Here is a 115343-nt window from a genome sequence, read left to right on the forward strand (position 1 = left end):
ATCACCGGCGTACCGGCCTCCGCGATGGTGCCCCAGACTTCGTCCAGCAGCGGGTCGGCCGGGTGATAGTCGCCGACCTGGACATGGGCCTTGAATACCCGGGCTCCGCCGGCGATGGCGTCCGCCACGTAACCGGCGGCACCCGTTTCGGGGAAGAACGTCGCGGTGGACAGACAGTCGGGGGTCTCGGCGGCGAATTGGGCTGCCCATTGGTTGAGCCAGGCTGCCATGCCGGGCTTGTGGGCGTACACCAGCGAGGTGAACGCCCGCACCCCGAATCCGCGCAGGGTGGCCAGGCGCTGCTGCTCCTCGGTGCGGTAGGTGATCGGCCATGGCCGGCCGGTAAGCGGTCCGACATCGTCGAAGTACTTCCAGACCTTGTCCATGACGCTTTTGGGCATGAAGTGGGTGTGCACATCGATCAGGCCGGGCAGGCCCAGCGACCGCCAGATTTCGTGTACTGAGTCGTCCATCACCTATGAGAATGGCAGGCAGACCACAGGCTGCTTTACTCCCCCGTCGCTTCGCTCACCCCCACGAGGCGGCAGGATGGCAGTGTGTGGAATCCCGAGGTGTATCTGGCGTTCGCCGACCATCGCGGTCGGCCGTTCTATGACCTGTTGGCCCGAGTCGGTGCCGAGGCGCCGCGACGCGTGGTCGACCTGGGCTGTGGGCCCGGAAACCTGACCGCGACGTTGTCGCAGCGCTGGCCTGGCGCCGTGCTCGAAGCGGTGGACGGCTCGCCGGAGATGGTCGAGGCGGCCCGGGCCCGCGGCATCGATGCCAGGGTGGTCGACGCGGGGGACTGGACTCCCGAGCCCGACACCGATGTCCTGGTGAGTAATGCGGTGCTGCAATGGGTTCCGAATCACGTCGAGTTGCTGCAGCGGTGGGTGACCGAATTGCCCAAAGGGGCGTGGGTGGCGTTCCAGGTGCCCGGCAACTTCGACGCCCCGTCGCATCAGGCGGTGCGCGAGGTGGCTCGCCGACCGGAGTTCAGTGAAGCGCTGGCCGATATTCGTTTTCGCGAGGGCAAGGTGGTCGAGACTCCCGCCGAGTACGCCGCGCTGCTGACCGGGGCCGGCTGCACCGTCGATGCCTGGGAGACCACGTATATCCACCAGTTGACCGGGGAGACGCCGGTGCTGGATTGGATCACCGGGACCGCGCTGACCGACGTTCGCGGCAAACTGTCCGACGAGGACTGGCAGAGGTATCGGGAGCAGATCATTCCGCTGCTGGCCCAGGCGTATCCACCACGACCCGACGGAACGACGTTCTTCCCGTTCCGTCGGGTTTTCGTGGTGGCTCAGGTGTGACTCTGGCGTGCTCCGTGGCCCTGACCGGGGGTGCGCGCACGCATCACGCGGAGCGGTGGTTGTGCTGGTGGTGATGGTGCTCCCGCGAACCAGGCTTCGGGGCGTTGCTGTGGTTCGGGTTGTTGTGCTGGCTGGGCGCTGAGATCGAGGTGCCGGAGTTGGGGCCGGCGGCGGGCGCGGCGTGGGCCGAGGTGGCCAGTCCGATGGCGATGGCCGCGGGGGCGACGGTCATGGCGACGAAGATGGCGGCGTGGGCGGTCCAGCGGGCGACGGTGTTCATCTCGAATTCTCCTGGTGCAGTTGGCTTTTGAGTTCTGAGCCGGGGTGTTCCGGCGATGACTCAACAGTGCCGCACTGGAAGCGGAATGTATGTCCACCAGGTGGGTCTCGAGAGGGTTGAACTGTGTTGTCCCCCGATCGGGGGACAAGGTCACGCGATTTCGGCGTGCGCAGAGGTGTCCAGCACCCGTGGGCACGCCGAAACCGCAGGTCAGCGCAAGCGGTGGAGGGTAGCGAGGACCTGGCCGACCAAGGCGTCGATGTCGGCGCCGGTGGTGTCGAGCTGCAGGTCAGGTGACTCCGGCGGCTCGTAGGGCGCGTCAACCCCGGTCAGGCCCCGCAACTCGCCGGCCTTGGCCCGGGCGTACAGACCTTTGGGGTCGCGACGTTCGCATTCGGTGCGCGGCGTCGCGACGTACACCTCGATGAACGGCAGCTTGGCCGCGGCGCTCAACTCCCGGGCAGTCTGCCGGTCGGAGTTGAGTGGCGAGACGAGTGAGGCCAATGCCACCACCCCGGCGTCGGCCAGCAGACGGGTCAGATGACCGACGCGCCGGATGTTCTCGGCCCGATCGCCGGCCGAGAAGCCGAGGTCGTCGGACAGCCCGTGTCGGATGTTGTCGCCGTCCAGCAGGTATGCCACTTGACCGGATTCCACCAGCGCCCGCTCGACCGCGACGGCCAACGTCGACTTGCCGGATGCGGGCAGGCCGGTGAACCAGATGGTGGCCCCGCGCTGACCGGTCCGGGCCCACCGGTACGCACGGTCCAATGACGAAGGATGCCAGCGGATATCGCTGCGCGAGTGAGTGCCGGGTTTGATTTCGCGGGCCTCGGTGATGGTGCCCGCCCCGACGGTGTCGTTCGATACCTCGTCGATCAGGATGAACGCGCCACTGTCCCGGTTGTCGCGATAGGGGTCGGCCACCACGGTCGAGCTGGTGCGCAGGGTTATCGCACCGATGTCGTTGAGCGCCAACTCAACCGGGCCGTCGATGTCGTCGAGGTTTTCGGGGTCCAAGCGCGTGTGCAGCGCCTGGACAGTGGCTCGGACGGTGCGGGTGCCCTGCTTGAGGGCCAGGCGATCGCCCGCACGAAGCGGGGTCGAGGCGAACCAGCACACTGTGGCGTCGAGTTCGCGGGCCAGCGTCGGCAATAGCGCGCCCTCGGTTGCGCTGACCAGAACATCTCCGCGGCCCACGTCGATGTCGTCGGCGAGCTCGACCGAAACCGACAGCGGTGCAACGGCTGTAGTGCGGTCCGCATCAAGGGTGTCCAGGACGGTGACGGTCGATCGCGTGCCGGCCGGCAGGCTCACCACGGTGTCACCCACCTGCAACGTGCCGGCAGACAACCGACCGGTGTAGCGCCGGCGTTGCTGCGAGGTCGGCCGTGACACCCACTGGATCGGTAACCGCAGCTTGGTGGGATCGGCGTGCGGTGCGCTGAGCTCGATGCCCTCCAGGTATTCCAGCAGTGTCGGGCCGTCGTACCACGGGGTGTTCGAGGATCGGTGCACCACGTTGTCGCCCAGTTTGGCGGCAAGCGGGATCACCGTCAGATCCACGCCTCCCAGCCGGGCGGCAACCTGACCGAGTTCGGCGTGCACCTCGTCAAAGCGACCATGGTCGAAGTCCACCAGGTCGATCTTGTTGACTGTGGCCACAAAGTGCTTGATACCCAACAGTTTTGCGATCCGGGCATGCCGACGGGTCTGGCGCAGCACTCCGGCCCGGGCGTCCACCAGCAGGATCGCGACGTGTGCGTTGGATGCGCCGGTGAACATGTTGCGGGTGTACCGCTCATGTCCCGGGGTATCGGCCAGGATGTAGCTGCGCTTCTCCGTCGAGAAGAACCGGTACGCCACGTCGATGGTGATGCCCTGTTCGCGTTCGGCGCGCAACCCGTCGGACAGGGCCGCCAGGTCGGCGACACCATCTTCATCGGTGACCGCGTCCAGGTGGTCCAGCGGCAGGCTGTCGGTATCGTGCAAAAGCCGCCCGATCAGCGTGCTCTTACCGTCGTCGACCGAACCGGCGGTGGCGATCCGCAGTAACTGCCTCGTCACTGTATTTCTCCCGTTGCTCCGCTGCGCTCCGCTTGCCCTGCTCGCCCTGACATCAATTCCCGTCGCTTCGCTCGCCCCGACATCAATTCCCGTCGCTTCGCTCGCCCCGGCATCAGAAGTACCCCTCACGTTTCCGGTCCTCCATGGCCGCCGCCGACGTCCGGTCGTCGGCCCGGGTCTCACCGCGTTCGGAGACGGTCGCCGCCGAGATCTCGGTGATGACCCGGTCGATGTCAATCGCTTTCGACCGCACCGCGCCCGTGATGGTCAGGTCGCCGACAGTGCGGTAACGCACCCATTCGACGGCTGCGGACTCGGTATCGACCGGTTGGGTGTGCTCGGAGACCGCCAGCAGGATGCCGTCTCGCTCGAACACCTCGCGTTCGTGCGCGAAGTAGATCGGCGGCAGCTCAAGGCCTTCCAGCTGGACATAACGCCAGATGTCGATCTCGGTCCAGTTGCTCAGCGGAAACACGCGGACCTGTTCGCCCTTGCGGATCCGGCCGTTGTAGAGCGTCCACGGTTCCGGTCGCTGGGCCCGCGGATCCCACTGCCCGAACTCGTCGCGGAAACTCAGGATGCGCTCCTTGGCCCGGGCGCGCTCCTCGTCCCGGCGGGCGCCGCCGAACGCCGCGTCGAACCCGCCGGCTTCCAACGCATCGAGCAGGGTGCGGGTCTGCTGTCGGTTGCGGGAGGCGCCCGGTCCAGGGTCGGCCACCCGGCCACTGTCGATCGTCTCCTGCACCGAGGCGACGATCAGCTTGTGGCCCTGCCCGGTGGTACGGCGGTCGCGAAACTCGATCACTTCGGGAAAGTTGTGCCCGGTGTCGACGTGCAGCACCGGGAACGGCAGAGGCGAAGGACGAAAAGCCTTCTCCGCCAGCCGGAGTAGCACGATCGAGTCCTTGCCGGCGGAGAACAGCAGTACCGGGCGCTCCAATTCGGCAACCACTTCGCGGATGATGTGCACCGCCTCGGCTTCCAGCAGGCGCAACTCGTCGACGTGAACGTCATGCACCGTCATACCGGTAATCCCTCCTGCTCGGCGTCGGCGCGGTAGCGCTCGACCCATTCATCCGAACGCTGGTCGGCCTGCCGCTCCAGCACCGGTGCCGGCGCCAAGCGGCGGTCCTGGCCGAGTGCTTCCAGCACGTCGCCGACCACCTCCGTGAGGTTGCGCCACAGCACCGGATACGGCACGTCGACCACGTCGACGTTCTCCTCGGCGAACCACTGCCGCCAGCCCTCCTCCTGCGTCTGCAGCATCCGCACCACGTGGGCGATGGCGCCGGCGTGGTACTCGGCCCGGGCATCGCGCACCGGATCGGGACGGCCGCGCCACACCCGGGTCTGCACCGCGCGCCAGAACGACACGGCCTGAGAGACCACGTCGGGCCGGTACACATGCACCAGAACCGGGTCGGTGCCGGTGACGTCACGGATGGCGGCCAACAGCCCGTCGCCGGAACGGTCCGGCAGATCCTTGGCCCGGCGCAGCAACTGTGCGGTCTGGTTCCACATGAGCTTGCCGCCCCATATCCCGTTGGGCGTACGGCCGGCGGTCTGGATGTAGTCGCGCCAGATGGTCGCGGGCGCCAGTTCCGGCCTGCCGTCGATCAGCGGATCGAGCAGCCGCAGGATCGATTCGTCCTCGGTGTCGGCGAACCACTCACGCGGCTGCGGCGACATGCTGGTGTGCGGCAGGTACTGGAAGAACTCCTGGGGCTCGCCGGCCACCCCGGTGGCGCGCAGCGACTCGACCAGCAAGGTGCTGCCGCTGCGTTGGGATGCCAGGACCAGATAAGCCGTTTTGGCTGTCATGGCCGAGAGCCTAGCTGGTGCTCAAATGCCTTGCAGAAGGGCATTTTTCGCACCGTGAGTATTAAGGTTGCGTGCTCGATTCGGCGGTGATTCCACGGTCGGACGCGACCGCCGATCGGCTGGTTGCGGGCCGGCCGTGGATGCTCAGATATGTTGCGGTGAACCGGTCGGCGATCGCGGTGCCCGCGAAGTCCGACGGGATGACGTCACAGGTCTGCTGGCGCCAGGTGTCCAGTTTCAACGCCAACTCTGTAGCCACATCCAGGTGTTCGTTCTGCAGCAGCAGGTTGTTGCGTTCGGTCGGGTCGGCGGACAGGTCATATAGTTCGCGGGCCGGGCGGCCGGCGCGGGTGAGCGGTTCGACGGCCTGACCCGGTGGACTGTCCGCGATGTCCCACGGCAGGTCCAGCAGCGGCCGATCCGCGTAATTTTCGATATAGCTGAACTTCTTGGTGCGCACCGCCCGGATCGGGTCGAACGAGTCGTGATAGGTCTTGGCGGTGTAGAGCTCGCCGCGCACCTCACTGGCCTCGCCGCGCAAGGCCCCAGCGTGGGAGAGGCCTTCCACCGCAACGGGAATCGGTACACCAAGTAGATCCAACAGAGTGGGCAGCAGATCCACCCCGCTGAACAGGTCGTCATAGACCCGTGGGGCAATGTCTGAGTCCAAAGGTGGACGCACGATCATCGCGATCCCGGTGCCGGCGTCGTACAAGGTCGACTTGGCGCGCGGCAGCGCAGGACCGTGGTCGGTGAGGAACACCACCCAGGTGGTGCGGTCCAGCCCGGTGGCCGCCAGGGTATCCAGCAATTGCCCTACCGCCGCGTCGGCCACCGCGATGGAGCCGTAGAACTCGGCCAGGTCCTCGCGCACGGCGTCGGTGTCGGGCAGGTAGTCCGGCACCGACACGACGTCGCCCGATGCCGGTTCGTAGCGGTTCCGGGGGTACGGCCGGTGGGTTTCGAAGAAGCCGGCGGTGAGCAGGAACGGCTGCTGGGGCGGATCAGCGAGCCATCGGGTGGCCTGCTCGACGACGTATTCGCAGTACGAGTTGGACACGTCGAACTCGTCGAAACCCAGCCGGGACGGAAATGACGTCTCGTGCTGCATGCCGAACAAGGCTGTGCGCCAGCCCGATTCGGACAGCAGCTGAGGCAGGGTCTGCACGCCGGCGCGATATTCCCAGCCGTGGTGCGCCAGCCCGATCAGGCCGTTGCTCTGCGGGTAGCGACCGGTGAACAGCGAGCCGCGCGACGGCGAGCACAGTGGAGCTGTGGCATGCGCGCGGGTGAACAAGATGCCTTCGGCGGCCAACTGATCCAACCGCGGGCTGGCGACATCGGGGTGACCGTACACCCCGAGATACCGGCCCAGGTCGTGCCAGTGCACGAACAACACATTGTCACCCATCGGTGTGGCTACCTCCTGGGGTCGTGACGACGAAACGATCCATCCCATCGTGAATCACCGCACGGTGCACCGGTTTTCCGCATACCGATTGCTACCGTCACTGCCAAGCGAATACTGGCTGTTCCAGCTGGTCCACGGGATCGCCACGGCCCTCCAACCCCAGCCAGCGCAGTTGCAGCAGGATGGCGCCGGTCGGGGCGAAGATCCGGTCGTTGCCCAGTGGTATCTGCACCACCGGGCGCGGGCTTTCGGGAATCGACACGAACCGTGGTGAGTCCGGACGCTGCAGATTGTGCAGCCCGACCCGATACACCGCGACCACCTCGTCAGGAGAGGGACGTGGGTCCAGCCGGCCGCCGCCCCACACCACGACCGGGGTGATGACGTAACCGGAACGGGTCGAGTAGTCATCCAGCAGGCCCAGCACCGACGAGTCGGGCAAGGCGATGCCGACCTCCTCGTCCAATTCGCGCAGCGCCGCCTGTACCACCGTCTCGCCCGGATCCAGGCGACCACCCGGCAGGGCCCACTGCGCGGAATGCGAACTCAACCGGGATGCCCTGCGGCACAACAGGAACGACGCACCGCCGGCGACGCCGACCATGCGACCGTCCAGGCCTTCGTCGGGCATCTCGCGCCCGGCAATCCAGTCGTCGACCGGGGCCGGGTCCACCCGATCCTCACCGATCTGCGAGTCCACCAGAACCACGGCAACCGCGGCGCGCCGTTTGGAGGGATCATCGACCACTCGACGCCGGTGGCCGGCCAGATGCATCCGGATGCTTTCCCGCAGCTCCTCGTCGTAACGAACGGGCGCGCCGGCAGCACCGGTCATGCTTGCGGCCGCTGGATATCGCACGCGATGTAGACGTACTTCTGGGGGACGTCGAACGTCATTTTCCGGGTGGGCAGCTGCGCCAGCACCTCGTCCGGCAGGGAGACCTTGTAACGCAACGACATTGATCCGGAGAACTGCTTGCTGATGACGCTGATGTCGGGACAGTCCAGCAGCATCCCGTCCTCGTCGATGGTGCCGGTCACCATGGAGCCCGCCGGGGCGGACCACAGGCGGTCGATGGTCTTGTTGCCCTTTTTCGGGCCGGACGAGAGCACGCCGAGCACCCGTTGATCGGTGAACGCCAGAGCACCGACGTGACTGCGGAGGGTGCTCTTGGCCACCTTGCCCGGTATGTGCCCGGCGAACCGGAACGTCACCGGGACGAACTCGGCAAGGTGGATGAGCTGTTCGTCGGCCAGTTCTGCACGGACGGAACTCGGCAGTGTTCCGATGCCGAGCATCTTGCGCAGCAGTACGGGCATGCCTTCAGAGTAAAGGCCGCGAGGGTGAATCCACTGGATGAGAGCCGTAGTGGATTCTCCCTCGATGGGTTACTCGGGTAGGACGTGCGCGCCGGTCTTGTCCGTCGACAGGCACAGTGAACAGATGTACCCGCCCTCGACGGCGGCGTCGGCCAGCATGTCCGGCCGCTCGTACTCGTGGTGGCAGTGCCCGCACAGCAGGTGTGCATCGGACGGGTTGCCGTACTCGTCGTACATCGGCAGGTCGATACCGTCGTCGGTGCGACGCAGGTAGTACTTGCCCTTGGTCGCGATGGCCAGCGCCGGCGGCAGCACCAGGCCCAGCACGATCGCGACCAGCGGCGAGTATGGCCGCAGTCCCTCACCCAGCCCGCCGAAGAACGCCACCACGGAGAGCCCGGCGGCAATGAGCATCGAGCCGAAGCCCACCGGGTTGAAGTTGTAGAGCATGCCGCGGCGGAACTCGGGCTGCATCGGTGAGAGCTTCAGCAGGAACTTGTTGAAGACGATGTCGCTGGCGACCACCACGACCCAGGCCATACCGCAGTTGGCGTAGAAGCCCAGGATGGTGTTGAGGAAGTCAAACATGTTGGCTTCCATCAGGATCAGGGCGATCACCAGGTTGACCCCCAGGAACACCACCCGGCCCGGGTAGTGCTTGGTTACCCGGGTGTAGGAGTTGGTCCAGGCCAGCGACCCCGAGTACGCGTTGGTGACGTTGATCTTGACCTGGCTGATCACCACCAGAGCCACCGCCAGGGTCATCGCCAGCCAGCGCGGCAGGAAGTTGTCGTAGATCTCCAGGAACTGGTGCACCGGCTGGTTGGCGATGCCCACGCTGCCCGCGACGTTCGCGATCAGGTAGACGGCCAGGAACAGGCCGACGATCTGCTTGATGGCACCGAAGAACACCCAGCCCGGGCCGGCCAGGATCAGCCAGGTCCACCACGACCGCTTGTTCTCCGGCGTCTTCGGCGGCATGAACCGCAGGTAGTCGTTCTGTTCGGCGATCTGGGCGATCAGTGACAGGCACACGCCCGCCGCCATCAGCGTCGAGCCCAGGTCGAAGCCGTGGACGCCCTTTTCACCCTGGTAGGCGAAGAACTGGTGCACCGACTCCGGATGGCTGATCAGCAGGTAGCCGAAGGGGGCGACCATCAGGAGCAGCCACAGCGGCGTCGTCCACACCTGCAGCGTGGCGAGCACCTTCATGCCGTAGATGACCAGCGGGAAGATGATCAGCGTCGAGGCCGCGTATCCCAGCCACAGCGGTATACCCAGGCCCAGTTTGAGGCCCTGGGCCATGATCGAGCCCTCGAGTGCGAAGAAGATGAAGGTGAAGGTCGCGAAGATGACGTTGGTGACCACCGAGCCGTAGTAGCCGAAGCCGCTGCCGCGGGTCACCAGGTCCAGATCGATGTTGTACCGGGCCGAGTAGTAGGCCACTGGGAATCCGGTCAGGAAGATGACCACGGCGAAGATCGCGATCCCGGCCAGCGCATTGGTGGTGCCGTACGAGATACCGATGTTCGCGCCGATCGCGAAGTCGGCCAGGTAGGCGATGCCGCCGAGCGCCGAGATACCGACCACCCGCGTCGACCACTTGCGGTAGCTACGTGGGGCGAACCGCAGCGTGTAGTCCTCCAGGGTTTCCCTGGTGGCGGTCAGCTGATCCTGATCGGCGTCACTGTCGACTACCGGCGGCTGCTCCTGGCCGAGCTCCTGGGTCATAGTTAGCGAAGCTATGGGCGGAATGTTTCATGGTCGTGACGGCCGTGTTCCTTCTGAGGACACTTTGACGTGCGGGTGGAGAGGTTCGGGTGGCGATGCGCAACAGGTGGCTGGTGCTGACGCTGACGTTGATCGGCTACGGGTTGCTGTGGATCGGTTGGGCGTCGCAGTGGAGTTGGCTGCACGGCGTCGACACCTCACTGTTGGCCACTGCGCGCCGTTACGGCGTCCCCCGTCACCACTGGGTGCACGGCTGGCGAGTGTTCAGCACGGTGTTCGGCCCGTGGACCTTTCAGATTGCCGCCGCCGTGGTGGCGCTCGGCGCCCTGGTGCGACGCCGACGCCGCGAGGCCTTGTTCTTGTTGGTGGGTGTGGTGCTGACCGGGACGGTCACCGACATCCTCAAAGGCATCGCCCAGCGGCCGCGTCCGGTCACCGCACTGGCGCACGAACCATCGTGGTCGTTTCCGTCCGGTCATGCGCTGGGCACCCTGGCCGGCGTGCTGGGGTTGGCCGCCGCCGCGCTGGCGCTGGCACCTGCCCGGCGCCGGTGGGTGTGGATCGCCGCCGGCATCGGAGCGGTGGTGGTGCTGCTGATCGGGGTCAGCAGGGTGGTGCTGAACGTGCACTACCCCAGTGACGTGCTGGCCGGCTGGCTGATGGGCACGGCGTGGTTCCTGGCGACGTTGCCGATCCTGACGGGTCGCCGCACCAGCGACAACACGATTGTGGCTAAACCTTGATCGCTGCCGGCTTGACCTGACACCGGGTGCTGTCGACCATGGACGGATGCGTCGACTGGCGGTTTTGCTGAATGCTGCGTGGCTGACGGTGGCCGCCGTGGCACAGGCGCCCGTCGGACACGCCGTCGTCAACCCGTGGTTTGCCAGTTCGGTCGGCAACGCGACCCAGGTGATTTCCGTTGTGGGCGTTGGTGGTTCGCACGCCAAGATGGACGTTTACCAGCGTAGTGCCGCGGGCTGGGAGCCCGTCGCCGCCGGTATCTCGGCCAGCATCGGCGCCAACGGCATGGTGCCCAAGAGCCACGACGGCAACAATGCCACGCCCATGGGCGTTTTCACGTTGCCCTTTGCGTTCGGTACCGCGCCGAACCCGGGCACCGCACTGCAGTACGTCCAGGTCACCCCCGATCACTGGTGGGACGGGGACGTCAACAGCCCGACCTACAACACCATGCAGGTGTGCAAGCGCGCCGCGTGCAAGTTCGACACCGATCCGGCCAGCGGGACCGAGAACCTGGACGTCACGCCGTACAAGCACGCGGTGGTGATGGGCGTCAACCCGCAGCGGGTGCCTGGTGACGGCGGTGCGTTCTTCCTGCACGTCGGCGATGGCGGCCCCACCGCCGGCTGCGTTGCCATCGACGACGATACCCTGGTGAAGGTGATGAAGTGGCTGCAGCCGGGGGCGTTGATCGCTGTGTCGAAGTGATCAGATGTTCAGGGCTGCACCGGGTTTCAGCTTGAAGTTCAAGTTTTCCAGCGACATCGTGGCGTCGTAGGTCCGGTCGTAGCCGGTGGCGCTGATCCGCCAGCCGTCCGGGGTGCGGCGGTAGCGGTCGCGATAGAACGCGGCGCCGATGAGCATGAAGTTGAAATCGGCTCCGATGACTCGATCTTGGAGGTACCAGGTGGCCGTGGCCTCATCGCCGTCGACGTCGATCTCGGGATGGTCGACGCGGTGTTCGGTGATGATCTGGGGGCCCAGCGAGGTCCGCATGTACTGCACCAGGGCATCCCGGTCGGAGAACTTGAGTTGATCGCCGCCCATCGACGTGCCGTAGTCGCCGACCACGTCTTCGGTGAGGGTGGCTGCGAAGTCGTCCCAGTTCTTGGTATCCAGTGCGCGCAGGTACCGGTATTTCACTTGCTTGATCTCGTCGATGTCACCCATGGCGGACATTGCAGCACACCCGGCGACAGTGGCATGGCGAATTGGCCACGAATGCGTCACGGAAGTCCAAAAGTTAGCTGGGAGAACGAGGTTCAATACCGTTTGGCGGCTATGGTGTTACCGATATGAGCGACCCGCTGGGGTTGTCGATCGGGACGACCAACCTGGTCGCGGCCCGAGTTGGCAGCCCACCCATAGTGCGGCGAGCGGTGTTGAATCTGTTCGGCGACCGCGCGCCATGTCTCGGCGTGCCGACCGACGACTGCGGTGTCACGGTGACCGGTTTTGTGGACCGGATCGGTGATCCGGTGCCATTGGTCGCCTCCGACGGCACCTCGTATCACGCGGATCAACTGGTGGTGGAAGCCCTCGATGCCCTGATCGAGTCGATCGGTGGAGAGGCGCCCTCCGGGCAACTGGCCATCGCCGTCCCGGCGCACTGGAACTCTGCCCGGTTGCGGGCCATGCGGGCGGCGATGCGCGGCAATCCGAGTTTGGCGCCCAACGGGGTGCCGGCCCGGTTGGTGTCCGATGCGGTGGCCGCGCTGACCGCGCTGCATGCCGATCCGGGCCTGCCCGGCAAGGGCGTTGTGGCACTGCTGGACTTCGGCGGTGCGGGCACCAACATCACGCTGGCCGATGCGGCGTCGGCGTTCGAACCGGTCGCCACCAGCCGGCTGACGGAGTGCTCCGGAGACCAGATCGACGAGGCACTCGCCGAACGCGTGCTCGACGGAGCCGCCCACACCGGTGACGCGGCGGCAACGGAAGAACAACCTGCCGGCACCGCGGCGATGAGTTCGGTGGATGCCTTGCGGGCCGCCTGCCGCACCGCCAAGGAGCAGTTGTCCACCGCGGAAACGGCCGATGTACCCGTGGACCTACCCGGGCACTATTCGACGGTGCGGATCACCCGCGCCGAGCTCGAGCCTTTGCTGACCGAGCCGCTCGACGCGGTCTTCAGCGAACTTGACGATCTTTTGCAGCGCAACAACTTTGCCTGGTCCGATGTCAGCGCGGTCGCCGCGGTGGGCGGTGCCGCGCAGATTCCGGGGCTTGCCGCCGGTGTCGTCGAGCGGACCGGCTCGCGCGCCGCCGGCATTCCGGTGGTGGCGACTGCGGCGTCGGCCGCCGATGCGGCGGTGGGCGCGACGTTGTTCGCCGTCTACGGTGCCGGCGCCGACGCCCAGACCGGGATGGCGCCGGCCGCGGTGTTGGACGGTATCGCCGGGCTGCCCTCGCTCGATGCCGGGCCGGCGACCGAAGCCACTACGGCACCGGCCGCGGGAGCACCCAGTTCTGGATTCCGGGCCTTGGCTTGGTCTCAGGACGACGACGCCACCGACGATGTGCTGCCGTACAACGGCGAGGATTCGTACGACGCCACCGCGACCCGCGCTATCTCGAAGTACGTGCCGCCGGCCGCACCCGTGGTGGCTGAGCCGTCGAAGGCCTGGCAACGATTCCCGTTGGTCGTGTTCGGGCTCGCCGTCGCCGCGTTGCTGGCGGTCGGCGGCGTGACCGTCGTGCTGACCGGTGACAACAAGAACGCGCCCGCGCCCGCACCCACCACGACCTCGGCGCCGCCTCCGGTCACCAGCGTCGCTCCGCCGCCGCCCAGCACTGTGACGGTCACCAGTGAGGTGCCGCCACCCCCGCCGCCTCCGCCACCCCCGCCGCCGCCGCCGACGCACGAACCCACGGTGACGGTCACCCACGCGCCTCCGCCCATCCAGCACACCGTCACGACCCACGCACCGACGACCACTGCGCCGCCCACGACCACCGCGCCTCCGCCGCCACCCACGACGACCGAGGCGCCGCCTCCGCCGCCACCCCCGACCGAGACGTCGGCTACGCCGACCATGACGACGGCGTACATCAGGCTGCCCTTCGTGCCGGTGCCCGTTCCGATTCAGGTGCCCAAGGGCCCGGACCAGCCGGCGCAGCCGGCCGCGCCGGCCAACCCGTACAGCCCCGGGTATCAGCAGTACCCCGGATACCAGCAGTCGCCGGGCTACTCGCCATACGCCCCGAATCAGCAGTACAGCCCCTATCAGCCGTACCTGCCGCAGCAATAGCGCAGAGATCTGGCCCGATTGTCCGGCGGATGCCCCGCGGATGCGCCAACATGGGTGGATCGATGGTGTCCGCCGCGACCGGGGTAACGGTCGGCGGGTCATAGGCGACTAAGGCAGGATGACGGGCATGAAGATTGCGTTGGGTATCGGTAGTGCGGTGGCGTTAGGTGCCGCCGCGCTGGTCGGCAGTGGTGTGGCATGGGCCGGCATCCCGCCGAATGTCGTCGGGCAGAAGTACAGCGACGCGACGACGAGCCTGAGCAACGCGGGCTACAAGACCGTTGTGTCCACCACCGTCGGCGACCTCCTGCAGCGGCCTAATTGCCTTGTGGTGAACCAGGTGCTGCGCACCGTCCAGCCGCCGCAGGACTCCAGCGGCTCGTCGACCAACGAAGTTCTGCTCTCGCTGAACTGTGAAGCCGGCGTCGCCGGGCCCGGGATAGCGGGCAACTCTGTAGGCAGCCCGGTGGGGTCGCAGGTGTCGGCGTCGATGTCGGCGGCGGCGGCGTCCTCGGCGGCGGCGGCGTCCGAGGCTGCTGGGGAGAACGCGGCGGGCGCGGGCCGCTGACTCCCACAACTTTCCGAACCAGACAGGTGGCCGGTGACGCCGGTCACCTGTTTTCGTTTGGTAGCTGCGTGTTCGCTCGCTTTTCAGCGGTTGACCAGCGGTTTGTCAGTACACAATGCGCTCGGGTGACCATGTCGCGAGTTGCGGCGGCTCCCGTACAACGGCTTTGATGGTCCACTGTGCCGGAAATGGATCGTCGCAACTTGATGCTGATGTCGGGGCTGGGCATGTTGGGTGCCGCGCTGCCGACGCCCGAAGCCCTCGCCGACGCGCGTGCCGACCGTGGTGGGTTGAACCCGCCTGCGGCGCCGCCGACTACTGCTTCGGGACCCAACTACATCTTCCGGGACGAGTTCGACGGTCCGGCCGGTTCGCGGCCTGACGCGTCCAAGTGGAACATCGCGACGCACCGCGAGCGGATCAAGAACCCGGTGTTCTGGGACCGTCCGGAGAACATGGGCGAGTACCGCGACGACCGTCAGCACGTATTCCTGGACGGCAACTCGAACCTGGTCATCCGCGCCACCCGCGACCCGGGCGGCAAGTACACCAGCGGCAAGGTCTTCGGGACCTTCTGGGGCGGCATCAACACCACCTGGGAAGCGCGGATCAAGTTCAACTGCCTGACCCTGGGGTGCTGGCCCGCGTGGTGGCTGTCCAACGACCACCCCGTCGTCGGCGGTGAGATCGACCTCGCCGAGTGGTACGGCAACCACGACTGGCCGTCTGGCACCACCGTGCACGCCCGGTCGGATGGCACGTCGTTCGCCACCAACCCGTACCCGATCAACAGCGACTGGCACAACTGGCGCGTCACCTGGAACGACGCCGGTATCTACTTCTGGCAGGACTACGTCGAGGGCGCGCAGCCCTACTTCCAGGTCGAAGCCAACTCGCTGGACGGGTGGCCGTTCAACCTGCCCGACTACCGGGTGTTCCCGGTGCTGAACCTGGCGGTCGCCGGTTCCGGCGGTGGTGACCCCAAGGGCGGCGTCTACCCGGCAGAGATGCTGGTCGACTGGGTGCGAGTCTGGTAGTCCTGCGAATCTCGCAGGACTCTGAGGAATCTCTCTGAGCACTCTGGCGTTTGCCGTGTGCGTGGCCGAACCCTCATAAGGTGCCGGTCGTGGGTCGAATCGTGGTTGCTCGCAGTAGACGGCTGTGGTCAGCGGTGTTGACCGTCGCCGGCGCAGGGGTGTTCGTCACGGCCGGTGGCAGCGTGGTCAAGCCGCCGGTGTCTTCGGTGGTGAGCTGCTGTACGCCGATGGCCGGCGTCGAAGTGTTGGCCCTGCCCGCGATGCCGGCGTCTCGGTACCGGATTGTGCCCGCGGCGGCGGTTCCTCAGTTCCTGCCGATCGGGGTCGCTCCCGAGCGGGGATTGCAGGTCCGCACGATCCTGGCCGAGCGCGCCGTCAGTGCTGCGTTCCCGGAGATCCACGAGATGGGCGGCGTCCGCCCGGATGTGTTGCGCTGGCACCCCGAGGGACTGGCGCTGGACGTGATGGTCCCGAACCCGGGCAGTGCGGCGGGGATCGCGCTCGGCAATCGGGTGGTGGCGTACGCGTTGAAGAACGCGGCCCGGTTCGGGCTGCAGGATGCGATCTGGAGAGGTGTGTACTACACGCCAACCGGCTCACAGAGCGGCAATTGCGGGCATTTCGACCATGTGCATCTGACGACGACCGGCGGCGGGTATCCGACCGGCGGTGAGGTTTATCTGCGCTGAGTGGTTTGGGACAGCAGCGCCACCACCGCGTCGGTCAACGCCGCGCGGGCGATGTCGAGATCGGAAGTGAAGCCGATCTGCCGCTCGTTGCTGAGGCCCCTGATGGCGGCGGGCAGCAGACACCGCACCCGGTGCAGTTGGTCCGGGTCGACGTCGAGCCCGTCCATCAGATAGTCGAAACCTTGAATCCAGTCGAGTTCACGCGCCGCGAAAGCCGCGGCGGTGCGTGGATATTCGGCCGCGATGTCTGCGCGGCGCGCCGGTAGTGAGGTGCGCAGTGCGGTGAGCGCTCGCCCCTCGGTGGTGTCCAGGTAGCGCCAGACGGAGTCGATGGCCGTTTGCACCCGGTCCCGCAGCGTGCCACTGCGTGGAGCTTGGGGGCTGGATGACCAACTGCGTGAATGAATTTCGGTGATCACGGCAACCCAGAGCCCGTCGAGGTCACCGAACTGATGTTGCACCGTGCCCCACGTGACGCCCGCGTCCTTGGCGATGCGATTCGCCGACACCGGCGCGCCACCACTGTCGGCCAGGCAGTCGATGGCGACCTCGAGCAGGCGGGCCCGGGTTTCGAGGCCGCGCTTGTTCAGTTTGGTGCCCGCGCCCGATTGGGTGACGATGGCCTGCCACTGTTCTCGCGCGCGGGCGGCCTGCGGGGATTCGTCGGCGCTCAGGCGAACCGTCCGGGATTCGCCGCGACCGCCCTGCGTAGTGTCGGCCGGTTGTCCCGGTAGGCCTGCACCACAGGCGCGAGTTCGTGCGGGCCGGCGCCGTGCATGATCACCGAGTGCACGCCCAAGTCATATTGGCGGGCAATGGTTTTCGCGCAGTCCTGAGGTGATCCCTTGGCGACCGAGTCCAGCCATTCGCTGGGGATCAGTTCGGCGATGCGTTGCAGCGTCTGGTACGAGGCGCTCGCGTCGATAGGCCCGGCGGTGGCCGCATCGGTGAACAGTTCGGATTGCCGGATGCGGTCCCACGTCGCACGATCCCAGCCGTTGGCCGAGACCAGGACATCCGGGTACGCCTGCAGATAGGTCGCCAGCCGGCCGACCCCGCGACGGATCTGATCCTCCGGTGACAATGCGTCGGGGACCGTCGCCAGGCACGCCCAGATTCGGACGCCGTCGGGATCGCGGCCTGCTCTCTCCGCGCCCCGGCGCACGGCCGCGACTGACTTCTCTGTGGCCTCGTCGGAGAAAAAGGTATGCAGCACAACGAAATCGCAGATTTCACCGGCGAGTTCCATGGTCTTGGGTCCGACCGCCACCAGGCCGATCGGGGGTCCGTCCTCCAGGCCGCTGACGTGGCGCAACAGGGGCCATTTCCCGGCCGGGCCGTCGTGGTCGAGGATCATCTCGCCGGCCCAGAGCCGGCGCAGGATGCCGAAGAAGTCACGCAGCCGGGCCTCGGTCACCACCGGCAGACCGATCGCCTGCCAGTACGCCGCCATCCCGCGTCCGAACGCCATCGCGAAACGGCCTTCGGTAAGTGCGTGCATGGTGGACCCGATCGTCGCGGTGACAGTGGGGTGGCGGGTGTGGTAATTGGTCGACGGCGCGATGCCCAGGCTGGAGCTGGCGCCCGCCACGGCGCCGCTGAGCACCGCCGCGTCCTTCACGGTGAAGCGTTCCCCGATGTGGCAGGAACCCAGACCCAGCTCGTCGGCAGCGCGGGCTTCCGGGAGAACGACCCGGACATCCGCGGGGTGCCGGGTCACGGCGTAGTAGCCGAGCTCATTGAGCTGGTCGGGTGCCTGCGGAGCGGTGCTCATCGGTTGCCTTCCGTGCCGTGATGATTAGCACTGTTAAGCATCACCGTGCAATTGTCAATGAGGGTTCTCAATAACTTGACGATCAGGCTGATTCATCTGGGAGTGACTGAGGTGCCTCGAACAACAACAGCAACAGCGTGGCGCCGACGAATACTGCGGGCAGCCACGCAGCCCGGGTGCCGATCACCTGGGTGGTGGTTGCGCCGAGCACTGCGCCCGCGGCGAAAGCCAGGATCATCAGGGCGTAGACGCGAAATCCCCGGCGGCCCTCCGCGTCGCGTTTGACGATGCCGGCGTAGCCCTGCTCGACGAACCGCATCAGGTTGCCCGTCGTCGCGATCGCGACGAAAGTCAGATCGCCGATGCTGCGGAACAGAGCCATCTGCATTGCGGCCACGAACGACACGGCGACGGCCACGGCGGTGGGGGACACCGATGCCGGTACGAACCCGACCACCGTCAGCACCAGGGCTTGCACTGCCATCACCCAGCGCAGTGGATGTTTCTTCATCAGGTACAGCCGCCCGGACCTGATGTGCGTGGCCAGCGCTACCCCGACCATGAACGCTAGGATCGGCCACAACTTCGCAATCGCCGCGGGCCAATGTCCGGCCGCCAGCCCGGCGGCGAAGAAGACGACGTTGGCTGTCTGGGTGGTCGAGAACGCTCCACCGCGGCAGATGTAGGTGTACGGGTCGAGGAATCCGTTGGACAGCGTCAGGAGCAGTGCAATGCGCAGTGAGGTCGACGTGGACGTCATAGAACCTCGCTCGGTCAGCTATGCGGGTCGGTAACACCAAGCAACCTAACGGCCGAAAGCACAGTCTGCTCGGGGCGTTCGAGTGCGCCGGTCGATGACTCCAGCCGCGCGGGTCGAGTAGTGGCCTACAGCTCTCGGATCACCCGCGCCGGCGATCCGACCGCCACGACTCGAGATGGCAGGTCTCGGGTGACCACCGAGCCGGCTCCGACGACGGTATCCGCCCCGATGGTGACGCCGGGGCACACGATCACACCACCGCCGAGCCACACGTTGTCGCCGATCACGATCGGTTCGGCTGCTTCCCACTTGTCTCTGCGAGGGCCGGGGTCCAATGGATGGGTGGCCGTGAGCAGCTGCACGTTGGGCCCGATCTGCACGTCATCACCGATGCTGATCCTCGCCACATCGAGAAGGATGAGACCCCAGTTCGCGAAAGTGCGTGCGCCGATGGCGGTTTGGTATCCGTAGTCGCACTGCAGTGGTGGCCGGATTTCGCTGCCCTCCCCGAACGCGCCGAGCAGTTCCCTGAGCAGAAGGTTTCTTCGGTCGAGTTCGGTAGGGTCCAGCGCGTTGATCAGGTGGGTCAGCCGTTGTGCCCGTTTCGAGTCGCGGCTCAGGTCTGGGTCGTCGGCGAGGTAAAGGTCACCTGCGAGCATGCGCTCGCGCATCGAACGGTCGAGTTCTCCCATGGAGCCAGGCTAGGCGCGCTGCCGCCGTGTAATTGGGCTGCGCAGAATCAGGACCGGCCGACCGTCTACGCGCTGGGCGAACGGCTGTCGGTCGATGTCATGGTTTCGTAACCGAAACCTCAAGTGTCGCTGGTCAATCCAACGCGAGCTTGGTCGGCGCCCCGTCGATACTCGACAGGTTCTTCTCCTGCCAGTAATCGGCGACGCCCTCGGCGCCCTTCTTCTCCGCCCAGGTGTCGAGCAGGACACGCTCCGACTCGACCGACATCAGGGGCACGCCGAAGCCACACGAGGTCTGGACGAGGTCCACCGTCAGGTCATAGATCTGGCGGGCGCTGATGTGCGGCGGGAACTTGCCGTAGAGCTCTGCCCAGTCAGCGTCTTTGGGCTGGACTTCTCGGGCTGTGCCATAGAGCCGCAGGATGAGTGGCTCGCGGTTGAACGAGCAGAACATCAGCGTCATGCGGGGGTTGTCGAGCAGGTGCGCCGAGGTCTCGTTGCCGCTGCCGGTCAGGTTCAGCCAGGCCACCCGATTCGGCCCGAGGACCCGGAGACTGTCCAAGCCCTTCGGCGAGAGGTTCACCCTGCCGTCGCGCGCCGCTGTTGCCACGAAGTACATGCTTTGCGCGGCAATGAAGGTGCGGAACCTGTCAGTGATCTCCGGGAACTGCTTGCCCATAAGCGCAAGCTTGCACGACCGGGTGACGTTGGTCGAGCGAGTTTCGGACGTATCTCCGCGCTGACCAGTCGAAATTTGCGGCCCCGTAGTTGTCGGCGCGCTAGATTCGGTGCCAAATCCGGACCGAAGAAGGTGCCCATGCCGAAGTCCCACGGACTGTTGCTCAACCCGAACGACTACGACCCTCAACAACTCGATCCGGAGACGCGACGTCAGTTGCGCGCACTGATCGCATGGTTTGAGGACCGTGGCAAGGCGCGATTGCTGCAGGACGACCTGGAGGCCACCTGGGTCACCGACTTTCTCGATTTCATCAAGCGGGAGCGCGTTTTCGCCACGTTCCTGACCCCGTCGGAGTTCGCCGACGGTGATCCGAACAAGCGCTGGGACACCTCGCGCAACGCCGCATTGAGCGAGATCCTCGGGTTTTACGGGCTGGCGTACTGGTACGCCGAGCAGGTCACCATCCTTGGCCTCGGTCCGATCTGGCAGAGCGACAACATCAAGGCCAAGGAGCGGGCCGCCGCACAGCTCGACGCGGGTGGCGTGATGGCGTTCGCATTGTCCGAGCGCGAGCATGGTGCCGACATCTACAACACCGACATGCTGCTGACGCCCGCTGACAATGACGACGAAGGGGTTGCATTCCGCGCGTCGGGGGAGAAGTACTACATCGGCAACGGCAACGTGGCGGGCATGGTGTCGGTGTTCTCGCGCCGCACCGACGTCGACGGACCTGACGGCTACGTCTGGTTCGTCGCGGACAGTGGCCATCAGAATTACGAGCTGATCGACAATGTCGTGCACGGCCAGATGTTCGTGAGCACATTCCGGCTGCACGACTACCCGGTGCACGAGGAGGACATCCTGTGCGCCGGTCCGGAGGCGTTCTCGGCGGCGCTGAATACGGTCAATGTCGGCAAGTTCAACTTGTGCAGCGGCTCGATCGGCATGTGCGAGCACGCTTTCTACGAGGCGATCACGCACGCGAACAACCGGATCCTCTACGGCAATCCGGTCACCGACTTCCCGCATGTGCGCGCCTCATTCGTCGACGTCTATGCCCGGCTGATCGCGATGAAGCTGTTCAGCGATCGCGCGATCGACTACTTCCGCAGTGCCAGCCTCCAGGACCGTCGCTACCTGCTGTTCAACCCCGTGACAAAGTCGAAGGTCACCTCCGAGGGCGAGCGGGTCGTCACCCTGTTGTGGGATGTGTTGGCCGCCAAAGGATTTGAGAAGAATACCTACTTCAGCGAGGTGAACCGCCTGATCGGAGCCCTGCCCCGGTTGGAGGGCACGGTGCATGTGAACGTCGCGCAGATCCTGAAGTTCATGCCGAATTACATGTTCAACCCGGGAAGTTACCCGCAGATCGGTACCCGCGATGACGCGGCCGATGACGTGTTCTTCTGGGCGCAGGGGCCGGCGCGGGGTGCGTCCAAGGTGCAGTTCGCGGATTGGGCGCCGGTGTACGAGCGGAACCTCGAGGTGCCGAATGTGGCCCGGTTCTACGAACAGGTGCTGGCGTTCAGGCACCTGCTGGCCACCGCGGCACCCGACGCCGACCAGCAAAGCGACCTCGACTTCGTCCTGGTTGTCGGGCACTTGTTCACGCTGGTCGTCTACGGGCAGCTGATCCTCGAGCAGGCGGAACTGACCGGCCTCGACCGTGATCTGGTCGACCAGATCTTCGACTTTCAGATCCGTGACTTCTCGTCGTATGCGGTTGCGCTGCACGGTAAGCCGAGCTCGACGGTGGCCCAACAGGAGTGGGCGTTGTCCGCGATACGCAAGCCGGTTGGCGACGCGGCTCGGTTCGATCGGGTCTGGGCACAGGTGGCGTCCTACGACGGTGCTTACGAGATGCGGCCGTAGGGGTTGGTCTGCCGAGACGGCGCCAGCAGGCCCTGCTAAAGGGTGAATTCGAGAACGGTAAGAGCCTTCACATCACTTCTGGCTGAGGATATTTCCATTCGCCAGGCGGACTGATCGGCCCCAGCACACCGGGGCCGATCAGTCCGTTCACGCCATTACTGCGACAGTCCCGTGGATCACGGTTCAGTGCTTCTTGGCCGCGGTGGAATGTTGCCGGGTTGTCGAAGTGGAGCTCGCGGCATTCGTTGACGGGCTGCCATCAGTGGACGTTGAACTCTTGGTCTCCGCGGAATGTTGTGTGCCAGTGGTAACTGACGCCGTGGACGCAGCCGGTTGCGTTGTTCCGCGCGCGGCTGTGGAGGTATCGGCTGGCCGGGGGGCCGGCGTTGCCGCGGACTGTTTCGTAGACCTGGTCGACGAGGTATCTGCTGCCGCGGTCACCGGCCGGGTTGGAATTGCCGCTACCGGCGCTGCTGCTGTCTTCGCGGCAGTCGGCTTTGTTCCGGCCGCGGTCACCGACGTTGCGACGGCCGTGGCCGCTGCAGTCGTCGCCGGCGCCGCGGTCGTGGTCATCTTCGCGACTGGCGCGACTGCAGAGGCGGCCGTGGTGACCGGCGGCTTGGTGGCAGGTGCGGGAGTTGCCCCAGCATTTGCGATGTTGGCCGGGCTGAGCAACTGCAGTAGGCCCGCCAGTCCACCGATCAGCATGTTCGCTGCTGATTTGTTGACTTGACCGATCTGCCCCACCGCCGTCCGAACAGTGCCGAAGGAGAGCGGGGAGTAGCTCTTCGAGTGCGCTACCGACACCGCCAAGTCGTCACGTGCGTTGAGGAAGCCTGCGGTGATGCTCGTGGCCGGGTCGACGAATGTTTGGTTGACGAGCGTTCCGAGCCCTTGAATGCCGGCGCCCACTGCCCGCAATGCCCCGACCAGTTGGCCTGTTGTGACGTTGTGGAGTACTGCGGCAGTGGTGTTGCCGATCAGCATGCCCAGGCGCAAGACGGCCAAGACTGTCGGTGCCATGATGTCTTGGGCGGCAAGGGGCAAGTTGCTGACAATGGCTGACAGGCCGCGGCTGGGGTCGGCAAAAAAGGTTTTGGCGAGCGACAGATAGTCAGGCGTGAGCGCAGGGTTCAGTGCGCGGCTCAGGACCGAGGGCACATTGGTTTGGCTGCCGAATATCTGGTTGTAGGTGCTGGTGCCGATCGCGGCCTTTATTTGATCGTTCTCCAGATTCGCCGTCACCCAACCGGTTGGAACGTTGTTCTGGTCGTGAACGTAGTTGTATTCGAAGAGGCGTTCTTTGAGGTTGGCCGCGTACTGCGCGGGGGTGACTGTGGGGGTATCTGCGGGCAGGTTCTGGCGGACATCGGCGACAGGCACGATTTGCGTTGTCACCTGAGTGTCAGACACGGACCCCGTGAGGTCCTGGAACCGGAGGGAGATCGATCCGTCCGTGGTGCCGGAGGTGTTGAGCCAGTTCGCGACACCTGGATTTTGTGCGCTGACCACGTAGTAGGTGTAGCCGTCACTTGACTTGAATACGTCACTGTTGTTGAGGCTGCCGGTAGCGGTCGCGTACGGGAGGTCTTGTTGCCAGACATTCGAGAGTTGAGCACCGGTGTATCCGGCCGCTACATCGGGCACCTTGATGATGAGCGCTTGATCTGGCTGGAGGTTATAACGCCCGAGGCTCGATAATTGGCCTGGCAATATCGGCCCTCCGACGGCGGAGGTCGTCGGACCGATTGGTTTGAACGTATTGTCTGGGATCGAGGCGAACATCTTTTGGATTCCGTAATTGGTGACACTGGAATTCAAGCCAGACAGGTTCGTGGCGATGTCGTTCAGGATCGATGAGATCTGGCCCTTCGACAGCACGGGAAGGGTGAACGTTGACGGCGTGCCCTGTTGCTGGATGGTGATGTTGTCGTGCGGTAAGCCCCAGTTGTTGACGGTATCGCGCAGGAGCAACGTTTGGGCACCCGTGCTATTTACCCAGTTGCCCGCCTGTTGGGTGGGGCTCATGGTGATCGTGTATGAGCCGTCGGCATTGGGTGTGAATTGTGATAAATCGTAACTGAACCCGGTTGAAAGAAAATTCCCATTCAAGCCGGTCCCTGACATCGGTACGAAGGTCACATCTTTGGTTCCGGGTGCAGGGTGGATGGTGATCGTGTAGGCCCGGGAGTCGATGGACGCAACAAGATATTTATTATCCGCATTGGGATCGTTGAGAAATTGTAGTGGCTCGGTCGAGGGGGCATTCCAGGGCATCGCCTGGTACGCCATGTTTGGATCGTAAGAATTGGTCAAGGCCAATTGACTAAATGCGGTGGAGAGCCCACTCGACGCCAGGGCCCGTGTATAGGCGGGTAATGACGCGAGATCGGAATTGGTGATAAATGGGTAACCACTATTGCTGGCAGCGATTTGCTGTTCCGTGGCGATAATTTGATCGGTAGTCAACTGGTAGCTATTTGAAGCAAGTAAAACAGCGCGTGATACGACTGCTTCATCGGGCGTAGATTGTGCGACTGTCAACGCCATCGTCATGGCGCCGGTCATTGCAGCCGTCGCGATGCTGCCCGCTTTTCGAAGTCGCCGTGCTTGTGCTCGATTCAAGCGGCGCTCAGCGGATGGGCAGCCCTGACTAGTTGCGCTGAACTGTTGCCCGATGAATCCGACATGAGACACGCGGTCCTCCTTTGATGAATGCTGACGTTTCTTGCTCTGCTCGGATGGGAACGCGTTGCATGGAACGGCCGGTGAGCGTTCCCAGCTTGTTGCCAATTTTCATGCACGTCAATAGGCATGCTGCACACTTTCATCGGCTAAAATGATGCATCGTGCACTCATCGGACTATTTCCTGCCCACCAGTAGTTGGGACCCTCCCTCTGAGCGTGTGCGGGAGCTGATGCGCCGGGCCGCCAAGATCGTGGTCCACACTGGTCAAACCTTTTACGACGAGGTGAGCAGGCTGTCGCTGACCTCAAGCCTGATGGCGAGTGTGTCCGGCAATTCGCTGGCCGACGATCCGATCGCCGCGGAAGCGATCACTCGTAGCAATCGCTCGAACCAGCTGCACTGGGCGGCGGCGAATATCAGTCATCCCGGTGAGCCAGTTCCGGCGAACACCGATGCAGAGACGCTGGCGATTGCGCGATATCTCGTTCGACGCGGCATCAGCGAAGCGGCAGTCGTGGAAACCTACCGGTTGGCGCAGAGCCTCTCATTACGTTTCTGGTTGAAGGCCGTGTACCAGTTGACATCTGACCCCGAGGACATGCGGGAGCTGTTCGACGTGTCTGAAAGATCGATCACATTGTTCTTGGGTGAGACGGCTTCAGCGGTGCACCGCCAAATGCGGATTGAGCGTGACAATCTCACCAGCGGAGCTCACCCGGAACGTCGGGCAACGGTCATGCTCATCCTCGATGGCGCACCACTGGATCGCGACCACGCCGAGCAAAGACTCGGGTACCAGCTGGATCAGGGACACACCGCGGCCATCATCTGGGGCAGTGAATCGACCGCCAACCTCGCCGATCTGGACCAAGCGGCCGAACTGTTGATACACACCGTCCGCGGCGGTCGCGCACTGTCGGTGCTGGCCAGTGCCGACACCCGTTGGCTCTGGCTACCAGGCGCCAACAATCCAGACTTCTCCGCAGTCATCACTGCGCTCGGTCAACTGACCGGTGTGCGGATAGCTATCGGTTCGACAGCAGCGGGAATCGAAGGGTTCCGGCGTAGCCATCTGGATGCGATCGAAACCCAGCGGGTGATGACGAAGCCTGGATCAACCCAGCAGATCGCGAGCTTCGCCGACGTCCAGATCGTCGCACTGCTCACCGCCGACCCCGAACAGGCGAACCGATTCATCAGACACACGCTCGGCGATTTTGAATACGCCGACCCAGAACTTCAGCTGACCGTACTCGCGTACATCCACGAGCAGTGCAACGCCTCGCAAGCGGCTGCGCGCCTGTTCACCCATCGAAATACCTTGATGCGCAGACTTGTTCAAGCCCAAGCGTTGCTGCCGCGACCGCTGGAAGGGGCCACGGTGCACGTGGCGCTGGCATTGGAGGCGCTGCAGTGGCGAGAGGCCAGGGTGCCGGCGGTCCAGCACCGGTGAGCGGGTGATCGGTACCCCTTGGTGACGCTGGCGGCCTGGTCCGAACATATTCAAACGGCATTGCCGCTGGTAAACATGGAGCCGATGACGGGAATCGAACCCGCGTATTCAGCTTGGGAAGCTATTTCGCGTTATGAACACCTGTTCGGAAGGTCCTGTTCAGCGCTTCGCTGATTCGAGCAATGAAGCCATCTAGCAGCAGGTTTGCGCGCGTACGGTGTGGCTGCGATTCTGTGCCGGTACGGCTGCGGTTCGGCTATGTTCGGGGTACGGCGGGGGTACCGCGCTGCGCAAATCGCGGCGACCCTAACCCCTATCCGGCCGGTGACGCAGGTGTACTTGACGGACAATTTTTGCAAGCCACCCGTGATAGATTAGTTAATCTAATTAATTGATAGATGATCCGGTGACCCGCGCGATGCGCGGCCCGGCAACTGTCGCTAATTCACTTCAGAACTTACGTGTCTCCGGCGTGGCAGGGTTTTGCCATGCTCGAACAGCCAGCGTTCGATCATGTCGCGGCGCGGTAGTTGGTAGTCAGCGATCCAACGGTCCAGAAGTTGCACATAACGCTCGTAAGAGGTGGCCGGCCATGCCGAGGTGGGCAAAGTACTCCACCCGCACGCATCGCGCAGTGCCAGCGCGACGTTCTCGTCGAGGATGCAGCAGCGGTGGTCTGGGTGTCCGGCCCCCGCGAAGTACAGATATTTCGTGAAGAAAGCGGGGCCGAGGTGGGGGAGGGCGGTCTTGTTGCTGGGATAGAGCAAGTCATAGGCCCGAAGCGGGTCGCTACGGCTGATCTGAGCGGCTTGCTGGAGCAGCACCCCGGCAGCCGGGGAATCGTGTGCTACGGAACCGATCCGAGCTTTGTTGTTCCGTCGCTTGGTTCCGCTGCCCCAAGCGAGTGCGTTCCATAGCAACGTAAGTGCTGCGGCGGGGTCATCAACGGCGGGGTCGGCAAGGGCAAAGATGTCCGCGCGGGAGATAGTGTCGCCGAGGATAGTGTCCTGGAGGCCGTATTTGGTGAGCGTCGCTGTCCACCAGCGATGGCCGACTACAACGGCATGCTCGTCTATCCATTGGACTGGACTCGCTGCATGGATTTCAGCCACGGCGTTGTCGGGTAGACGAACATCCGCGAGATTGGTGGCGGCCATGGCCAGTATTGTGACGCTATCCCCGACATGGCGGTGCAGATCTGTTGCGTTCGTATGGCTTTGAATTTGGGGCGCCGAGCGCCGTAGAAAACGAAGCATACCTGGCGACGATGGTTGGCGCGCTGTGTCAACTACGCAGGTTCGGAATCCGTGAACAACTCCATCAACGCCGGCTCGGTCGCCTCTACATAGTTCGCGTCCAACTGCGGTCCCAGGAGCACGATCGCGGTGAGGCGCCGCGTGATTGACGAAAATGTACGTGCCTCGACCATAGTGAGGTCACGCCCCAGCACCCGCTTGTCGCGATAGCTGAGCCACTTGCGGAGGACCTGGAATCCACCAATCTTGTAGTCCCAGACCGCCGTTGGCACCCCGCGCCAGCAGACGTCCTCGTTCAGGTAGATATCCAGCACCTGTTCGCCAAGTGCATCGCGGTCCTCATCTCTGAGACCGCTCTTCTCCTCGGCCCTTCGATCACGTGCGTTGTACCTGCCAGCGCCGGGCATGACCCCAGTCGACTGAACGATTCCCCAACCAGCGGTGACGGCTAGGTCGCCGTTGTCAGGGTTGATGGATTTCGCGTCAACGCGCTCGATAACAGCGACGCGAGACATAGAGGGCTCAAGAGGCGGTGCGTCGACACCGATGAGCGGCTGGTCAGGATTGAGCAAGGCGGCAACACGACCTCCTAGCGAAGCAGATTCGCGTAGCAATGACTCCGATTTCGGCAGGGGTAAGCGTGGCCAGTTCGAACGCACGGCTTCGCCGTTTTGTTCTACGTAGAGGGGAGAAGTTCCGATAGCAACCGAGTGCATCCACAAGAGAGTGGCGCTCTCCTTATTTGAGGCTGCATCTTCGATGCCGAGACGTCGAAGGTAGGCGGCAGCCCGACTGGAAAGGTTCGGCCTCCACGTGGCGGACGCGTCTACTTCAGCCACGAGATCGAACAGTACGGGGTCCTCCGCAGCGGGCGAATTCGCCTTGGCTGCAAGCCATAACGGAATCGCGTACGCGTCCGTGAACAGTACCTTCTGATCAATCAGGCAGTCAGAAAAATGCAGCGCGGCGCCATCGAGCGATCGCGGCGCGCGACGGCGGACGAGTATGAAGCCGGATTCTTCAGCCGAAGAAGTGACTAACAGAGTCCGCGATTCGTTCCAGAGCTTCGCGTGGGTCTCGACGTAGGCGTACCGCACATCGAGCGGCCTGAACTGAAAGCGCTGTATCCGCCGATCATCAAACGGGCGCTCTCTTAGCAGACGTTCCCGTTCCCGCACTGGATCGAAGCGTGCATAGGACCTGCTCAGGCGAGGGTCTACATCCGAGATCGGAACATCGGGGTCCAAATACGTCCTGATGCGCGCGTCCAGAGCGTCGCGGTCGCTGTCGATCAACGCGAATTTGCGGTTTTCGTTAAGCCCAAGCATCGGGGCCACGGCACACAGTTCGTTAACAGCCGGCCACCTTGCATAGCCCGGTCTTGGGCTCCAACGCAACAGCCGAAACCAATTGTCCTGTTCTGGTACAAGCGATTCGTACTCTGGGCCAGTGTCCGGGTTCGCAGGAACTGAGGCCAACTGCTCGCGCTTGTCTTTGCCCCAGAAGTCGCGGTACTGAACGTCCACCGACGAATCGACGTGGTCCGCAGTGCGGACCAGCATGCTGATGGCCACTCCACGCCTGATGCCAGCCGGATTGAGAGGTGTGGAGAAGATTGAGGGGTCGGGGTCGCCGTCAGGTGTCTTTTTTCCCGTCTCGCGGCTGTCCCCGTTGAGGTGATCGACTGTGACGGTGTCGAACTCGGTCAGTAGTCGCCTTCGCATCACAACCGCTGAGGGGTCGCCTAGCCATGACGAGTTGCTGACGAAGCAGATGATCCCTGTGCCAGTCTGTTCGGCGATGCGGCGTTCTGCGATTCGGAAGAACCGGATGTAAAGATCATCGAGCTTGTTCTTTGTGATGTCCCAGTCCGAAGCAAGCCCGGCCTTGTACGGCTCGACGAGGCCTCCTTCCTCCGCCGGAGACACCCCGGCGAAGCCGTTGTAGGGGGGATTTCCGAGCACAACGAGGATGGGTCGCTCTCGCTTTACGGCCTCCGCCGCGTCCCGCTCGGCAACGAACTCTGGGAACGGGAGCGGCGGGTGCTGGTCCCCGTCAACCCAACCGGTTAAGGCATTCGTGAGATACACGCTTGCCCGCTCACCCGTCTTCGAATTCAGCGGTGCGCCGAGCCTTTGAAGCGCGATGCCAATCCGGAGGTGCGCAACAACGAACGGCGCAGGCAGCAACTCAAAGCCGTGCAGGCGGCCGAGTGCGGCCTGCTTGGCCTCAGCCGCAACGAGTCCATCGTCGCCTTGCTGCTTTAGCGTGGTAACGATTCTGTCGAGAACGGCGGTGAGGTAAGACCCGGTGCCTGTACAGGGGTCGAGTACGTGCACTTGCGGGTCGGCAAAACCAAGCGGCAGGCCCAACTGTGTCCGCAGCGCTTCGTCCACTCGTTCGACCATGTAGCGCACAACCTCGGGAGGCGTATACCAGACGCCAAGCTCGCGGCGCAGGTCAGGATCGTAGGCTTCGAGAAATGGTTCGTAAAAGTACTGGACTGCCTCTGCGGCTTCGAAACGCGTAAAGAACAGTGCGCGATCAACACGTGCGAGGACGTCGTCTGTCCAGTCAAGGACTTCGTCCAACCCGACTGGGAGGTTCGCGGGCGTAGCGAGTTGTTGAAAGAGCACACGGACCATCGGAACCGGCAGAGTCCATTGGGCCTGCCGCCAGTTGAAGCGATTGTCCGAACCCGCAGGTTGGTGCTCAGACCAGTAGACCCACGCCGCGAAGACACCGTAGAACAGTGTTTGCACCAGAGCAGAGCGAAAGAAGTGCTCACCGTCTTCGCCTTCGAAGCGTAGGCCGAGAGCTTCCTCTAAAGCCGACCGCAATGCTTTGAGGGTATCCATTTCACCCACGTCCTCGACGCGCTTGAGTGCGGTGCGCGCATACGCTGCGAGAAACCACGCGAGGTCTGCTGGATTGCCAAGTGGTGCATCGCGCGACAGCGCTCGTTTCAGATAGTCGGCGAACGGGCCACCCATCGCCTGGTCGGCGGCCCTCGGGTCGAGGGCCCAAAACGCTGCTTCGTTGGGGGCGAGCCTGAACCGCTCACCTTCATGGGTTTGGCCGTCCGAATCGAGTTGCAGGATAAGGAAATCTCGATACGTACAGACCAGCACCTTGCCGTATTTGGCTAGGTAACGCTTGACCTGAGCTGTGTTTGCGACCTGAGTTACGTCCTCCGCCAACCCCTTGACTTCCATCACGCCTCGTTCGGGTGAGCGCGCGAGAAGGACCGACTCGCCAGCCTCCGCGACTGCTTGTCGAGCGATGAAGAGACCGCCGTCGGGCACTCCTGCCCCACGGTTCCTCGTAGTCAGTACACACGTCACTGCCGGGCCGATCGTGTCGCCGACGTCATTGAGCAACGCCTCGAGTTGGCCGTAATAGGAGGTTTCAGGAACTGCCTCGCCGGTCAGATGAATTTTGCGCATGCCTTCGAGGTACGTGCGTAGGGCAGTCACAGGAGCATCGTATTTCCACCCAGGTGTTGAATAGCGGAGTCGAACGAGACACGCCGGATCAAGCCATGGGGCGTTGCGAGTCTCGGTGCGAAAAGTCGTGCAGGGAGCCTGGGTGGGCGCTGCGTACGCTTGGAGGCATGACCGGGGGCGGGATTCTGGGGGTTTCACCAGGCGAGTTGTGGCGCGTGTCGAGTTCGATTGGCTCTCTGGCCGACGAACTTGCCGTCCAGCTGCAGTCCATCGACAACGAGGTGTCGGGGTTCGTCAGGTCAGGCTGGACGGGGTTGTCCAGTGGTGCGTTCGCCGAATCATTTTGGAAATGGCATGAGGGCGCCAAAGACGTCCACACTGGGCTAGCCGAGATGGCCACCCTGCTCGGCTCAGCCGCCGGCCAATATGAAGACCAAGACCAAAGCTCCGTGGCATCTCTCAGTGCCCAGATGAACATCGACAGGTAGCGGGCCTGTTATGTCTGACGAGTTCGGCGTCGACACCGACCAGTTGATGGGCATCGTGGACAAGATGGCCCAACTCGAAACCAAGATCGAGGCGATGATCACCGCGGCAGGTGCCGAGGTTGCCGGGCTTCATGCCACGTGGGAAGGTGCAGCAGCAACGACCCAGGCAGACGCTCACCGCCGCTGGACTGACGGCGCCCAGGAAATGCGCCAGGCGCTGGTGAAGCTGCGGGAGGCCGCGCTCAAGGCACACGGTAATTACACCGGTGCGGCCAAGAGCAATCAGGCGATGTGGTCGCGGTGACTGTGCCGACGTTGCGATAGCTGGTTGTCTATTGGCACCGATCATTGTTGACCCACAGGCGCTAGATGGCGCCGGGCAGTCCGTGGACGCGCAAGCAGAAACGCTGGGTAAAGCCATCGACGCGTTGCATTCTGCCCTCGCTGGCTGCAGTGGCATGTCCGGCGATGACCCGGCAGGCGTTGTTCATGGTCAGGCATACGACAAGTCGGCCAAGGCGATGCTCGAATCGATGGTTGATCTTCGAAATGGGTTGGCGCGCATTGGCGATGGGATTCGCGCCAGCGCTACCAGCTATTCGCGTGCCGAGGTCGCATCAAACACCCACGGGACTGGCGGCGCTCCGCTGCCTGCCGCCGCACCGACTGCGCCGGCGACTGCGCAGCTTCCACCCTCGGCACAGGGCAGCAATGAGGGGGCACCGCCCGGCTGGTGGCTGGTCGAACCCTTTCTCGGCATGGTGTGGCCCGACGGCAGCCCCAGCAAGTTACGTGCAGCGGCCGGAGCCTGGGCGGCGGCCGGTTCGGCGTTCCTGGGGTCCGAGGCTGAATTACTGAGCGCGCTGGGTGTGGTTACCGCACAACAGATTCCAGAAGGTGCGCACGTCGCGCAAGCAGTCGTCACCGGCAACACCAACGCGACGGCGCTGTTCGGCCAGTGCGTTCAGGTCGCATCCAACCTCAACTCCTATGCCGGGCAGATCGACGCTGCGCACACGGCGATCCTTGACCTGCTGTCGCGAATTGTGAACCCGCTCACCGGGGTTCGTGAAGTCTGGGATCTCTTGACTGGCGATGACAACGACGAAATCAAGAAGATCGCCGAAGATATCCGCGTCGTGGTCAACAACTTCAAAGCCGAGGTCGACGCACTGGCCGCGCTGCTCAAACCCCTTGTCGAGGCCGCAGAAGCAATCGCTTCGGCCATGGCCGAGTACGCCAAGATGGAGATTGAACAGTTCGGCGACGCCGCGTACAACGTGCTCGCTGACGTGGTCAACTCCGCAGCGAGTTTCGGCAACGCTGCGATCCATAACCCGCTCGACACGCTGGGGATGATCGGCGGGGCAGCGTTGATCGCTGGCGGAGCCGGGGTGGAAGTTCCCGGGGTCATACTCGACGCCACTGGGGTTGGTGCATTGGTCGGTGTTCCGGTGAACGTTGCGGGTGCGGCGATGATTGCTAGTGGCGGCACGATGGCCGGCGCGGGAGCAATCGACTTGTCCCATGAGGCCGCGCTGAACCCGGTCACCGTCATGCACGCTCATATCGGCCGCCCCGGCGAAGGGATCGACCGCGGCGACGGCCGAGATCCGTACGGGCACATCACCGGCCGCGGCGGCGGCAACTACGCCAAAGGCCGTGAAGCCGAAGGCGTTGAAAACTACAAAGACGACAATCCCGGGCGCTGGGTGACCAATGAACAGCGGAAAGCCACCGTTGATGGAGGTGCCAGCGGTGGCCGGTTTTACGATGGCCTAGGACGGCTACCCGACGGGACCTATGAGGCGATCGAGGTGAAGTCAGGCACAGCATCGCTCTCGCCGGGGCAACGCGAGTTTGACGGCCTCGTGTCACCATCGAATCCGGCATATGTCACCATCACCAACGAACAAGGAGCAGTCGAGACCGTGAAGATCACCAAGGTCCACGTTGAAACGGTTCCCGCCGAATGAGACTCGACAGGCCGACTCACGTGCGGAAGTCGAATCGCTCGTCGGGATGGATGACCGAGTTCACTGAGGAAGTGCCTGGGCAAATCGCCGCCGGAATAAACCGCCTCGGCCACGGCAAGTACACGTACTACTCGATCTTCCCGTTACCGGCCGACGCCGAATACGACGAGACCGTCCACCCCACCGAGTGGATCCAGACCACTGGCGTCGCTCCTGACCGGCTCACCGTCGAAATCAAACAAGCCGACAACAAAGGCGCGTACCGGCTTTACACCATTGGTCGATCAGCAGGTGCGGGCGAATCAGCTGAGACCGAGCCAATTCAGAACGGCGACAACACTTACTTAGTCCAACCGAGCGAAGTGCTCACTGCCGCCGACGCCATCGAACTGTTCCAGCACTACTACGACACCCACGCCGTCCCTGCTGGATGGAGCCTGCGCGAGCAACCCGAATTCTCTGACACCTCCGTCGCCGAGAGTCAAAGTACGAAAGCCGCAGCAGACGGCACCAAACCTTCAGCTGGTCGTGCTCCCGTCGCCAAAAGCTCGGGGAAGCAAGAGAAACAGAGCCCAGTACGTGCTAAACGCCAACAAGAAGGGCAAAGCTAGCCAGCATTCCTCTTCGACAAGAAGACCCTGCAATCCCACGCAGCTCGCTGCGTTCGATGGGGTTCAGTCGTCCGAGTGCGACTTGCCTGCTGCGTCGGTAGTGATTGGGGCGCAATCGATTCGACAACCATCCGACCGAAGTAGTTAGAGCGACGCGGTCTTGGACTTGCCCGTGTTCTGGTTGGTGATTACTGCGCTGGTGTAATGGAAGTCAGGAGGGCTCGCACCGGTGAGCGTAATCGTAACCGGCGAATAGGTCGCCGAGCCCTGTGCGCAGTTTGGAACGCAGTCGTCTTGAAACTCGATGCCGGTACCCACCGAGTCAGCGCCAGCGCCCCAGCTGGTCCAGACGATCTTGTCGACATTCCAGGTGTTGTCGCACGTCAACATGATGCTTAGTGGCTTAACTTTCGGTTCCTGGCAGGCAATCACTACTGGTGTGGCTTGATCGGCCGCGGGCGGAATCTGCCGCGGTTCATAGCTGGAGGCAGGGGTTGGAGCATGTTTGTTGTCCGGCAGGTAGGGGTCGTTGTTATTTGGGTCATTGGGGTTGTAGTTGGGGTTAAGGTGTACCGCGCAGTTGCCCTGGAAACATTGCTGAGTGTCGCTTGGGCCGGGAGCAGTTGTGGTCGGCGAGTTTGCTGGCAGACCCGGGTTTGGCGTTGGGGCCCGATCCGGGTTGGATGATCCGCATATTCCGGCGGCCTTTTCATCGGCGATAGCGTCGCTAACAGGCTTGCCGAGTTCTGCCGCGAATTTGCCGGCGGGCACCATTAGCCATTTGCCGTCTTGGTAGACAACTTCCCGTTGGACTGAGAACCCGAGAGGTTTGATACGAACCAGAGCGTGGCTGTCGCTCTCCATCCGGACACCCGTGGCCGTCACGGGGAGCTTGTCGAGGCCGCTATCGCAAGTTTGACTCAGGGTCACGTAGTCAGGCTGGCTAATGCCGTGCTGAACTTGCTTGTCGTACATCAGCCATGCCCCGGCGTAGTCGCCAGCTGCCCTACGATCAAAAAATTCCTGCCGCGGTCGCCTTCGCGGCTTCGAGTGTTTGTGGGTCCTCGCTGGTCAGTGCGGTGGGTAGGTTGATTTGTGATGGGAGCTTGATCCCGCACGCCGCCAGCAACGACATCAGAAGTAGAACGTTTCCAGTTCGGGCGAGCCGGCGCACGGCCCGATCCTAGTTGTGTGGGTTCGTTCTGATCGACACTTCATTTGATCGAAAAATTTGCTGAGCGTGGCGATTCGGGCGTGCGTGAAGGGGCGAGCGGGTATTCTTACGCGAGTAATTTGCAGTTATGAGTGGGCGACAGGAGCGGATGCCGCGCGTGGCAGGCTTTGCGGCGTTTGCTGTAGTGAACACTGCTGGAATGGGTTGGACCGCGTTGCGGCATGAAGGGCGGTACCTGGGTGAGACTCATTTTGACCGCAGCGATCGTCTGTGTGGTCGGGTCGTTGGTAGAACCGGCGACCGCTGTTGGTGACCCGTACGGCACTTACTGCACACCTCAGCAGATGACGAACGGTCAGCTGAACCAATGCGTGATGCCCGGCTGCCCTGCCTGGATCGACCTATCCTGCAATATCGCGGTGTTGAACCCGCCGATCGCCACGCCGGTGCCTGGCCCATGTCGCTGGTCGCCAGGCCCGAACTGCTTCTAGCGGGACGGCGTTGACCAATGACTGTTTGTTGCCAGCAGAACCCACGATGGCTCGCTGAATTTTGCAGGGCTATAACGACCTTCGTTCTCATTGCGGCCGCTGGCGCGGCTATGAGTGCGGCGTCTGCACACGCCGATCCGAGTGATCCAAACAGTCCAACGAATGCCGCCAACCGTGCCATCGACGATGAGCAGTACGGAGAAGGTGTCTGCACCATCATGCGGAACAACCCGACGGACGCTGGCGCAGACCAGGCAATCAATTATCTGATGGCGCGCTTTTCGACCCAGCTGGCGGTCGGCATCATGACGGCGGTGACAGACAATGTCTGCCCGGACGTCAAGCCGGTACTCCAACACAGGCTCATGGAGGACCAACGGCAGCGGGATGGCGAGGCGCAGGAGTCACCGGGCGATGGTCCGTGCTTGCCTGGTGGTTACACGGGCAACGGTGATTCATGCAGCCCGGGCATGGAAAACTGGGAGTACATCCATCGGGTGTATGGGGCGTCCCCCGCCGTCTGACGGCCAACCCGCGCCATGCATTGCCCGGAAACGGGCTAGACAAACCATTGAGACAGCGGTAGCCCGGTCCGGCCGGTGACGGTCCAGTTCGAACTTGTTGTGTTACAAGATGCTTACGAGAGCCCGGCTTGGTATGACCGTAGAGCTAGCGCGGTCTTAAGGCGGTCGAAAACGGCGCCCACGGAGTATGCTTATCGGTACCGAGAACTTCATAGCTTTTGCGAAAGGCCACATAGGCGATCGGCTAGGCCGAAGCTCTACGGACCGACGCGACGCGCTAAACCACTGAGACTGGCGTGCGTCGAAGGCACAACCCTCATTGACCGCTGAGGGCGTGTTTTCGATGCACGCCAGTCTTTTTGTTTGGAGGACGACGATGGCCGATGGCCTGAACGACATGGACAAGCCGAACCTGACTGAACAGGAACTCTGGGAGTACCTCTTCTATGACGAAGATTTGGTAGGTGTCACGAGAAGGTGCGTGAAGTGGGCCGTGCTGCGACGCGAGATAGTTCCCACCCGCATCGGGAATAGGAACTACTTCACGAAAAATGATGGGCTCCAGTGGATTACGGCGCGGCGCCAGCCGGGTGTCTACGTCGCCCCTCCGAGTCGCGGCAGGAGGGTGAAGTGAGTAGAGGGCTCCGAGTGTCAGCGCATTGCGCTGGTGTCAGCTGTCTGTCTCGCGTGGAAGAAGCGTCCATTTCTGGAGATCCGATGCTAGTTCTGACTGCGTTGGTAGACAGCGGATTTGAACCTGCCGATCACGGATATTGCGCGGGTATTTGTTATGACGACGAGGGTCAGACGTGGGCCCTATACGAGGGAATGAGGGTTGAGCACTTCGTCCGTCTTGGGCAGAGTGCGCGTCAACGCGGCTGGGGTATCCAGCCGATCGGCAGGATCGATCCGCATCGCCCCAATGATCTGCCAGGGAAGGTGCCTTGGATGGCAGGGCTTAGTGGTCGCAACGGGCGAGACGCGACGGAAGACGAAATCGCCGATATGCCAGCAAAAATCATCAATCGTTTGTTGATGGGTGAGCGCGGGGTTCTCAACCTTGGAGCACGTGTGCCCAAGGGGGTGATCGGTATCGATATCGACCAGTATGGGTCAAAGTGTGGGCTGGCTACTATCGCGGAACATGTTGCACGCCTCGGTCCCTTACCCGCGACGTATCTGACGACTGCTCGGTCGTACTCGCAAGGCAGTGGTATCCGGTTGTTCGCTGTCCCGGACGGTTGGGAGGGGCCGGGGGTGCTCGGTGATGGTGTCGAATTAATCCAACGCCACCATCGCTATTTGGCCGCACCAGGAAGCGTCCACCACACCGGCAAGCGGTACCGTCTGCATCACGAGGACACCGGCGAACAAAGGTTGAAGCCGGTTCTGCCGCCCCGTCGCGCGATCCCGCCATTGCCGGAATCCTGGTTAGCTGGTCTGTACCGAGAACCCCGCCGTCGGGGTGCGCCGGCTAGCGCTGACGACGTGATGGCGTTCGCCCACGAGTACACACAAAACCGCGAGCCTGAATCATTGGAACCGACAGTACGTGCAGTACGCCGTGCCACGGGTGCAGGTCAGACTCGTCCAGCTGTGCACAGGGCGTTGTGGATAGCAGCGCGAAAAGCACGGGCGGGCTGCTATTCGTGGGCGGATGCATTAGCCGCGATCCGCGAAGCTGCAGAGGTCACTTATGCAGAGCGCGGCGGCCAGCTAGACGATTACGACTTCGCCCGCTCGGTCGAGCATGCCGTCGCCGAAGCCCTCGACATGCACGACAGTGAGCTGCGGGCCTGGAGCCCAATCGATCTGAATGGTTGGGGCGCAAGGCTTCCAGCGAGTGAGTGGGGCGGATGGCGGTGACCGCATTGCCCGGTGATGCGGCCGTTGTACCCTTTCGGCCTGCAGGTGGTGCTGGCCAGGGGGCGGAATGCGCCGACTTGTGGCCGGCGCCAGACAATCCTCGGCATGTTGCGCAGCGTGTCGTAGATATGGCTGCTTCCAAGGCCCAACCGTTGAGGTATTGGAATGGGTTGTGGTTGTACTGGACCGGAGTGTACTTCCACCAGATCTCTGTTGAAGGGATCAGGGACAACTTGTACGAGATGCTCTGTGATGCACAGTATTTGGGCAGCGAAAGTCGAGTGCTGAGATGGAAGCCGAATACTCCCAAGCTCAATGGTGTCATCGATGCGGCGCGCGGACTGGTGAAGGTTCAAGAGGGCGTGGATCCGCCGTGCTGGTTGGATGGACGTGAGGATCCTGTAATCGCTTGTCGTAATGGTCTTTTACGTACAGCTGACCGGGTACTGCTGAGCCACACGACCGACTATTTCAACGTGATGGCTTTGCCGTTTGATTACAACGACTCGTCGAGTCGGCCGAATCGATGGCTGCGATTCCTCGATGAGGTTTTTCCAGGCGATCGAGAGTCCATTGACACGCTGCAGGAGTGGTTCGGGTACATCATTTCGGGTCGGCGAGACCTGGAAAAGATGTTGATGGTTATCGGGCGTCCGCGATCAGGTAAGGGAACAATCACCCATGTCTTGGAGCGATTGATCGGGCCGGATAACTGCGCCGGGCTTTCCGGCGACCACTTCCGGAACGACTTCGCATATCAGCCGTTGCTGGGGAAATCTCTTGCAACATTTACGGATGCGCGTCTTAGCTTCGGTAAGCAGCTTGTCGAGGCGATCTTGAGGATCACCGGCGGTGATACCGTCTCGGTCAACCGCAAGAACAAGGAACAGGTGTCCCTGAAGCTGCCGACACGGTTGATGTTCATGAGCAATGAAATCCCGGTATTGCCAGATGATTCAGGTGCGGTGCAAAGCCGATTGGTGCCGCTCTACATGGGCGTTTCTTTCGATGGTAAAGGGAGCAACCCCAAGCCCGATCCTCGCCTGAAGCAGGAGCTGATCGATGAGTTGCCGTCGATTCTCATCTGGGCGCTCGACGGTTTGGACCGCCTGCGCGAGCGGGGCACCTTCATCACACCAAAGTCCGCAGCCAACTGCATGGACGTGTTAGGCGAAGGCGGTAGCCCAATCAAACAGTTCTTGTTGGAGCGCTGCGAGTTTGGAAACCACCACGACTACTACGTCACGAAGGACGAGCTGTACAGCGCGCATAGATGCTGGTCCTACGATAACGGATACGAGCTCATTACCAAGGCGACGCTGACGAGAAAGCTGATGACCGCTGTTCCGGACGTCGCGCCGAAGGTCACCTTCAATCCTCACAGTAAACGTGGGTCGCGCGGCCAGCAGAGACCTGCGTACAGCGGGATTCGGCTGAGGGGAGCCCCCAAATAGACCGATTGTCGCGGTATCCGAAACGGCATCGGGGACGTATCCGTATACAAACGCGGCTTTCCCCGACGTAGGGGCCTCAGTATCCGGGTATCCGACTTACCTATTGAGTATTCGGAGGAAGCGAGGTAGGACGAGAGCCCCTCGGCGAAGCGTTCGCGGTGACTAGCCGGATACGCGGATACCGTTCGGACGCAAAATATTTCGTCGTCCGTTCACGACGCGGCGGCCTACCAGCTTTCTGCTCCGCACGTCGAATCAGAATTGGAGATTAGATCGTGTCTGACCTATCGAATGCAGAACCCATCGAATGGAACCGCGGCAACCCCGCACGCCGATGCGTAGCGCATAAGAAGGACGGAAGTCGTTGCAGGCGTTGGGCTATTCGGGGCGGAACGGTATGTACTCATCACGGGGGTAATGTGCCAGCTACCAAAATGCGGGCTCGCAGACGCTTGGAAGAGGCAAGTGATCGACTTGTTAGTGAATTACTTGGAATTGCCACAACCGCCGAATCGGAATCGGTGCGGCTGAACGCAATTCGCGACGCGCTAGATCGCGCAGGCATCTCGGCGAAACATGCATCTGCGCCGTCTAGCGACATCGAACTTGCACCATGGGAACGTCTGATGACCGATATCGCGTTCGACGGCATCGCGCGGACGGCTCAAGATGAAACGACGCCCCGACGCCGTACTCTCATCGCCGCCGAGCGGGTAGCCGAGTCGGAACGCGTGGTAGGTCCGCTCGCGCTTCCGTCTAGTCGCGATCGAGGCGACGATGCGCCGGTCGACCGACGCGAGGGGGCGGACCCCTATCCGTCATTGGCTGACGGCGTCGTGACGCCGGAGCTTCGGCGGTTGGCGGATCGGTCGAACGGTAATGAGTAGTGGTATCTAATTTGCTGGCGTAGCGTCGGGCGTGAGGCGGAACGTTCGTTTACGCCTGTCGAAAACTGCAGCAGGAGTGATGATTATGACTAACAGAGACCGCCGTGATGGCCAGAATATGAACCGAGTTGATCGGCAGCTGGTGTTTGCCTACTCCCGCGTCAGCACTGAGGAGCAAGTTGAACGAAGGAATGGACTCGACGCCCAGCGGGCTGTGATTGACCTAGAAGCCAACCGCCGCGGGTGGGAAGTTGAGTACTATGCCGACGAAGGTGCTAGTGGCAAGTGCATCAACGAGAAATTACGAGATGTGCTCCAGCTCTTGGCATCTGGACAAGGCGACGGGCTCGTCGTCTCGAAGATGGACCGGCTTGCGCGCTCGATCATCAATGCTGCCGACATCGTGGAGCGAGCGAACACCCAAGGCTGGTCCTTGTTTGTACTCGACCTTGGCGTCGATCTAACGGCAAGCGGACGCCTCATCGCTCAAGTGATGTCCAGTTTTGCTGAGTACGAGCGCGCCCAAATCAGCGAACGCACAAAGGCTGCGCTCGCGGCCAAGCGAAATCGCGGGGAGCGCCTTGGTCGGCCAAGGGTGGCCCAGCCCGGTGTTGCGTGTCGAATCGTCATGGAAAGAAACACTGGGCAGACATACGAGCGGATCGCGCAAGCCTTGACGGCTGAGGGCATCCTGAGTCCGCTTGGTCGGCCGACGTGGCAGGCGTCCACTGTCCGACGTATCTACATGTCGGCGACTTCTGTTTAGTAGTAGGCAAGCTGATGGCGCGTATTCAGAAGCGGCAGTGCAAGAATGGCACCACGATCTACGCGGTTAAGTGGAGGGAGCCCAACGGACAGGACCGCACCAGAAGCGGATTCCAGACTAAGAAGGCAGCGGAAGCTTACGCCACACGGAAAGCCAACGCGCGAGTCACTGGTACCGAGTTTGATCCGGCTTCGGGCGGGATTCTGTTTCGCGACGCAGCGCACGCGTGGCTGGAGTCACGACGTGCTGACCTGAAGGAGACGACGTGGCGCGGGCACCAGGCTGCGTTGGCCCCAGCTGCGTCCCGGCGCGGTGACGGCAAAACGCTTGGCATAGATGCAGTGTTCGGCGGCTATCCGCTCAACAAGATCACCCGCGAGTACGTCCAGGAGTGGGTGAATCGGCTGATCGTTGCGCAGAAGAAGCCATCCACCGTGCGGCACGCCTACTTCACGGTGCGGATGGTGCTGCGGCAGGCCGTCATTGACCGTAAGCTCCCCGCCAACCCGGCTGAGTACGTGAAGATTCCCGGCGAGCAGAGTGCCAACGGCAACAAGCCCGGCGTCGTGGATGGCCCGGCTCAATTCCTCAGTGCCGCTCAAGTTTCCGCGCTGGTAGCAGCGACGCCCTGGCCGTACAGCGTCCTGGTGCATGTGGCGGCGTGGTCGGGGCTGCGCTCGGCGGAGCTCGGCGGCCTACAGGTTGGCGATGTGACAATTCCGCCAAAGTCGTTAAACCCGAACGCTCCGGCCAAGGGCGGCACTATCCGGGTCTCCAGGTCGGTACGTGCGCTGGGGGCAGAAATGCGGTACCTCCCGACCAAGACCAAGGGCAGCAACCGCAAGGTGCCGCTACGGGTGGCGACTACGGACATTCTGCGGGACTACCTGACAAAGCATCCCCGCGCGAACGAGCCCACCGCGCCGCTTTTCCCGGGTATGAGCTTGGCCGCGTTTCGGCCGACTGGCGTCCGTGCCAAGACCTCGACCGGTGAACCTGACACTAGGGCGGCCAAGTACGTCGCTGAGCGGCAGGCATCCGCCTTGGCGGCGTTAACGGTGCAGGAGGCCGAGACGCGGCTAGTGCTGGATTGGACGACGCCGCTCAGGCATCCCACGTTCTACAAGGCTGTGTACCGCCCGGCGGTACTGCGGGCTAATTCGGCTAGTGCGGCCACGGGCGAGCGGGCTGCAGCCCTACCGGCCGACCTGCGGTTTCACGCGCTCCGCCACACATACGCGTCGCTGTGTGCGGCTGGTGGGGTCGGGGTGCGGGAGGTCGCAAAGTTCATGGGCCACGCGAATACGACGACCACCGAGCACATTTACACGCACCTGTTCGACACCGACGATCATTCAGCCGCTATGGCCGCGTTGGATGCTGTCGACGCACCGCGCCACGCGGATAACGTTGTGCCGCTGTGGGGTTAATTCAGCAGACCGGCAGACTTTCCGTATATCTCTAGCTTACGGAGAACATAATTTGACACATCGGCCGGGCTCGCTGACTTTCGCCACATCAATTCAATTCGCACCATCATCCCGTTGCTGCGTGTCGCAAGGATATCGCTGCGGTAGGAAGACTGTTCGTTACCAAATGGCGCTTCGAGCACGTATGACTCGATTATACCGGCGCTCTTTAGAGCTTCGGCGATCGTCCGATTCACTTCGATGTCCGCCGACGTGGCTATCTCGGTGAGACCGTTAAAGGCTTTGAGGGTGTTATCGCCTGCCTTTTGTCCGCGACGACCTGTAGTTAACGGATTGTCGGCGAGCAGTCTTCCTAACGTGCTGTTCGTCATCCGTTCCACGGCTTGGGGGTCGCTGTTGGTTGACATGCCGTGGGTCTTCATCAGCTCGCGGAGTTTAGGCGAGGCGAACTGACGCGCTGCAGCAAGGGCAGTCCACACGTCGAGGTGCACGACACGAGCGTCGAGAATGGTGCCGAGTAGGCCAAGTCGTTCAGGGAATTTCTGTAAGTCGGCGACAATATTGGCGCCCGTAGAGGTCATCATCCGGTCTATATCTGCGGCTGAAAATCTACCGCGAGTAATGGCATTTACCGCGGTGTCTGAATTCGGGGCGATTACGACGATCCAGACATGAAATGACTCTTTGGGGAGCAGTTTCTTGACTTCTTGTACGTTCTTGTGGAGTTCGGTACGAATACGCCCCATAAAGTTGCCGATTGTCGAGCTTTCCAACGCGATCCGGCCTGCTCGGTCTTCGGTAATGCCGAGCGTGTGGAGACTCGCACCGGCATTCAGGGCGCTGATAGTCTTTTCTGCAATTACGACGTAATCGTCAGTTGCGGGGCCGGTGAACATTAGCGCCGCCTGGTCGATCCCCAGCAGCGATTCCGCCCCAATCTTGGAAGCGATCTCAAGGACGATTGCTACCAGCTCATCAGTATTTATGGGCCACACCACGAGCGTCTTAGCCCCCGCTGTTGACCGTACGAATCCATTGATGGCGTGGAGGATGGCCTCGATCGCTTCGCGAGCTACCTGCCCCAGTGCTTCCCGGCCTTCAATGACGAGGATGCGGTTGTTGTCGATTGTGGGCAGAGCAGCGATCGCAGTTGGTACGTCGGCGTTGCTCGGAATTGCATCGACCACGACGCCTTCGCGGAAGATCGGCACAGTCTTGGCGAAGGTGGATTTGCCTGCGCCAGAGACACCCTTAAGGACCAGCAGTCCTCCTCGGTCCGCCGAAAAGATCTCGGCGAAACGATCATCGACCGCCGCCAACGACGCCTCGACTGGGATGATCACGCTTCGGAGGGTCGACTGTTCCTCACCCGATAGAGCTTCGAACCGATCCGGTACTCGGATCGCGTCGAGTGCGCTAGACGTCATGGATGGCAAGGGTATCCGTGACGTGCCGCGAGCCGTTTGGACACCCCCTGGTTAACACTCCGGGGTATGTCGGGGGTACGGAATCGTGCCGTTGGCGGAGCTTGCTCGCAGAAGCAGCCCTTTACCTGGGCCTTCGTGGAGCCGATGACGGGAATCGAACCCGCGTATTCAGCTTGGGAAGCTGATGTTCTGCCATTGAACTACATCGGCGGTGGTGCACCAGGCTAACACCGGCGCCCGATAGGCTCCCCACGTGCTCCTCTCTGACCGTGATCTCCGGGCCGAAATCGCTGCTGGGCGCCTCGGCATCGACCCGTTCGACGACGCCATGGTCCAGCCCTCCAGCGTCGACGTCCGACTGGACAGCCTGTTCCGGGTCTTCAACAACACCCGCTACACGCACATCGACCCGGCGCAGCAGCAGGACGAGCTGACCAGCTTGGTCGAGCCCGCCGAAGGCGAGCCGTTCGTCCTGCACCCAGGCGAGTTCGTCCTCGGCTCCACGCTCGAAACCTGCACGCTCCCAGACGATTTGGCGGGACGGCTGGAGGGCAAGTCATCGCTGGGTCGCCTCGGACTGCTGACGCACTCCACCGCGGGCTTCATCGACCCGGGCTTTTCCGGGCACATCACCCTCGAGCTGTCGAACGTCGCGAACCTGCCGATCACGTTGTGGCCCGGCATGAAGATCGGCCAGCTGTGCCTGCTGCGGCTGACCAGTCCGGCCGAGCACCCCTACGGCAGCGACAAGGTCGGCTCGAAATACCAGGGCCAGCGCGGGCCGACGCCGTCGCGGTCCTACCTCAACTTCCGCAAGCACTGAACCGGCATTGACTTTGCGCTGAGGCAGAACTTGTTCGAGAGGCGGTCGGCGCCAGTGCAAAGTCAGTGCGAGGCGGGCGACAGGACTGCGCAGGCCACTCGGGCGCCGGCATCGCCCGTCGCCATCGTCTCCGCGTCCGGTCCCGGCACGCCATTGTGGCTGTACCGCGGCGGGATGTTGGCGAAATTGTCCGATCCCTGATGGATGATCAGCGCGCTTCCCTGCGGCCCCTTCAGATCCTGCGCGATGAACGCGTCGGTGGTGGCGACGACTTTCCCGGAGCCGTCCGCGCGCACATTCAGGGGTGTCAGATCGCCGCTGGCCGGATGGCCGGTGTGCCCGGCGACCTGCAGGTGGCCGCCGGCGGAGGCGAAGTTGCTGGGCGGGCCACCGGTCGGGGCGACGGAATTGGCCTCGCACTTTCCTACTGAATGGATGTGCATGCCGTGGCTGCCCGGGGACAGGATACCGCCGGCGATGGTCTCGACGGTCACCGTGGCGTAGCCGTCGGCGAAATCGATGGTGGCGTTGGCGACGGGCTTGCCGTCAGCGGACTTCAGCACGACCTTCGTGGCCTGGGCACCAGCTCCGGTCGAGCTGGCGGTCGGCGATGTGGTCGTGGCGGCCTGGTTGGAGTTGCAGCCGGCCAGGGCAGCGATCGGTGCCGCGAGGAGCGCGGCAACTGCGGTTGTGCGATTCAACATCGACTCTGCATACCCACAAACGCACGATCTACTCATCGAAGAGTGTCTGTCACCAGCCCCGCACTGTGCGGTGTCAGCTTTTGTTGACGATGTCAACCAAAGCTGACGGCTCCGGACCGGAGGTGTCGGGGAAGCCGCCAACACGCCGACGCCAGACACGCCGACGCAGGAACCCAAACCGGTGAGGTTCCAGTAACCCCGCAGAAACACGAAACATGCCGGAAACACTCTCGCCGCGCGGCTGAAACGCGCCGCCGACATTCTCGTCAAGATTGTCGAAGGAGTCCCACGTGCAAGGCATCGATCCCGCCGCAACCGCCTGGCTGCTCGCCAGCACCGCCCTGGTCTTGTTGATGACCCCGGGCCTGGCCATCTTCTACGGCGGCATGGTCCGCACCACCGGCGTGCTCAACATGATCATGATGAGCTTCATCTCGATCCCGCTGGTCACGGTGGCCTGGCTGGTGCTGGGGTACACCCTGTCGTTCTCGGGCGGCGGTGGCTTCATCGGCGACCTCGAACACTTCGGCATGCTCGGCATTGGCCCGCGCACCAACCACGGCACCGTCCCTGAGTTGCTGTTCGCCACGTTCGAGCTGGCCTTCGCGATCATCACCGCCGCTCTGATCAGCGGCGCCATTGCCGATCGAGCCAAGTTCTCGGCCTGGATGGTCTTCGTGCCGGTCTGGACGATCGTCGTCTACAGCGTCATCGCGCACTGGGTATGGGCACCGGATGGCTGGCTGGCCAAGTTCGGCGCGCTGGACTTCGCCGGCGGCCTGGTCGTCGAGATCGCCTCCGGTGCTTCGGCTTTGGCGTTGGCGATTGTGCTGGGCCCGCGCATCGGCTTCAAACAGGATGCGATGCGTCCGCACAACCTGCCGTTCGTTCTGCTCGGTGTGGGTCTGCTGTGGTTCGGCTGGTTCGGCTTCAACGCGGGCTCGGCGCTGACCGCTGACGGCATGGCGTCGGCGATTTTCCTGAACACCTTGGTCGCCGGCTGCCTGGGCATGCTCGGCTGGCTCACCGTCGAGCAGATCCGCGACGGCAAGCCCACCACCTTCGGCGCCGCCTCAGGCGTGGTTGCCGGGCTGGTCGCTATCACCCCGTCCTGTGGCTACGTCAACACCCTCGGTGCGCTCGTCGTGGGTCTGGCGGCCGGCGTGGTTTGTTCCTTCGCTGTGGGGCTGAAGTTCAAGTTCAACTACGACGACTCACTCGACGTGGTGGGCGTGCACTTCGTCGGCGGGGTGGTCGGCGTGCTGCTGATCGGCCTGCTGGCCACCGACATCATGACCGGCGGCGCTCGCGGTCTGCTCTACGGCGGCGGACTGACCCAGCTGGGCAAGCAGCTGCTCGGCGTGGCCGTCGTCGCGCTCTACGCGTTCGCCGCCAGCTTCGTGCTGGGCAAAATCATCGACAAGGTGATGGGCTTCCGGGTCAGCGCCGACGACGAGACCGCAGGCGTCGACTTCACCCAGCACGCCGAAACGGCATATGCAGAGGGTGTGCACGGTCATCTCGGCCACCGCCGGCCTTCGAACTCACTCACCGATTTGATGGCCCGGTCCAAGCCGGAGGACTGAGTCTCCTTAACAAGGCACATGCCTCGCACAGGTAATCCGAGTAGGGTTTTGGCCACCGGCGTCGACGGGAATCCGTACCGCCGCGGCCAGAACTTCATCTCATCGGTAACGCCATTGCCGGTCGCCACGATGAAGTTTCTAGTTGTGGACCTGTGCGGCATGCCTTTGGGGGCGGCGCCAACGGTCGCGAGGCGAACACTTTTGGAGGGTCAGTGGACATCGTTTTAGGTGTGTCTTTGACTCCTACGACAGTGCGAATGGCGCTGGTTGAGGGGGACAAGGCCGACGGTGCGATCGTCGACCATGACACGTTCGAGACGTCGTCGGCGGAGGGGTCGGTAACTTCCGTCGAGCAAGTGGTGAGCGCAGTCCTGGGCACTCAGGAGAGTGCCGAGGAAGGTGGCCACCACCTGAAATCGGTGGGCGTGGCCTGGAGCGATCACCACGACGCAGCCCAGTTGCGGGACGCATTGGGCGCTGCAGGCATCAAGGACGTCCTGATGGTGTCCGAGCTGCACGCCGCCGGCGCTCTCGCGCAAGCAGCAGGTAAGGCCGTCGGATATGACAGCACCGCGCTGCTGTTCCTCGACAAGGACACCGCGACGCTGTCGGTCGTCCAGGGCAGCGACGGGTCGATCTCCAAGGTTCTCAGCCGCAGCCTGCACAGTGTCGACGCGCTGGACGTGCTCACCGAGATGGCCTCGACGGTCACAGCTCAGGACACGCCTCCGCAGGGCATGTTCGTGGTCGGCTCGGGTGTCGACGTCGCCGCCGTTCGTGAGCACCTGACGGCGCTGGTGGACATTCCCGTGAACGCGCCCGGTGACGCCGAACTGGCGTTGGCCCGAGGCGCCGCGTTGGCCTCGGCCAATGCACCGGTGTTCGACGCATCCACTGCGGGCCTGGCGTACTCCATGGCGCCGGTGCCCGGCGGCGCGGAGCTGCCTCCCATGCTGATTGCCGACGAGTTCGGATTCGACGAACTCGGCGACGTGCCGGTGGTCGCCGAGGGCGGACGTAAACCGTTCCTGCTGGTCGGCAGTGCACTGACCTCGATTTTTGTCGTCGGCGTGGTGGCCCTGGCCATTTCGTTGGCCGTCAGCATCAAACCCACCGTCGATTCGCGGCCGACACCGCCGCAGGCGGCGGTTGCGCCGAGCGCGCCCGTCGCAGCTCCGCCGGTTGCCCCGCCGCCCGCAGCTCCGCCTGCGCCGGCCCCGGTGGTGGCCGAGACCATGCAGGCACCTGCTCCGCAGGAGGCCCCGGCACCGCGGCACGTCGAGGCGGCACCGCCGGTCGTCCACGAAGCGCCGCCGGAGGTCAGGGCACCTGAGCCCGCGGCTCCGGCCCCTGCGCCCGTCCCCGTGCCGGTGTCGATGCCGGCTCCGGAGGCCCCGGTCATCGCACCGCCGCCACCGGCTGCGGTCCCGTCACCGCAGCCGCTGCTGCCGCCGTGGGCCCGCGGTCCCGGCAACCAGAACCCGAATGGCTACGGACCAGGTGGATACCCCGGTGCCTACGGGCCGGGTGGGCCGGGTGGCCCGTACACGAACCAATACCCCGGATCGCAGTATCCAGGTCAGCAGTACCCGGGTCAGTACCCCAGCCAATACCCGGGTGACCCATATGCGCCACCTCAGTACCAGCCGCCGAAACACCACACCACCTGCGTCTTTTTCATCTGCAGCCGTAGTTGATCGGCCGGATCGCGGGGATTTGTCACCTCCCGTTGGTCTGGCGATCAGTGTCGCGTAGCAACCTGCTCATCGGCGCGGCCTAACAAGGCAGTATGAGATGCACCGTTTTTGGTACCGGCTATCTGGGTGCGACCCACGCCGCCGGCATGGCGGAGCTGGGACACGAAGTGGTCGGCGTCGACATCGACCCCGGCAAGATCGCGAAACTGGCTGCCGGTGACATCCCGTTCTACGAGCCCGGACTGCGAAAGATCCTGCGCGAGAACATCGAAGCCGGGCGCCTGCACTTCACCACCGACTACGACGAGGCCGCCGATTTCGCCGACGTGCACTTCCTCGGCGTCGGCACGCCGCAGAAAAAGGGCGAATACGGCGCTGACCTGCGCCATGTCCACTCCGTCATCGACACCCTGGTGCCGCGGCTGCACCGCTCGGCGGTAATCGTCGGAAAGTCCACCGTCCCGGTCGGTACCGCGGCGGAGCTCGGAGTGCGGGCCCGGGCCTTGGCCGCTGAGGGCATCGACGTCGAGGTGGCTTGGAACCCAGAATTCCTGCGCGAGGGCTTCGCCGTGCACGACACCCTGCACCCGGACCGCATTGTCCTTGGTGTACAACGGGATTCGGTGCGCGCCGAGGCCGCGGTGCGTGAGCTCTACGCGCCACTGCTGGACGAGGGCGTGCCGTTCCTGCTCACCGATCTGCAGACCGCGGAACTGGTCAAGGTGTCGGCGAATGCCTTCCTGGCCACCAAGATCTCGTTCATCAACGCCATCTCCGAGGTGTGCGAGGCGGTCGACGCCGACGTCACCTTGCTGGCCGATGCGTTGGGCTACGACACCCGGATCGGCCGTCGATTCCTCAACGCCGGCTTGGGTTTTGGTGGCGGCTGTCTGCCCAAGGACATCCGTGCCTTCATGGCGCGAGCCGGTGAACTGGGTGCCAACCCGGCACTGACGTTCCTGCGTGAAGTCGACAGCATCAACATGCGCCGTCGGATCAAGATGGTGGAGCTGGCCACCAAGGCCTGCGGCGGCTCACTGCTGGGCGCCAACATCGCAGTGCTGGGTGCAGCCTTCAAACCCGAATCCGACGACGTGCGTGACTCACCTGCGCTCAACGTGGCGGGCATGCTGCAACTCAATGGTGCGACGGTCAACGTCTATGACCCGAAGGCCATGGAGAATTCGCAGCGGGTCTTCCCGACGCTGAACTACTCGACCTCGGTGATCGATGCCTGCGACCGTGCCGACGCCGTGCTGGTGCTGACCGAGTGGCAGGAATTCCTGGACCTCGACCCGGCCGCTTTGGCCGCCACGGTGCGGGCGAAAGTGGTTGTCGACGGGCGCAATTGCCTCGACGTCGAGCGTTGGCGCGGCGCCGGCTGGCAGATGCACGCCCTGGGCCGGAATCTGGCCGCCTGATTTCCGACTTGAGTAGGTAGTCCGACCGGGTTCGGCTGCCTAAGCTCGGGTGCATGACGCCCATAGCTCGTCAGAATTTCGGCCTGTCCAGAGCCCGGCAACGCCTCAACTGGTTCGCCCTGCACGCCGTGATCCGGCAGCTCGCCGGCTACGGGGCCAAACACGGTGAAATGCAGGCCCGGCTGATTGCCGACCGCGCGGTCCGGGCCGACCCTGGCAAGTTCGCCGACGAACTGCGCAGTCACGGCCGGATGTACCGCGGCCGGGCCGCGTGGCTGACCGCCGATCACGCACTGGCGCACCATGTTCTGCGCTCCGACGATTTCACCGTCACCCAGATCGGCGGCACCCTGCCCGGCCCGCTCGGCTGGTTGGAGGCCAAGACCACCGTCAAGGGCCGGTTGCATCCGCTGCTGCCTCCGTCGTTGCTGTCGGTCGAGCCGCCCGAACACACCCGCTACCGCAAGACGGTGTCGTCGGTGTTCACCACCCGCGCGGTGGCGGCGCTTCGTGAGCGGGTCCAGCTGGCAGCGGCCGAACTGATCGACGGATTGGCCTCGATGTCAACGGGATCCGTCGACATCGTGCAGCGGTACTGCTCACAGTTGCCGGTCACGGTTATCGGAGACATCCTCGGGGTGCCGGACGACGAGCGCGCACACATCCTGGAATTCGGTGAATTGGCCGCGCCCAGCCTGGACATCGGCTTGACCTGGCAGCAATACCTGACCGTGGAAGCCGGACTCGACGGCTTCAACCACTGGCTGTCCGACCACATCCGCGCGCTCCGGGCCAACCCCGGCGACGACCTGATGAGCCAGCTGATCGCCACCAGCGAGGGCGGCACCCGACTCAACGACGAGGAACTGCGAGCCACCGCCGGCCTGGTGCTCGCTGCCGGGTTCGAGACCACCGTCAACCTGCTGGGCAACGGGATCCGAATCCTGTTGGAACACCCCGATCAGCTGCAGCTGCTGCTCGATCGCCCCGAGCTGTGGCCGGGCGCGGTCGAAGAGATCTTGCGGCTGGAATCGCCGGTGCAGCTGTCCGCGCGGATCGCGAAGGTCGACGTCAACCTGGACGGGTATCTGGTGAAGGCCGGTGAGCCGGTGATCCTCTACCTGGCCGGCGCCAACCGGGACCCGGCCGTATTCGGTGACCCACACCGCTTCGACGTCACCCGGGACAACGCCGGCAAGCATCTGTCGTTCTCCGGTGGCCGGCACTTCTGTCTGGGTGCGGCGCTGGCGCGCGCGGAAGGCGAAGTCGGTCTGCGGACTTTCTTCGAGCGGTATCCCGATGCGCGGCTGGCCGGCGGCGAGAGCCGTCGCGATACCCGGGTGCTGCGGGGCTGGGCAACACTGCCGATCGCGCTCGGACGCGCGCGTGCGGCGGTACCTTCATGATGTGGACTTCCGCACGGCTCTGATCAGCGAAACTGCGGCCTTCGGCGAACTCATCCGTGGCGCGGACGACACCGTGGAGGTACCGGCTTGTCCCGGTTGGACTCTCAAGCAACTATTCCGGCATGTGGGCCGTGGCAATCGCTGGTGTGCGCAGATCATCGCCGAGCGGCGGAACGAACGCTTCGACCCCCGAGAGACACGGGACGGCAAGCCGCCCGAGGACCGCGACGGCGCGATCGACTGGCTCAACGCCAGCGCGCAGGCGATCATCGACGCGGTCGATCAGGTGGGCTCGGATGCCCGCGTGTGGACATTCCTCGGCCCCAGGCCCGCCGGTTGGTGGATCCGCCGTCGGGTACATGAACAGACGGTGCACCGCGCCGACGCCGCGCTGGCGCTGGGGCTTCCGTTCGAGCTCGATGCGCACCTGGCCGCCGACGGCGTCAGCGAGACCTTGGAACGCGCCACGTTGGTGGCCGACCGCAGTGCGCCGCCGGTCATGCCGGGTACGTCGCTGCATCTGCACGCCACCGATGACGGACTGGGGCCGACGGGGGAGTGGATGATCACCAATGACGAAGAGGGACTGGGCTGGTCGCACCGCCACAGCAAGGGGGACGTGGCGGTGCGCGGGCCGGCCACCGGACTGCTGCTGGCCACCAACCGTCGGCAGTCCGCGGCGGACGCGGGCCTGGAGCTGATCGGCGACTCGACGGTATGGCAGACCTGGCTGGACCGTGTGGCGTTCTGAGGCGTAGTAACTTCAGACCATGACGACATCGGAGATCGCTACCGTCCTGGCCTGGCATGACGCCCTCAACGAGCAGGATCTCGACACCCTGGAGCGGTTGTCCAGCGATGACATCGAGATCGGTAATGCACAAGGCGCGGCGCAGGGGCGGGACGCGTTGCGGCAGTGGGCTTCTGGTTTGACCGGCGAGGTGGCTGTCGGGCGGATGTATGTGCGCGAAGGCGTGGTCGTGGTGGAGCAGACCGGCGGCGGCATCGACGGTGCATCGGCATTTCGCGTGGTGCATGACCACGTGACCTCGGCATTCCGGCACGCCGATATCGAATCCGCTTTGGCCGCGACCGGGCTCACCGAATCCGATCTCGACGCCTGAGCACCATGCGGGGGATCATTCTGGCCGGCGGTTCGGGCACTCGGCTGTATCCGATCACCATGGGCGCCAGCAAGCAGCTGCTGCCGGTGTACGACAAGCCGATGATCTACTACCCGCTGTCGACCCTGATCATGGCGGGGATCCGCGACATCCAGATCATCACCACCGAGCATGATGCGCCGGGCTTTCATCGATTACTCGGCGACGGAACGAATTTCGGCATCAACATCAGCTACGCCGTGCAAGCCGAGCCCAACGGTCTGGCGCAGGCGTTCGTGATCGGTGCCGAGCACATCGGCTCGGATTCGGTGGCTTTGGTGTTGGGTGACAACATTTTTTACGGCCCTGGGCTGGGCACCAGCCTGGTCCGCTACCAAAATGTCAGCGGCGGAGTGATTTTCGCCTACCAGGTGGCCGACCCGTCGGCGTACGGCGTGATCGAGTTCGGCCCCGACGGCACCGCGCTGTCGTTGGAGGAGAAGCCCGTGAAACCCAAGTCGCACTTCGCTGTTCCGGGCTTGTATTTCTACGACAACGACGTCATCGAGGTGGCGCGGTCACTGAAGCCGTCGGCACGGGGCGAATACGAGATCACCGAGATCAACCAGCGCTATCTGGAGGCCGGGCACCTGAAGGTCGAGGTGCTCGAGCGGGGCACCGCCTGGCTCGACACCGGAACGTTCGACTCGCTGCTGGACGCCAGCGATTTCGTCCGAACCATCGAACGGCGGCAGGGTCTGAAGGTGGGTGTGCCCGAGGAGGTCGCCTGGCGCGTCGGCTTCATCGACGACGATCAGCTGGCGACCCGTGCCAGGGAACTGCTCAACTCCGGGTACGGGTTGTATCTGCTTGGGCTGCTGGAGGATCGATAACCGACGGGCTGGCCAGCACAGCCGCGATCGCGGTGGTCAGGGGTACCGACAACGCCAGCGCGATGCCGCCGACGGCCGACCGGGCGATTTCGATCGCCACGTTCTCACTGGTGAGGACGTCACCGAGTGATCGGTTGGCGACACTGAACAGCAGCAGCAGGGGTAGCGCGCTGCCGGCGTACGCCAGCACCAGGGTGTAGACGGTGCTGGCGATGTGATCGCGCCCGACCCGCATGGACCCCAAGAAGATTGCCCGCCGCGATGCGCCGTGTTCGGCAAGCTCGAATGCGGTGGCAGCCTGGGTCACGGTGACGTCGTTGAGCACACCGAGTGAGCCGATGATGAACCCGGCCAACAACAGTCCGCTGATGGAGACCGAGCCCATATACGCGGCGACGTCGTTGTTCTGCTCCTCGGACAGCCCGGTGAGATGCAGGAATTCGATTGTGCCCCAAGATAAGAATGCGGCCAGCAGTAGTGCGCTCAGCGTGCCGAGGAGGGCGGCGCTGGTACGGAGGCTGACGCCGTGGGCGAGGTAGATGACCGCGAACAAGATGGCCGAGGATGCGACGAGTGCCACCGGGATTGCCGGTGCACCGTCGCGAAGTGCCGGAAGCAGGAAGATGGTCAGCACCGCGAACGCGACGCCGATGCCCACCAAGGCCCGCAGCCCGCGCCACCGGGCCACGGCCACCACCACGACGGAGAACACCGCAGCCAGAATCCACAACGGCAGCGCGCGTTCGAAATCGAAGAACGCGTAGGTGGTGCTGCCGGCGCCGTCCACCTGCCGGCTCACCCGGATATGGTCGCCGGCGGCCAGGTGCGGCTGGCCGGGGCCCTGGCTGAATTCGAGCATGGTCTGGGCGCCCGAATTGGGTCCTGAGTCGATCGCGATCATCGACTGCACGCAGGTGCCGCCGCCGATGGGTGCTGCGGCCGGCGACGAGGTCAGCACCGCGCCCGCAGACGGGCTGCCGCACGGGGCGAGCCCGGTGGACAGCACGTGACCGGACTCCGTGGACACCGCGCCGCCGGCCGCGTTCTGGTACGGCAGCGGGATGTCCACCTGTTTGTCGCTGGGCCACAGCAACAGGGCGCCGACCACGGTCAGCAGGCCGACGAGCGCCAGTGCGCCGATCACGACGCGGGCTGCGAGCGGTCCCAGTGGAGCCGGCCCGGTGCTGTGCGAGTGGGAATGTGAGTGCGCCACCTAGAAGAGGTTAGGTGGTGTGGCTGGCAGCATCCCTGCGCTCGGCCTCAGCCACCAGCTTGTCGGCGAGTGTCCTCAGGACGTATCCGACCACCGCGCGGTAAGCCAGGCCGATCGCTCGCCGGCGAGTATCGAACGAACCGTGCCAGTCGATCCGGGTCCGGTCGCCGTCCTCGGTCAAGGTGACCTCCGCCTGGTAGTTCTGTACCGGCTTGTCCGCCAGGATGGTGTACCCATGGCGGTACCCGGGTTCGTGGATGGTCGTCATTTCTCGGGTGGGGAACTGCCGTGCGCCGACCGCGCGGATGGCCCCGACACCGCCGTCGTCGCCTGGTCCGCGGGTTTCCCACACCGAATAGGAGATCAGCGGTCTGGCCCACTCGGACCAGCGTGATCCGTCCGCCAGCACGTCGAACAGGGTCTGCGGGGTGGCCCGGGCATGCCGGACCACCGCGATTTCGTAACGGTGTGTCATGTTGCCGAAACTATCAGAACAATGTTCTATTAAGTGGTGGAAGCCGACGATGGGCCGGATGCACTACCGTTCGTACGCGCACGCACTCCGCAACAACGCGACGACCGGATGGCCCAGCTGACCCGGGTGACCCGCATTCTGCTCGATGACGCTCGCGCCGGTGACCTGACGCTCGGCCAGATCGCCACCGCCGCTGGGCTCGCCAAGTCGGGAGTGCTGCGATACGCGGGCTCGCGCGAAGCGCTGCTGCTGCTGGTGATGTATCAGGAACACCTCGGCTGGCTCGACGACCTAGGCGCCCGGCTGGGCGATGAACGGCGCAGTCCGGCAAGGGCTTTGTCTTACACGCTCGCGCAGCGGCCGGTGCTGTGTGACCTGATCAGTGCCACGCCGGTGTTGATGAACCGGCTGAGCGCCGACGCGGCCGCCGTGGTGCGGTCCCAGGCCCGCGACATCGAAGACCGCCTGGGGCAGACGCTGGCGCCGCGGTTGCCGTTGGACCGGCAGCATCTGGTGCTGCTCACCGCGGCGATCCACGCCTTCGCCGGTTCGGTATGGGGTTGGGCTGCAAGGGATTCCAGTACGGGACCGGTGTTCGCCGGAGACCTCGAGCCCACCCTGGCCGCGCTGCTGCACACCTTCATCGCGGGCCTGCAACGCGGTTGACCTACTGGCGGTAGCTCGCCAGGAAGTTGCCCAGGCGCTCGATGGCCTTGGATAGATCCCGTGCCCATGGCAGTGTGACGATGCGCAGGTGATCCGGTGTGGGCCAATTGAATCCGGTGCCCTGGGTGAGCAGGATCTTCTCCTGCAGCAGCAGATCGAGGACCAGCTGCTCGTCGTCCCGGATCTCGTGTACCTCGGGATCCAGGCGGGGGAACGCATACAGCGCACCGGCGGGCTTGACGCAGGACACTCCGGGAATTTCGTTGAGCTTGTTCCAGGCGACGTCGCGCTGCTCGAGTAGTCGGCCGCCCGGCAGGATCAGGTCCTCGATGCTCTGATGCCCGCCAAGCGCCACCTGAATCGCATGCTGCGCAGGCACATTCGGGCACAGTCGCATGTTCGAGAGCAGGCTGATGCCCTCCAGGAAACTGGACGCGTGCTCCTTGGGGCCGGTGATGGCCAACCAGCCGGACCGATAACCCGCGACGCGGTAGGCCTTGGACAGCCCGTTGAAAGTCAGGCACAGCATGTCGGGCGCCACCGAAGCCATCGGAATGTGCTTGGCGTCGTCGTAGAGGATCTTGTCGTAGATCTCGTCGGCCAGCAGCAGTAGCTGATGCTTGCGGGCCAGATTCGCGATCGACTCCAGGGTTTCCCGGCTGTAGACCGCGCCGGTCGGGTTGTTCGGGTTGATCACCACGATCGCCTTGGTGCGGTCGGTGATCTTGGACTCCAGGTCGGCGATATCCGGGTTCCAGCCCTGCGTCTCGTCGCACAGGTAGTGCACGGGGGTGCCGCCGGCCAGCGCCGTCGAGGCGGTCCACAGCGGGTAGTCGGGTGCCGGGATCAACACCTGGTCGCCGTTGTCGAGCAGTGCCTGCAGCGTCATGGTGATCAGCTCGGAGACCCCGTTGCCGAGGAACACGTCGTCGACGTCGAATCGGGGGAAGCCCTCGACCAGCTCGTAGCGGGTTACCACCGCGCGACGGGCCGAGACGATGCCCTTGGAGTCCGAGTAGCCCTGGGCGTACGGCAGGGCCGCGATCATGTCGCGCATGATGACGTCCGGCGCCTCGAAGCCGAACGGCGCGGGGTTGCCGATGTTGAGTTTGAGGATCCGGTGTCCTTCGGCCTCCAGCCGGGAAGCCTGCTCGTGTACCGGGCCACGGATCTCGTACAGAACGTCCTGCAGCTTGGTGGACTGGGCGAAGGTCCGTGGTGGCCGGTGCTGGCCCTGCCACGTGCGTTCGCTGGATACCGGGTGCGTGCTCACGTTTTCCATGCTCCCATCGCCGTCCACTTGTTTTTGAAACGTCTCCTCGGGGCGAGCGAAGCGACGGGAAATGCCAAATGGCCAGTCACAACACGCAATCTGCTGAGAAGCGTGTCACAACTGGCCATTGAGCGGTGTTGCTTAGCGCTTACCAGGTCGCTTTGCTCCCGGCTTCATGGCCAGGCCGACGACCGGTGCCGCGGGCTCGGCAGGAGCCTCCGGCGCCGGAGCTGCCGGTGCCGCAGGGGCGTCGGCCTCGGCCTCAACAGCGGGAGCCGGCGCCTCAGCGGGCGGCTGTGCTGCGGGAGCGGCTTTCTTGGCACCGGGTCGACGAGCGCCCGCGGCCATGCCCAGCCCGACGACCGGTGCTGCAGGAGCTGCAGGTGCGGCGGGAGCCTCGGCTGCGGGGGCGGCCTCGGCTGCAGGTGCCGGAGTGGCCGTAGCTGCCGGAGCGGCAGGTGCCGCCTTCTTGGCACCCGGGCGCTTGGCGCCGGTGGCCAGACCCAGTCCCTTGACCGGGGCAGCGGGAGCAGCAGGGGCAGCGGGAGCGGCCGGAGCAGCAGCCTCGGCAGCCGGGGCTGCCTGCGCCGCGGGAGCTGCCGGAGCGGCCTTCTTGGCACCCGGGCGCTTGGCGCCACCGGCCAAGCCCAAGCCCTTCACCGGAGCAGCGGTGGCCGCCGGCGTGGCGGGCGCTGCAGGTGCGGCGGGAGCTGCCGGAGCCTGCGCTGCGGGAGCAGGAGCAGCCTCGGCGACCGGCGCCGGCTTCGGAGCAGCGGCAGCGCGCTTCTCGGCCAGCGCGGCCGACGCGGCAGCGGCGGTGCCCTTGGCGGGCAGCGTCACGTTGGAGGTGTCCAGCGAGCTCAGCAGCAGCTGGGCGACGTCGAGGACCTCGGCCTTTTCGATGTTGCGGGTCGCGGCCACGTCGTCGACGCCGTCGCTCATCATGACGCGGCAGAACGGGCAGCCGGTCGCAATGGCCGAGGCGCCGGTGTCGATCGCCTCTTCGGTGCGCTCGGTGTTGACGCGCTTGCCGATGTGCTCTTCCATCCACATGCGGGCGCCACCGGCGCCACAGCACAGACCGCGGTCGGCGTGCCGCGGCATCTCCGTCAGCTTCGCGCCCGACGCGGCGACCAGCTCGCGCGGTGCCTCGTACTCCTTGTTGTGCCGGCCCAGGAAGCAGGGGTCGTGGTAGGTGACCTCTTGGCTCACCGAGCTGACGGGCACCAGCTTCTTGTCCCGGACCAGGCGGTTGAGCAGCTGGGTGTGGTGCACCACGGTGTAGTTGCTGCCCAGCTGCGGGTACTCGCGGTTGATGGTGTTGTAGCAGTGCGGGCAGGTGACCACGACCTTGCGATCGACAGCCTCGACGCCTTCGAACAGCTCGTTGATGGTCTCGACGTTCTGTGCGGCCAACTGCTGGAACAGGAACTCGTTGCCGGCGCGGCGGGCCGAGTCACCGGTACAGGTCTCACCGGTGCCCAGCACCAGGAACTTCACGCCCGCGGTGGCGAGGAGCTCGGCGACGGCCTTGGTGGTCTTCTTGGCGCGGTCCTCGTAGGCGCCGGCACAACCGACCCAGAACAGGTACTCGAAGCCGTCGAAGCTCTCGACATCCTGGCCGTAGACCGGGATGTCGAAGTCCATCTCGTCGATCCAGTTGGTGCGGTCCTTGGCGTTCTGGCCCCACGGGTTGCCCTTGAGTTCCAGGTTCTTGAACAGCACGCCGAGCTCGCCCGGGAACTCCGACTCGACCATGACCTGGTAGCGGCGCATGTCCACGATGTGGTCGATGTGCTCGATGTCGACGGGGCACTGCTCGACGCAGGCGCCGCAGTTGGTGCAGGACCACAGCACGTCGGGGTCGATCACGCCGCCCTGCTCAGCGGTGCCGACCAGCGGGCGCAGCGCCTGCTCCGGGCCGTGGCCCTCGATGCGTGCGAAGCCGTCCTCTGGCACACCGTGCCCGTGCAGACTGTCACCCAGCGCGGCGAAGTCGACCGAGCCCTCCTCGGGCATCGGCTTGCCCTCGATCAGGTACGGCGCCTTGGCCATCAAGTGGTCACGCAGGTTCATGATGACGAGCTTGGGAGACAACGGTTTTCCGGTGTTCCAGGCCGGGCACTGGGACTGGCAGCGGCCGCACTCGGTGCAGGTGGTGAAGTCGAGGTAACCCTTCCAGGTGAAGTCCTCGATCTTGCCGCGGCCGAATACCGCGTCCTCGGCGGGATCGTCGAAGTCGATCAACTCGCCCTGGTACTCCATGGGCAGCAGCGGGCCGAGGCCGTTGGGCAGGCGCTTGAAGGTGACGTTGATCGGGGCCAGGCCGATATGCAGGTGCTTGGAGTGCAGCACGATCAACAGGAAGACCAGCATGACGCCGACGTGGGCCAGCAGCGCGATGGTCTCGATCCACGCGTTGGCGGTCTCACCGAGTGGGTGCAGCAGGGTGGCCATGCCGTCGGAGAAGAATGCGCCGCTCTGGTATGGGAAGTCATCGCCGAGCACGTTGACCGCGGCACCGCGGAAGATCGCGTAGGTCAGGATGACCAGGAAGATCATGAAGAGGATCTCCCAGGCGCCGCCGGTGTGGGAGCCGTAGAAGCGCGACTCGCGACCGAGCTTCTTGGGATCGCGGACCACTCGGATGATGGCGAAGACGATGATGCCGAACAGCACCGCCAGCGCGAAGAAGTCCTGCAGGAAGCCCAGCGCCGGCCAGTGCCCGACGAGCGGAATGGCGAACTTGGGGTAGATGAGGACGCCGTAGGCCTCCAGGTACACCGAGGCCAGGACGAAGAAGCCCCACATGGTGAAGAAGTGGGCGATACCGGGGATGGACCACTTCAGCAGCTTCGACTGGGCGAAGACTTCCTTGTTCTGGTTCAGGAAGCGCTCGAGCAGATGGTCTTTGCGGCCGCGCTCGTCGCCGACCTTCTGGCCCGAGTTGATCAACTTGGTCAACCACAGCACCCGCTTGGCGGCGAACCCCAGGACGATGACCGTTGCCAACAGCCCGATGACCATCCTGCTCGTACTGAGCACGTCTTCGAGGTGTTCCAGTTCCACCGATTGCCTCCCAATGTGCAGTTATCGACGCGCAACTGAGCTTAGCTACTCGTCAGTAACTTATGCCGAATGCAGCTCATAGTTGCAGATCGCGGCTTATTACCGCTACGTAGGCTGCCCTAACTTTGATCGTTCAGCCGGCATGGCCGATCAGCGCCCGCAGCATGGAGAGCATCTCCGACCGCGATTCGGCGCCCAGCCTGCGGCGAATCCGTGCCACATGGTGTTCGACGGTCTTCGCTGAGATCAGCAGTTGCGCCCCGATATCGCGGTACGGCATGCCCTGCAGCACCAGTTCGGCCACCTCGCGTTCCCGGTCGGACAGCCGGGTCCAGGTCGGCATCGAGCGGCTGTCACCGGCAGCGGCGGCCGCTGTGGTGTTCGGCACATCCGGCGCCGTGACCGCATTGCTGGAGACGACCGGGTCGCCCGCCGCCTCCAGGGCAGCGTCCTGTTTGAGGTCGCGGGCCAATTGCAACATGGCGCCCGAGACCCGTCCCTCCGGCGAGTGCAGCGCCGCCTGGCTGGCCAGGCGGGTGGCGTCCCAGGTCAACCCGAAGCGGGCCAGTCCGCGCGCCGCGGCGGTGACTTCGGCGGCGTCGACCCCGTCGGCGAGCACCCGCAGCCAGGCGCGGCCCGCGGCGGCCAGTGCCGTGGCATAGGCGCCGTGCGCGCCCTCGGCGCGGCTGGCCGCGGCCAGTGCCTGCCCGTGCGGGGCCACCGCCTCCGGTGAATTGGCCAGGATGCCGGCGTGCACGCCCGCCCAATGCAGTGGAACCGACCACAGCGGCGGGTTTCCGGCCGCCCGAAGCAGCCCGAACGCCTCGGTCAACGGCTGCCGCAGCTGCTCAACCTGCTGCAACCGGGCGGCGGCCACCCACAGCTCACCCAACGGCAGCAGGGCGAACAGGTCCAGGGAGTACTCGGCGACTACCTCCATGGCCGCGTACCAGTGTCTCTGCAGGGCGCCGGTGTCTCCGCTGCGCCGTGCCACTGCGGTCTGCAGCGCGGTGAACCACAGCGCATCGCGGCGGTGCAGCTGGTCGCTGTCGAGGGTGGGCACCGCGGAGTCCAGCTGTCCGTCGAGCATCCGGATCCAGCCGAGCAGTAACCGGTGGCGCAGCTCGGAGAAGCCGCTGTGGCCGTTGCCCGCCCCGGTGCGCACCGCGCGGCCGATCACACTGCGGGCCCGCACCGCGTCGCCGCCGTGCAGCGCGACCAGGGTCAGCAGGGCGGCCGGGCTGTCGGGGGCGACCGTGGTGGCGCCGTTCGTGGCGCCGACAGCCTGCGTGAGCCGGGCCATCGCCGTCGCGAAGGGCTGGTCGAGCGTCAGCAGCAGGCCTTCCGCCATGCCGCGGGCCGCGCGCGCGGATGACGTTGGCGGCGCCCCGCTTTCGGTCTGCAGGCAGTCCCGGGCCAATGCGGCATCGGCGTTGGCGACGCCGACCAGCGCACCGGCCGCCGCGACGAACGGATCGGGGTAGGGGCCCAGCCAGCGGAACAGGTCGGCGGCATGCGGGGCGGCACCGTCGTGCAGGGCCACACTGGCCGCAATGCGAACCGCCTGCGCCCGGACGTCCGGGTCCGGCGCATTCAGTAGCTGGTCGGCCAGGGTTCCGGCGGTGCCGCAGTCACCGGTGATGGCCAGGGCGTCGGCCAGGTGAGCGTCGGGCACGGTAGCTCCGGCGCGCGCGGCGGCGCGGTACAGGCGTGCCGCCCGGTGCGGATGGTCCGGCTCGGCGCGGCGCATCAGCTCGGTCGCCAGGGTGTCGTCGACCGTGCCGTGCTCGGCGAGTTTGACCGCCAATTCTGTTGATAATACCGATAATTCGAGTTGCGAACGCAATAGTCGGGCTTCGACGTCACGGTGCCGGGCGGTGCCGACCAGCTGGGTGAGGCAGCCGTGCAGCGACTCGGTGAATGCTGGGTCCAGTGCCGCGGACAGCAGGCCGCTGGCCCATGCCCGGTCCATCAACAACCCCGCGGCCTCACCGGTCACGTCCAGCGCCGCGGCGATGTCGTCCGGCCCGAGTTCGGAACTCAGGGAACACAACAGCAGCGTGTCCAACAGATGCTCGTCCAACCGGCGCAACCGCTCGGTCAGCGCGACGTGCGCGGCCCGGGTCGGGTCGCCGTCTGAACTCAGTGCGGCGAGAGCCGAATACACCAGCAGTGGAATGCCCCCGGTGGCTGCGATCAGCCCCGCCAGATGCGGACCGGGGACGCCCGCCTTGGTCAGTGCGTCGGTGATCTCCCGGGGGGGCATCGGCGTCAACTGGATCGGTGGGTGCTGGCGACTCAAGGTCGTGGTCAGCGCGTTGAACGCCGGGTCATGCACCAGCGGTTCGGCGCTGAGCGCCACGGTGCTGTCGGGCTGACCCGCCAGTTCGATCAGCGCCTCCAGCTCGGCGGGCGCCAACAAGTGCGCATCGTCGATCACGATCGCTGCGCCGGGCGCGTCACCCTGGCGCGGCGCCCGGGCCAGGATCGTTGTTCCATTCGCCCGCAAGGTGTTTCGCACGACTTCGAGCGCCGTGGTCTTTCCGCTTCCGATACCGCCCAGCACCAGTGTCTTGGCGGCAGCCGCCCCGGCCAGGGCGGCGAGCGGATCGGTGGTCACGGGCTGGTCGGCGTCGCCGCGTGCGCGGTGGGTTCTGCCGCCGCCGTCGAATGCGCCGTCTGGGTCGGCTGGCGCTGCGTGGTGGGCGCCGCCGTGGTGGTCGGAGGTGCCTGGGTGGTGGTCGGCGGTGGCTGGGTGGTGGTGGGCGGCTGGGTGGTGGTCGGCGGTTGGGTCGTGGTGGGCGGCGGGGTGGTCGTGGTGGTGGGCGGCTGGGTCGTTGTGGTGGTCGTTGTTGTCGGGGTGGTCGTGGTGGTGGTCGTTGTCGTCGTGGTGGTGGTCGTGCTGCTGCTGGTGGTCGTGGTCGACGAATCGGTGGTGGACGTCGTGGTCGGGGTGTCGGTTGAGCTCGGCGTCGTGGTGATCGGGTTGGTGACCGTCGAGGTGCTCACCTGACCGTTCGAATCGGTCTGCGTCACAACCGATGTGGTGGCCGGCACCATGGTGGTGGTGATGGAGCCGTCCGAACCGGTGATGGTGGTGGTGACGTTCACGGTAGCCGGGCCCGACGGGCTGTCTTTGCTGGTCAGGTTGACAGCGGCCAGGCTGCCGCCGGCGATCAGGAACGCCGCCGCAGCCGCGCCGAACAACAGCGGTGGGCGTTTGTACCAGGCCAGTGGAGCAACGTCGGGGAGGTTGTCCTCCTCTTCGTGGGCGAACTCCATCGCCGGGCGTGCGGTGGTCCCCAGACCGGCCTCGTCGGCGTAGCCGGTCGGATAGTCGGACGGGTATTCACCGCCGGTGTACGGCGTGACGTCGCCGCCGTCCTGGTCGTCGGACCAGGCCAGAGACCGGAAGGTCGAGGATGCCGGGTTCGGGTCGGGAGCCGGCGGAATGGGCGGCGCGCTGGCCACCCAGCCCATGGTGGGTGCCATACCGGTCGGGGCATCGGCCGCCATGGTGGTCTGGTCCACCAGCGGGGCGCCGGTGGCTGCGGTCAGCGCGGGCTGCCGTGACGTCACCACCGGCACTCGGAAGTACTCGGAAAGTCGTTGGGTGACAATCGGTATCGAGGCACCGCCACCGACGGTCGCCACCGCGGTCAACATGTTGGCCGGAATCTGGTTGCGCTGCAAGCTTTCCTGGACCACGCCGAGCAGGCCGGCCAACGCAGGTTCGAGTAGCCGTTCCAGCTCCGGCCGGGTGATCCGCAGGGCGGAGCTGTATCCCGGCAGGTTGGCATTGACCGAAGTCGCGGTCTCGGCCGACAGCCGTTCCTTGGCCTGTCGGCATTCATCGCGCAACTGAGACAGCGATCCCACTGCTGCGGTGCCCGCCGGGTCGGCGTCACCCGATTCACTGATCCCGGCGACGACGTGGTTCAGCAGCGCCTGATCGACCAGGTCACCGGAGAACTCCGGGTAACGGACGGTCTCGCCGATCGGGGCCAGGCTGGCGGCGTCGGCGATGGTGACGCTGGTCCCGCTACCGCCGAAGTCGCACAACGCCACCACACCCTGGGCGGGCAGGCCGGCCTCGGCCTTCAATCCGGCCAGCGCGGCAGCTGCATCGGAGACCACCGGCGCCGCTGCCAGCGCCGCTTTGCCGCGCAGCGCCGCCGCCAGCGCGCCGATCGTGGAGATACCCCAATGCGCCGGCGCCGCGATGACCACCGGACTGCCGCCGCCGGCGGTACGGGCCATCGCCTCCAGGGCCTCGGCGAGCACCGCTTCGCCGCGATGCGCCGAACCGTCCGGGGCCACCAGAGGAATGGGGTCGCCGACGCGCTCCACGAACCCGGTCAGTACCAGGCCCGAAGGCTGGGCGGGGATGCCGACTTCAGCGGGCCGATCCGGGAACAGGGTCAGGATCGCCCGACGGCTGACCGGCGGTCGTCCGGCCGGTGCGGCCACCAGATTGGTCTGGCCGATCGACAAACCGAGCCCGTCGCTCATGTGGTCCACTCCTTTGGCGCTGTGCTGGACTCAGGTCACCCTATTCGGTGCCGGCGCGGGGCCGGGACACAATCCCCTAACGATTGCCGAATCCCTAACGGCATTGCCCCTAACCGCAGGTGTTTTGTCTTGGGGTTGGCACCGATCTCCTGGGGAGATATCGGCATTAGCATCAAATCAGTTAGCCCGGTGCGTCGGTGGATTCAGCAGTTGTCAGGCCGGCTCATCTCGAATCGACCGGAAGGAGCAGGTGCCGTGGCAAATCCACTACTCGATTTCGTCATGTCGGTCGTGCGTGATCCGGACGTGGCGGCCCACTACGCCGCCGACCCCGCCGGTGCCATCGCCGACGCCAACCTCACCGGCGTCACCACCGCGGACGTCGCACACCTGATCCCGGTCGTCACGGAGTCCATGGGGTCGCTGTCATCTGCCGCAGGTGGGGTGCCGGCCTTTGGGGCCGATCCCGGTGCGAATGTCTGGGCCAGCGGTGCGGCGACCGCCGCATTCGATGCGTTCGACGATTTCGGCGCCCAGGTGCCGGCCACGACCTCGCCGGCAGGTCACCTGCAGCTGCTCGATACCAGCATTCACCAGGTGATTTCCGACCCCGGAGCGTACGACGCGGGTGGTGCTGCGGGGACGCCGGTCCCAGCCGGCCTGCCGGTGCTGGCGACGAGCGACGACCCGGGTCTGCATTCGGACGTGCCGCTGGTCGACAGCGCGCACGTGCAGGACCCGGCCGCCGCACTGGACTGGCATCACACCGTGGATACCGACCCGACGGCTGGGGCGGAACATCATCCGGGGATCGACTTCTTCAGCTGACCCGAGGTGGTCAGGCACCAACAGACTGACGCCGGTGGCCCTCATGGCCACCGGCGTCACTGTTTTGCACCGACCGCTCAGCAAACACCCTAACCGTCCCCTAATCCCCTAATTGGGGGAGTTGTGGCACCCCACTAAGCTTCGTTGGGGGTAGGGGTGGTCGCCCCGTTTGCGGGGGTCGTGGCCGCCCCTAACGTAGTTGTCAGTTCGCCGGACGAACGGCGACCCGAAACCTCCAATAGGACAATAGGAAAGGGACTCCCATGACCAGCTTGATCGAATTCATCATCGACCTCTTCCGCTTCCCGCAGGTCGCCAGCGCATTCGTCCAGGACCCCGAGGGGACCATGCGCGATGCGGGCCTGACCAACGTCACCGCTGCCCAGCTGGCGTCGGTGGCCGCCAGCGCCGCCCCGGCCGGCGTGGTGCTGGGTGGCGGCGATCCGGTCGTCGGCCTGCAGAACGCGGTGTCGGATTACTACAGCATGTCTTCGCCGTTCTCCCCGCAGACCGGCTTCGTCTCGCAGCCGACCTTCGCTCCCAACACCGACTTCGCCAGCAACAACAACGTCCCGGTGGCCAGCGGTAACAACGTCCCGGTGCTCAGCCCCGACCAGAACGCCGGCGCGAACGCCCAGCAGGGCGCCTTCAACCTGGGTTTCGGTGACATCACCTTGGGTGGCAGCCACGTCCAGCAGGGCGACGGCGGCGTCAACATCGCGGGGAGCAACAGCGGTGCGATCGCCAGCGGCAAGGGCGCGGTCATGGGTGACGGAAACACCGTGACCAACGGCGACATCCACACCGGCAGCCACTCGCCGGTGATCGTCGGCACGGGCAATGCCGCGACCGACAACTCGCAGACCGCCGGCGGCCACATCATCGCCGGCAACAGCGGCCCGGTGATCAGCGACGTGAACACCGGCGGCGGCAATGGCGGTAGCGCCGGCGCCGGCGGCGGCCTCATCGGTGGCGGGCATGCCAACGCGGGTAGCGGAGGAAACGGCGGGAACATCGTCATCAACGACGGCAACACCACGTCCACGTCCAACCACGTCGGCGGCAACCAGACCACGGTCGGCCACGACCTGGGCAGCGGCAACAGCAGCGTCATCGACGACTCGTCGCACTCGGTGTCGAATACCTCGTCGGTCAACACCAGCCTGAACAGCGGTAATACGGCCAACACCAGCATCGGTAGCGGCAACACCACCCACACCAGTCTGAACAGTGGCAATACCGCGAACACCGACGTGCATGCGGACACCTCGGTGCACAGCACCGTCACCGATCAGTCGGTGCACCAGGCCGGGCTGAACACCTACGCGCCGACCGACCTGCACAGCACCACCGATGTCAGCCACACCACCATCGATCCGCACACCATGCACTGATCGATCACGGCAATTCGGCCGGCGGGGCCAGATACGGCGCCCGCCGGCCGATTGCGCATACCGTTATCGCGAGAATGCAGTCGAGGAGTAGAGCGTGACGCAACCCAGCGAGCCGCAGCCGGCCAATCCGCGCCCGGTTGCCGTGATCGTCGAGTTGATCGACCACACCAGTCGCATCGCGGGGCTCAATGATCGCGATGACCTGGCGAACCGCCTGCAGGCCGCCAAAGAGCGGATCAGCGACCCGCAGATCCGGGTGGTCATCGCCGGCCAGCTCAAGCAGGGCAAGAGCCAGTTGCTCAATTCACTGCTGAACATGCCGGTGGCCCGGGTCGGCGACGACGAAAGCACAGTGCTGACCACCACGGTGCGCTACGGCGACACCGCCGCCCGACTGATCCTGGCGCCGCCCGACGGTGAGCTGGAACCGAGCGTGGTCGAGATCGCGCCCAACCAACTGTCCACCGACCTTCGTCGCGCACCGCAGGCCGGTGGCCGTCGGGTGCTGCGTGTCGAGGTCGATGCGCCGAGCCCGCTGCTCAAAGGCGGACTCACCTTCGTCGATACCCCCGGCGTGGGCGGGTTGGGTCAGCCGCACCTGTCGGCCACCCTCGGTCTGTTGCCCGACGCGGACGCGGTGCTGATGGTCAGCGATACCAGTCAGGAGTTCATTGCGCCGGAGCTGACGTTCATCCGGCAGGCCGTCGAAATCTGCCCGGTGGCAACGATTGTCGCCACCAAGACCGACCTCTATCCACATTGGCGCGAGATCGTCTCGGCGAACCTGGCACACCTGCAGCGCGCCGGCCTGCCGGTGCCGATCACCCCGGTGTCCTCGGCGTTGCGCAGCCACGCGCTGGCCCTGGGGGACAAGGAACTCAACGACGAATCCAACTTCCCGGCGATCCTCAAGTTCCTCAGCGACAAGGTGCTGAGCCGGGAGAACGACCGGATCAAGGACCAGGTGGTCACCGAAATCCATGCGGCGGCAGAACATCTCACCCTGGCCGTGACGGCCGAACTCGCCGCGATCAACGACCCGGACCAGATCGAGCGGATGAAGGCCGATCTGGAACGCCGCAAGGACGAGGCCCAGGAGGCGCTGGCGCAGACCGCGTTGTGGCAGCAGGTGCTCAACGACGGCATCGCCGACCTGACCGCCGATGTCGACCACGATCTGCGCAACCGGTTCCGGAACATCACCGCGCACACCGAGCGGGTGATCGACGGTTGCGACCCCACTCAGCACTGGGCCGAAATCGGGGCCGAGCTGGAGAACGTGGTGGCCACCGCCGTGGGCGACAACTTCGTCTGGGCCTACCAGCGCGCCGAGGCGCTGGCCGCCGAGGTGGCCCGCAACTTCGTCGAAGCCGGACTGGACGCTGTCGAACTGCCTGAGGTCAGCGCCCGCGAAATGGGTTCGGGGCTGGGTGAATTCAATTCGCTGGCCCGGCTGGAGGCCAAGCCGATCAAGGCCGGCCACAAGGTGGTCACCGGCATGCGCGGTTCCTACGGTGGCGTGGTGATGTTCGGCATGCTGACCTCGTTCGCCGGGCTCGGGATGTTCAACCCGCTGTCGCTGGGCGCCGGACTCCTGCTGGGCCGCAAGACCTACAAGGAGGACATGGAGAACCGCATGCTCCGGGTCCGCAGCGAGGCGAAGATGAACGTGCGCCGGTTCGTCGACGATGTGTCGTTCGCGGTGGGCAAGGAGTCGCGCGACCGGCTGCGCAACATTCAGCGCCAGCTGCGGGACCACTACCGAGGCATTGCCAACCAGACCACCCGATCGCTCAACGAGTCGCTGCAGGCGACCCTGGCCGCCGCCCAGATCGAGGCGGGCGAACGCGATACCCGGGTCCGGGAACTGGAGCGACAGCTGAACATCCTGCGCCAGGTCGTCGAAAACGCGGTCAAACTGACTCCGGCACTGGCGATTTCGGCGTCGACCCCACCCGGCGGCCAATGAGCACCGGCGCACGGGTCCGTGCCATTCTGGGCGGCGTCATCGCGGCTTACCGGTCCGATCCCGGCTACCGGAACCGTCCGCAACAACTGGCCGAGTTGGACTGGATAGCCCACCAGCTTGACCAGCCGATCCGGATCGCGCTGGCCGGTACCCTCAAGGCCGGCAAGTCGACCCTGGTGAATGCGCTTGTGGGAGAGGAGATCGCGCCTACCGACGCCACCGAGGCGACCCGCCTGGTGACCTGGTTCCGGCACGGCATGACGCCCAGGGTGACGGCGAACCACCGCGACGGGCACCGCTCCGACGTCCCGATCACCCGCGATGACGGCCTCACCTTCGAACTGTCCCGGTTCTCCGGCCCGCAGGGCGCGGCCCAGGTGGGTGACATCGTCGACCTCGACGTGCAGTGGCCGGCAGCCGAATTGGAACGCTGCACCATCATCGACACCCCGGGCACCTCGTCGCTGTCCAGTGATGTGTCCGACCGCACGCTGCAACTGCTGGTCCCGCGGGACGGCGTGCCGCGGGTCGATGCGGTGGTGTTCCTGCTCCGTACCCTGAACGCGCCAGACATTGCGCTGCTCAAGCAGATTGGCGAGCTCGTCGGCGGCGAGTCCGGGGCGCTCGGGGTGATCGGCGTCGCGTCGCGCGCGGACGAGATCGGTGCGGGACGGATCGACGCGATGCTCTCGGCCCGCGAGGTGGCCACCCGGTTCACCACAGAATTGGACCGGACCGGCGTCTGCCAGGCGGTGGTGCCGGTGTCGGGGCTGCTGGCCCTGACTGCCCGTACGTTGCGGCAGAGCGAGTTCACCGCACTGCAGAAGCTGGCCGCGCTGGATGGCGACGGTGCCGCCGCCTTGACCAGGGCCATGCTGTCGGTGGACCGCTTCGTCCGGGAGGATGCCGCGCTGCCGGTGGACGCCGCTACCCGCGCCGGGTTGCTGGAGCGGTTCGGCATGTTCGGTATCCGGATCTCCATCGCGGTGCTGCGGGCCGGCGTCACCGATTCGGTGGGGCTGGCCGACGAGCTGCTGGAACGCAGTGGGCTGGTCGCGCTGCGCGATGTCATCGATCAGCAGTTCGCGCAGCGCGCCGACATGCTCAAGGCGCACACCGCCCTACGGTCGCTGCGCCGCTTCGTGGAAGCCAATCCGATCTATGCGACGCCGTACATCCTGGCCGACATCGATCCCCTGCTTGCCGACACCCACGCCTTCGAAGAGCTCCGACTACTCAGCCAACTGCGTTCCCGCCCAACCAAATTCAACGAAGATGAGATGGCGTCGCTGCGCCGGATCATCGGAGGTTCGGGCACCGATGCGGCCAGCCGGCTCGGCCTGCAGCCCGACGCGCCGTACGACGGTCCACGGGCGGCGTTCGCGGCGGTGCAACGCTGGCGGCGCCGCGCCGAGCACCCGCTCAACGACCCGTTCACCGCGCGGGCCTGCCGGGCGGCAGTGCGTAGTGCCGAGGCACTGGTCGCAGACTTTTCGGCGCAGGGACGACGGGGATATCCATGATGTTTGCGCATCGGGGGCCGGTCACGGCTACCGTTTGCGAGTGGCTCAATCGTTTGACCCGTTTGGACTGGTAGGCAAAGCGGTCGACGCTGCCCGCCTCGGCCTGGACATCTACAGCTGGACCGAGCAACAAGTGGTGAGCGCGCTGCGCAAGGGCCTCGATGAAATCGAACCCGAAGTCATCGAGGACGACGCCGATCCGGGTCCGCCGCGGCCGGCCGCAGAACCGGAAACGGACACGTTGAACGCCAAGATGAGCCAGCTGCTCAGCCGCGCACTGGACCAGAACACCGTCGGCAGTCAGACCGAGCTCTACCACCACCTGCTGGATCAACTGGTCGCCGATGAAGCCCGGATCGTCGGGGCGTTGTCGGATGGTTCGTCGTCGCCGTTGGTCAATGTCTACGACCGGACCCGCAAGGCGGTGCTGGAGAACGCGTCGCTGGTCGGCCGGACCGCGAATGTCGCACTGCCTCGGATGACGCCGCAGTACGTCGGCCACCTGTTGAGCTTGGGTCTGGTCGAGACGGGCCCGGAAGATCCCACGATGAAAACTGAATACGAGGTGCTGATGGCAGAGACGATCGTGCTGGATGCGATCAAGGCGGCGACCAAGGGACCGCTGCCGGCCAAGGTCGACAAACTCACGCTGATGTTGTCCGACCTCGGTCGGTCGCTGTGGGCCGCGGCGATCGCAGAGGGCGACCAGCAGTGAGCTCACACGTTGTCGCGATGCCTTTGACGGAGATCCTCACCGACTTCCGTGCGCACTGGATCATCTATTTCTCGATGCCGTTGGTCGCCGCCTTCGTCGGCTGGAGCACCAAGATCGTTGCGATGGAGATGCTTTACCGGCCACTGGAATTCAGGGGCATCGGGCCGATCGGGTGGCAGGGCATCATCCCGCGCCGAGCCGGCAAGGTCGGGTCGAAGACCATTGAGCTGCTCACCGCGAACCTGCTCAAGCCCGAGGAACTGCTGGCCCGGATCGACGCCCGCGAAGCCACCGAGGTGCTGCGCGAACCGCTGTCGCAGGCCATCGATGACATTTCTCGCGATGTTGCCGAGCAGATTCGCCCGGGACTGTGGGACTCGCTGCCCGAGGCGGGACGTAACGCGGTGCTGAGCCGAATCCACGCGCAGGCCCCGCGGATCACCGAGAAGATGCTCTCCGAGATGCAGTCGGACCTGGGGCGCTTCGTCGATCTGCAATTTCTCTCGGTCACCACCCTGGTACGCAACAAAGACAAGCTGAACAAACTGATGCGTGGGCTGAGCGACGACGCCATGGCGTTCGTCCGGCGCAGCGGCATCTACTTCGGCCTGGTCATCGGCACCCTGCAGATGTTCGTCTGGGCGATCTTCAAGCTGCCGTGGATCATGCCGGCGTTCGGTTTCGGCGTCGGTCTGATCAGCGACTACATCGCGCTGAACATGTTGTTCCGGCCGGTCAAGCCGACCAAGTTCCTGGGTTTCATCAAATTCCAGGGGCTACTGCACGCGCAGCGGGACAAGATCACTGCGGACTATGCCAAGATCCTGGCCGACGATCTGTTCGCACCGGACATCCTGTTCGACGGCATTCTCAAGGGCCCGGGTGCCGACAAGCTGTTCGCCTTGGTTGCCAAAGAAGTCGAGGCGGCGATCGATCAGGAGACCGGGATCGCCGGCACCGTGGTCAAGTTCGCCGTCGGCACCGCCAAGTACCGCGCGCTCAAAGACCGGATCGTCGACCTGGTGATCGAACGCCTGCCGGACACGCTGCTGGAGGCGCAGGACTACACCATGAGCAAGATCGACCTCGAGCGCACCATCGCCGAAAAGATGAGTCTGCTGACGCCCGAGGAATACGAGTCGATCCTGCGGCCGGTGTTCAAGGACGACGAACCGCTGATGATCGCGATCGGCGCGATCCTCGGTGGCTGCGTCGGTGAGTTGCAGGTCATCATGATCGAGCTGTTCACCCATTAGGCGGTAGCGGCCGCGGGTACACCGTGATGTGCGGGCTGGAGCGCGGCTGCGGCGCGGGGGCGTTCGGGCCGTAGTGGCTCTGCCTGGATTGGGTGATCGACGTCGACGTCGTGGTCGTCGCGCTGGTATCTGGGGTCGAGACGTCGATCTCGGAGGTCTGCGGCGGCACCGTCGAGGTGATGGTGTTGGTTGTCGTCATGGTGGTCGTGCCCAGGGCGGTGGTCTGGTTGGGCTGGATGTACTGCGAGGGGGCCGGCGGTGGCTGGTCGTAGTGGCGGGACACGCACGACGCCGCGAAGTACAGCAGGCCGATGACGATCAGCGCCGCGACACTGGCGCCCAACACCTGCGGGGTGTGCTCGTGCCACGGGCGTGATTGTTCGTCATCGTCGCGGTGGCTCCCGTTCACCGGTTCAGGCTAGTTGTGGTGCCACCTCGGTGCCGAACAACTCCAGATGTTCCAGATCGGACATGTCCAGCACCTGCAGGTAGATCCGTTGCACGCCGGCCGCGATGAACGGCCCGAGTCGGCCGACGATCTCGGCCGGGGTCCCGACGGTAGGTGAGTTGCTGCGCATCTCGTCGAGATCGCGCCCGATGGCGGCCGCCCGACGGTTCAGTTCGGCATCGTTGCGCCCGGCGCAGAGTACGAAAGCCGCTGAGTAGAGCAAGGATTCGGGGGTACGTCCGGCTGCCGCGACGGCGTCGGCGACCCGGCCGAATTGGGCGCTCAGGGTGTCCACGTCGACGAACGGGATGTTGAACTCGGAGGCGAACCGGGCGGCCAGCGCCGGGGTCCGCTTCGGGCCGCCGCCGCCGATGATGATCGGCGGGTGGGACTGCACCGGCTTGGGCAGCGCGGGGGAGTCCTTGACGGTGTAGTGCGTGCCGGCGAAATCGAACGTCTGCCCGACCGGGGTATCCCAGAACCCGGTGAGGATCTGCAACTGCTCGTCGAGGCGGTCGAACCGTTCGCTCAGCGGCGGAAACGGGATGGCGTAGGCCTGATGTTCGGCTTCGAACCAACCCGCACCGAGGCCGAGTTCCACCCGGCCGCCACTCATCTCGTCGACCTGGGCCACCGCGATCGCCAAAGGTCCAGGGTGTCGGAAGGTCGCCGAGGTGACCATGGTGCCCAGCCGGATGGTGGACGTTTCGCGGGCGATGCCGGCCAGCGTGACCCAGGAGTCGGTCGGCCCGGGCAGCCCGTCACCGCTCATCGCCAGGTAGTGGTCGGACCTGAAAAACGCGGAGTAGCCAAGTCTTTCGGCGGCCTGCGCGACGGCGAGCTGATCGGCGTAGGTGGCGCCCTGCTGCGGTTCGACGAATACTCGGAAGTCCATGTCCGCGAGCCTAGTTGGTTTTCTAGAGTCCGCGGCGGGCAGCGCGTACGGTCTGGATCACCTGGGTGTCAGAGAAGGTGAGTCGAGCCTGGTCACGTCCCGCGACGAACAGCGTGAGCTCGCCGATTTCCCCGGTCACCACCAATTCCGGGCCGGTGCCGAAGGCCGTGACCTCAGTACCGTCCGGAGTCTGCAGGCGCACCCGGGCCGGCGCCTGGCCCAAGGTCAGCCGGGCCATCAGGCTCAGCGCACGACGCAGACCCGCGACCAAATTGGTTTCGAGTAGCCTTGGTTCCCAGCCACTTTGGGCCCTGCGGACGTCCTCATGATGGATGAACATCTCGTCGGTGTTGGCCACTGAATCCAGGGCGCGGAACGGTGACCACACAGGTGGGCCGGCCGCGATCTGATCCAGCAGCTCGTCCCAGTCGGTCGACTCTGCGGTACGGCGCTGCACCCGATCGGTGTAGCCGGCCAACTGCGGAATCATGATGCCGGGCGCGGCATCGAGCCGACGTTCCCGGACCACCAGGTGCGCGGCCAGGTCGCGGGTGGTCCAGCCGGTGCACAGCGTCGGCGCATCCGGTCCGGCTGCGCGCATGGTCTCGACCAGTGCGGCGCGTTCAGCTTGCGAGGCGGTCATCTAGAAGGCCTGCACGCCGGAGGTGGAGATGACCATGCCGTGGGTACTGGCCCGGTTGGTGAACCTGGTGCCGTCCGCGGTGGCGGAGATGATCCAGCCCACGGCCGAGTAGGTCCCGTAGTCGATGGTTACGGTGGGAATGGCACCGAGATTGCCCAGCACCCAACGTAATTTACCGTCCGAGTCCACCCGGACGCCACTGGCGGATTCGCCGTCGATCTGCGGTGCGTTGGCAAATTCGGATTCGCAACCGACCTGGGTGGTGCTCACCTGGCAGCGCGTCTTCCCCGATTTGGTGGCGATGAAGACGTAGCCGTTTTGCGGCGCGAGTGTCTGCACATCGGGCGGCGCGACAATGGCTTTCGGCGTGGGGTTGATGGTCGGCGGTGCCGGAGAGGTCGTCGTGGGTGCTGCCGACGGGGACGTCGTCGTCGACGACGGACCGGTGCTCGGGACGCCGGATTTGGGGTTACCGCCGGTGGTGCTGTCACAACCGGCCAGCAGCGCGACCGCTGCCGCGGCGGTGATGACGATGGTCAGCCCTTTGTGGTTCATCGGGTAACAGGCTACGCAGAGGCGCTGGTGAGTACGGGGAGGGCACGCCCGCGACCGGCGCCGATGGGCATATCTGATCTGGCTGATCGGGACCGGTGCGTCCGTGCGCCTGCGTCCCTACCGTGAAACAACCCCAGACGAACAAGGTTGCCATGAATCGAATCCGAATATCCCCGTTGAATGTGCTCGGGGTCGTAGCCATTGTCCTCGCCGGTCTTCTGATCGGGGCCAAGAACATTCACGGCGGCTCACCGAACGAACTGCTCAACGTGTCCTACGACCCGACCCGTGAGCTGTACGCGGCGCTCGACCCGGCCTTCGTCAAGCAGTACCGGGAACACTCCGGCGTCACGGTAGATCTCAAACAGTCACACGGTGGATCGGGTTGGCAGACCCGCAGCGTCATCAACGGCACGCAGAAGGCCGACGTGGTGTCGCTGGCCCTGATCAGTGACGTCGACGCGTTGCGTAAACGCGGACTGATCGCCGGCGACTGGCAGCACAGACTGCCCAACAACTCGGTGCCGTACACCTCGACCATCGTGTTCGTGGTGCGTAAGGGCAATCCCAAGCACATCGCCGATTGGCCTGACCTGGTCAAGGGGGACGTCTCGGTGGTGACACCGGACCCGCACACCTCGGGCAACGGCAAGCTCAGCGTGCTGGCGGGGTGGGGCTCGGTGACCACCCGGGGCGGCTCCGACGCGCAGGCCCACGACTACATCAAGGCGCTGTTCGACCACGTCGCCGTCGCCGACCAGGGCGCTCGCGGCGCAGCCACCAGTTTCACCGTTCAGAAGATCGGCGACGTCCACCTGACGTGGGAAAACGAAGCCCTCCGTGAAGTGGCGGCGGATCCGGGCGAATTGCAGATCGTCTATCCGCCGGTGAGCATCAAGGCCGAGCCCGCGGTCGCCTGGGTGGATGCCAATGTGGCCGGCACCAAGACCGAGGCCTACGCCAAGGCGTACCTGAACTATCTGTTCACCGACCCTGCGCAGGAAGTGATCGCCCAGCACGGCTACCGCTCGATCAATCCGCAGATCGCGGCCAAGTACCGGGCGCAACTGCCGGATATCACGCTGTTCCCGGTAACCGCCATTGCCAAGGACTGGGACGAGGCCAGTGAGAAGTTCTTCGGCGACAACGGAATTATCGACTCCATTCGTATTCCGGCACAGCGGACGGTGGTGGGATCGTGAGCCTGAAACGCAAACTCAACTATGACCGCGTGCTGGCTCGCCGCGATCTGATCGCCGGCCTGACCGTCGCCGCCATCTCACTGCCGCAGGGCATGGCCTACGCCCTGATCGCCGGGGTGGATCCGAAATACGGTGTCTACTCAGCCATCGTGGTGACCGCGGTGGCCTCGATATTCGGGTCGTCCTCGCATCTGATCAACGGGCCCACCAGTGCAATTTCGTTGCTGGTGTTCAGCTCACTGGCCTTCATCGACCCCGAGAATCGCACCGATCTGTTCGAGGCGCTGTTCCTGTTGGGTGTGCTGGTCGGCGTCATCCAGATCTTGATCTCGGTGTTCAAGCTCGGCGACTTGACGCGGTACATCTCTGAGTCGGTGATCATCGGCTTCATGGCTGCCGCAGCCTTCCTGCTTGCGTTGGGCCAGTTGGGAAATGCGCTGGGCGTCAAGGACCGCGGCAACGGCAACATGCAGGTGCTGCACCGTACCTGGCTGACCCTGTTCCACGGGGACGCCATCAACTTTCGGGCTGTGATCCTCAGTGTCACCGCTGTGGTGGGGGCGGTCGTGTTGCGAAAGCTGGTGCAGCGCTTTGGCTGGCCGCAGATCGACATGCTGACTGTGCTGGTGATCACCGCGGCCATCGCCTATCTGGCCGGCTGGTCGACGCCGGGTGCCGGCGGTAAGACGGCGGTGGCGATCGCCGGAAAGATCCCCGCGAGCCTGCCCACGCCACACATCCCTGTGGTGCACTGGGATTCGCTTGCGCACCTGTCCCAAGGTGCGCTGGCGGTCGCGTTCATCGGCCTGATCGAGGCACTGTCCATCGCGAAAGCCATTGCGCACCAGACTCAGCAGAAGATCGATTACAACCGGCAGATCCTGGCCGAGGGCCTGGCAAACCTGACCGGTGGCTTCTTCCAGAGCTTGCCCGGATCGGGTTCACTGTCCCGGTCGGCGATCAATCATCAATCCGGTGCTGCCACCAGGTTTTCCGGCATCGTGGCAGCGACGACGGTGGCCGCCGCGTTGTTGTTGTTCGCGCCGCTGCTGAGTTACATTCCGAAGCCCGCGCTGGCGGGGCTGCTCTTGGTCACCGCCGTGCGACTGGTGGACATCTGGCGACTGATCTACACCGTCAGGGCATCCAGATACGACGCAGGACTGGTGATCGTCACCGCCATCACCGGTGTGGCAATCGATCTGGACAAGGCGGTGTTGCTCGGTGTGGCATTGTCGATCTTGTTGTTCGTGCCGCGTGCGGCCAAACTGAAGACCGCCGAGTTGGTCGTCACCTCCGATCGAGTGGTGCGCGAACGAACGCCCGGCGATCCAGCCGATCCGACGATCCTGATCTACGACGTGGAAGGTGAGTTGTTCTTCGGTGCGGCACCGGAACTCGAGCGCCATCTGGATGACATCACCGCTCGAGTCAAGGCCGACGGCACCAAGTTTGTGGTGTTGCGACTCAAGCGCGCACGCAATCCGGATGCGGTCTGCATCGAGCGCATCGAGCACTTCCTGCATGATTTGACCGACCTGCACGTCACCGTACTGCTGGCCGGCGTGCGCCCCGATGTTCTGGACCTACTGGGCAATGTCGGTCTGCGCCATTGGTTCCCGACTTCGCACGTATTCCCGGAGGAGGACAAGGAGTACTCGGCGACGCTGCGAGCGGTGCGTTACGCGCAGTCGATATCGACTCCTGGCCGCAGTGACGCCGAGCTGTATTACCTCGTGTGATCCGCTACTGCGGGGGCAGCAATGGTGGTCGGCAGATGTTGTTGATCGGGTCCCACCAGGAACCGTTGGTGCAGTCCAACGGCGTGCTCGCGACCGGCGGCCGGCAGGTGTTGATGTTCGGGTCCCACCAGCCACCCGGGCAGTTCTGCACCACCGGTGCCTGGCAACGATTGGCCACCGGATCCCACCACGAGCCGCCCGAACAGTCGGCATGACTGGTCGCCGGTAGTACCGCTGCGGTGAACGCCATGGGCGCCAGTGTCGCGGCCGCGATGACGGCGGCGCGCTGCAGGGTTTTCTTCACAGGTGCCTCCTTGGCTGCGTTCAGATTTCACCATACGGCGCAGCGCCAAGGACGGATACCTCAGTTACAGGGCAGGTCGCCCGGGGTGTAGTAGGGAACTCCGGCCGGTGTGTAGCACGGTGGCCGGCCGGCCGCCGCCTGCGCGGCTGCGTCCTCGGGCGCTGCGGTGGCGCCGGCCACCGCTGCGCCGACGGCGACGTCGCGGCCGATGTCGCTGCAGCCACCGACGCTGACGTGCCGGCCGCCCACATCGCCGCACACGTCAGCCTGGGCCGCCGGGGCGATGACCATCGGCGCAGCCGCCGATGCCATGAAGATCAGTAGTGCTGTGGCGATCTTGTTCATGTCGAACCTCCCTTGCGTGCCCCGCCCGGTGCGATTGTCGTCCCCGGTGCCGGGCACCGAAGCGGAATTGACGGAATGGTCAGCCCAAGTCCGGTCAGGCTTCGGAGGTCAGGATGTCTCGCGACCTGTTGTGGACCTGGCGGATTTCGCTTTCCGGCACGCCGAGCACCCGCAAGCACGCATCCGCGACCTGCAGCGGCAGGGTGGAGTGGTCGTCGGTGTGCTGCTCGGCCCGCATGTTCACCAACGATTCGACGAGACGGAACGGAAGCTCGGCGGACGCGTCATCGCAGTCCTGGGCCGGAGCGATCTGGCGGCTCAGCTGAAGATAGTGCCGTCGTAGCCGCTCGCGCGCCGACCAGAAGGGCTCCAACCGGGCCACCCGCAGCTCGGGCTGCAGATACAGCACGCCCAGGTTCCAACGGCCGCTCACCAGCTGTGCCCCATCGAATGCGGCGAGCGCATGCAGCTGTGATTGTGCGCTGAGCGCCGGTTTGGCATCGGACAGGACCAGGATGAAATCGAGTGTGGGGGCCACCGTCTGGCTCAGCAGGGCACACAGGATCTCGTCCTTGGTCTTGAAGTAGTGGTAGAGCGAGGCCTGCCGGATGCCCACCGCCTCGGCAATGGTCCGGGTCGACGTTCCGTTGTAGCCCGTGGTGGTGAAGAGTTCGCCTGCGGCATCGAGAATTTCATCCCGGGGAGTCGGTCCGGGCCGGCGTTGGACACTCAGCCGTGGCCGACCGGCGCGGGTGACGGTCATGGTGCCATCGTGACTCAATTCGGCGGCTATCGGTGAACTCAAAGCTTTCTGTCACGCGATAGAAACCCGCGACATCAATCAGTTACCTAGATCCGCGTTTGGTTACTTCGCCGATACCCGACGATCGGGCGCGCCAGGAAAACTGTCAAGTGATAGGCCAGGGGTTCGCCGGAGCGCCCCAATCGACGTCCGATTGCTGCCGCCGACCTCAAGGAGTACCGAAATGGGGACCGCCATAGCTGAATTCACCGGCCACGCTTTGCCGCCGACCGCACCGGCGCAGTCAGTGGCATCCATCGCCGATCTGCATGTGACTTTCCGTCGCAACGGTAAAGACGTGCGTGCGCTGCGCGGCGTCTCGCTTGATATCCAACGTGGTGAGATTCTGGGCCTGGTCGGTGAATCGGGTTCCGGGAAAAGCGTTCTGGGTTTCTCGATGCTGGGGCTGCTCCCGCAGAGCGCGCGAATCGAAGGTGAGGCGCAGGTCGGCGGCACCGACATGCTCCGGGGGGCCGCGGCGGACCGGCGCAAGGCCCGCAGGCTGGATCTGGGCGCCGTCTTTCAGGATCCGATGACGTCACTGAATCCGACCATGCGGATCGGCAAGCAGGTGATCGAGGTGGCCGGCAGTGAACAAGAAGCACTGCGGCTGCTGACTGCGGTCGGTATTCCGGAACCACAGCGGCGGATGCGGTCTTTTCCGCACGAGCTGTCCGGTGGGCTTCGGCAGCGGGTGATGATCGCGATCGCGATCGCCGGTGATCCCGAGCTGATCGTCGCCGACGAACCGACCACGGCGCTGGACGTCACCGTGCAGGCCCAGGTGCTGACGCTGCTGAAAAGCCTGCGCGACGAGCTCGGCTCGAGCATTGTCTTCATCACCCATGACCTGGGGGTCGCGGCGCAGATCTCCGATCGGATCGCAGTGCTGTACGCCGGGCGGCTGGCCGAGATCGGCGCTGCCGCAGATGTTCTCGGAGCACCGGCGCATCCCTACACGGCAGCGTTGCTGCGCTCTCGGTTGACGGTCAACACCCCACGCGACCGGCAACTGGCCACCCTGGCCGGCGCCGTACCCAGCCCCGTGACACCGCTGCCCGGTTGTGCGTTCGCCCCACGCTGCGCGGACGTGACACCGGACTGCACCACGACCCTGCCGGAACCGTTGACCGTCGCGCCCGGTCGGCTCAGCGCGTGCCTGCTGGCGCCCTCGCAGATGCTGAAGATCGCGGCGGAATCGAATTGTGCCGGGGAACCTTTCGCGACTCCCGCCGAATCGGCGACCGACGATGAGCCCGCGGTCGTGGTCCGCGAGGTCACGAAAGAGTTTCCGGTCAAGCAACGGCTGCTGTCGCGTGCGGCCGAAGGCGCGGCGAAATTACATGCCCTGCGCGGTGTTTCGCTCACCGTCAAGCACGGTGAGTCGGTGGCGCTGGTAGGCGAGAGCGGCTCCGGCAAATCCACCCTGCTGCGCGTCATCGCCGGTCTGGATACGCCGACGCTCGGCGCGGTGACGCTCAAGGGCGGCAACCGCCCGCAGATGGTCTTCCAGGACGCCGGCGCTTCGCTGACGCCGTGGTTGTCGGTCGGAGAATTGATCGGCGAACGGCTCCGTGGCACGGGGATGTCGCGCGCTCAGCGGGCCGAGGCCGTCGCCGCCGCGCTGGACCGGGTTGGGCTGCCGGCCGATGTCGCCCGGTCTCGTGCCGGCCAGCTCTCTGGCGGTCAGCGCCAACGGGTTTCGTTGGCCCGGGCCACCATCGTGCCGCCGGAAATGCTGCTGTGCGACGAGCCGACCAGCGCGCTGGATGTGTCGTTGGCCGCTTCGGTGCTGAACCTGATCGGTGAATTGCGCCGCAGCCTGAACATGTCGGTGCTGTTCGTGACCCACGATCTGTCGGTGGCGCGCGTGGTGGCCGACCGCATCGCGGTGATGTACCTGGGGCGCATCGTCGAGCTCGGACCCGCCGACGACGTCATCAACCGGCCGACCCATCCCTACACGCAGGCGCTCGTCGACGCCCTGCCCGACCTGGGACGCGAGTCCCGGGTCCTGCCCGGTGAACCCGCCAGTCCGCTGGCACCTCCGCCGGGATGCGCGTTCAGCCCGCGATGTCCCATTGCCACGGACACCTGCACCGACCCGCTGCTCGATGTCCGATTGGAAAGCGTGCCCGGCAGTCCACATCAAGTTGCCTGTATCGAACGGAAGGCCGGCTGATGGCGATCGCGATAACCACCGTGGGAACAGTGCGCGGACTCGGCCTGCGTTTGTCGTCGTTGCCGAGACCCCGTGGTGCGCTGCTGAACTGGATGGGCGTGAGTACGATCGCCATCGTCACCATCGTGGCGCTGGCGGTGCCGCTGCTCGCTCCCCACGATCCGCTGGTGCCGGCCGGCATGCCGCTGCAGCCGCCCGGCAGCTCGGGATTCCTGCTCGGCTCGGACAGCATCGGCCGCGACATCCTGTCCCGAGTGCTCTACGGCGTCCGGGCCAGCTGGTTCGCCGCGCTGGCGGTGGTGGCCATCGGATTGCTCTTCGGTGGGCTGGTCGGACTGATCGCCGGCGCTTGCAGTAACTCGGCGCGCTGGATCGACGGCTTGCTGATGCGGATCACTGACGGCTTCCTGGCGCTGCCCGCCCCGGTGCTGGCGATCGCGGTGGTGGCTGCCCTCGGTCCCGGCTTTGTCCACACCCTGATCGCCGTGTCCATCGTGTGGTGGCCGTTCTATGCGCGACTGGTCCGCGGCGAGGTGGCGAAACTGGTGGCTCGTCCGCACGTGGAGGCCGCGAAATTGGCTGGGGTAGGGCCGATTCGGTTGGTGTTACGGCATCTGTTGCCGGGTGCGGTGCCCAATGCGCTGGTCGCCGCGAGTCTGGACGTCGGAACGTTGATCCTGACCCTGGCCGCGCTGTCGTTCCTAGGGCTGGGCCAGTCGGCGCCGGCGCCGGAACTGGGGGCTGACGCCGGTCGCAACCTGAGCTATTTCCTGCAGCAGTGGTGGGTGCCGGTGATGCCGGGTATCGGCGTGCTGGTGCTCGCGCTGGTCGGCAACATCGCCGGTGACAGCCTGCGCAACCTGATGAAGGAGGCAGCGTGAAATCTTTCGTCGCATCTCGGCTGGCGGCAACCGTTGCCATCCTGGTCGGCCTGGCCCTGGTGATGTTTGTGCTGCAACACATTTCACCGTTGGATCCAGTCAAGGCGCAGTTGGGTGCCCAGGCGTCCGCCTCCGCGGTGGCCGCGCGTAAGCAGGCACTTGGGCTCGACGACCCGATGCTGGTGCAGTTCTGGCACTACCTCACCGGCGCGGTGCACGGCGACCTCGGCACGTCGTATCGCACCCGACACTCGGTGGCAGCCGACCTCGCTGACTTCTTCCCGGCCACACTGGAACTCGCGCTGTTCGGCATCGTCGTTGCACTGCTGCTCGCCGGGCTGCTGGCGTTCGGGACGGTTCTGAAGTGGCCGGGTGCCGGACTGCTGCGCGCGGTGTTGTTCACCGGTGCCTCGGCCCCGATGTTCCTACTCGGAATCGTCGGCTTGATCGTCTTCTACCAGCGCCTCGGCTGGGTGCCGGCCAACGGCCGGACCGCGCTGCCGGACCCGCCGACCGGGCCGACCGGGATGCTCTCCATCGATGGGCTGTTCGCCGGCCGGTTCGACGTCGTGGCTGATGCGATGCACCATTTGTTGCTGCCCGGCATCGTCATCGCGATCGGCCCCGCGGTCGCGATCGGCCGCGTGTTGCGGTCGTGTCTGCTGACCGATGTGGACAGCGACTACGCGCGGACCGCGCGGTCAAAGGGATTGTCCGAGAGGCAGATCCTGGTGCGCCACGTGCTGCGCAACGTGGTCGGCTCGGCTCTGTCGATGACCGGCCTGCAGGTCGGTTTGATGTTCTCCGGTGTGCTGGTCATCGAGCAGGTGTTCGGCTGGCCGGGTATCGGCCAGTACGTCGCGCAGAGCATTCCGGTGGCGGACTTCCCGGCGATTGCCGGTGTGACGCTGATGCTCGGCGTCCTCTACGTAGTCATCAACACCGCGGTCGACCTGCTCCAGGCCGCCGCGGATCCACGTATCGCAGTGACAGGAGGATAGATGCCCAAACAGCCACTCATCGTGGGTAATCCGGTACTGGTGGTGGTCGACATCCAGCGCGGCAACGGCATGACTGCCGACGAGTTCGGCATCGGCGTCATGCCGGGTCATGCCGAGCGCGTCGCCCGTGCCGAGTCGCTGGTCGAAGCGGCACGTGACGCGGACATCCCGGTGGTCTTCTTCCAGGAAGTTCACCGCCCCGGCGGCGTGGACTTCGGCCGGGAGTTGGACGGATCTGAGGGCGTGCACTGTGTCGAGGGGCACCTCGGTACGGAACTGGAGCCGTCGTTGCGTCCTCGGCCCGGTTCCGACCGGGAGTTCCACATCGTCAAACGGCGGTATTCCGGTTTCATCGGAACCGATTTCGACATCGTGCTACGTGGAGTCCAGGCCTCGACGCTGATCCTGATCGGCTATCTGACCGACGTCTGCGTGCACTACACGTTTGCCGACGCGCACCAACGTGATTACTACGTCCGGGTGGTGTCCGACTGTGTCGGCGGCTCCTCGACCCACCGCCACGACGGCGCGCTGGACTCCATGGAATATCTGCAAACCGGTGCGGTCCGCACCACCGCCGAAATCATCGAAGCCTTCGGCGCGCACTCCGTATCCACCCCTGAACTGCAAGGAGCCGCCCGATGATCCGTCGTACCCCCGTCAAGGCCGTAGCTGCGTTGGCTGCTGTTGCGGCGCTGGCCGTATCGTCCTGTAGCAGTTCAGGTTCGGGTGGCGGGGCGCCGAGCGCCGCGCCGACCGACAAGGTGTTGCACCTGTCCTTCCTGCAGGACCCGGGACAGCCGCCGGATCCGGATATCTTCTATGCCACCCAGGGCATGCTGTTGACCACCAACACCTACGAAGGCTTGCTGCAGTACAAGGGTGGCGACGACAAGCCCGAACTAGAGCCGCTGTTGGCCACGGCATGGACAGAATCGCCGGACCACCGGGTGTTCACCTTCACCCTGCGCCAAGGCGTCAAGTTCCACGACGGCACCCCGTTCACCTCGGCGGCGGTCAAGACCTCATTCGACCGGCGGACGGCAGTCAACCAGGGCCCGGCATACATGGTCCAAGACGTCGATTCGGTTACCACGCAAGGTGATTACGGCGTGACGATCACGCTGAAGGGGCCGAACTCGGCTTTCTTGACCTACATGGCGTCCCCGTACGGGCCGCGGATGATGAGTCCGACCGCGTTGCAGCAGAACAGCGGCACCGATCACGCACAGAACTACCTGACCACCCATGACATCGGCACCGGGCCCTACACGCTGACCGATGCCAAGGTGGGCTCGCACTACGGGATGAAGGCATTCGACGGCTACTGGGGCGCCAAGCCGTACTTCCAGACCGTCGACATCCCGGTGATCACCGACGTTTCGGCGCAGCAACTCCAGTTCAACAACGGACAGCTCGCCGCCATCCTGCACGATCTACCGTCGTCGGCCGTCCAGTCGTACCAGAACGACGGGAAGTACGCGCACTACTCGCTGCCCGCGATGATGTCGAACTACCTGTACGTCAACCCGCACAAGGGCATGTTGACGAATCCGGCGAACCGGCTGGCGGTGCTCAAGGCCATCGACGTCGCGACGTTGGTCAAGCAGACCTATCCCGGCCGCGGCAAGGTCTCCGCTCAGATCTATCCGCCGCGGGTGATCGCACCCGATCTGGCCAAGCAGAGCACCGCGTTTGACGCGTCCGCCCTCACCCAGATCGCGGCGGGACTGCCGGCCGATCAGAAGAACCTGACCATCGGTTACGACTCCAGCAACCCGGATAATCAGTTGATCAGCAACCTGATTCAGACGCAGCTCGCCACCGCCGGCATCACCGCGAAGGTGCAGAGCTACCCGACGTCCGAGATCTACGGCTGGATCGGCGGCGACGGCCAGGCGGCGCCGGACATCTTGACCACGCTCGCATGGCCGGACGCACCGTCGCCCTACACCTGGGGTCACATCACCTGGGACGCCAACGCCGGCCTGAACTACCTGAACTGCTCAGCGCCGCCGGTGGCCGATGCGCTGGCCAAGGGATTGGTCTCGGGTTCGGACGCCGACTTCTCGGCGGCCGGTGAAGCGGCGCTGGCCACCGGCTGCTGGTTGAACCTGGCCGACGTCGACGATTTCATGGTGGCTCAGCCCTGGCTCAAGGGTGTCGAGCAGGCGCACGTGGTGACCAACCCGAACAGTCTGCGCATCGCCAGCCTGTCGGTGGGGTGATATCGGTGAATCTGTTGCGCAGCAACGGAAAAGTGCGACGTATCGTGCTGCTCACCTTGGGTTGGGAGGACCTGCCGAAGTCGATCTCGGTGTACGGCTCCCCGCCCGAGCAGCGGATGCGGGAGCCGGTGCCGGGAGTGCTGTTGCAGACCGATGGCGGCTGGGTACTGCTGGACACCGGCTTCAACACCGCGCTGATCCGCGATCCGGCGTTGTACCGCAGGTTCTTTCCGACCGTGGAGTACGTGCCGGTGCTGCCCGGCCCGGGGGAGCCCATCGAGGAGTCACTGGCCGAGATCGGTGTGGACATCGACCAGATTCACCTGGTGGCGGTCAGTCATCTGCACCACGACCACGCCGGTGGGCTGAAGTTGTTCGCCGGCCGGGTGCCGGTGCATGCCCAGCGCCGTGAGCTGGAGTATGGATTGTCGAATCATCCTGAGCCGGAACATAATGCGATCAACAGGATCGATTTCGACGATCCGCGGATCGAGTGGCAGCTGGCCGACGGCGAAGCCGAGGTGGCACCGGGTATCACCGCGGTGCCGACCTACGGGCACACGCCCGGGCACCAGAGCTTCGTGGTGGAGCTGGACAGCTCGGTGGGCGGCGACGGTTTCGTATTCGCCTTCGATGCCGCCGATCTGACCGAGAACATCGAGCATGAGCTGGCGATCGGCGGATACATAGGGGTCGAGCCAGAAGAGACCATCGAGCCGATCCGCAGACTCAAAAGGCTTGCTGCGGACAAGGGATATCAGCTGATACCCGGACACGACCCACACGTTTGGCCGCATCTGACGAAGCATTTTCATGAACGGTTCGGTCCGATCACGGACGACGCCCAATGACGGTGCTGATGACACAGTGCGTAGGGCTGTGGCGCCGAACGCTTTTGATCGAGTCCGACGGCACGCACGTCGCTGACGGAGAGGTGCGCTGGCTGCAGGGGGCCCGCACCTACGTCGACTCCCGTGGGTTCGCCGGGTATCTGGAACAACGCCACGATGTCTTCGAGTGGCACCGGTTGATCGATCTGGATCCGCCGGGGCCGTTCCCGGACGTCGGCCAGATGTACTGGGACGACACCACACTGGTTGAACGCGGGGTGCATTGTGACTACGTCGAACACTGGCGGCAGGAGACGTCGGCGGCCGAGCCCGGGTGGGCCCTGACTCTGACGTCGGGAGCTGACTCGGCGCTGCTGCTGGTGGTCGGACAAATGTTCGGCTGGGCCTGCTCGGCGGAGGTGTACATCGGGTGCATCGGATCGGCCGCCTGGGACGGGCTGCGCGTGGGTGCGCAGGGCAGTCAGATTCAAGTCGACGGTGTGCTGTGGACCGTGTCGGATAGTGAAGGAAGCGTGCAACTGTGAGTGGTGCAACATCGTTCAGTGCCGTGCCGGTGGTGGACATCAGTGGTCTGCGTTCTGAGCGACTCGAAGACCGTGTCCGTGTGGCCACGGAAATCGGCAGAGCTGCAAGGGAAGTCGGATTTCTCTATGTCGCGGGCGCCGGCGTGGACGAAGCGCTGTTCGATCGGTTGCTCGCCGTGACGCAAGAGTTCTTCGCCCTGCCGCTGGAGCAGAAGATGCAGTCGTACATCGGTCTGTCCAGCTGCCACCGCGGGTACGTGCCGACCGGCGAGGAAGGCGTGCAGGACGGTGACGCGCCGGCCACGCCGGACCTGAAGGAGGCCTACGACACCGCGTTGGACCTGCCGGTGGACGACCCCGATCACCTGGCGGGCAACCCGATGTTGGGGCCGAACACCTGGCCCGACCTACCGGGATTCGCTGATGCGGTGACGGACTATTACCACGCGGTGCTCGATGTCGGTCACCAACTGCTGTGGGCTTTCGCGGTGGCACTGGGCGAGGATCCGGACACGTTCGCCCGGCATGCCACCAAGACTCCCAGTCAGTTACGGCTGGTGCACTACCCGTACAACCCGGACGCGCAGGATTCGCTCGGGATCGGTGCACACACCGACTACGAATGTTTCACGCTGCTCAAGCCGACCGCGCCGGGACTGGAGGTACTCAACGGTGACGGTCAATGGATCGATGTGCCCCCGGTGCCCGGAACCTTCGTGGTGAACATCGGCGACATGCTGGAGTTGTGGACCAACGGTGAATTCGTCGCGACCAGTCACCGGGTGCGCAAGGTCAAAGAGGAGCGCTACTCGTTTCCGTTGTTCTTCAATGTCGACTACCACACCGTGGTCGAACCACTGCCCCAATTCGCTACGGCCGGCGGCAATCTGAGGCCGGCATTGCGTGCGGGCGAGCACCTGTTCGCGCAAACCGCACAGACTTTCGCCTACTTGCGCGCCCGGATCGACAGCGGTGATCTGATGTTGCCGGACGGTTCGGTCAAGACCGGCACGTTCGGCCAGCAGGCGCTGCAGAGCCAGGGCTGACGCCGAGTCTCGGCGTGCCGGACATCTAGACGGCCTCGGGCTGTTCGGGGCCGGTATCGGGCATCGCAGGTGGCGGTCAGCTGCGCCGGAAATATTCTCACGGTTAGGCGGTGTTGTAGCCATTAGAAGCGTCGCCGCTTCGAACCGCAGACCACCGCCTCATCAACCCGGTGAGGGCAGACTCGAAAAGGACAGGGCCATGAGCAACTTCGCTCCCGTAGAACTTCAGGACGCCACTGGCAAGGCAGCCGAACTGTTGGCGCAGGTGAAAAAGTCGCTGGGTGCCACCCCCAACATGACCAAGGTGATGGCGAACAGCCCGGCCCTGCTCACCAGCTATCTGGCGTTGTCGGGTGCGGTGGCCGGCGGTTCGCTGGCACCGGCGGTGCGGGAGCGCCTGGCGATCGCGACGGCCCAGCTCAACGGCTGCGAGTACTGCTTGTCGGCGCATACCTTCCTGGCGAGCAGTGTGGCCAAGCTGGACGCGTCCGAGGTCGACCGCGCTCGTCGCAGCGAGTCCGGCGACGCGCATGTGGCGGCCGTGCTGCAACTGTCCAACACGATCGCCGAGAACGCCGGTGACGTCGACGAGGCGGACATCCAGGCCGCGCGCGATGCCGGGGTCACTGACGAAGAGATCGGCGAGATCGTCGCCAATCTGGCTCTGAACGTCATGACCAACTACTTCAACGTGCTGACCCGGGTCGAAAACGACTGGCCGGTCGTCACGCTGTAAACCCAATGGCGCCAGGGCGCTCCCACATCGCCGTCAGCCGGGCTTGGCCCTGCTGGCGGCGATCCGGAGTGGATCGCGGCGGCTGACGGGCGGTCTGTCCGGATTCGAAAGCCCTGATTGGCCAAGGGCTGGTTACGTGCGAGGTGTGGCGAAGACGAACAGTGCCTTGAATGCGACGTTGATGGAAAATGCTGCCTCGACCAGGCCAACTGTGATGAGGAAGGGCACAAACATTCGTTGTTGAGCTTCGGGCTGCCGGGCTTTCGGGGTCAGCAGCCGTGGGACTCTCCTCTAAGTGGATTGTTAGACCAGGGTATTTATCGCCGAAATAACTTGTGCGGCACCATTTTCAGCGCTGACAAGGGTGCCGAGTCGGCGGGCGTTGTCGCGTAGGCGGGTATCGCCGACGGCGACGCGCATTGCTTGGGCGAGACGTCCCGGGGTGAGCTTGTGTTGGTTGATCGTGGCTGCGCAGGTCCCGAGGGCGGTGATGTGGCTGGCCCAAAACGGGCCGTCACCGTATGCGGGCAGGCGGAAGTATGAATCGCCGGTGGTGTAGGAAGTCGCTGAAGTTGTCAGAACTGTTCCCAAGCGACCTGGGGTTTCTCAGTAACGTGTCAGTCAACGATTCTCGCTATCTTGTCGTAATCCCCAGCTCGGACGCAGCGCACCGGCGCTGAAACGTTTGGTGCTGTGGCCGACTGCGGTCGGTACGATGGGCGTGGTCAGTCGATGTGTGGAGCATTTGTGACAGCGGAACGCCAAACGAATAAGCGGGCGATCGCCAAGAAGGTGGTCGTCAAGAAGGCCGCTGCCCGGGCGACCAGAGCGTCGGCCAAGTTGGAGAACCGGGAAGTCCCCGCCGGCTATGTTCGGTCAGCGTCCGTAACGAAGTTCCTTGCTGCACGGCAGTCCCACAAGCACTGATGCCGCTGGCTCCGGGTTATGGCGAGACGCCGCTCCCGCATGATGAGCTCACTGCGCTGAACCCCAGCATTGTCGGTATTCTCGACGTGCCCATCACCAGAGCTGCGGTGTACGACCTTGAACAAGGCATCCAGGACCAGGTGTCCGAGGAGTTGATTACTGCGGCGATCGAGGGCTCGCTGCTTCTGGATGAACTGCTGAGCGATTATTTCGTCCGCGACCTCCACTCAAGCCTATACGGAGACATCTGGGTCTGGGCCGGACGGTTGCGGCAGCATGAAGTCAATATCGGGGTCGCACCGGAGCAGATTGCCGTCGAACTGCGCAGCACTCTGGACAACATCCGATACCGGTGGGAGCGCACCGACGACTTCACGCCTCGTGTGCTCGGTGTGACCGTGCATGCCGAAACCGTGAGAATTCATCCCTTTGTCGATGGAAACGGTCGTACGACAAGACTTCTCGCTGACCTTGTGTACATCGCGGCCCAAGAACGTGTCGACTTCCAGTACGACTGGGACATCGGCAAGACTCGCTACATCGAGTTGCTCCGTGAGTTCGACGTACGCCGGAACGCCGATCAGCTTGCGCACTTCATCGGTGTGCAGCCAATCGAACCCTGAGCCCACCAACGATCTCCGGCTCCTGCATCGCCGGATAAGTCGCCGACGGCCTTCGGATGGGAGCGGGGCATTGCGGTGAGTCGTTGGGCGAACTTTCCGTGTTGAACCTGTGGGAGGACGGGGCAACCAGCACCGGCACTAATCAACTTGTTCGCCAGCGCTTTTGGAGTGATTGGGCGTCATGTGAACCATCTGTCGAGCGAATCCGGCAATGCAGTGGTGTTGGCGCCTTCTCCCACCCAGGCGACGTGGCCATCGGGTCGGACCAAGACCGCATTTGGAGTCGCTACTTGGCCGATGACGGGGAGCTTCAAGATTCCGCTGAATTGCACGCCCACCGCTGTCACTCGGTCCGACCAAGGCGTGATGTCGAAGTACGACTCTTGGTCGCCGAACGTCAGCAGAACGCCTCGGGCCTGATGCAGAAGTGTGAACAGTCGGGCGGGACCAGAGGCCATATGGAGGTCGATGTCTGGCATGCGGCGGCCGAGCAGCGGGTGTCCCTCGCCGATGTCGTAGTGGATGTCCAGACCGCACATCATGGCGGCGATCTGGGTGCGGGGTTCGTTCATGCTGAGCAGTTCGGTCACGGTGTCGCGCAACGCGTCGACACGTGGCCCGGGGCCGTTGAGGGCGGTTTGGGCCATGGTGTTGTGCAGCACTCGTGCACCGACCGGATGTCGCTCCGCGTGGTAGGTGTCGAGCAGTTCCTCGCTGGAGGTTCCGCGAACGACTTGACCTAGTTTCCAGCCCAGGTTGACCGCGTCCTGGATCCCGGTGTTGAGACCCTGCCCGCCGATCGGGAAATGAATGTGTGCGGCATCGCCGGCCAGTAACACGCGGCCGGCGCGGTAGGTCGCAGCTTGGCGCGTGGCATCGGTGAATCGGGAAACCCATGTGGCACTGCGTAATCCGTAATCTGTTCCGCAGGTAGTCGTGAGAGCTGCGCCGAGGGCGGCCACCGTGGGTTGAGCGGTGTTTCCCGCCGTTGGTTCGGTCACCATCACTCGTACGGCATTTTCGCCCGCGAATTTGAGGAACGAGTGGAAACCACCGTGGCGGTGCAGTCCCCAGGGTGGCTCATCGGTCATGTCGACGTCGGCGACGAGGCAACTGATTGAAGGATCCCATCCGGGGAAGGCGATTCCGGCTGCCCTGCGGATGACACTCCGACCCCCATCGCAGCCCACCAGGTATTGGGCGTGCAGCGTCGATCCGTCTGACACTGTGGCGGTAACGCCGCAGTCCTGTTGGGCTAGGCCGGTGACCTCGCGTCCGTAGCGCACGGGTACGCCTAGTTCGGCGATCCAGTCGGCCATGATCATTTCGACTCGGTATTGCAATAGCGCGAGCCCGTAATTGTGCCGGGTCGGCAGGTCGGTGACATCGAAGAACAGCCCTGCGTAGTGGCCGTGCTGCCCGATGGCGCCCTCGGCAAGGAACCGATCGGCGATGCCTCGCTGGTCGAGCACCTCGATCGTCCGCGGTGTCATGCCACCGGCACGCGAACCAACCAAGTTGCGATCGGTGCGCCGCTCGACGACGGCAACATCGACTCCTGCCAGCGCCAATTCGCCGGCCAACATCAGTCCGGTCGGGCCGGCACCGACGACTACCACCTCGTGGTCCGCCATCCCACCTCCGTTGGTAAACAATGTTCACCACGCAAGTTATGGTGGCATGCAAGCTCTGTCAACAGCACCGGCCCTACGCTGGTCTTCGATGGGCAAACGTGGATTAACCCGGGACACGTTGGTGGCGCTCGCGCACGAGTACGTCGCCGCCAACGGCTTGGATGCACTGACGATGCGCCGCCTCGCGGCCGCGGCGGAAGTTACTCCGGGTGCCCTGTACAAGCATTTTCGGGATCGTAAGGATCTGCAGCGTGCGATGGCCGACGCCGTCTACGCCACCATCGACCTTTCGGACATCGACACCACCGCACCATCGGTCGCGCAGGTTAAGACGTGTTGCGAACGGATGCGCCAGGCGATGCTGGCCTTTCGGGATGGCGGACGCATTATCGCTGGATCCTTCGCACCGCTGGGCGCGACCCTCAAGCTCTCGGCAACGCTGATGACACTGCTAGAAACGGTCACCGCACCCGGGTACAGCCCAGGGCAGCTAGCCGCCCTGTTGCGTTCTTACACAACCGGTTTCGTGGTCGATGAACAGGCGTTCCTGGAGCTCAAAGCGAGTAACGAGTGGGATTCGCTAGTGCAGCAGGTCGCCAATAGTGACCACCGCCGGCCCGCCGACGCCGATGACCTCATCGCAATACTCACCGGAGACCGCGACTGTCGATTTGAGACCGGTCTCGACATGATCCTCACCGGACTCGTCCGAATCAGCCCAGTACCGCCGAGCTGACCGAGGGCCTGTTGACCGTCCCTTTCACCTGGCGGTGCCGACCAAGAGTCGTCAGCGAGATGGCCCATTAACAATGTCCTCTGTCGCAACAGGCTAGGCCCGTCAACTTGTCGGCTGCCGGCCGTACTGTCAGTAGCACCGGACGACGGGCCGCGAGCATATCAATCCAGAGGGGAGACCTAATGGAGTTGCACGAGTTCGCTGCTCGGGCCGGCGAGACCGATCGCACCATCGATCCTGATCGTGCACCCGCACCCGTTCATGAACGGCTGCTCAGTGCCGAGCTGCGTGGCTGTCGGTAGCTGATCGCGGCGAGGCGGCGAACATCCGCTCTGCGGGATGCTGCGCTCACCGACACGGTAGTTACCGCGGTCGATTCCATGCGCATAACCAGCGTTTCGGTCGTGGCGGCGGGCTCGTGCGCCTCAGGTTAGAAAGGACGGAGGTGAGTTGTACAAGAGCTGCGCGATCTCACCGAGAAGAGACGCGAGCTCTTTGAGCAACGCAAGGCTGGGGTCATTAGTGGAGGTCGTGGCGGAACGGCCGGTGGTGGACTCAGCAGGGGACTGCCTTCCTGTGACAGACAAAGAGTCCACGGTGAACACGTAGTCCGAACGCGTTGCCTGGAGCGCCGATTCCTTCTGGACGATCATCTGTGTCCTAGAGGGCATCCTTTCGCCACGGTCGTAGAACCCCTGCCAACGTTCGACGTACTCGGCGTCCGACAGTTCTTCCAGCGTTTGTCTGTCAGCCGCAAGCTCGCGGTCAAAGAAGCTGACTTTGAGCTCACCGCCAGCAAGAATGACTCCGTCGCCCGTCAGGCCGTGCGACGTGGTTACCAGGACCATGGAGACATCGGCGCCTTTGACATCGATCAGGCAGTGCTGGACGGCAGTGCGTAATCGTGCGAGCTTGTCGTGAACCCTGACAGCGGCGCCACCGTCGAACGTCTCGGGCAGCGTGGGGCGGTGTTGATTCTGACCTGGCCCCTCGATCCCTTTGTAGGTCAGTCGGTGGATCACGACGGTCTGCGACGTCATCACCTCCAGAAGATGCCACGCACAAATCTAGGCCGCGACGTCGGCGTCCGTGTCGTGAACCCGTAGTTGATCCGATGTGGGTACGAACTTCATGGAGAGCCGTGGGAAGCCCGAGTGGTTCACCTCGACTTCGAGGCACTCCAGCAGATCGTTGGTGCAGGCAAGCGCACTCGACTTATCCAACTTGACGATGCTGGTCAGGTGCTTGACGGCAACGTGGCCGGCGCGACTGGTCGACACGTCGTGGACATGCAAATGGGACTTGGACACGGAAACCGGGTTCCGACAGGTGGGCATCGGGAACAAATCTGGAACTACCTCCGTTAAAGCCTTCGACAACAAGTTGAGTGCATTGGACTCAAGTATGGCTTGACAGGCAGCCGCCGCAGAGAGCAAGCTTGAGCGCAGTTCGCTCAGATCACCTTAACCATGTCTATTCAGGAGGCATCACTATGGCTCGTGCGGTCGGTATCGACCTCGGGACCACCAACTCCGTCGTCGCGGTTCTCGAAGGCGGCGACCCCGTCGTCGTAGCCAACTCTGAGGGCTCCCGCACCACCCCGTCGGTTGTCGCATTCGCGCGCAACGGCGAGGTGCTGGTCGGCCAGCCCGCCAAGAACCAGGCGGTGACCAATGTCGACCGGACCATCCGTTCGGTCAAGCGCCACATGGGCACCGACTGGGCCGTCGAGATCGACGGCAAGAACTACACCGCGCAGGAGATCAGCGCCCGTACGCTGCAGAAACTCAAGCGCGACGCCGAGGCCTACCTCGGCGAGGACATCACCGACGCGGTGATCACGGTGCCCGCGTACTTCAATGACGCCCAGCGTCAGGCCACCAAGGAAGCCGGCCAGATCGCCGGTCTGAACGTGCTGCGCATCGTCAACGAGCCGACCGCCGCGGCGCTGGCCTATGGCCTGGACAAGGGCGAGAAGGAACAGACCATCCTGGTCTTCGACCTCGGTGGTGGCACCTTCGACGTCTCGCTGCTGGAAATCGGTGAGGGCGTCGTCGAGGTCAAGGCCACCTCGGGTGACAACCACCTCGGTGGTGACGACTGGGACGAGCGGGTCGTGCAGTGGCTGGTCGACAAGTTCAAGGCCACCAGCGGCATCGACCTGACCAAGGACAAGATGGCGATGCAGCGGCTGCGTGAGGCCGCCGAGAAGGCCAAGATCGAACTCTCCAGCTCGCAGAGCACCTCGATCAACCTGCCGTACATCACCGTCGACGCGGACAAGAACCCGCTGTTCCTCGACGAGCAGCTGACCCGCGCCGAGTTCCAGCGGATCACCCAGGACCTCCTGGACCGCACTCGCAAGCCGTTCCAGTCGGTCATCTCCGACGCCGGCATCTCGGTCTCCGAGATCGACCACGTGGTGCTCGTGGGTGGTTCGACCCGTATGCCTGCGGTGACCGAGCTGGTCAAGGAGCTCACCGGTGGCAAGGAGCCCAACAAGGGCGTCAACCCGGACGAGGTCGTGGCCGTTGGTGCCGCGCTGCAGGCCGGTGTGCTCAAGGGTGAGGTGAAAGACGTTCTGCTGCTTGACGTCACCCCGCTGTCCCTCGGTATCGAGACCAAGGGTGGCGTGATGACCAAGCTGATCGAGCGCAACACCACCATCCCGACCAAGCGGTCGGAGACCTTCACCACCGCCGATGACAACCAGCCGTCGGTGCAGATCCAGGTCTTCCAGGGTGAGCGCGAAATCGCTTCGCACAACAAGCTGCTCGGTTCGTTCGAGCTGACCGGTATCCCGCCGGCCCCGCGTGGTGTCCCGCAGATCGAGGTCACTTTCGACATCGATGTCAACGGCATCGTGCACGTCACCGCCAAGGACAAGGGCACCGGCAAGGAGAACACGATCAAGATCCAGGAAGGCTCCGGCCTGTCCCAGGACGAGATCGACCGGATGATCAAGGACGCCGAGGCGCACGCCGAGGAAGACAAGAAGCGTCGCGAAGAGGCTGACGTCCGCAACCAGGCCGAGTCGCTGGTCTACCAGACGGAGAAGTTCGTCAAGGAGCAGCGTGAGGCCGAGGGCGGCTCCAAGGTTCCCGAGGAGACGCTGGCCAAGGTCGACGGTGCCATCGCCGAGGCCAAGTCGGCCCTCGCCGGTACCGACATCGCCGCGATCAAGTCGGCCATGGAGAAGCTCGGTGTGGAGAGCCAGGCCCTGGGCCAGGCGATCTACGAGGCCACCCAGGCCGAGCAGGCCGCCAGTGGCGCGGGTGGTGCTTCGAGTGCCGCCGCCGCCGACGACAACGTCGTGGACGCAGAGGTCGTCGAGGACGATCAGGAGCACAAGTGAGCCAGGGAGATTCGCACGAGCCGGTGACCATCACCGACAAGCGGCGCATCGATCCGGAAACCGGCGAAAAGCGTGAGGACGCTCCGGCGTCGGCCCCGCAGGGGTCGGCGCCGGACGCCCCGGCTGCGGCTCCGGCCGCGCCGGCAACCGACGAAGCTGCCGAGCTCAAGTCAGACCTGCAGCGGCTCAAGGCGGAATACGACAACTACCGCAAGCGTGCGGTGCGTCAGGAGCAGGCGGCCGCTGAGCGTGCCAAAGCCCTTGTCGCGCATCAGTTGTTGCCGGTACTCGACGATCTGGATCGGGCTCGGTCCCACGGTGATCTGGAGTCTGGCCCGCTGAAGTCGGTGGCGGACAAGCTTGCTGCCGCGTTCGGCGGGATCGGCCTGGAAGCGTTCGGCGCCGAGGGTGATGCCTTCGACCCGTCGTTGCACGAGGCCGTTCTGCACGAAGGCGACGGTTCCAACCCGGTGTTGGGCACCATCATGCGGCAGGGCTACAAGCTCGGCGAGCAGGTGCTGCGGCACGCGTTGGTCGGGGTCGTCGACGCAACGCCGACCGGGGTTCACCCGGATGAAGCAACGGATACGCCCGACACGCCCGCCAATGCCGACGTCACGACAGAACAGAAACCAGAATCAAACGAGTAATCAAGCGACGCTGAGGAGGTGACGCGACATGGCTCAACGTGAATGGGTCGAGAAGGACTTCTACAAGGAACTCGGCGTCACCTCTGACGCCACCAAGGATGAGATCAAGCGCGCCGCGCGCAAGGTCCTCGCCGACAACCACCCTGACCGCAACCCGAACAACCACGCGGCGGAGGAACGCTACAAGGCGGCCACCGAAGCCAAGGAAGTTCTGACCGACGACGCCAAGCGTGCCGAATACGACGAAACCCGAAGGCTTTTCGCCAACGGCGGCTTCGCCCGGCGGTTCGGCGGCGGCGGCGGGAACGGCGGTGGTTTCGGTGGATTCGGCGGTGACACCGGCGAATTCAATCTCGGTGACCTGTTCGACCAAGCCGGCCAGACCGGCGGCGCAAACATCGGCGATCTGTTCGGTGGGCTGTTCGGCCGGGGCGCGCAGCAGGCGCGCCCCAGCCGTCCGCGTCGTGGGAACGATCTGGAGACCGAGGCCGAGCTGAGTTTCCTTGAGGCGGCCAAGGGCGTGCGGATGCCGCTGCGCCTGACCAGTCCTGCGCCGTGTACCAACTGCCACGGCAGTGGCGCCCGGCCGGGGACCAGCCCCAAGGTCTGCCCGAACTGCAACGGCGCCGGCGTCATCAACCGCAATCAGGGCGCGTTCGGATTCTCCGAGCCGTGCACCGAATGCCGCGGCAGTGGTTCGATCATCGAACAGCCGTGTGATGAATGTCGCGGGACGGGTGTGACCACCCGGACTCGGACCATCACCGCGCTGATCCCGCCGGGTGTGGTTGACGGCCAACGTATCCGGTTGGCCGGACAGGGTGAAGCCGGTTTGCGCGGGGCGCCGTCGGGCGACCTGTACGTGACCGTGCGGGTCACCGCGGACAAGGTGTTCGGCCGTGATGGCGATGACCTGACGGTAACCGTGCCGGTGAGCTTCCACGAATTGGCTTTGGGCACAACACTTTCTGTGCCGACGCTGGAAGGCAAGGTCGGAGTCAGGGTGCCCAAGGGCACCTCGGACGGCAAGATCTTGCGAGTGCGTGGCCGTGGCGTGCCCAAGACCGGCGGCGGTCACGGTGACCTGCTGGTGACCGTGAAAATCACGGTGCCGCCGAACCTGGAAGGCGAAGCGGCCGAGGCACTCGAGGCATACGCGAAGGCCGAGCGGGCCGGTGGCTTCGATCCACGGGCGGGCTGGGCGGGGTCGCAGTGATGAGCGCGTACCCGAGGAGGCGAGGTGGTAGATGAGCGCGAAACGCAAGAACGACCAAGCCCGTACGTTTCTGATCTCGGTGGCCGCCGAGCTGGCGGGTATGCACGCCCAGACGCTGCGTACCTATGACCGGCTCGGTCTGGTCAGCCCGGAGCGCACGTCCGGCGGCGGACGGCGCTACTCCGAGCACGACGTCGACCTGTTGCGTGAAGTGCAGCGGTTGTCGCAGGACGAAGGCGTCAACCTGGCCGGTATCAAGCGGATCATCGAGCTGACCAACCAGGTGGAGGCATTGCAGTCCCGCCTCTCCGAGGTCACCGCCGAACTGGAACGCGTGCGCAAGCCCAGTACCGCGCTGGTGCTGTGGGAGCCCCGCCGCGGCAGGCGATAGCTGCGCGAGCTTGCTCCCGCAGGCGGGGAGATGCCCCCGATGAGACCCCCCGATTCTTGATGAATCTGGGGGTTTTCGAATCTGTTCGCGGAGGAGCTTTAGGCAACGGTGATGGAAAACCGTTGCACCGCAGGATGTCCTGAGGCCACCCGATAGCCGCCGCGGCGAAGTGCGTCGGTGGGCGCGGCCATCGGCTCGAAGCAGATCACCTGCTCGCCGGCCGGTGCGAAGATCTGTGCGGCCGAGTAGCCCGATTCGAATCTGACCGAGACGCTGCGGCCGCCACCGGACACGGTGAACACCGAACCGTCCTCGACCTCATCGAACCCGTCATCGAACGCGACGGTGCCGAGTTGTGCGGCGCCACCGCCCCATGGATGCCGCTCCCCGGTGGGCAGTCCGCGGGCGTCGACGGCCAGGTGCCGCATCTGCGGCGTGACGATGGTCCAATCTTCCCGTCGTACACCGGGGATGGTGAGGTACGGGTGGTAGCCGAAGCACAGTGGCACCGCGGTGGCCGAGGTGGGCCGGACCGTGGTCTCGACGGTAAGCGTGCGGTCCTCGAGGGTGATGCGCTGGGTGAGCAGGTGCGGGAATGGGAACGATGCCAGCAACCCTGGTCGGTTGAAATCCAATGCGGCAGTGAGGGTATTGGCCGTGCGGTCGATCACCAGCCAGCCCGGATGGGCGGCGAGGGTGCCATGGATGGGAGCGCCATGCTCGTCGGCTCGCACGCCGCCGGTGCCAGCGGTCAACGTCACCACGGCTCCGTCGACTTCATAGTTGTTGGCGCTCAGCCGATTCGCCCACGGGTACAGCAGCGGTATCCCCATGGTCTTGGCATTCGTCAGGTAGGCGTCCAGGCCGCGGCGCAGGCCGAGGAACTCGTCGTCCCCGTCGGTCAGGGAGGTACCGATCATGCCTGCGCCCGGCACGAAGGTCGCGGTCAGCGCCGACGATGTCATTACCACGGTGTCGAGCTCGGTCTTCACGGGTCTCCTCGTAGTCAATTTGCCAATGGGTCGTACTGGATACGTTCTGGCGGTGCACCTTTGGAAATCAAGGTGGCTTTGGTGGCGGTCACCATCTGCGGGCCCCCGCAGATCAGGATCTGCCGCTCGCCCCAGTTTCCGTAACGGGTGACGACTTCGTCGAGCCGGCCGGTCTGGCGCACATGTAGACCACGAGGCGGAGTCGGGTCGGGATAGTCCGCGGCCCATGGCGGGTTGGTGGAGAACTCGGACACGGGCGTCACCGACAGCCACGGGTTGGTGGCGGCGATCTGCCACAGCGTCGGCAGGTCATACAGATCGCAGGGATACCGGCCGCCGAAGAACAGATGCACGCGGGGGTTCTCGCCGAACTCGGTCAGATCCATGATCAGCGTTCGCAGTGGGGCCAGGCCGGTGCTGCCGGCGACCATCAGGACGTCGCCGCCGTTACGGTCGATCTGCAACCCACCGTGTGGCTTGGACAGTCGCCAGCGGTCACCGGGTTTGGTCTCGGTGACGATCGCCGGGCTGATCATGCCGCCGCTGACCGAGCGGATGTGGAATTCGATGGCGCCGCCGGGGTCCGACGGGATCGCGGGACTCAGATGCCGCCAGCGTCGGGGCCACTGCGGCACCTGCACCGTCACGTATTGGCCGGGGTGGTACGGCAGGGGCTGGTCGAGTTGCAGCCGCACCACCGAAACGTCACGAGTGGCGCGGTTGACCTCGAGCACTGTGCCGTCGTGGAACGGCAACCCCGGCTCGGCATCCGCCGCGCCACGCATGACGCCGACCATCAGATTGATCGCGTGCGTGGTGGCCTCGGCCACTGGCTGGTCCCACAGATCAGCCAGCGCGTCCCGCAGGGTGGCCAGCAGTGCTCGCTCCAGGGTGTCGTAATGCTGTTGTGTCACACCGTATTTGCGATGATCTCGGCCCAGCTGGGCGAGCAGGGCAACCGGTTCGTCGGCGCGCTGCGCGACGAACTCGCCGAGCACCCAGAACAGGACGTGGCCGAAGGCTGCGCGTTGGGCTTCCAGGTCGGGTGGGAACAGATCGCGGGCGGAGGAGTCGATGGAGAACCAGTGTGTGTAAAAGCGTCGGATCACCTCGTCGGCGCCCTGGGCCGGGTCGACGGCAGCGCGCAGCACCGTCAGTGCGTCGCGGTCTTCCAGGCCCACGTTTGTGGAGTGTAGGTGGGCCCGGCGAGGTGGCTCCCCGCGCCGTGGCATCTACCGGCCCGTCACGCCTCGAAACAGCAGCAGTGCGCCGAAGGCGATCGGTAGGCCGGCGGAGACGGTCACCGGATGAGCCTGGACCCAGCAGCGCAACCGGGCGAACACGGCGGCCGGATGACTGCCTGCCACCAGGTAAGTCAGTACCGAGATGGCCACCGAACTGCCGGCGACCGCGGTGAAGCACAGCACCAGCTGCCATTGCGTCGGCAGCGGCAGCTCGTGGACAGAGATCATCAAACCTGCTGTGACGCAGAGGAATATCGCCACTGGATTGACCAATAGCAGCACGCCGGCGGTGAGCATGCCAGGGGTTGGCGTCAGTGTGCTGAGCCGGTGCACCCACTCAGGTTCGGCGTGCGGGCGCTCCCGGCGCAGGATCCGGAAGCCGCCGAATGCGATGAGGACGGTTCCCACTCCGATGCGGATCCACACCGTGGCGAGCGGATACGGCCAGCCGATGCGCCCGAACGCCTCGGCGCACAGCCCGGTCAACGCCGCGATCGACAGCAGCCAGCCGGCGAGAAAGGCAAGCCCGGTCGAGCGGGGGTGTGCGCTGCGCAGTGCGACCAGCGCCGAAACCATGGACAGCGGTTGCAGTGCGAAGATCACAGCCAGAGGCGCAGATTCGGAGAGCGCCGCGACCAGGCTGGCCGACATCACCGCTCCCCTCTCGTCGACGATTTTCCTGCTGCCGCCCGCTGTGGCTAGAGGTGCGTGAGCCCCTTGAGCAGGACCAGCACGCCGATCACGATCAGGATCCCGGCAACCAACACGGCGTGCTGGCGATGCAGCCAGTCACCCAGTCGTGCCATGGTCGGGTCCAGGCGCTCGCCGGCCGCGGCGTAGATCAGCACCGGAATGGCAACCGAACTTCCGGCCACGACGGCAAAGCACAGCACCGCGGTCCAGGTTGCCGCCGCAGACAGCTGGTCGGTGTCGATGGTCAGGCCCGCAGCGATGCACATGAACAGCACCTTCGGGTTCACCACCGCCAGTACCGCCGCAGTGACGAAACCGCTTGCGGGCGTGACGGTTCGCAGCCGTCGCATCCATCCCGGTTCTTCGGTGGCGTGCTTGCGGGTGGTCCAGCGGTAGACGCCGAAGATGATCAGCAGGGTGCCGATCACGATGCGTACCCAGGACGCGGTGGTCGAGGGCTGGGCGGCGTGGGGCACCAGGGCGCCCAATTCGACGAACACTCCGGTGACAACGGCGATGGCCAGCAGCCACCCGGCCAGGAAGGTCAGACCGGTGACTCGGGCCTGGGGTGTCTGCAGGATGAGCACCGCCGGAATGATCGACAGCGGAGACAGCGCAATCACCAGGGCGAGGGGGATCAGTTCGGTGAGAACCGAGACCCAGTTAGTCATCGCGTGCGCCCTCTCGGTGGATTCGTCGGAGACCGTAGCAGCGCGGTGGCGGCGTCGCCTGCCTGCCGGTCAGCTGCCTTCGAATTGGTTCCGGCCCAGGGTGTCGACGAAGGTGGGGCCGACAAGGTCGAGCTCACGAAGGTACGCATCGGCCCAGGCGCCGTAGGGGTGGTGGGCCAGGTACTCGTTGCGGAATCGGTCGTCTTCGGACACCTCGGTGGCGCAGAACGCCGGGATCGCAAGATCGACGACGGGTCCGCCGCGCTCCACCTCGGACATGATGAGAGGCGCATTGCCGCCGAGGAACCGGTCGATGATCCAGCCATCCTCGCCGAGCCACACCGCGTACCGAACCTTGGCGACCACGTGTTCGCAGCGGCGCACGATCTGCCCTGCGACCATCGGGTCGAGGTTGCGTTCGGCCTCGTAGCGGGTGCCTCCGACGGCGACCCCCTTGGCTGTCATGGTCCCGAACGACTCGTCGCCCAATGCTTCGACGAGGGCGGCGGGAGGCAGGTCCAACTCGGCCGGGGCGGGCCCCTGCACCCGGACGCGGACGGCGTACCCGTCCGCGGCGAAGAGGTACGCCTGGACGATCAGGGCGGGGGTGGGATCGGAGGCCGCTACGGCGGGCAACTCGCGGACGAAGAACTTCCGCTCGAATTCGAAATCCCCGGATTCGGACATGGACAGACCGTAGCTCGGCGGGCCTGAAACGACCGATCTTCGATGATTACCGCCCCCGCGCGGCGCGGAGTGGGGGCAGTTCGCGGATGGTCTCATCGGGCGGCGTAAAATTTTCAGAGTTGAGCGGAACAGACTCAACCTTGACGGCGTTGCAAACAGGGACAAGCATTTTTCTCTAGACGAAAGGGAGGTGTCGTGGACTCGTTCAACCCGACCACGAAGACTCAGGCGGCGCTGACCTCAGCGTTGCAGGCGGCCACCGCCGCCGGAAACCCGGAGATCCGTCCGGCCCATCTGTTGATGGCTCTGCTGACCCAGAATGACGGCATTGCCGCACCCCTGTTGGAGGCCGTCGGCGTCGACCCCGCGACCATCCGGGCCGACGCGCAGCGCCTGGTGGACCAGCTGCCCAGCGCCAGCGGCGCCAACTCGACGCCGCAACTGTCCCGTGAGTCGGTCGCGGCCCTGACCGCTGCCCAGCACCTGGCCACCGAGATGGACGACGAGTACGTCTCCACCGAACACCTGTTGGCGGGCCTGGCCAGTGGGGACAGTGACGTCGCCAAACTGCTCACCGGCCACGGCGCCTCGCCGCAGACCCTGCGCGAGGCGTTCGTGAAGGTGCGTGGCAGTGCCCGCGTCACCAGCCCCGATCCCGAGGGCACTTACCAGGCCTTGGAGAAGTACTCCACCGACCTGACCGCCCGTGCGCGGGAAGGCAAGCTGGACCCGGTCATCGGGCGCGACAACGAGATTCGTCGCGTGGTGCAGGTGCTCAGCCGCCGGACCAAGAACAACCCGGTGCTGATCGGTGAGCCCGGTGTCGGCAAGACCGCCATCGTCGAGGGCCTGGCCCAGCGCATCGTGGCCGGCGACGTGCCGGAGAGTCTGCGGGACAAGACCGTCGTCTCCCTGGACATGGGGTCCATGGTGGCCGGCGCCAAGTACCGCGGTGAGTTCGAGGAGCGGCTCAAGGCCGTCCTCGACGACATCAAGAACTCGGCCGGTCAGGTGATCACGTTCATCGACGAACTGCACACCATCGTCGGTGCCGGAGCCACCGGCGAGGGCGCGATGGACGCCGGCAACATGATCAAGCCCATGCTGGCCCGCGGTGAGCTGCGGATGGTCGGCGCCACCACGCTCGAGGAGTACCGCAAGTACATCGAGAAGGACGCCGCGTTGGAGCGGCGCTTCCAGCAGGTGCTGGTCGGCGAGCCGTCGGTCGACGACACCGTCGGCATCCTGCGCGGCCTCAAGGACCGCTACGAGGTGCACCACGGCGTACGGATCACCGACTCCGCGCTGGTGGCGGCCGCCACGCTATCCGACCGCTACATCACCTCACGGTTCCTGCCGGACAAGGCCATCGACCTGGTCGACGAGGCGGGCTCACGGTTGCGGATGGAGATCGACTCCCGTCCTGTGGAGATCGACGAGGTCGAACGCCTGGTTCGGCGCCTCGAGATCGAAGAGATGGCGTTGGCCAAGGAAGAGGACGCCGCCTCCAAGGACCGGCTGGAGAAATTGCGGGCCGAACTGGCCGACCTGAAGGAGAAGCTCGCAGAGCTGACGACACGGTGGCAGAACGAGAAGAACGCCATCGACATCGTCCGCGATCTCAAGGAACAGCTGGACCACCTGCGCGGTGAGTCCGAGCGGGCCGAGCGCGACGGCGACCTGGCCAAGGCCGCCGAATTGCGGTACGGGCGGATCCCCGAGGTGGAGAAGAAGCTCGACGCGGCGCTGCCCCAGGCGGAGGCCCAGGCGAACGTCATGCTCAAGGAGGAGGTCGGACCCGATGACATTGCGGATGTGGTGGCGGCGTGGACCGGCATCCCGGCCGGGCGGTTGATGGAAGGCGAGACCGCCAAGCTGCTGCGCATGGAGGACGAGCTCGGCAAGCGCGTCATCGGGCAGAAGAAGGCCATCGCAGCCGTGTCTGACGCCGTGCGGCGTTCACGGGCCGGCGTGGCCGACCCGAACCGTCCCACCGGTTCGTTCCTGTTCCTGGGCCCGACCGGTGTCGGTAAGACCGAGCTGGCAAAAGCGTTGGCGGACTTCCTGTTCGACGACGAGCGCGCCATGACCCGGATCGACATGAGCGAGTACGGCGAGAAGCACTCGGTGGCTCGCCTGGTCGGTGCCCCTCCGGGCTACGTCGGCTACGACGCCGGCGGTCAGCTGACCGAGTCGGTGCGGCGACGCCCGTACACCGTGGTGCTGTTCGACGAAGTCGAGAAGGCCCACCCCGACGTGTTCGACGTGCTCCTGCAGGTGCTCGACGAGGGTCGGCTGACCGACGGTCAGGGCCGCACGGTCGACTTCCGCAACACCATCCTCATCCTGACGTCCAACCTCGGGGCGGGCGGCAGCGAGGAGGTCGTGATGGCCGCGGTGCGGGCCAAGTTCAAGCCGGAGTTCATCAACCGGCTCGACGACGTGCTGATGTTCGACGCGCTCGATCCCAGCGAGCTGGTGCAGATCGTCGACATCCAGCTGGCTCAGCTGCAGAAGCGGCTGGCTCAGCGGCGGCTGACACTCGAGGTCTCGCTGGAGGCCAAGAAGTGGCTGGGCGACCGCGGCTTCGACCCGCTGTACGGCGCCCGTCCGCTGCGCCGGCTGGTGCAGCAGGCCATCGGCGACCAGTTGGCCAAGATGCTGCTGGCCGGCCAGGTGCACGACGGTGACGTGGTGCCGGTCAACGTCAGCGCCGACGGTGAGGGCCTGACCCTGGGCTAGTTCCTCCCCGTTCCTCCCCGCGAACAGACACATATGTCCCCGCACGCACGGCGTGTCGGGGACATATGTGTCTGGTGGGGGACTTATCCACAGGCATAGCGGACTCGGACTTCCTGATCGGAGTTCAAATCGGCACCGTGATGCTGTGTTCATCGACGAGCTGTTCGAGGCCAACAATGGAGTCGCCACGTACGCGCAGTTGCTGACGGTGATGTCGCGAAAGGCGATTGCGTCCCATCTGAGAAAAGGCGCCATCGTTCGTGTCTGTCACGGCATCTACTCGTTGGGTATCCCCGACACCGCACGCCGGCTGGCGGCGTTCGACCTCAGCGTCGGGAAGTCCCTCGTTGCCTGTATGAGTACGGCAGCTGACCTCTACGGCTTCGGCATCGCGAGCAGCGATTGTGTCCATGTGCTGGATCCAGGCATGCGCGTCCGCCCGAAGCTCGGGCTGATGGTGCATCAGCGCGTCGGCGCTCCACTGCAGCGGGTCGGCGGCCGACTGACGACCGCACCTGCATGGACGGCCATCGAATTGGCCCGTTCACTGGCCCGGCCGCGGGCCTTGGCCACGCTCGATGCCGCGTTGCGATGTGGTGCGTGCACGTTGGCAGATCTTGATGCCGCCCTGCGGCAACAATACGGCCGCAGAGGCGTGGTCAAGGTACGAGAACTCTTGCCGTTGGCGGACGCCAGAGCCGAGTCGCCGATGGAGTCCGAAATGCGGCTGGTCTTCATCGACGGGGGACTGCCCGCCCCCGAGCTGCAGTACGAGATCCTCGACCGATCTGGACAGGTGTGGCGCGTGGATTTTGCCTGGCCGGAGTACAAGGTCGCGGCTGAGTACGACAGCGTGGATTGGCATGCCAATGCCGCCGCCTTCAAGCACGACCGGATGAAGGCAGCAAGGCTGCAGGAGTGTGGGTGGGCGTCCGTGCCTGCGGTGGTTGACGATGTCCGCCGGTGTCCGGATGACCTGTGCACCCGGATCGTGCGTCAATTCGAGCGGGCCGCTCTGGCCGGTTGAGCAGACACAGCCGGGTGAACAGACGCGAATGTCCCCAATATCGGCTGTATCTGGATGCATATGCGTCTGCTCGCGAGGAATGTCGACACCAAGTGATCACCTTGTGACCAATTCGAGTTCGGGCATTTCGGCCTCCAGCTTGTAGGCTTGGCCCGATGGTCCCGCTCTGGTTCACGCTCTCCGCACTCTGTTTTGTGGGTGCGGCGGTGCTGCTGTACGTCGATATCGACCGTCGGCGCGGCCTCGGCAGGCGCCGCAAGTCCTGGGCGAAGTCACACGGCTTCGATTACGAGCACGAGTCGCCCGACCTGGTGAAGCGGTGGAGCCGCGGCATCATGTCGACTGTCGGTGAGCACGTGCACGCCCGCAACGTGGTGCTCGGCCAGATCCGCGGCGAAGCGGTGTTCATCTTCGACCTCGACGACGTCGCCACCGTCATCGCCCTGCACCGCAAGATCGGCACCAACGTCGCCGTTGACCTGCGACTGAAGGACATCCCTGAGCCCCGCGAGAGCGATATCTGGCTGCTCGGCGCCATCGGTCCGCGCATGGTCTACTCCACCAACCTCGATGCCGCCCGGCGGGCCTGTGACCGCCGCATGGTCACCTTCGCGCACACCGCACCCGATTGCGCCGAGGTGATGTGGAACGAGCAGAACTGGACGCTGGTGTCGATGCCGATCACCAGCACCCGCGCTCAGTGGGACGAGGGTCTGCGTACCGTCCGGCAGTTCAATGACTTGTTGCGGGTGCTCCCGCCGGTGCAGCAGGGCGGACCGGCCCTGGCCCGGCGCAGTGGCTCGCCCAGCCGCCCACTCAGCTCGGCGCCGGTGCGTCCGGCCGAATTGCCTGCCGGCCGCACCCACCAGCCGCAGGGACGCGCCGACATCGGCCGCTACACCCAGTTCGCCGAGGCCCGTAACGGCCAGCCGGCGACGAACTTCCAGCGCTAGTCCACCTCGCCCGGCGGACCTGCTGGGCTGGAGAAGTAACCTGTCTCGCATGCCGCGTCCCGTTGCATTGATCACCGGGCCCACCGCTGGGTTGGGCACGGGGTTCGCGCGTCGCTATGCCACTGACGGCTATGACCTGGTTCTGGTGGCCCGTGACGAGCAGCGCCTCGAGCAGGTGGCAGCCGAACTGCGCGCCGATGCCGGCGTCGACGTCGAGGTGCTGGTCGCCGACCTGTCCGTCGCCGCCGACCGGGAGCGGGTCTCTGCCAGGCTGGCCGCGGGCGTCCAGGTGCTGGTCAACAACGCCGGGTTCGGCACCTCCGGTGAATTCTGGAACGTGCACTACTCGCAGTTGCGGGCCCAGCTCGACGTCAACGTCACCGCAGTCATGCAACTGACCCACGCCGCGCTGCCGCCCATGCTGGACGCCGGCAAGGGCACCGTCATCAATGTCGCCAGCGTGGCCGGGCTGCTGCCGGGACGCGGCTCGACGTATTCGGCATCCAAGGCCTGGGTCGTCTCGTTCTCCGAGGGCCTGGCCAATGGATTGAGCGGGACCGGGGTCGGCGTGCACGCACTGTGCCCGGGCTTCGTGCACACCGAATTCCACGAGCGGGCCGGCATCGACATGTCCGGCACCCCGTCGTGGTTCTGGCTCGAAGTGCCCGAGGTGGTCCGCGACACCTTGTCGGCCGTGGCCAAGGGCGAGGTGGTGATCATCCCGGGCCTGCATTACAAAGCGCTGACCACTGCGGGACGGATGATGCCACGCGGCCTCGTGCGGGCCGCCACCAAGGTCGTCGGCCGCGGTCGCGGTCGCACATGAGGGCCGCACGTGTCGCGGTCGCCATGGTGCTGGCCGCTGTCCTGGTCGCCTGCTCCGGTGGTGCCGATACGCCGGCGCCCTATCCGACTGCCAAAATTGGTGAATCCCAAGCCATTCTGGGTTGGAACGTGTCGCTGTCGAACCTGCGGTTCGACGCGGATTACGTGTTGGTGGACATCGACGCCGCGCCGGCCAAAGCGGGCAGTCCGCACGCCAAACCAGAGTCCCTGCGGCTCGGGCTGTACGGGGCGCTGGCGCATCCGCTCGAGGCCAATGCGATAGGCAGCTGTGCCGGTGTGCCGAGCCTGCGCTTCACCCCGGCCACCGCACCGAATCCCGACAAGGTCTCGGGCACAGTCTGTTTGGGGCCGATGCGGGACCACTCACAGGTGCGCGGGGCGTATCTCTATTCGCCGGCCGACCGCATCGCCGGCAGCACCGTCGCCTATCCCGCTGCATACCCGGTGGGTCTGGCGCCGACCGCGGAGAGTGATACCGGTCTGGTGGTGAGGACCTCCAGCGTCGACGGTTTTCGGGCTGACGGTGGCCAGTTGATCCCGCAAGCACTCGGTGACCCAAGCGCTTTCACCGGCAAGGGCTACATGCTGTTGGGCCTGGAGATCGCCGGTCAGAGCAAGCGGTACCGCGACGATGCGGTCAAACGTGGTGGGCCCCTGATGATTCTGGCCAGCCCGACGGTGCCGCCGCCGGGTGTGTCGCGCGCCTGCGACGTGTACGGGTCCTCGCTACTGGTGATGCCCGATACCTCGTTGGACGCGATCTCGGTGCGGGCCTCGCTGTGCACTCAGGGCGATATCAATGCGGCCCTGCTGTATGCGACCGTCGCGGTGGCGGGAACGCATGCGGCGCTGTGGGTTTCGGCGTGACCGAAGCCGGTCCCACCGAATGGGGATCGACGCCCGGTGTGGGGCCGTGGCCGGGCGTGCCCCCCGAGGACCCGCACTACGACCCGGCTCTTTTGCGCGAGGGCGACACCCGCAATGTGGTTGATGCATACCGGTATTGGACCCGCGAGGCCATCGTCGCGGACATCGATACCCGGCGCCACCCGCTACACATCGCGATCGAGAACTTCGGCAACGACGCCAACATCGGCGCAGTGGTCCGCACCGCCAATGCCTTCGCGGTGCACACGGTGCACATCGTGGGCCGGCGACGGTGGAACCGTCGCGGCGCCATGGTGACCGACCGGTATCAGCGATTGCAGCATCACGACAGCACCGAGGAACTACTCGCGTTCGCCGCCGACGCCGGGCTGACACCCGTCGCGGTGGACAACGTTCCCGGTTCGGTGCGACTGGAACGCAGCATCCTGCCCCGGGACTGCCTGCTGATCTTCGGGCAGGAAGGTCCCGGCATCACCGACGACGCGAAAACTGGTGCGGTGATGACGGTCTCCATCGCCCAATTCGGCTCGACCCGCAGCATCAACGCGGCGGTCGCGGCCGGCATTTCGATGCACGCCTGGATCACTCAACACGGGGACCTGGAGCAGGCCTGGTAGGGCAGTATTGACTCCCATGGAGCTCCTCTGGGCCAACCGTGCGGCCAGCGCGGAAGCGGCGGTGTCGCAGCGTCACATCCGCCGCCTATGGTCGCTACCGGGAACGCAGTTGGGGGTGGTCGGCTGGCCGTCGACGCGTGCCGAGCAGCAGTTCGGTTCCTGGGATTACTGGTGGCAGGCACACCTGCTGGACTGTCTCGTCGACGCTCAACTGCGGGATCCGACGGCTGAGCGCCGCACCCGGATAGCCAGGCAGATCCGTGGACACCGATTGCGCAACGCAGGGCGCTGGACCAACAGCTACTACGACGACATGGCGTGGCTGGCGCTGGCGCTGGAACGTTCGGACCAGCTGGCCGGCGTCGCCCGCCCCGGGGCGATGACGACCCTGGCGGGACAGTTCCTGAATGCGTGGGTGCCTCAGGACGGCGGCGGTATTCCGTGGCGCAAACAGGACCAGTTCTTCAACGCCCCGGCAAACGGGCCGGCGGCCATCTTCCTGGCCCGCCACGGCAGCCTGCGCCGGGCCCAGCAGATGGCGGACTGGATCGACGACACTCTGATCGACCCCGAGACACACCTGGTGTTCGACGGCATCAAGGACCGCTCGCTGGTGCGGGCGCAGTACACCTACTGCCAGGGCGTGGTGCTCGGCCTCGAAGTCGAACTGGCGGTGCGCACCCGCGATCCTCGGCATCAAATCCGGGTGCACCGGTTGGTCGCGGCGGTACGTGACGCGATGGCACCCGGCGGGGTGATCGTCGGCGCCGGTGGTGGTGATGGCGGGTTGTTCGGCGCCATTCTGGCCCGCTATCTGACGCTGGTGGCCACCGCACTGCCGGGCGAGGCCGATGACGACGACGCGACCCGAAAGACGGCCGCGGGCTTGGTGCGTACCTCGGCACAGGCGGCGTGGGACAACCGGCAGTCGGTCAACGGGCTGCCGCTGTTCTCGGCATTCTGGGACCGCACCGCCGAGATACCCCAGGCCGGCGGCGTGGCCGCGCAGTCGGTGGACGGTGCGGTGCACTCATCGGAGATCCCGGAACGGGATCTGTCGGTTCAGGTGGCAGGTTGGATGCTCATGGAAGCCGCGCACGCCGTCGGCGCCTAGTTCTTCTTCGGCATGAATCCGCGGCAGTAGGAGTAGATGGCGAACCCGCCGAAGGTCATGGCGTCGTTGTTGGACAACTTGGAGTTGTTCTTGATGTGCATCAGGGCGCCGTTGATGTTGCCGCCCTGTTGCAGTCCGGCGCAGGTGGAATGGGCCAGAGTGATGGCGTCGTGGTCGGTCATGTGAATGCCCTTGCTGCTCAGGGCCTGCAGGAACGTCTGATCGGTGTCACTCTCGGTGCCGCTGTCGGCGAACGCCGGCGCGGCCAGTCCGGTGGCCATCGCGGCCGCGGCGACGGCGGCGGTGAATCCGGTCACCATTCTTGTGCGCTTCATGCGTAACCCCTGTCACTTACGTGGTCGTCATCAGGGTACGTGAGCAAACGGGGCGCTGACCACAGTGCTCACAGCACCTTGGCCGAGAACCCGGCGGTCGGCCAGCTTGATAGATGCGCATTTGCGGGGTTCGATCGGGTGCGTGCGTAGATTGGCCGCGGCGCTGTTGCTGCTAACGGTGCTATCGGCCTGCTCTGGGCGGCCCAGTTCCCTCGTCGACCCGGCGGGGTATCAGGTGGACGGCGACAAGGTCTATTACCTCAGCGACTTCCCCGGCACTGCTTTCCAGATCCCGGGTGCCGATGCCGGCTCGTTCCACAGTTACGACCGGCGGTTCGCCGGCGACCGTGCCAACGTGTATTTCGAAGGCCGCCGGATCGTCGGCGCTGATCCAGCGAGTTTTGTGTTGCTGGCAGACCGGGAGGGCTGGGCCAAAGACCGCGGGCACGTCTATCACCATGATCGGCCGGTCAGCTCCGATCCGGCCCACTTCGTCGTGCTCGAAGGCGGACTGGCGAAGGACAGCACCGCGGTGTACTGGTCTGACGGTGCCGTCGTGTCCGACGATCCCGCGCACTTCGCCGTGGTCTCCAATGATGACCATTACCTGTTCACCAAGGACGCGCACGCGGTAGAGGTCAACGGCGCGTTGATCGCCGACGCCGACCCGGCGACGTTTCGGGTGTTGTTCGGCGGCTATGCCCGCGACCGGCAGGCCATCTTCTACTTCACCGACCGGGTGGCCGATGCCGATCCGGCTTCGTTCCAGACCCTGGCCGGCTCCTACGCCCGTGATGCCCGGCACGCATATTGGATGGGGGCGGCGATTCCCGGAGTCGACCTGACGTCATTCCGGGTGCTGAATGCGAACCTGGAATGTTCGGCCGACGCCGCGCATGCCTACTACCGCGACAGCATCGTGGCCGGGGCGGACCCCCGGACCTTCCCGCAGGGACGGGCGGTCACCGAGTGCTCGGAGCGGTCGATCACCTTCGCGCACTGAAATCACTTGTGCAACACCCATAGTCCGATTGCGATATAGACGACAGGCACTATCCAATGGCCCCAGGCATGGAGTGCGAGGACGACTCTGCGGTGTGTTACCAACACCGCTCCCAGTGCGCACCAGGCCGCCACGCAGGCCGCGAAAACCGCTATCGTCAGCCATGTTTCGGCGCCTGACTGGGTACCGAAGATCGGCGTGTATGCCGCGACGTTGTCCCCGCCGTTGGCTATCGTCAGCGCGGCAACTCCGGCGATCCCGGTGGCTGCCGAAGGCTCATCGGAGCGCTGTGCCCGCATCGCGGTGGCCAGTCGATAGACGCCGAGCGACAGCGGAATCAGACCCAGCAGGCTGACCCAATCCGGTCGAATCAGGGTCAGGCCCCGCGAGGCAAGAACTGAGAACAGCACCAGCGCCGTCATGCCCAGGTACTGGCCAACCCAGATCTGCCTCCGGCTCGGCCGTCCCGTGGCGACGCACGACGCGCTGAGAACGCTCAACACGACGATGTCGTCGATGTTGGTGCTGGCGAACAATCCCACGGCGGTGACAGCGGTCTGCCAGAGGGATGCCATGGCGTGCACTCTAGGCGGGCCGAACTCGGCATGTGGTGATTGGGGCTGCCGCTCGTACAGACATTGACGTCGAGGTCATTTAAATACAGCAAAGATGTTGTGCCAGTTGATAATTAGGCCTTGCGCGACGGAATATTATTGAGGCATACAGCGTCTATATAGTCGGCTTCGCTTATGAATTGCTGATTGTTTGCTTGTGGAGGTTTGTCATGACCACGCTGAAGAAAATTGTGATGAGTACAGCCGTCGCCGCGGCTGCCGGTGGTGTGATGTTGGGCGTCGGCGCTGGTGTTGCCACCGCGACACCAGGGGTCGGCCCGGGGATGTTCTCTCAGGATCATGGCTGGGGCGGTGGCGACTGGGGTGGCCACGGTCACGGCGGCTGGGGTCGCGGCGGTTGGGGCGGCAATGGCTGGGGTGGCGGCCCCGGCTGGGGCGGCGGTCCCGGTTGGGGCGGACCGAATGTCTACGTCAATGCGCCGTGCGTGACCGGCCCGCTCGGCTTCGTCACCGTCTGCCCCTGATCCCGCGTCGAGATCACGGGTTGCGCACCCAGGTGCAATAGCCGCTCAAGTGGATCGTGAAGGCGTTGGGAACGATGTCGAACGTCATCGGTAGGTTGGGTGGCCCCTGGTCTACCTGAGGTGGGCTCAACATGCCGGCCACCACCACCGCCTGCTGCACCGAGCGGCACCGTGCGAAGGGGCCGATCGGCGTGGCTGTCCAGCTACCGGCCAACATGTTCGGGTTCGCCATCGCCTGGCCGTGCAATGTCAGCGCGGGGCCGAAACTCACCCAACGGTCGATGGGATCGGCGGGCTGGGGGACCGGGACCCATTGGTTGTTCTCACACCGCACCGGTGCGGAGCCGCCCTGCTGCTGCGACGAGAGACCGGCAAGGTTCGGAGTGCAGGACGTATCGGTGGCGGGATCGGCCGTCGCGACCGGCATGGCCGTCAGGGCGGCAGCCATCGCGAACAAGGCGGGTATGCGGATCATGGCTAGACCTTGGTCAGATCGGTCTTCATGAGCATCACGTTGTATTGACTCCACAGCGAAAGATTCCAGTACAGGTCGGTTCCGGTGCCCAGCGTAGATGGCGACCACGGGTCCATCATGGGCGCGTAGATGCCGCCGTTCTGCTGGGTCAGCAATACGGTGGCTGCCGACCACTTGCCCTGCGGGGTATCCGACGTCCGCATCACGATGTTGTTGAACTGGTCGCCGTAGAGGGTCACGTACTTGCCCAAGGTTGCGTTGTACTGCACCGACAGCTCGCTGACATGGTTTCCGGGCTGGGTGACCCCGCAGGCTCCGCCGCTGTTGCCGAACACTGCGCTGGCCTTGGCCGGGTCGTTGTACCAGCCGGCTTTGTACGCTCCGAAGCCGAAGAATCCGGCGCTGCCCTTGCTGTAGTACTGGTACTTCGAGGCATCGAGGATGGCGGACTCGGCCACCCGGGACAGGTAGGCGGAGCCACCGCGGCCGTTGGGTGTGCCGTAGGCGTAGGCGTAGACGTAACCGTCGCCGGGGCGCACGAAGGCGGACTGCTGGAAGTTCTTGTTCCCACTGAACGGCGAGTTCTGCCGGACGCTCGACGGTGCGACGTACCAATTCTCGCCGTTGTCAACGGAATACGCGATCGCCGAGTAGTTGGTCGACCATTGGCCGGGTGAGCCCCATTGCTTGACCGACATGAAGCTCAGATACTGGGTCGCGCCGAATTCGGTTCCCGGCGTGGGTACCGAGATGCCGGCCGTCGGGATCAGTGTGACGCCGGTGGGCAAGCCTGAGGGTAGGCGCTCCGGCAGGATGATCTGGCGGGCGTAGTTCTGTTGGGACAGTGGCATGCCGCCGAACATGTTGCCGTTCAACCACTGCCCGGCGCCGATGGTGATGCCGTCGGCGAGGTTGGTGTCCGAGCTGCGGGCCAGGACGTTGTTGCGCCAGGTGCCGGTCATGTTCGGGCCGCTGAAGGTGTCTCCGAAGGCCATCAGCACCTGGTGTTCGTTGATCGGTGTGCTGGGGTCGTCGGCAATTCCGTTGTCCCACATGGTTCCGACATCGGTGCCCCAGACCCCGAACCGGTTATAGGTGTCGTTCGGCGGGAAGTTTCCGGTGATCCAGTTGACGAAACTTGTTGATGCGCCCAGCTTTTGACCTGGAGTGGGGAAGCCGGGCTGGGCAGCGTTGGCCGTGGCGGTCGCCGTGGCCGGCAACGCCAGGCTGGTGGTGTCGACGGCCACGCCGGCGGTGGCCGCTTTGGGGCGCGGCTTGAGGGCAGCCACCACGTTGTCGATCTCGCGTCGCGCGAACGCCAATATCGCCCAGGCCAGGGTGGGGTGTGCGGGATTGGCGGGAGTTGGATTGAAGGCCCAATTGAGCACCTCGCCAACGACTTTCACCACCGTCTGCACAGGGTTGACCGCTGCGGGGGTGCTCGAGGTGCCGGCCAGGGCTGTGGCAGCTGCGGCTACCTGGGTACGTATGAGCGGGGCTGCGGCTGCCGGCTTGATGGCCGCGGGGGTGTTGGCCGCGGGTTTGGCGCTGGGCT

The 115343-nt window shown here is 64.9% G+C and carries 108 protein-coding genes, 1 tRNA gene and 1 pseudogene (2 of these 110 cut by a window edge); 61 read left to right on the top strand and 49 right to left on the bottom strand.

Features of this window, described 5'->3' with window-relative positions; translation table 11 throughout:
- Positions 1–473, bottom strand: partial view of an amidohydrolase family protein gene (locus ABIA30_RS14500; RefSeq protein ID WP_370066465.1) — the 5' portion only. It extends 403 nt beyond the left edge of the window; 473 of the gene's 876 nt are visible here — the first part of the coding sequence; it begins with the start codon at positions 471–473; the stop codon falls past the left edge of the window.
- An 84-nt stretch (positions 474–557) separates the two neighbouring features.
- Between ABIA30_RS14500 and ABIA30_RS14505 the strand changes: the two genes are divergently transcribed.
- Positions 558–1319, top strand: a complete 762-nt coding sequence (locus ABIA30_RS14505; protein ID WP_370066467.1) for a trans-aconitate 2-methyltransferase — start codon at positions 558–560, stop codon at positions 1317–1319.
- Between the two features lie 43 nt (positions 1320–1362).
- Here the strand turns inward: ABIA30_RS14505 and ABIA30_RS14510 are convergent, their stop codons facing one another.
- The 8 genes from ABIA30_RS14510 to ABIA30_RS14545 all read right to left on the bottom strand — a co-directional run bounded on the left by ABIA30_RS14510 (position 1363) and on the right by ABIA30_RS14545 (position 9949).
- A complete protein-coding gene (locus ABIA30_RS14510) occupies positions 1363–1599 on the bottom strand; it encodes a hypothetical protein (protein ID WP_370066469.1) in 237 nt (78 codons plus the stop codon).
- Positions 1600–1809: 210 nt separating this feature from the next.
- Entirely contained in the window at positions 1810–3666 is a 1857-nt protein-coding gene (cysC, locus tag ABIA30_RS14515; RefSeq protein ID WP_370066471.1) for an adenylyl-sulfate kinase, read from the bottom strand.
- A 112-nt stretch (positions 3667–3778) separates the two neighbouring features.
- On the bottom strand, positions 3779–4690 hold the full coding sequence (cysD, locus tag ABIA30_RS14520; protein WP_370066473.1) for a sulfate adenylyltransferase subunit CysD: 912 nt from the start codon (positions 4688–4690) through the stop codon (positions 3779–3781).
- The gene (locus ABIA30_RS14525; RefSeq protein ID WP_370066475.1) at positions 4687–5487 is read right to left on the bottom strand and encodes a Stf0 family sulfotransferase; all 801 of its coding nucleotides are present in this window, start codon (positions 5485–5487) and stop codon (positions 4687–4689) included. Before ABIA30_RS14525 ends, cysD begins: the two co-directional genes overlap by 4 nt.
- A 61-nt stretch (positions 5488–5548) precedes the next feature.
- A complete protein-coding gene (locus ABIA30_RS14530; RefSeq protein ID WP_370066477.1) occupies positions 5549–6898 on the bottom strand; it encodes a sulfatase in 1350 nt (449 codons plus the stop codon).
- A 97-nt stretch (positions 6899–6995) separates the two neighbouring features.
- Positions 6996–7733, bottom strand: a complete 738-nt coding sequence (locus tag ABIA30_RS14535; protein WP_370066479.1) for a CoA pyrophosphatase — start codon at positions 7731–7733, stop codon at positions 6996–6998.
- Entirely contained in the window at positions 7730–8218 is a 489-nt protein-coding gene (locus ABIA30_RS14540) for a hypothetical protein (RefSeq protein WP_370066481.1), read from the bottom strand. Before ABIA30_RS14540 ends, ABIA30_RS14535 begins: the two co-directional genes overlap by 4 nt.
- A gap of 69 nt (positions 8219–8287) precedes the next feature.
- Complete coding sequence (locus tag ABIA30_RS14545; protein ID WP_370066483.1) at positions 8288–9949, bottom strand: cytosine permease; 1662 nt, start codon at positions 9947–9949, stop codon at positions 8288–8290.
- A gap of 95 nt (positions 9950–10044) precedes the next feature.
- Between ABIA30_RS14545 and ABIA30_RS14550 the strand changes: the two genes are divergently transcribed.
- Both ABIA30_RS14550 and ABIA30_RS14555 read left to right on the top strand, forming a co-directional pair.
- A complete protein-coding gene (locus ABIA30_RS14550; protein ID WP_370066485.1) occupies positions 10045–10692 on the top strand; it encodes a phosphatase PAP2 family protein in 648 nt (215 codons plus the stop codon).
- Between the two features lie 46 nt (positions 10693–10738).
- On the top strand, positions 10739–11401 hold the full coding sequence (locus tag ABIA30_RS14555; protein WP_370066487.1) for a L,D-transpeptidase: 663 nt from the start codon (positions 10739–10741) through the stop codon (positions 11399–11401).
- Here the strand turns inward: ABIA30_RS14555 and ABIA30_RS14560 are convergent, their stop codons facing one another.
- Positions 11402–11863: a nuclear transport factor 2 family protein gene (locus ABIA30_RS14560; protein ID WP_370066489.1), complete on the bottom strand. Its 462-nt coding sequence runs from the start codon at positions 11861–11863 to the stop codon at positions 11402–11404.
- A 125-nt stretch (positions 11864–11988) separates the two neighbouring features.
- On the opposite strand from ABIA30_RS14560, the gene ABIA30_RS14565 reads away from it, so the two are divergent.
- From ABIA30_RS14565 to ABIA30_RS14580, 4 genes are all read left to right on the top strand, one after another.
- On the top strand, positions 11989–13944 hold the full coding sequence (locus tag ABIA30_RS14565) for an Hsp70 family protein (RefSeq protein WP_370066491.1): 1956 nt from the start codon (positions 11989–11991) through the stop codon (positions 13942–13944).
- 127 nt (positions 13945–14071) lie between these two features.
- Entirely contained in the window at positions 14072–14512 is a 441-nt protein-coding gene (locus ABIA30_RS14570; protein ID WP_370066493.1) for a hypothetical protein, read from the top strand.
- Positions 14513–14700: 188 nt separating this feature from the next.
- Entirely contained in the window at positions 14701–15549 is an 849-nt protein-coding gene (locus tag ABIA30_RS14575) for a family 16 glycosylhydrolase (protein WP_370066495.1), read from the top strand.
- Positions 15550–15638: 89 nt separating this feature from the next.
- The gene (locus tag ABIA30_RS14580; protein ID WP_370066497.1) at positions 15639–16238 is read left to right on the top strand and encodes a hypothetical protein; all 600 of its coding nucleotides are present in this window, start codon (positions 15639–15641) and stop codon (positions 16236–16238) included.
- On the opposite strand, the gene ABIA30_RS14585 is transcribed toward ABIA30_RS14580, so the two are convergent.
- The 5 genes from ABIA30_RS14585 to ABIA30_RS14605 all read right to left on the bottom strand — a co-directional run bounded on the left by ABIA30_RS14585 (position 16226) and on the right by ABIA30_RS14605 (position 20143).
- A complete protein-coding gene (locus ABIA30_RS14585) occupies positions 16226–16747 on the bottom strand; it encodes a TetR/AcrR family transcriptional regulator (protein ID WP_370066499.1) in 522 nt (173 codons plus the stop codon). The two genes, ABIA30_RS14580 and ABIA30_RS14585, sit on opposite strands and share 13 nt — an antisense overlap.
- 161 nt (positions 16748–16908) lie before the next feature.
- Entirely contained in the window at positions 16909–18012 is a 1104-nt protein-coding gene (locus ABIA30_RS14590; RefSeq protein WP_370066501.1) for a TIGR03857 family LLM class F420-dependent oxidoreductase, read from the bottom strand.
- Positions 18013–18094: 82 nt separating this feature from the next.
- The gene (locus tag ABIA30_RS14595) at positions 18095–18772 is read right to left on the bottom strand and encodes a YoaK family protein (RefSeq protein ID WP_370066503.1); all 678 of its coding nucleotides are present in this window, start codon (positions 18770–18772) and stop codon (positions 18095–18097) included.
- A gap of 125 nt (positions 18773–18897) precedes the next feature.
- On the bottom strand, positions 18898–19464 hold the full coding sequence (locus tag ABIA30_RS14600) for a sugar O-acetyltransferase (RefSeq protein WP_370066504.1): 567 nt from the start codon (positions 19462–19464) through the stop codon (positions 18898–18900).
- Between the two features lie 133 nt (positions 19465–19597).
- Positions 19598–20143, bottom strand: coding sequence for a pyridoxamine 5'-phosphate oxidase family protein (locus ABIA30_RS14605; RefSeq protein WP_370066506.1), 546 nt, complete (start codon positions 20141–20143; stop codon positions 19598–19600).
- Between the two features lie 138 nt (positions 20144–20281).
- Here ABIA30_RS14605 and ABIA30_RS14610 point away from each other — a divergent pair, with 138 nt between their 5' ends.
- Positions 20282–22021, top strand: a complete 1740-nt coding sequence (locus ABIA30_RS14610; protein ID WP_370066508.1) for an acyl-CoA dehydrogenase family protein — start codon at positions 20282–20284, stop codon at positions 22019–22021.
- 183 nt (positions 22022–22204) lie between these two features.
- Here the strand turns inward: ABIA30_RS14610 and ABIA30_RS14615 are convergent, their stop codons facing one another.
- Complete coding sequence (locus ABIA30_RS14615) at positions 22205–24718, bottom strand: hypothetical protein (protein ID WP_370066510.1); 2514 nt, start codon at positions 24716–24718, stop codon at positions 22205–22207.
- A 152-nt stretch (positions 24719–24870) separates the two neighbouring features.
- Between ABIA30_RS14615 and ABIA30_RS14620 the strand changes: the two genes are divergently transcribed.
- A complete protein-coding gene (locus ABIA30_RS14620) occupies positions 24871–26163 on the top strand; it encodes a PucR family transcriptional regulator (RefSeq protein ID WP_370066512.1) in 1293 nt (430 codons plus the stop codon).
- Between the two features lie 440 nt (positions 26164–26603).
- On the opposite strand, the gene ABIA30_RS14625 is transcribed toward ABIA30_RS14620, so the two are convergent.
- Together ABIA30_RS14625 and ABIA30_RS14630 are read right to left on the bottom strand one after the other, a co-directional pair.
- Positions 26604–27320: a hypothetical protein gene (locus ABIA30_RS14625; protein WP_370066514.1), complete on the bottom strand. Its 717-nt coding sequence runs from the start codon at positions 27318–27320 to the stop codon at positions 26604–26606.
- 131 nt (positions 27321–27451) lie between these two features.
- On the bottom strand, positions 27452–30895 hold the full coding sequence (locus tag ABIA30_RS14630; protein WP_370066516.1) for a type ISP restriction/modification enzyme: 3444 nt from the start codon (positions 30893–30895) through the stop codon (positions 27452–27454).
- Between the two features lie 137 nt (positions 30896–31032).
- Here ABIA30_RS14630 and ABIA30_RS14635 point away from each other — a divergent pair, with 137 nt between their 5' ends.
- The 4 genes from ABIA30_RS14635 (at position 31033) to ABIA30_RS14650 (ending at position 33940) form a co-directional block, all read left to right on the top strand.
- Positions 31033–31353: a WXG100 family type VII secretion target gene (locus ABIA30_RS14635; RefSeq protein WP_370066518.1), complete on the top strand. Its 321-nt coding sequence runs from the start codon at positions 31033–31035 to the stop codon at positions 31351–31353.
- A 10-nt stretch (positions 31354–31363) separates the two neighbouring features.
- On the top strand, positions 31364–31657 hold the full coding sequence (locus tag ABIA30_RS14640; protein ID WP_370066520.1) for a WXG100 family type VII secretion target: 294 nt from the start codon (positions 31364–31366) through the stop codon (positions 31655–31657).
- A gap of 82 nt (positions 31658–31739) precedes the next feature.
- A complete protein-coding gene (locus ABIA30_RS14645) occupies positions 31740–33329 on the top strand; it encodes an NAD(+)--arginine ADP-ribosyltransferase (protein ID WP_370066522.1) in 1590 nt (529 codons plus the stop codon).
- 50 nt (positions 33330–33379) lie between these two features.
- Positions 33380–33940 carry a hypothetical protein gene (locus ABIA30_RS14650; protein WP_370066524.1) on the top strand — a complete coding sequence of 187 codons (561 nt, stop codon included), beginning with the start codon at positions 33380–33382 and terminating at the stop codon, positions 33938–33940.
- Between the two features lie 144 nt (positions 33941–34084).
- Here the strand turns inward: ABIA30_RS14650 and ABIA30_RS14655 are convergent, their stop codons facing one another.
- The gene (locus ABIA30_RS14655) at positions 34085–34915 is read right to left on the bottom strand and encodes a hypothetical protein (RefSeq protein WP_370066526.1); all 831 of its coding nucleotides are present in this window, start codon (positions 34913–34915) and stop codon (positions 34085–34087) included.
- Between the two features lie 800 nt (positions 34916–35715).
- Between ABIA30_RS14655 and ABIA30_RS14660 the strand changes: the two genes are divergently transcribed.
- The 7 genes from ABIA30_RS14660 (at position 35716) to ABIA30_RS14690 (ending at position 42532) form a co-directional block, all read left to right on the top strand.
- Complete coding sequence (locus ABIA30_RS14660) at positions 35716–36129, top strand: hypothetical protein (RefSeq protein ID WP_370066528.1); 414 nt, start codon at positions 35716–35718, stop codon at positions 36127–36129.
- Between the two features lie 376 nt (positions 36130–36505).
- Complete coding sequence (locus ABIA30_RS14665) at positions 36506–36763, top strand: hypothetical protein (protein ID WP_370066530.1); 258 nt, start codon at positions 36506–36508, stop codon at positions 36761–36763.
- A gap of 53 nt (positions 36764–36816) precedes the next feature.
- Positions 36817–37995, top strand: coding sequence for a bifunctional DNA primase/polymerase (locus tag ABIA30_RS14670; protein ID WP_370066532.1), 1179 nt, complete (start codon positions 36817–36819; stop codon positions 37993–37995).
- On the top strand, positions 37986–39449 hold the full coding sequence (locus tag ABIA30_RS14675) for a phage/plasmid primase, P4 family (protein ID WP_370066533.1): 1464 nt from the start codon (positions 37986–37988) through the stop codon (positions 39447–39449). Before ABIA30_RS14670 ends, ABIA30_RS14675 begins: the two co-directional genes overlap by 10 nt.
- 626 nt (positions 39450–40075) lie before the next feature.
- Complete coding sequence (locus tag ABIA30_RS14680; protein ID WP_370066535.1) at positions 40076–40336, top strand: hypothetical protein; 261 nt, start codon at positions 40076–40078, stop codon at positions 40334–40336.
- 85 nt (positions 40337–40421) lie between these two features.
- Positions 40422–41102, top strand: a complete 681-nt coding sequence (locus ABIA30_RS14685; protein ID WP_370066537.1) for a recombinase family protein — start codon at positions 40422–40424, stop codon at positions 41100–41102.
- Positions 41103–41116: 14 nt separating this feature from the next.
- Entirely contained in the window at positions 41117–42532 is a 1416-nt protein-coding gene (locus ABIA30_RS14690) for a tyrosine-type recombinase/integrase (protein WP_370066539.1), read from the top strand.
- Here ABIA30_RS14690 and ABIA30_RS14695 read toward each other — a convergent pair.
- Together ABIA30_RS14695 and ABIA30_RS14700 are read right to left on the bottom strand one after the other, a co-directional pair.
- Positions 42529–43875 carry a hypothetical protein gene (locus ABIA30_RS14695; RefSeq protein ID WP_370066541.1) on the bottom strand — a complete coding sequence of 449 codons (1347 nt, stop codon included), beginning with the start codon at positions 43873–43875 and terminating at the stop codon, positions 42529–42531. The two genes, ABIA30_RS14690 and ABIA30_RS14695, sit on opposite strands and share 4 nt — an antisense overlap.
- Positions 43876–44095: 220 nt before the next feature.
- Positions 44096–44169, bottom strand: a tRNA-Gly gene (locus ABIA30_RS14700).
- Positions 44170–44212: 43 nt separating this feature from the next.
- Between ABIA30_RS14700 and dcd the strand changes: the two genes are divergently transcribed.
- Positions 44213–44782 carry a dCTP deaminase gene (dcd, locus tag ABIA30_RS14705; protein WP_370066543.1) on the top strand — a complete coding sequence of 190 codons (570 nt, stop codon included), beginning with the start codon at positions 44213–44215 and terminating at the stop codon, positions 44780–44782.
- Between the two features lie 62 nt (positions 44783–44844).
- On the opposite strand, the gene ABIA30_RS14710 is transcribed toward dcd, so the two are convergent.
- Positions 44845–45486 (bottom strand): superoxide dismutase family protein, encoded by a 642-nt coding sequence (locus ABIA30_RS14710; RefSeq protein ID WP_370066545.1) that lies wholly within the window; start codon positions 45484–45486, stop codon positions 44845–44847.
- 290 nt (positions 45487–45776) lie between these two features.
- Here ABIA30_RS14710 and ABIA30_RS14715 point away from each other — a divergent pair, with 290 nt between their 5' ends.
- The 7 genes from ABIA30_RS14715 to rfbA all read left to right on the top strand — a co-directional run bounded on the left by ABIA30_RS14715 (position 45777) and on the right by rfbA (position 53592).
- A complete protein-coding gene (locus ABIA30_RS14715; RefSeq protein WP_370066547.1) occupies positions 45777–47072 on the top strand; it encodes an ammonium transporter in 1296 nt (431 codons plus the stop codon).
- Between the two features lie 257 nt (positions 47073–47329).
- Positions 47330–48769: a hypothetical protein gene (locus ABIA30_RS14720; protein WP_370066549.1), complete on the top strand. Its 1440-nt coding sequence runs from the start codon at positions 47330–47332 to the stop codon at positions 48767–48769.
- Positions 48770–48861: 92 nt separating this feature from the next.
- Entirely contained in the window at positions 48862–50190 is a 1329-nt protein-coding gene (locus tag ABIA30_RS14725; protein ID WP_370066551.1) for a UDP-glucose/GDP-mannose dehydrogenase family protein, read from the top strand.
- A gap of 53 nt (positions 50191–50243) precedes the next feature.
- Entirely contained in the window at positions 50244–51596 is a 1353-nt protein-coding gene (locus tag ABIA30_RS14730; RefSeq protein WP_370066553.1) for a cytochrome P450, read from the top strand.
- Between the two features lies 1 nt (position 51597).
- Positions 51598–52347, top strand: a complete 750-nt coding sequence (locus ABIA30_RS14735; RefSeq protein ID WP_370066555.1) for a maleylpyruvate isomerase family mycothiol-dependent enzyme — start codon at positions 51598–51600, stop codon at positions 52345–52347.
- Between the two features lie 19 nt (positions 52348–52366).
- The gene (locus ABIA30_RS14740) at positions 52367–52720 is read left to right on the top strand and encodes a nuclear transport factor 2 family protein (protein WP_370066557.1); all 354 of its coding nucleotides are present in this window, start codon (positions 52367–52369) and stop codon (positions 52718–52720) included.
- 5 nt (positions 52721–52725) lie between these two features.
- A complete protein-coding gene (rfbA, locus tag ABIA30_RS14745; RefSeq protein WP_370066559.1) occupies positions 52726–53592 on the top strand; it encodes a glucose-1-phosphate thymidylyltransferase RfbA in 867 nt (288 codons plus the stop codon).
- Here rfbA and ABIA30_RS14750 read toward each other — a convergent pair.
- Together ABIA30_RS14750 and ABIA30_RS14755 are read right to left on the bottom strand one after the other, a co-directional pair.
- On the bottom strand, positions 53543–54805 hold the full coding sequence (locus ABIA30_RS14750; RefSeq protein ID WP_370066561.1) for a YibE/F family protein: 1263 nt from the start codon (positions 54803–54805) through the stop codon (positions 53543–53545). The two genes, rfbA and ABIA30_RS14750, sit on opposite strands and share 50 nt — an antisense overlap.
- Positions 54806–54815: 10 nt before the next feature.
- Positions 54816–55280 carry an SRPBCC family protein gene (locus ABIA30_RS14755; RefSeq protein WP_370066563.1) on the bottom strand — a complete coding sequence of 155 codons (465 nt, stop codon included), beginning with the start codon at positions 55278–55280 and terminating at the stop codon, positions 54816–54818.
- Positions 55281–55316: 36 nt separating this feature from the next.
- Between ABIA30_RS14755 and ABIA30_RS14760 the strand changes: the two genes are divergently transcribed.
- Positions 55317–55946 (top strand): TetR/AcrR family transcriptional regulator, encoded by a 630-nt coding sequence (locus ABIA30_RS14760; RefSeq protein ID WP_370066565.1) that lies wholly within the window; start codon positions 55317–55319, stop codon positions 55944–55946.
- A 1-nt stretch (position 55947) separates the two neighbouring features.
- Here the strand turns inward: ABIA30_RS14760 and ABIA30_RS14765 are convergent, their stop codons facing one another.
- From ABIA30_RS14765 to ABIA30_RS14780, 4 genes are all read right to left on the bottom strand, one after another.
- The gene (locus ABIA30_RS14765) at positions 55948–57246 is read right to left on the bottom strand and encodes a pyridoxal phosphate-dependent aminotransferase (protein ID WP_370066567.1); all 1299 of its coding nucleotides are present in this window, start codon (positions 57244–57246) and stop codon (positions 55948–55950) included.
- A 114-nt stretch (positions 57247–57360) separates the two neighbouring features.
- The gene (locus tag ABIA30_RS14770; RefSeq protein WP_370067102.1) at positions 57361–60246 is read right to left on the bottom strand and encodes a heterodisulfide reductase-related iron-sulfur binding cluster; all 2886 of its coding nucleotides are present in this window, start codon (positions 60244–60246) and stop codon (positions 57361–57363) included.
- A 175-nt stretch (positions 60247–60421) separates the two neighbouring features.
- Entirely contained in the window at positions 60422–62908 is a 2487-nt protein-coding gene (iniR, locus tag ABIA30_RS14775) for an isoniazid response ATPase/transcriptional regulator IniR (RefSeq protein ID WP_370066569.1), read from the bottom strand.
- Positions 62905–64800, bottom strand: coding sequence for an Hsp70 family protein (locus ABIA30_RS14780; RefSeq protein WP_370066571.1), 1896 nt, complete (start codon positions 64798–64800; stop codon positions 62905–62907). Before ABIA30_RS14780 ends, iniR begins: the two co-directional genes overlap by 4 nt.
- Before the next feature lie 255 nt (positions 64801–65055).
- Between ABIA30_RS14780 and ABIA30_RS14785 the strand changes: the two genes are divergently transcribed.
- The 6 genes from ABIA30_RS14785 (at position 65056) to ABIA30_RS14810 (ending at position 72485) form a co-directional block, all read left to right on the top strand.
- Entirely contained in the window at positions 65056–65628 is a 573-nt protein-coding gene (locus ABIA30_RS14785) for an Rv0340 family IniB-related protein (protein WP_370066573.1), read from the top strand.
- Positions 65629–65891: 263 nt separating this feature from the next.
- Positions 65892–67022 carry an IniB N-terminal domain-containing protein gene (locus ABIA30_RS14790; protein ID WP_370066575.1) on the top strand — a complete coding sequence of 377 codons (1131 nt, stop codon included), beginning with the start codon at positions 65892–65894 and terminating at the stop codon, positions 67020–67022.
- 94 nt (positions 67023–67116) lie between these two features.
- Positions 67117–68991 carry a dynamin family protein gene (locus ABIA30_RS14795; protein WP_370066577.1) on the top strand — a complete coding sequence of 625 codons (1875 nt, stop codon included), beginning with the start codon at positions 67117–67119 and terminating at the stop codon, positions 68989–68991.
- Complete coding sequence (locus ABIA30_RS14800; protein WP_370066579.1) at positions 68988–70514, top strand: dynamin family protein; 1527 nt, start codon at positions 68988–68990, stop codon at positions 70512–70514. Before ABIA30_RS14795 ends, ABIA30_RS14800 begins: the two co-directional genes overlap by 4 nt.
- Positions 70515–70554: 40 nt before the next feature.
- Positions 70555–71229 (top strand): Abi-alpha family protein, encoded by a 675-nt coding sequence (locus tag ABIA30_RS14805; RefSeq protein WP_370066581.1) that lies wholly within the window; start codon positions 70555–70557, stop codon positions 71227–71229.
- The gene (locus ABIA30_RS14810) at positions 71226–72485 is read left to right on the top strand and encodes a DUF445 domain-containing protein (RefSeq protein WP_370066583.1); all 1260 of its coding nucleotides are present in this window, start codon (positions 71226–71228) and stop codon (positions 72483–72485) included. The genes ABIA30_RS14805 and ABIA30_RS14810 overlap by 4 nt, the downstream gene beginning before the upstream one ends.
- On the opposite strand, the gene ABIA30_RS14815 is transcribed toward ABIA30_RS14810, so the two are convergent.
- From ABIA30_RS14815 to ABIA30_RS14830, 4 genes are read right to left on the bottom strand one after another with little or no spacing between them, the layout of a single operon-like run.
- On the bottom strand, positions 72475–72894 hold the full coding sequence (locus tag ABIA30_RS14815) for a hypothetical protein (protein ID WP_370066585.1): 420 nt from the start codon (positions 72892–72894) through the stop codon (positions 72475–72477). The genes ABIA30_RS14810 and ABIA30_RS14815 overlap by 11 nt on opposite strands.
- Positions 72895–72898: 4 nt before the next feature.
- On the bottom strand, positions 72899–73828 hold the full coding sequence (locus ABIA30_RS14820; RefSeq protein ID WP_370066587.1) for an LLM class F420-dependent oxidoreductase: 930 nt from the start codon (positions 73826–73828) through the stop codon (positions 72899–72901).
- A 22-nt stretch (positions 73829–73850) separates the two neighbouring features.
- On the bottom strand, positions 73851–74471 hold the full coding sequence (locus tag ABIA30_RS14825; RefSeq protein WP_370066589.1) for a TIGR03085 family metal-binding protein: 621 nt from the start codon (positions 74469–74471) through the stop codon (positions 73851–73853).
- Entirely contained in the window at positions 74472–75026 is a 555-nt protein-coding gene (locus ABIA30_RS14830) for a hypothetical protein (RefSeq protein ID WP_370066591.1), read from the bottom strand.
- Between the two features lie 152 nt (positions 75027–75178).
- Here ABIA30_RS14830 and ABIA30_RS14835 point away from each other — a divergent pair, with 152 nt between their 5' ends.
- Positions 75179–76228 carry a sulfate ABC transporter substrate-binding protein gene (locus ABIA30_RS14835; RefSeq protein ID WP_370066593.1) on the top strand — a complete coding sequence of 350 codons (1050 nt, stop codon included), beginning with the start codon at positions 75179–75181 and terminating at the stop codon, positions 76226–76228.
- Entirely contained in the window at positions 76225–77970 is a 1746-nt protein-coding gene (locus tag ABIA30_RS14840) for a SulP family inorganic anion transporter (protein ID WP_370066595.1), read from the top strand. Before ABIA30_RS14835 ends, ABIA30_RS14840 begins: the two co-directional genes overlap by 4 nt.
- 4 nt (positions 77971–77974) lie before the next feature.
- Here ABIA30_RS14840 and ABIA30_RS14845 read toward each other — a convergent pair whose 3' ends face one another.
- From ABIA30_RS14845 to ABIA30_RS14855, 3 genes are all read right to left on the bottom strand, one after another.
- A complete protein-coding gene (locus tag ABIA30_RS14845) occupies positions 77975–78274 on the bottom strand; it encodes a hypothetical protein (RefSeq protein ID WP_370066597.1) in 300 nt (99 codons plus the stop codon).
- Positions 78275–78334: 60 nt separating this feature from the next.
- Positions 78335–78619: a hypothetical protein gene (locus tag ABIA30_RS14850; protein ID WP_370066599.1), complete on the bottom strand. Its 285-nt coding sequence runs from the start codon at positions 78617–78619 to the stop codon at positions 78335–78337.
- 94 nt (positions 78620–78713) lie between these two features.
- A complete protein-coding gene (locus tag ABIA30_RS14855) occupies positions 78714–79382 on the bottom strand; it encodes a TetR/AcrR family transcriptional regulator (RefSeq protein WP_370066601.1) in 669 nt (222 codons plus the stop codon).
- Positions 79383–79605: 223 nt separating this feature from the next.
- Between ABIA30_RS14855 and ABIA30_RS14860 the strand changes: the two genes are divergently transcribed.
- From ABIA30_RS14860 to ABIA30_RS14900, 9 genes are all read left to right on the top strand, one after another.
- On the top strand, positions 79606–81603 hold the full coding sequence (locus tag ABIA30_RS14860) for a dipeptide ABC transporter ATP-binding protein (protein WP_370066603.1): 1998 nt from the start codon (positions 79606–79608) through the stop codon (positions 81601–81603).
- Positions 81603–82484 carry an ABC transporter permease gene (locus tag ABIA30_RS14865; protein ID WP_370066605.1) on the top strand — a complete coding sequence of 294 codons (882 nt, stop codon included), beginning with the start codon at positions 81603–81605 and terminating at the stop codon, positions 82482–82484. Before ABIA30_RS14860 ends, ABIA30_RS14865 begins: the two co-directional genes overlap by 1 nt.
- Positions 82481–83485 carry an ABC transporter permease gene (locus ABIA30_RS14870; RefSeq protein ID WP_370066607.1) on the top strand — a complete coding sequence of 335 codons (1005 nt, stop codon included), beginning with the start codon at positions 82481–82483 and terminating at the stop codon, positions 83483–83485. Before ABIA30_RS14865 ends, ABIA30_RS14870 begins: the two co-directional genes overlap by 4 nt.
- Positions 83486–84130, top strand: a complete 645-nt coding sequence (locus ABIA30_RS14875) for a cysteine hydrolase family protein (protein WP_370066609.1) — start codon at positions 83486–83488, stop codon at positions 84128–84130.
- Positions 84127–85713 (top strand): ABC transporter substrate-binding protein, encoded by a 1587-nt coding sequence (locus ABIA30_RS14880; protein ID WP_370066611.1) that lies wholly within the window; start codon positions 84127–84129, stop codon positions 85711–85713. The genes ABIA30_RS14875 and ABIA30_RS14880 overlap by 4 nt, the downstream gene beginning before the upstream one ends.
- 5 nt (positions 85714–85718) lie before the next feature.
- Positions 85719–86564, top strand: a complete 846-nt coding sequence (locus ABIA30_RS14885; RefSeq protein WP_370066613.1) for an N-acyl homoserine lactonase family protein — start codon at positions 85719–85721, stop codon at positions 86562–86564.
- Between the two features lie 8 nt (positions 86565–86572).
- Complete coding sequence (locus tag ABIA30_RS14890) at positions 86573–87088, top strand: hypothetical protein (RefSeq protein ID WP_370066615.1); 516 nt, start codon at positions 86573–86575, stop codon at positions 87086–87088.
- Positions 87085–88134: an isopenicillin N synthase family dioxygenase gene (locus ABIA30_RS14895; RefSeq protein WP_370066617.1), complete on the top strand. Its 1050-nt coding sequence runs from the start codon at positions 87085–87087 to the stop codon at positions 88132–88134. The genes ABIA30_RS14890 and ABIA30_RS14895 overlap by 4 nt, the downstream gene beginning before the upstream one ends.
- Before the next feature lie 199 nt (positions 88135–88333).
- A complete protein-coding gene (locus ABIA30_RS14900) occupies positions 88334–88870 on the top strand; it encodes a carboxymuconolactone decarboxylase family protein (protein ID WP_370066619.1) in 537 nt (178 codons plus the stop codon).
- A 132-nt stretch (positions 88871–89002) separates the two neighbouring features.
- On the opposite strand, the pseudogene ABIA30_RS14905 reads toward ABIA30_RS14900, so the two are convergent.
- Together ABIA30_RS14905 and ABIA30_RS14910 are read right to left on the bottom strand one after the other, a co-directional pair.
- Positions 89003–89146: pseudogene (locus ABIA30_RS14905) on the bottom strand (ATP F0F1 synthase subunit C); the annotation flags it as partial.
- Positions 89147–89173: 27 nt separating this feature from the next.
- Positions 89174–89461, bottom strand: a complete 288-nt coding sequence (locus tag ABIA30_RS14910) for a hypothetical protein (RefSeq protein ID WP_370066621.1) — start codon at positions 89459–89461, stop codon at positions 89174–89176.
- Positions 89462–89796: 335 nt separating this feature from the next.
- Between ABIA30_RS14910 and ABIA30_RS14915 the strand changes: the two genes are divergently transcribed.
- Positions 89797–90420, top strand: coding sequence for a Fic family protein (locus tag ABIA30_RS14915; protein WP_370066623.1), 624 nt, complete (start codon positions 89797–89799; stop codon positions 90418–90420).
- 179 nt (positions 90421–90599) lie between these two features.
- On the opposite strand, the gene ABIA30_RS14920 is transcribed toward ABIA30_RS14915, so the two are convergent.
- A complete protein-coding gene (locus ABIA30_RS14920; protein ID WP_370066625.1) occupies positions 90600–92054 on the bottom strand; it encodes an FAD-dependent monooxygenase in 1455 nt (484 codons plus the stop codon).
- 121 nt (positions 92055–92175) lie between these two features.
- Here ABIA30_RS14920 and ABIA30_RS14925 point away from each other — a divergent pair, with 121 nt between their 5' ends.
- The gene (locus tag ABIA30_RS14925; RefSeq protein ID WP_370067104.1) at positions 92176–92790 is read left to right on the top strand and encodes a TetR/AcrR family transcriptional regulator; all 615 of its coding nucleotides are present in this window, start codon (positions 92176–92178) and stop codon (positions 92788–92790) included.
- A gap of 425 nt (positions 92791–93215) precedes the next feature.
- On the opposite strand, the gene ABIA30_RS14930 is transcribed toward ABIA30_RS14925, so the two are convergent.
- A complete protein-coding gene (locus ABIA30_RS14930; RefSeq protein ID WP_370066627.1) occupies positions 93216–93830 on the bottom strand; it encodes a hypothetical protein in 615 nt (204 codons plus the stop codon).
- A gap of 27 nt (positions 93831–93857) precedes the next feature.
- Positions 93858–94100, bottom strand: a complete 243-nt coding sequence (locus ABIA30_RS14935; protein ID WP_370066629.1) for a hypothetical protein — start codon at positions 94098–94100, stop codon at positions 93858–93860.
- A gap of 182 nt (positions 94101–94282) precedes the next feature.
- On the opposite strand from ABIA30_RS14935, the gene dnaK reads away from it, so the two are divergent.
- Genes dnaK through ABIA30_RS14955 form a run of 4 tightly spaced genes read left to right on the top strand, consistent with a single transcriptional unit; the run spans position 94283 to position 98402 of the window.
- Complete coding sequence (gene dnaK / locus ABIA30_RS14940) at positions 94283–96145, top strand: molecular chaperone DnaK (protein WP_370066631.1); 1863 nt, start codon at positions 94283–94285, stop codon at positions 96143–96145.
- Positions 96142–96795, top strand: a complete 654-nt coding sequence (gene grpE, locus ABIA30_RS14945; protein ID WP_370066633.1) for a nucleotide exchange factor GrpE — start codon at positions 96142–96144, stop codon at positions 96793–96795. Before dnaK ends, grpE begins: the two co-directional genes overlap by 4 nt.
- A 28-nt stretch (positions 96796–96823) precedes the next feature.
- Positions 96824–98011 carry a molecular chaperone DnaJ gene (gene dnaJ, locus ABIA30_RS14950; protein WP_370066635.1) on the top strand — a complete coding sequence of 396 codons (1188 nt, stop codon included), beginning with the start codon at positions 96824–96826 and terminating at the stop codon, positions 98009–98011.
- Positions 98012–98042: 31 nt separating this feature from the next.
- A complete protein-coding gene (locus tag ABIA30_RS14955; protein WP_370066637.1) occupies positions 98043–98402 on the top strand; it encodes a heat shock protein transcriptional repressor HspR in 360 nt (119 codons plus the stop codon).
- Positions 98403–98500: 98 nt separating this feature from the next.
- On the opposite strand, the gene ABIA30_RS14960 is transcribed toward ABIA30_RS14955, so the two are convergent.
- From ABIA30_RS14960 to ABIA30_RS14980, 5 genes are all read right to left on the bottom strand, one after another.
- A complete protein-coding gene (locus ABIA30_RS14960; RefSeq protein WP_370067106.1) occupies positions 98501–99367 on the bottom strand; it encodes an aldose 1-epimerase in 867 nt (288 codons plus the stop codon).
- Between the two features lie 41 nt (positions 99368–99408).
- Entirely contained in the window at positions 99409–100575 is a 1167-nt protein-coding gene (locus ABIA30_RS14965; RefSeq protein ID WP_370066639.1) for an FAD-binding oxidoreductase, read from the bottom strand.
- A 51-nt stretch (positions 100576–100626) separates the two neighbouring features.
- Positions 100627–101289, bottom strand: coding sequence for a GAP family protein (locus ABIA30_RS14970; RefSeq protein ID WP_370066641.1), 663 nt, complete (start codon positions 101287–101289; stop codon positions 100627–100629).
- A 47-nt stretch (positions 101290–101336) separates the two neighbouring features.
- Complete coding sequence (locus ABIA30_RS14975) at positions 101337–102002, bottom strand: GAP family protein (protein WP_370066643.1); 666 nt, start codon at positions 102000–102002, stop codon at positions 101337–101339.
- Positions 102003–102071: 69 nt separating this feature from the next.
- Entirely contained in the window at positions 102072–102689 is a 618-nt protein-coding gene (locus tag ABIA30_RS14980; protein ID WP_370066645.1) for a hypothetical protein, read from the bottom strand.
- 195 nt (positions 102690–102884) lie between these two features.
- Between ABIA30_RS14980 and clpB the strand changes: the two genes are divergently transcribed.
- The 7 genes from clpB (at position 102885) to ABIA30_RS15015 (ending at position 110876) form a co-directional block, all read left to right on the top strand.
- Complete coding sequence (gene clpB / locus ABIA30_RS14985; RefSeq protein WP_370066647.1) at positions 102885–105431, top strand: ATP-dependent chaperone ClpB; 2547 nt, start codon at positions 102885–102887, stop codon at positions 105429–105431.
- 145 nt (positions 105432–105576) lie between these two features.
- Entirely contained in the window at positions 105577–106458 is an 882-nt protein-coding gene (locus ABIA30_RS14990) for a type IV toxin-antitoxin system AbiEi family antitoxin domain-containing protein (RefSeq protein WP_370066649.1), read from the top strand.
- 155 nt (positions 106459–106613) lie between these two features.
- The gene (ttfA, locus tag ABIA30_RS14995) at positions 106614–107411 is read left to right on the top strand and encodes a trehalose monomycolate transport factor TtfA (RefSeq protein WP_370066651.1); all 798 of its coding nucleotides are present in this window, start codon (positions 106614–106616) and stop codon (positions 107409–107411) included.
- Between the two features lie 49 nt (positions 107412–107460).
- Complete coding sequence (locus ABIA30_RS15000) at positions 107461–108237, top strand: SDR family NAD(P)-dependent oxidoreductase (RefSeq protein WP_370066652.1); 777 nt, start codon at positions 107461–107463, stop codon at positions 108235–108237.
- Positions 108234–109124, top strand: coding sequence for a hypothetical protein (locus ABIA30_RS15005; protein WP_370066654.1), 891 nt, complete (start codon positions 108234–108236; stop codon positions 109122–109124). The genes ABIA30_RS15000 and ABIA30_RS15005 overlap by 4 nt, the downstream gene beginning before the upstream one ends.
- Positions 109121–109762, top strand: a complete 642-nt coding sequence (locus ABIA30_RS15010; protein WP_370066656.1) for a TrmH family RNA methyltransferase — start codon at positions 109121–109123, stop codon at positions 109760–109762. The genes ABIA30_RS15005 and ABIA30_RS15010 overlap by 4 nt, the downstream gene beginning before the upstream one ends.
- A gap of 16 nt (positions 109763–109778) precedes the next feature.
- A complete protein-coding gene (locus ABIA30_RS15015; protein WP_370066657.1) occupies positions 109779–110876 on the top strand; it encodes a glycoside hydrolase family 76 protein in 1098 nt (365 codons plus the stop codon).
- On the opposite strand, the gene ABIA30_RS15020 is transcribed toward ABIA30_RS15015, so the two are convergent.
- Positions 110873–111211 (bottom strand): DUF732 domain-containing protein, encoded by a 339-nt coding sequence (locus ABIA30_RS15020; RefSeq protein ID WP_370066658.1) that lies wholly within the window; start codon positions 111209–111211, stop codon positions 110873–110875. The genes ABIA30_RS15015 and ABIA30_RS15020 overlap by 4 nt on opposite strands.
- Before the next feature lie 142 nt (positions 111212–111353).
- Between ABIA30_RS15020 and ABIA30_RS15025 the strand changes: the two genes are divergently transcribed.
- Positions 111354–112214, top strand: coding sequence for a DKNYY domain-containing protein (locus ABIA30_RS15025; protein WP_370066659.1), 861 nt, complete (start codon positions 111354–111356; stop codon positions 112212–112214).
- Positions 112215–112216: 2 nt separating this feature from the next.
- On the opposite strand, the gene ABIA30_RS15030 is transcribed toward ABIA30_RS15025, so the two are convergent.
- On the bottom strand, positions 112217–112789 hold the full coding sequence (locus ABIA30_RS15030; protein WP_370066660.1) for a cadmium resistance transporter: 573 nt from the start codon (positions 112787–112789) through the stop codon (positions 112217–112219).
- A gap of 209 nt (positions 112790–112998) precedes the next feature.
- On the opposite strand from ABIA30_RS15030, the gene ABIA30_RS15035 reads away from it, so the two are divergent.
- Positions 112999–113313 (top strand): hypothetical protein, encoded by a 315-nt coding sequence (locus ABIA30_RS15035; protein ID WP_370066661.1) that lies wholly within the window; start codon positions 112999–113001, stop codon positions 113311–113313.
- Between the two features lie 13 nt (positions 113314–113326).
- Here ABIA30_RS15035 and ABIA30_RS15040 read toward each other — a convergent pair whose 3' ends face one another.
- Positions 113327–113788, bottom strand: coding sequence for a hypothetical protein (locus tag ABIA30_RS15040; protein WP_370066663.1), 462 nt, complete (start codon positions 113786–113788; stop codon positions 113327–113329).
- Between the two features lie 2 nt (positions 113789–113790).
- A protein-coding gene (locus tag ABIA30_RS15045; protein WP_370066665.1) for a DUF4185 domain-containing protein crosses the window boundary here: on the bottom strand, positions 113791–115343 show its 3' portion. 355 nt of this gene lie beyond the right edge of the window; the window shows 1553 of its 1908 coding nt (coding positions 356–1908); the start codon falls outside the window, past its right edge — the gene reads right to left on this strand; its stop codon occupies positions 113791–113793.

The sequence above is a fragment of the Mycobacterium sp. MAA66 genome, assembly GCF_041261665.1.
Classification (GTDB): Bacteria; Actinomycetota; Actinomycetes; order Mycobacteriales; family Mycobacteriaceae; genus Mycobacterium.

Excerpts from the sequence above, each read along its gene's own strand:
- ABIA30_RS14510 (WP_370066469.1), bottom strand. The coding sequence starts at position 1,599 with ATGAACACCGTCGCCCGCTGGACCGCCCACGCCGCCATCTTCGTCGCC.
- cysD (WP_370066473.1), bottom strand. The coding sequence starts at position 4,690 with ATGACGGTGCATGACGTTCACGTCGACGAGTTGCGCCTGCTGGAAGCC.
- ABIA30_RS14525 (WP_370066475.1), bottom strand. The coding sequence starts at position 5,487 with ATGACAGCCAAAACGGCTTATCTGGTCCTGGCATCCCAACGCAGCGGC.
- ABIA30_RS14530 (WP_370066477.1), bottom strand. The coding sequence starts at position 6,898 with ATGGGTGACAATGTGTTGTTCGTGCACTGGCACGACCTGGGCCGGTAT.
- ABIA30_RS14535 (WP_370066479.1), bottom strand. The coding sequence starts at position 7,733 with ATGACCGGTGCTGCCGGCGCGCCCGTTCGTTACGACGAGGAGCTGCGG.
- ABIA30_RS14540 (WP_370066481.1), bottom strand. The coding sequence starts at position 8,218 with ATGCCCGTACTGCTGCGCAAGATGCTCGGCATCGGAACACTGCCGAGT.
- ABIA30_RS14545 (WP_370066483.1), bottom strand. The coding sequence starts at position 9,949 with ATGACCCAGGAGCTCGGCCAGGAGCAGCCGCCGGTAGTCGACAGTGAC.
- ABIA30_RS14550 (WP_370066485.1), top strand. The coding sequence starts at position 10,045 with ATGCGCAACAGGTGGCTGGTGCTGACGCTGACGTTGATCGGCTACGGG.
- ABIA30_RS14555 (WP_370066487.1), top strand. The coding sequence starts at position 10,739 with ATGCGTCGACTGGCGGTTTTGCTGAATGCTGCGTGGCTGACGGTGGCC.
- ABIA30_RS14560 (WP_370066489.1), bottom strand. The coding sequence starts at position 11,863 with ATGGGTGACATCGACGAGATCAAGCAAGTGAAATACCGGTACCTGCGC.
- ABIA30_RS14565 (WP_370066491.1), top strand. The coding sequence starts at position 11,989 with ATGAGCGACCCGCTGGGGTTGTCGATCGGGACGACCAACCTGGTCGCG.
- ABIA30_RS14570 (WP_370066493.1), top strand. The coding sequence starts at position 14,072 with ATGAAGATTGCGTTGGGTATCGGTAGTGCGGTGGCGTTAGGTGCCGCC.
- ABIA30_RS14575 (WP_370066495.1), top strand. The coding sequence starts at position 14,701 with ATGGATCGTCGCAACTTGATGCTGATGTCGGGGCTGGGCATGTTGGGT.
- ABIA30_RS14590 (WP_370066501.1), bottom strand. The coding sequence starts at position 18,012 with ATGAGCACCGCTCCGCAGGCACCCGACCAGCTCAATGAGCTCGGCTAC.
- ABIA30_RS14595 (WP_370066503.1), bottom strand. The coding sequence starts at position 18,772 with ATGACGTCCACGTCGACCTCACTGCGCATTGCACTGCTCCTGACGCTG.
- ABIA30_RS14600 (WP_370066504.1), bottom strand. The coding sequence starts at position 19,464 with ATGGGAGAACTCGACCGTTCGATGCGCGAGCGCATGCTCGCAGGTGAC.
- ABIA30_RS14605 (WP_370066506.1), bottom strand. The coding sequence starts at position 20,143 with ATGGGCAAGCAGTTCCCGGAGATCACTGACAGGTTCCGCACCTTCATT.
- ABIA30_RS14610 (WP_370066508.1), top strand. The coding sequence starts at position 20,282 with ATGCCGAAGTCCCACGGACTGTTGCTCAACCCGAACGACTACGACCCT.
- ABIA30_RS14625 (WP_370066514.1), bottom strand. The coding sequence starts at position 27,320 with ATGGCCGCCACCAATCTCGCGGATGTTCGTCTACCCGACAACGCCGTG.
- ABIA30_RS14635 (WP_370066518.1), top strand. The coding sequence starts at position 31,033 with ATGACCGGGGGCGGGATTCTGGGGGTTTCACCAGGCGAGTTGTGGCGC.
- ABIA30_RS14640 (WP_370066520.1), top strand. The coding sequence starts at position 31,364 with ATGTCTGACGAGTTCGGCGTCGACACCGACCAGTTGATGGGCATCGTG.
- ABIA30_RS14650 (WP_370066524.1), top strand. The coding sequence starts at position 33,380 with ATGACCGAGTTCACTGAGGAAGTGCCTGGGCAAATCGCCGCCGGAATA.
- ABIA30_RS14655 (WP_370066526.1), bottom strand. The coding sequence starts at position 34,915 with ATGTACGACAAGCAAGTTCAGCACGGCATTAGCCAGCCTGACTACGTG.
- ABIA30_RS14660 (WP_370066528.1), top strand. The coding sequence starts at position 35,716 with ATGAGTGCGGCGTCTGCACACGCCGATCCGAGTGATCCAAACAGTCCA.
- ABIA30_RS14665 (WP_370066530.1), top strand. The coding sequence starts at position 36,506 with ATGGCCGATGGCCTGAACGACATGGACAAGCCGAACCTGACTGAACAG.
- ABIA30_RS14675 (WP_370066533.1), top strand. The coding sequence starts at position 37,986 with ATGGCGGTGACCGCATTGCCCGGTGATGCGGCCGTTGTACCCTTTCGG.
- ABIA30_RS14680 (WP_370066535.1), top strand. The coding sequence starts at position 40,076 with ATGACCGATATCGCGTTCGACGGCATCGCGCGGACGGCTCAAGATGAA.
- ABIA30_RS14685 (WP_370066537.1), top strand. The coding sequence starts at position 40,422 with ATGACTAACAGAGACCGCCGTGATGGCCAGAATATGAACCGAGTTGAT.
- ABIA30_RS14690 (WP_370066539.1), top strand. The coding sequence starts at position 41,117 with ATGGCGCGTATTCAGAAGCGGCAGTGCAAGAATGGCACCACGATCTAC.
- ABIA30_RS14710 (WP_370066545.1), bottom strand. The coding sequence starts at position 45,486 with ATGTTGAATCGCACAACCGCAGTTGCCGCGCTCCTCGCGGCACCGATC.
- ABIA30_RS14720 (WP_370066549.1), top strand. The coding sequence starts at position 47,330 with ATGGCGCTGGTTGAGGGGGACAAGGCCGACGGTGCGATCGTCGACCAT.
- ABIA30_RS14725 (WP_370066551.1), top strand. The coding sequence starts at position 48,862 with ATGAGATGCACCGTTTTTGGTACCGGCTATCTGGGTGCGACCCACGCC.
- ABIA30_RS14730 (WP_370066553.1), top strand. The coding sequence starts at position 50,244 with ATGACGCCCATAGCTCGTCAGAATTTCGGCCTGTCCAGAGCCCGGCAA.
- ABIA30_RS14740 (WP_370066557.1), top strand. The coding sequence starts at position 52,367 with ATGACGACATCGGAGATCGCTACCGTCCTGGCCTGGCATGACGCCCTC.
- rfbA (WP_370066559.1), top strand. The coding sequence starts at position 52,726 with ATGCGGGGGATCATTCTGGCCGGCGGTTCGGGCACTCGGCTGTATCCG.
- ABIA30_RS14755 (WP_370066563.1), bottom strand. The coding sequence starts at position 55,280 with ATGACACACCGTTACGAAATCGCGGTGGTCCGGCATGCCCGGGCCACC.
- ABIA30_RS14770 (WP_370067102.1), bottom strand. The coding sequence starts at position 60,246 with ATGGTCATCGGGCTGTTGGCAACGGTCATCGTCCTGGGGTTCGCCGCC.
- ABIA30_RS14780 (WP_370066571.1), bottom strand. The coding sequence starts at position 64,800 with ATGAGCGACGGGCTCGGTTTGTCGATCGGCCAGACCAATCTGGTGGCC.
- ABIA30_RS14790 (WP_370066575.1), top strand. The coding sequence starts at position 65,892 with ATGACCAGCTTGATCGAATTCATCATCGACCTCTTCCGCTTCCCGCAG.
- ABIA30_RS14800 (WP_370066579.1), top strand. The coding sequence starts at position 68,988 with ATGAGCACCGGCGCACGGGTCCGTGCCATTCTGGGCGGCGTCATCGCG.
- ABIA30_RS14820 (WP_370066587.1), bottom strand. The coding sequence starts at position 73,828 with ATGGACTTCCGAGTATTCGTCGAACCGCAGCAGGGCGCCACCTACGCC.
- ABIA30_RS14825 (WP_370066589.1), bottom strand. The coding sequence starts at position 74,471 with ATGACCGCCTCGCAAGCTGAACGCGCCGCACTGGTCGAGACCATGCGC.
- ABIA30_RS14830 (WP_370066591.1), bottom strand. The coding sequence starts at position 75,026 with ATGAACCACAAAGGGCTGACCATCGTCATCACCGCCGCGGCAGCGGTC.
- ABIA30_RS14835 (WP_370066593.1), top strand. The coding sequence starts at position 75,179 with ATGAATCGAATCCGAATATCCCCGTTGAATGTGCTCGGGGTCGTAGCC.
- ABIA30_RS14850 (WP_370066599.1), bottom strand. The coding sequence starts at position 78,619 with ATGAACAAGATCGCCACAGCACTACTGATCTTCATGGCATCGGCGGCT.
- ABIA30_RS14855 (WP_370066601.1), bottom strand. The coding sequence starts at position 79,382 with ATGACCGTCACCCGCGCCGGTCGGCCACGGCTGAGTGTCCAACGCCGG.
- ABIA30_RS14860 (WP_370066603.1), top strand. The coding sequence starts at position 79,606 with ATGGGGACCGCCATAGCTGAATTCACCGGCCACGCTTTGCCGCCGACC.
- ABIA30_RS14865 (WP_370066605.1), top strand. The coding sequence starts at position 81,603 with ATGGCGATCGCGATAACCACCGTGGGAACAGTGCGCGGACTCGGCCTG.
- ABIA30_RS14875 (WP_370066609.1), top strand. The coding sequence starts at position 83,486 with ATGCCCAAACAGCCACTCATCGTGGGTAATCCGGTACTGGTGGTGGTC.
- ABIA30_RS14880 (WP_370066611.1), top strand. The coding sequence starts at position 84,127 with ATGATCCGTCGTACCCCCGTCAAGGCCGTAGCTGCGTTGGCTGCTGTT.
- ABIA30_RS14890 (WP_370066615.1), top strand. The coding sequence starts at position 86,573 with ATGACACAGTGCGTAGGGCTGTGGCGCCGAACGCTTTTGATCGAGTCC.
- ABIA30_RS14900 (WP_370066619.1), top strand. The coding sequence starts at position 88,334 with ATGAGCAACTTCGCTCCCGTAGAACTTCAGGACGCCACTGGCAAGGCA.
- ABIA30_RS14915 (WP_370066623.1), top strand. The coding sequence starts at position 89,797 with ATGCCGCTGGCTCCGGGTTATGGCGAGACGCCGCTCCCGCATGATGAG.
- ABIA30_RS14920 (WP_370066625.1), bottom strand. The coding sequence starts at position 92,054 with ATGGCGGACCACGAGGTGGTAGTCGTCGGTGCCGGCCCGACCGGACTG.
- ABIA30_RS14930 (WP_370066627.1), bottom strand. The coding sequence starts at position 93,830 with ATGACGTCGCAGACCGTCGTGATCCACCGACTGACCTACAAAGGGATC.
- dnaK (WP_370066631.1), top strand. The coding sequence starts at position 94,283 with ATGGCTCGTGCGGTCGGTATCGACCTCGGGACCACCAACTCCGTCGTC.
- dnaJ (WP_370066635.1), top strand. The coding sequence starts at position 96,824 with ATGGCTCAACGTGAATGGGTCGAGAAGGACTTCTACAAGGAACTCGGC.
- ABIA30_RS14955 (WP_370066637.1), top strand. The coding sequence starts at position 98,043 with ATGAGCGCGAAACGCAAGAACGACCAAGCCCGTACGTTTCTGATCTCG.
- ABIA30_RS14960 (WP_370067106.1), bottom strand. The coding sequence starts at position 99,367 with ATGACATCGTCGGCGCTGACCGCGACCTTCGTGCCGGGCGCAGGCATG.
- ABIA30_RS14970 (WP_370066641.1), bottom strand. The coding sequence starts at position 101,289 with ATGTCGGCCAGCCTGGTCGCGGCGCTCTCCGAATCTGCGCCTCTGGCT.
- ABIA30_RS14975 (WP_370066643.1), bottom strand. The coding sequence starts at position 102,002 with ATGACTAACTGGGTCTCGGTTCTCACCGAACTGATCCCCCTCGCCCTG.
- ABIA30_RS14980 (WP_370066645.1), bottom strand. The coding sequence starts at position 102,689 with ATGTCCGAATCCGGGGATTTCGAATTCGAGCGGAAGTTCTTCGTCCGC.
- ttfA (WP_370066651.1), top strand. The coding sequence starts at position 106,614 with ATGGTCCCGCTCTGGTTCACGCTCTCCGCACTCTGTTTTGTGGGTGCG.
- ABIA30_RS15000 (WP_370066652.1), top strand. The coding sequence starts at position 107,461 with ATGCCGCGTCCCGTTGCATTGATCACCGGGCCCACCGCTGGGTTGGGC.
- ABIA30_RS15005 (WP_370066654.1), top strand. The coding sequence starts at position 108,234 with ATGAGGGCCGCACGTGTCGCGGTCGCCATGGTGCTGGCCGCTGTCCTG.
- ABIA30_RS15015 (WP_370066657.1), top strand. The coding sequence starts at position 109,779 with ATGGAGCTCCTCTGGGCCAACCGTGCGGCCAGCGCGGAAGCGGCGGTG.
- ABIA30_RS15020 (WP_370066658.1), bottom strand. The coding sequence starts at position 111,211 with ATGAAGCGCACAAGAATGGTGACCGGATTCACCGCCGCCGTCGCCGCG.
- ABIA30_RS15030 (WP_370066660.1), bottom strand. The coding sequence starts at position 112,789 with ATGGCATCCCTCTGGCAGACCGCTGTCACCGCCGTGGGATTGTTCGCC.
- ABIA30_RS15035 (WP_370066661.1), top strand. The coding sequence starts at position 112,999 with ATGACCACGCTGAAGAAAATTGTGATGAGTACAGCCGTCGCCGCGGCT.
- ABIA30_RS15040 (WP_370066663.1), bottom strand. The coding sequence starts at position 113,788 with ATGATCCGCATACCCGCCTTGTTCGCGATGGCTGCCGCCCTGACGGCC.